104 protein-coding genes, 1 other RNA gene and 2 pseudogenes (1 of these 107 only partly in view) are annotated in these 111601 nt (G+C 72.0%); 49 read left to right on the top strand and 58 right to left on the bottom strand.

Translation table 11 applies throughout. From position 1 onward, the window contains the following. From AB0J02_RS01015 to AB0J02_RS00990, 6 genes are all read left to right on the top strand, one after another. Positions 1-628: the 3' portion of an aldehyde dehydrogenase gene (locus tag AB0J02_RS01015; protein WP_363191381.1), read on the top strand. Its footprint begins 845 nt before the window's first position; the window shows 628 of its 1473 coding nt (coding positions 846-1473); its start codon lies beyond the left edge, outside the window; the stop codon is at positions 626-628. Between the two features lie 2 nt (positions 629-630). Further along, positions 631-864: a ferredoxin gene (locus AB0J02_RS01010; RefSeq protein WP_363191380.1), complete on the top strand. Its 234-nt coding sequence runs from the start codon at positions 631-633 to the stop codon at positions 862-864. Positions 865-1011: 147 nt separating this feature from the next. Beyond that, entirely contained in the window at positions 1012-3663 is a 2652-nt protein-coding gene (gene lanKC, locus AB0J02_RS01005; protein ID WP_363191749.1) for a class III lanthionine synthetase LanKC, read from the top strand. An 89-nt stretch (positions 3664-3752) separates the two neighbouring features. Beyond that, positions 3753-3881 (top strand): SapB/AmfS family lanthipeptide, encoded by a 129-nt coding sequence (locus tag AB0J02_RS01000; RefSeq protein WP_363191379.1) that lies wholly within the window; start codon positions 3753-3755, stop codon positions 3879-3881. A 129-nt stretch (positions 3882-4010) separates the two neighbouring features. After that, positions 4011-5783: an ABC transporter ATP-binding protein gene (locus tag AB0J02_RS00995; protein WP_363191378.1), complete on the top strand. Its 1773-nt coding sequence runs from the start codon at positions 4011-4013 to the stop codon at positions 5781-5783. Between the two features lie 74 nt (positions 5784-5857). Next, positions 5858-7681, top strand: a complete 1824-nt coding sequence (locus AB0J02_RS00990; RefSeq protein ID WP_363191748.1) for an ABC transporter ATP-binding protein — start codon at positions 5858-5860, stop codon at positions 7679-7681. Here AB0J02_RS00990 and AB0J02_RS00985 read toward each other — a convergent pair. Beyond that, positions 7607-8071 (bottom strand): annotated as a pseudogene (locus AB0J02_RS00985) (response regulator transcription factor); the annotation flags it as partial. The gene AB0J02_RS00990 and the pseudogene AB0J02_RS00985 sit on opposite strands and share 75 nt — an antisense overlap. A 146-nt stretch (positions 8072-8217) precedes the next feature. After that, positions 8218-8838, bottom strand: a complete 621-nt coding sequence (locus tag AB0J02_RS00980) for a TetR family transcriptional regulator (RefSeq protein ID WP_363191377.1) — start codon at positions 8836-8838, stop codon at positions 8218-8220. A 184-nt stretch (positions 8839-9022) separates the two neighbouring features. Between AB0J02_RS00980 and AB0J02_RS00975 the strand changes: the two genes are divergently transcribed. From AB0J02_RS00975 to AB0J02_RS00965, 3 genes are read left to right on the top strand one after another with little or no spacing between them, the layout of a single operon-like run. Continuing rightward, the gene (locus AB0J02_RS00975; protein WP_363191376.1) at positions 9023-10348 is read left to right on the top strand and encodes a glycosyltransferase family 4 protein; all 1326 of its coding nucleotides are present in this window, start codon (positions 9023-9025) and stop codon (positions 10346-10348) included. After that, positions 10342-11082 carry a class I SAM-dependent methyltransferase gene (locus AB0J02_RS00970; RefSeq protein WP_363191375.1) on the top strand — a complete coding sequence of 247 codons (741 nt, stop codon included), beginning with the start codon at positions 10342-10344 and terminating at the stop codon, positions 11080-11082. Before AB0J02_RS00975 ends, AB0J02_RS00970 begins: the two co-directional genes overlap by 7 nt. Further along, the gene (locus tag AB0J02_RS00965; RefSeq protein WP_363191374.1) at positions 11079-12152 is read left to right on the top strand and encodes a prenyltransferase; all 1074 of its coding nucleotides are present in this window, start codon (positions 11079-11081) and stop codon (positions 12150-12152) included. Before AB0J02_RS00970 ends, AB0J02_RS00965 begins: the two co-directional genes overlap by 4 nt. A gap of 15 nt (positions 12153-12167) precedes the next feature. Here the strand turns inward: AB0J02_RS00965 and AB0J02_RS00960 are convergent, their stop codons facing one another. Next, positions 12168-12464, bottom strand: a complete 297-nt coding sequence (locus tag AB0J02_RS00960; RefSeq protein ID WP_363191373.1) for a hypothetical protein — start codon at positions 12462-12464, stop codon at positions 12168-12170. A gap of 176 nt (positions 12465-12640) precedes the next feature. Between AB0J02_RS00960 and AB0J02_RS00955 the strand changes: the two genes are divergently transcribed. Beyond that, positions 12641-13147: a hypothetical protein gene (locus tag AB0J02_RS00955; protein WP_363191747.1), complete on the top strand. Its 507-nt coding sequence runs from the start codon at positions 12641-12643 to the stop codon at positions 13145-13147. Here the strand turns inward: AB0J02_RS00955 and AB0J02_RS00950 are convergent. The 7 genes from AB0J02_RS00950 to AB0J02_RS00920 form a co-directional block, all read right to left on the bottom strand. Beyond that, a complete protein-coding gene (locus tag AB0J02_RS00950; protein ID WP_363191372.1) occupies positions 13142-14152 on the bottom strand; it encodes an LLM class F420-dependent oxidoreductase in 1011 nt (336 codons plus the stop codon). The genes AB0J02_RS00955 and AB0J02_RS00950 overlap by 6 nt on opposite strands. Positions 14153-14277: 125 nt before the next feature. Beyond that, positions 14278-15159, bottom strand: coding sequence for a hypothetical protein (locus tag AB0J02_RS00945; protein ID WP_363191371.1), 882 nt, complete (start codon positions 15157-15159; stop codon positions 14278-14280). Between the two features lie 129 nt (positions 15160-15288). Then, a complete protein-coding gene (locus AB0J02_RS00940; protein WP_363191746.1) occupies positions 15289-16215 on the bottom strand; it encodes an N-acetylmuramoyl-L-alanine amidase in 927 nt (308 codons plus the stop codon). Between the two features lie 121 nt (positions 16216-16336). Further along, entirely contained in the window at positions 16337-17005 is a 669-nt protein-coding gene (locus AB0J02_RS00935; protein ID WP_363191370.1) for a class I SAM-dependent methyltransferase, read from the bottom strand. 68 nt (positions 17006-17073) lie between these two features. Continuing rightward, a complete protein-coding gene (locus AB0J02_RS00930) occupies positions 17074-18384 on the bottom strand; it encodes a M20/M25/M40 family metallo-hydrolase (protein ID WP_363191369.1) in 1311 nt (436 codons plus the stop codon). Then, positions 18381-19748 carry a cytosine permease gene (locus AB0J02_RS00925; protein WP_363191368.1) on the bottom strand — a complete coding sequence of 456 codons (1368 nt, stop codon included), beginning with the start codon at positions 19746-19748 and terminating at the stop codon, positions 18381-18383. The genes AB0J02_RS00930 and AB0J02_RS00925 overlap by 4 nt, the downstream gene beginning before the upstream one ends. 5 nt (positions 19749-19753) lie before the next feature. Then, entirely contained in the window at positions 19754-20707 is a 954-nt protein-coding gene (locus AB0J02_RS00920) for a DUF1177 domain-containing protein (protein ID WP_363191367.1), read from the bottom strand. 158 nt (positions 20708-20865) lie between these two features. Between AB0J02_RS00920 and AB0J02_RS00915 the strand changes: the two genes are divergently transcribed. Continuing rightward, on the top strand, positions 20866-21687 hold the full coding sequence (locus AB0J02_RS00915) for an IclR family transcriptional regulator (protein ID WP_363191366.1): 822 nt from the start codon (positions 20866-20868) through the stop codon (positions 21685-21687). A gap of 38 nt (positions 21688-21725) precedes the next feature. Beyond that, on the top strand, positions 21726-22445 hold the full coding sequence (gene pepE, locus AB0J02_RS00910) for a dipeptidase PepE (protein ID WP_363191365.1): 720 nt from the start codon (positions 21726-21728) through the stop codon (positions 22443-22445). Positions 22446-22452: 7 nt separating this feature from the next. On the opposite strand, the gene AB0J02_RS00905 is transcribed toward pepE, so the two are convergent. The 4 genes from AB0J02_RS00905 to AB0J02_RS00890 all read right to left on the bottom strand — a co-directional run bounded on the left by AB0J02_RS00905 (position 22453) and on the right by AB0J02_RS00890 (position 28891). After that, positions 22453-24144 (bottom strand): methyltransferase, encoded by a 1692-nt coding sequence (locus AB0J02_RS00905; RefSeq protein WP_363191364.1) that lies wholly within the window; start codon positions 24142-24144, stop codon positions 22453-22455. Between the two features lie 127 nt (positions 24145-24271). Further along, positions 24272-25438 (bottom strand): 4-hydroxybenzoate 3-monooxygenase, encoded by a 1167-nt coding sequence (locus AB0J02_RS00900; protein WP_363191745.1) that lies wholly within the window; start codon positions 25436-25438, stop codon positions 24272-24274. 197 nt (positions 25439-25635) lie between these two features. Continuing rightward, positions 25636-26907: an MFS transporter gene (locus tag AB0J02_RS00895; protein ID WP_363191363.1), complete on the bottom strand. Its 1272-nt coding sequence runs from the start codon at positions 26905-26907 to the stop codon at positions 25636-25638. Positions 26908-27151: 244 nt separating this feature from the next. Then, on the bottom strand, positions 27152-28891 hold the full coding sequence (locus AB0J02_RS00890; RefSeq protein ID WP_363191362.1) for an MFS transporter: 1740 nt from the start codon (positions 28889-28891) through the stop codon (positions 27152-27154). 285 nt (positions 28892-29176) lie between these two features. On the opposite strand from AB0J02_RS00890, the gene AB0J02_RS00885 reads away from it, so the two are divergent. Continuing rightward, complete coding sequence (locus AB0J02_RS00885; protein WP_363191361.1) at positions 29177-31393, top strand: acyl-CoA dehydrogenase family protein; 2217 nt, start codon at positions 29177-29179, stop codon at positions 31391-31393. Positions 31394-31450: 57 nt separating this feature from the next. On the opposite strand, the gene AB0J02_RS00880 is transcribed toward AB0J02_RS00885, so the two are convergent. After that, positions 31451-31966, bottom strand: coding sequence for a hypothetical protein (locus tag AB0J02_RS00880; protein WP_363191360.1), 516 nt, complete (start codon positions 31964-31966; stop codon positions 31451-31453). A 71-nt stretch (positions 31967-32037) separates the two neighbouring features. Here AB0J02_RS00880 and AB0J02_RS00875 point away from each other — a divergent pair, with 71 nt between their 5' ends. The 4 genes from AB0J02_RS00875 to AB0J02_RS00860 all read left to right on the top strand — a co-directional run bounded on the left by AB0J02_RS00875 (position 32038) and on the right by AB0J02_RS00860 (position 36862). After that, positions 32038-32952: a LysR substrate-binding domain-containing protein gene (locus AB0J02_RS00875; protein ID WP_363191359.1), complete on the top strand. Its 915-nt coding sequence runs from the start codon at positions 32038-32040 to the stop codon at positions 32950-32952. Between the two features lie 228 nt (positions 32953-33180). Next, the gene (locus tag AB0J02_RS00870) at positions 33181-34407 is read left to right on the top strand and encodes a CoA transferase (RefSeq protein WP_363191358.1); all 1227 of its coding nucleotides are present in this window, start codon (positions 33181-33183) and stop codon (positions 34405-34407) included. A 6-nt stretch (positions 34408-34413) separates the two neighbouring features. After that, entirely contained in the window at positions 34414-35595 is a 1182-nt protein-coding gene (locus AB0J02_RS00865; protein ID WP_363191357.1) for an acyl-CoA dehydrogenase family protein, read from the top strand. 76 nt (positions 35596-35671) lie between these two features. Further along, entirely contained in the window at positions 35672-36862 is a 1191-nt protein-coding gene (locus tag AB0J02_RS00860; RefSeq protein ID WP_363191356.1) for a lipid-transfer protein, read from the top strand. On the opposite strand, the gene AB0J02_RS00855 is transcribed toward AB0J02_RS00860, so the two are convergent. After that, the gene (locus tag AB0J02_RS00855) at positions 36840-37430 is read right to left on the bottom strand and encodes a GNAT family protein (RefSeq protein WP_363191355.1); all 591 of its coding nucleotides are present in this window, start codon (positions 37428-37430) and stop codon (positions 36840-36842) included. The two genes, AB0J02_RS00860 and AB0J02_RS00855, sit on opposite strands and share 23 nt — an antisense overlap. 148 nt (positions 37431-37578) lie before the next feature. On the opposite strand from AB0J02_RS00855, the gene AB0J02_RS00850 reads away from it, so the two are divergent. After that, positions 37579-39087, top strand: a complete 1509-nt coding sequence (locus AB0J02_RS00850) for an MFS transporter (RefSeq protein ID WP_363191354.1) — start codon at positions 37579-37581, stop codon at positions 39085-39087. A 4-nt stretch (positions 39088-39091) separates the two neighbouring features. Here the strand turns inward: AB0J02_RS00850 and AB0J02_RS00845 are convergent, their stop codons facing one another. From AB0J02_RS00845 to AB0J02_RS00830, 4 genes are read right to left on the bottom strand one after another with little or no spacing between them, the layout of a single operon-like run. Beyond that, on the bottom strand, positions 39092-39724 hold the full coding sequence (locus AB0J02_RS00845) for a response regulator transcription factor (protein ID WP_363191744.1): 633 nt from the start codon (positions 39722-39724) through the stop codon (positions 39092-39094). A 46-nt stretch (positions 39725-39770) separates the two neighbouring features. Next, complete coding sequence (locus AB0J02_RS00840) at positions 39771-41030, bottom strand: sensor histidine kinase (RefSeq protein ID WP_363191743.1); 1260 nt, start codon at positions 41028-41030, stop codon at positions 39771-39773. A gap of 58 nt (positions 41031-41088) precedes the next feature. Continuing rightward, on the bottom strand, positions 41089-41805 hold the full coding sequence (locus tag AB0J02_RS00835; RefSeq protein ID WP_363191353.1) for an ABC transporter permease: 717 nt from the start codon (positions 41803-41805) through the stop codon (positions 41089-41091). Beyond that, on the bottom strand, positions 41805-42692 hold the full coding sequence (locus AB0J02_RS00830; protein WP_363191742.1) for an ABC transporter ATP-binding protein: 888 nt from the start codon (positions 42690-42692) through the stop codon (positions 41805-41807). Before AB0J02_RS00830 ends, AB0J02_RS00835 begins: the two co-directional genes overlap by 1 nt. A gap of 228 nt (positions 42693-42920) precedes the next feature. Here AB0J02_RS00830 and AB0J02_RS00825 point away from each other — a divergent pair, with 228 nt between their 5' ends. From AB0J02_RS00825 to AB0J02_RS00810, 4 genes are all read left to right on the top strand, one after another. Further along, positions 42921-43049: a hypothetical protein gene (locus AB0J02_RS00825; protein ID WP_363191352.1), complete on the top strand. Its 129-nt coding sequence runs from the start codon at positions 42921-42923 to the stop codon at positions 43047-43049. 13 nt (positions 43050-43062) lie between these two features. After that, a complete protein-coding gene (locus tag AB0J02_RS00820) occupies positions 43063-43917 on the top strand; it encodes a MaoC/PaaZ C-terminal domain-containing protein (RefSeq protein WP_363191351.1) in 855 nt (284 codons plus the stop codon). Between the two features lie 40 nt (positions 43918-43957). Next, positions 43958-45034 carry a Zn-dependent alcohol dehydrogenase gene (locus AB0J02_RS00815; RefSeq protein ID WP_363191350.1) on the top strand — a complete coding sequence of 359 codons (1077 nt, stop codon included), beginning with the start codon at positions 43958-43960 and terminating at the stop codon, positions 45032-45034. Positions 45035-45106: 72 nt separating this feature from the next. Then, entirely contained in the window at positions 45107-46045 is a 939-nt protein-coding gene (locus tag AB0J02_RS00810) for a 3-oxoacyl-ACP reductase (RefSeq protein WP_363191349.1), read from the top strand. A 308-nt stretch (positions 46046-46353) separates the two neighbouring features. Here the strand turns inward: AB0J02_RS00810 and AB0J02_RS00805 are convergent, their stop codons facing one another. Then, positions 46354-47556: a hypothetical protein gene (locus AB0J02_RS00805; protein WP_363191348.1), complete on the bottom strand. Its 1203-nt coding sequence runs from the start codon at positions 47554-47556 to the stop codon at positions 46354-46356. A gap of 268 nt (positions 47557-47824) precedes the next feature. On the opposite strand from AB0J02_RS00805, the gene AB0J02_RS00800 reads away from it, so the two are divergent. The 4 genes and pseudogenes from AB0J02_RS00800 to AB0J02_RS00785 all read left to right on the top strand — a co-directional run. After that, the gene (locus tag AB0J02_RS00800) at positions 47825-48877 is read left to right on the top strand and encodes an iron-siderophore ABC transporter substrate-binding protein (protein WP_363191741.1); all 1053 of its coding nucleotides are present in this window, start codon (positions 47825-47827) and stop codon (positions 48875-48877) included. A gap of 43 nt (positions 48878-48920) precedes the next feature. Then, positions 48921-49790, top strand: a complete 870-nt coding sequence (locus tag AB0J02_RS00795) for a Nif3-like dinuclear metal center hexameric protein (RefSeq protein WP_363191347.1) — start codon at positions 48921-48923, stop codon at positions 49788-49790. Next, a complete protein-coding gene (locus AB0J02_RS00790) occupies positions 49787-50530 on the top strand; it encodes a C4-type zinc ribbon domain-containing protein (RefSeq protein WP_363191740.1) in 744 nt (247 codons plus the stop codon). The genes AB0J02_RS00795 and AB0J02_RS00790 overlap by 4 nt, the downstream gene beginning before the upstream one ends. A gap of 31 nt (positions 50531-50561) precedes the next feature. Next, a pseudogene (locus AB0J02_RS00785) lies at positions 50562-51203 on the top strand (histidine phosphatase family protein); the annotation flags it as partial. A gap of 3 nt (positions 51204-51206) precedes the next feature. Here the strand turns inward: AB0J02_RS00785 and eda are convergent. Beyond that, the gene (gene eda / locus AB0J02_RS00780; RefSeq protein ID WP_363191346.1) at positions 51207-51839 is read right to left on the bottom strand and encodes a bifunctional 4-hydroxy-2-oxoglutarate aldolase/2-dehydro-3-deoxy-phosphogluconate aldolase; all 633 of its coding nucleotides are present in this window, start codon (positions 51837-51839) and stop codon (positions 51207-51209) included. A 74-nt stretch (positions 51840-51913) separates the two neighbouring features. Continuing rightward, positions 51914-52696: a peroxide stress protein YaaA gene (gene yaaA / locus AB0J02_RS00775; protein WP_363191345.1), complete on the bottom strand. Its 783-nt coding sequence runs from the start codon at positions 52694-52696 to the stop codon at positions 51914-51916. Between the two features lie 116 nt (positions 52697-52812). Here yaaA and AB0J02_RS00770 point away from each other — a divergent pair, with 116 nt between their 5' ends. Further along, complete coding sequence (locus tag AB0J02_RS00770; RefSeq protein ID WP_363191344.1) at positions 52813-54258, top strand: RNB domain-containing ribonuclease; 1446 nt, start codon at positions 52813-52815, stop codon at positions 54256-54258. On the opposite strand, the gene AB0J02_RS00765 is transcribed toward AB0J02_RS00770, so the two are convergent. Together AB0J02_RS00765 and AB0J02_RS00760 are read right to left on the bottom strand one after the other, a co-directional pair. Next, positions 54209-55018 carry a hypothetical protein gene (locus AB0J02_RS00765; RefSeq protein WP_363191343.1) on the bottom strand — a complete coding sequence of 270 codons (810 nt, stop codon included), beginning with the start codon at positions 55016-55018 and terminating at the stop codon, positions 54209-54211. The two genes, AB0J02_RS00770 and AB0J02_RS00765, sit on opposite strands and share 50 nt — an antisense overlap. Then, the gene (locus AB0J02_RS00760) at positions 55015-55776 is read right to left on the bottom strand and encodes a MerR family transcriptional regulator (protein WP_363191342.1); all 762 of its coding nucleotides are present in this window, start codon (positions 55774-55776) and stop codon (positions 55015-55017) included. Before AB0J02_RS00760 ends, AB0J02_RS00765 begins: the two co-directional genes overlap by 4 nt. Positions 55777-55882: 106 nt before the next feature. On the opposite strand from AB0J02_RS00760, the gene rnpB reads away from it, so the two are divergent. Next, positions 55883-56282, top strand: an RNA gene (gene rnpB / locus AB0J02_RS00755) — RNase P RNA component class A. Positions 56283-56519: 237 nt separating this feature from the next. On the opposite strand, the gene AB0J02_RS00750 is transcribed toward rnpB, so the two are convergent. The 4 genes from AB0J02_RS00750 to AB0J02_RS00735 all read right to left on the bottom strand — a co-directional run bounded on the left by AB0J02_RS00750 (position 56520) and on the right by AB0J02_RS00735 (position 59921). Then, positions 56520-56828: a Txe/YoeB family addiction module toxin gene (locus AB0J02_RS00750; RefSeq protein ID WP_363191341.1), complete on the bottom strand. Its 309-nt coding sequence runs from the start codon at positions 56826-56828 to the stop codon at positions 56520-56522. A gap of 135 nt (positions 56829-56963) precedes the next feature. After that, positions 56964-57797, bottom strand: a complete 834-nt coding sequence (locus AB0J02_RS00745; RefSeq protein WP_363191340.1) for a heme ABC transporter ATP-binding protein — start codon at positions 57795-57797, stop codon at positions 56964-56966. Further along, the gene (locus AB0J02_RS00740) at positions 57794-58879 is read right to left on the bottom strand and encodes an iron ABC transporter permease (RefSeq protein WP_363191339.1); all 1086 of its coding nucleotides are present in this window, start codon (positions 58877-58879) and stop codon (positions 57794-57796) included. Before AB0J02_RS00740 ends, AB0J02_RS00745 begins: the two co-directional genes overlap by 4 nt. 1 nt (position 58880) lies before the next feature. Continuing rightward, a complete protein-coding gene (locus AB0J02_RS00735; protein WP_363191338.1) occupies positions 58881-59921 on the bottom strand; it encodes an ABC transporter substrate-binding protein in 1041 nt (346 codons plus the stop codon). A gap of 110 nt (positions 59922-60031) precedes the next feature. Between AB0J02_RS00735 and AB0J02_RS00730 the strand changes: the two genes are divergently transcribed. Beyond that, a complete protein-coding gene (locus AB0J02_RS00730; RefSeq protein WP_363191337.1) occupies positions 60032-61447 on the top strand; it encodes an HtaA domain-containing protein in 1416 nt (471 codons plus the stop codon). A 110-nt stretch (positions 61448-61557) separates the two neighbouring features. After that, complete coding sequence (locus AB0J02_RS00725; RefSeq protein WP_363191336.1) at positions 61558-63066, top strand: HtaA domain-containing protein; 1509 nt, start codon at positions 61558-61560, stop codon at positions 63064-63066. A gap of 22 nt (positions 63067-63088) precedes the next feature. Here AB0J02_RS00725 and AB0J02_RS00720 read toward each other — a convergent pair whose 3' ends face one another. The 5 genes from AB0J02_RS00720 to AB0J02_RS00700 form a co-directional block, all read right to left on the bottom strand. After that, complete coding sequence (locus tag AB0J02_RS00720) at positions 63089-63994, bottom strand: glycosyltransferase (RefSeq protein WP_363191335.1); 906 nt, start codon at positions 63992-63994, stop codon at positions 63089-63091. 68 nt (positions 63995-64062) lie between these two features. Then, entirely contained in the window at positions 64063-64650 is a 588-nt protein-coding gene (locus AB0J02_RS00715) for a GrpB family protein (RefSeq protein ID WP_363191334.1), read from the bottom strand. Next, entirely contained in the window at positions 64650-64811 is a 162-nt protein-coding gene (locus tag AB0J02_RS00710; protein WP_363191773.1) for a hypothetical protein, read from the bottom strand. Before AB0J02_RS00710 ends, AB0J02_RS00715 begins: the two co-directional genes overlap by 1 nt. A gap of 88 nt (positions 64812-64899) precedes the next feature. Further along, a complete protein-coding gene (locus tag AB0J02_RS00705) occupies positions 64900-65226 on the bottom strand; it encodes a MazG-like family protein (RefSeq protein ID WP_363191333.1) in 327 nt (108 codons plus the stop codon). Positions 65227-65259: 33 nt separating this feature from the next. Next, positions 65260-65814 (bottom strand): DoxX family protein, encoded by a 555-nt coding sequence (locus AB0J02_RS00700; RefSeq protein WP_363191332.1) that lies wholly within the window; start codon positions 65812-65814, stop codon positions 65260-65262. Positions 65815-65904: 90 nt separating this feature from the next. Between AB0J02_RS00700 and AB0J02_RS00695 the strand changes: the two genes are divergently transcribed. Continuing rightward, on the top strand, positions 65905-66228 hold the full coding sequence (locus AB0J02_RS00695; protein WP_363191331.1) for a nuclear transport factor 2 family protein: 324 nt from the start codon (positions 65905-65907) through the stop codon (positions 66226-66228). Positions 66229-66289: 61 nt separating this feature from the next. Next, a complete protein-coding gene (locus AB0J02_RS00690; protein ID WP_363191330.1) occupies positions 66290-67282 on the top strand; it encodes an aldo/keto reductase in 993 nt (330 codons plus the stop codon). Positions 67283-67309: 27 nt separating this feature from the next. On the opposite strand, the gene AB0J02_RS00685 is transcribed toward AB0J02_RS00690, so the two are convergent. The 3 genes from AB0J02_RS00685 to AB0J02_RS00675 form a co-directional block, all read right to left on the bottom strand. Continuing rightward, positions 67310-68173: a PhzF family phenazine biosynthesis isomerase gene (locus tag AB0J02_RS00685; RefSeq protein WP_363191329.1), complete on the bottom strand. Its 864-nt coding sequence runs from the start codon at positions 68171-68173 to the stop codon at positions 67310-67312. 171 nt (positions 68174-68344) lie between these two features. Then, positions 68345-68809, bottom strand: a complete 465-nt coding sequence (locus AB0J02_RS00680) for a lamin tail domain-containing protein (protein WP_363191328.1) — start codon at positions 68807-68809, stop codon at positions 68345-68347. Between the two features lie 162 nt (positions 68810-68971). Beyond that, positions 68972-69763 carry an SDR family oxidoreductase gene (locus AB0J02_RS00675; RefSeq protein WP_363191327.1) on the bottom strand — a complete coding sequence of 264 codons (792 nt, stop codon included), beginning with the start codon at positions 69761-69763 and terminating at the stop codon, positions 68972-68974. Positions 69764-69907: 144 nt separating this feature from the next. Here AB0J02_RS00675 and AB0J02_RS00670 point away from each other — a divergent pair, with 144 nt between their 5' ends. Then, positions 69908-71539, top strand: coding sequence for an alkaline phosphatase D family protein (locus AB0J02_RS00670; protein WP_363191326.1), 1632 nt, complete (start codon positions 69908-69910; stop codon positions 71537-71539). Between the two features lie 84 nt (positions 71540-71623). Here the strand turns inward: AB0J02_RS00670 and AB0J02_RS00665 are convergent, their stop codons facing one another. Further along, positions 71624-72622 (bottom strand): Gfo/Idh/MocA family oxidoreductase, encoded by a 999-nt coding sequence (locus AB0J02_RS00665; RefSeq protein WP_363191325.1) that lies wholly within the window; start codon positions 72620-72622, stop codon positions 71624-71626. Between the two features lie 102 nt (positions 72623-72724). On the opposite strand from AB0J02_RS00665, the gene AB0J02_RS00660 reads away from it, so the two are divergent. The 3 genes from AB0J02_RS00660 to AB0J02_RS00650 are packed head-to-tail and all read left to right on the top strand — an operon-like array spanning position 72725 to position 76244. Then, positions 72725-74053 (top strand): multidrug effflux MFS transporter, encoded by a 1329-nt coding sequence (locus AB0J02_RS00660; protein WP_363191324.1) that lies wholly within the window; start codon positions 72725-72727, stop codon positions 74051-74053. Beyond that, the gene (locus tag AB0J02_RS00655) at positions 73999-75189 is read left to right on the top strand and encodes a serine hydrolase domain-containing protein (RefSeq protein ID WP_363191323.1); all 1191 of its coding nucleotides are present in this window, start codon (positions 73999-74001) and stop codon (positions 75187-75189) included. Before AB0J02_RS00660 ends, AB0J02_RS00655 begins: the two co-directional genes overlap by 55 nt. A 35-nt stretch (positions 75190-75224) precedes the next feature. Next, complete coding sequence (locus AB0J02_RS00650) at positions 75225-76244, top strand: small ribosomal subunit Rsm22 family protein (protein WP_363191322.1); 1020 nt, start codon at positions 75225-75227, stop codon at positions 76242-76244. 358 nt (positions 76245-76602) lie between these two features. On the opposite strand, the gene ddaH is transcribed toward AB0J02_RS00650, so the two are convergent. Further along, a complete protein-coding gene (gene ddaH, locus AB0J02_RS00645) occupies positions 76603-77382 on the bottom strand; it encodes a dimethylargininase (protein WP_363191738.1) in 780 nt (259 codons plus the stop codon). 160 nt (positions 77383-77542) lie between these two features. Next, positions 77543-77728: a DUF6243 family protein gene (locus AB0J02_RS00640; protein WP_363191321.1), complete on the bottom strand. Its 186-nt coding sequence runs from the start codon at positions 77726-77728 to the stop codon at positions 77543-77545. A 153-nt stretch (positions 77729-77881) separates the two neighbouring features. Between AB0J02_RS00640 and AB0J02_RS00635 the strand changes: the two genes are divergently transcribed. Further along, complete coding sequence (locus AB0J02_RS00635; protein WP_363191320.1) at positions 77882-78553, top strand: TetR/AcrR family transcriptional regulator; 672 nt, start codon at positions 77882-77884, stop codon at positions 78551-78553. Here AB0J02_RS00635 and AB0J02_RS00630 read toward each other — a convergent pair. After that, on the bottom strand, positions 78525-79385 hold the full coding sequence (locus AB0J02_RS00630) for a glycerophosphodiester phosphodiesterase (RefSeq protein WP_363191319.1): 861 nt from the start codon (positions 79383-79385) through the stop codon (positions 78525-78527). The genes AB0J02_RS00635 and AB0J02_RS00630 overlap by 29 nt on opposite strands. Positions 79386-79516: 131 nt before the next feature. Here AB0J02_RS00630 and AB0J02_RS00625 point away from each other — a divergent pair, with 131 nt between their 5' ends. Further along, the gene (locus tag AB0J02_RS00625; protein WP_363191318.1) at positions 79517-80236 is read left to right on the top strand and encodes a bifunctional DNA primase/polymerase; all 720 of its coding nucleotides are present in this window, start codon (positions 79517-79519) and stop codon (positions 80234-80236) included. A 92-nt stretch (positions 80237-80328) separates the two neighbouring features. Here AB0J02_RS00625 and AB0J02_RS00620 read toward each other — a convergent pair whose 3' ends face one another. The 4 genes from AB0J02_RS00620 to efeO are packed head-to-tail and all read right to left on the bottom strand — an operon-like array spanning position 80329 to position 84656. Then, positions 80329-81312, bottom strand: coding sequence for a hypothetical protein (locus AB0J02_RS00620; RefSeq protein WP_363191317.1), 984 nt, complete (start codon positions 81310-81312; stop codon positions 80329-80331). A gap of 37 nt (positions 81313-81349) precedes the next feature. Beyond that, the gene (gene efeU / locus AB0J02_RS00615) at positions 81350-82195 is read right to left on the bottom strand and encodes an iron uptake transporter permease EfeU (RefSeq protein WP_363191316.1); all 846 of its coding nucleotides are present in this window, start codon (positions 82193-82195) and stop codon (positions 81350-81352) included. A gap of 3 nt (positions 82196-82198) precedes the next feature. Further along, positions 82199-83467: an iron uptake transporter deferrochelatase/peroxidase subunit gene (gene efeB, locus AB0J02_RS00610; protein ID WP_363191737.1), complete on the bottom strand. Its 1269-nt coding sequence runs from the start codon at positions 83465-83467 to the stop codon at positions 82199-82201. A gap of 37 nt (positions 83468-83504) precedes the next feature. Further along, positions 83505-84656: an iron uptake system protein EfeO gene (gene efeO / locus AB0J02_RS00605; protein WP_363191315.1), complete on the bottom strand. Its 1152-nt coding sequence runs from the start codon at positions 84654-84656 to the stop codon at positions 83505-83507. 214 nt (positions 84657-84870) lie between these two features. Here efeO and AB0J02_RS00600 point away from each other — a divergent pair, with 214 nt between their 5' ends. Continuing rightward, positions 84871-85530, top strand: coding sequence for a PhzF family phenazine biosynthesis protein (locus AB0J02_RS00600; protein WP_363191736.1), 660 nt, complete (start codon positions 84871-84873; stop codon positions 85528-85530). A 69-nt stretch (positions 85531-85599) separates the two neighbouring features. Here the strand turns inward: AB0J02_RS00600 and AB0J02_RS00595 are convergent, their stop codons facing one another. Further along, positions 85600-86250: a biliverdin-producing heme oxygenase gene (locus AB0J02_RS00595; protein ID WP_363191314.1), complete on the bottom strand. Its 651-nt coding sequence runs from the start codon at positions 86248-86250 to the stop codon at positions 85600-85602. A 189-nt stretch (positions 86251-86439) separates the two neighbouring features. Further along, on the bottom strand, positions 86440-87324 hold the full coding sequence (gene map, locus AB0J02_RS00590; protein ID WP_363191313.1) for a type I methionyl aminopeptidase: 885 nt from the start codon (positions 87322-87324) through the stop codon (positions 86440-86442). Between the two features lie 57 nt (positions 87325-87381). Between map and AB0J02_RS00585 the strand changes: the two genes are divergently transcribed. Beyond that, the gene (locus AB0J02_RS00585) at positions 87382-87615 is read left to right on the top strand and encodes a hypothetical protein (protein ID WP_363191735.1); all 234 of its coding nucleotides are present in this window, start codon (positions 87382-87384) and stop codon (positions 87613-87615) included. A 20-nt stretch (positions 87616-87635) separates the two neighbouring features. Here AB0J02_RS00585 and AB0J02_RS00580 read toward each other — a convergent pair whose 3' ends face one another. Beyond that, positions 87636-88247 (bottom strand): hypothetical protein, encoded by a 612-nt coding sequence (locus tag AB0J02_RS00580; RefSeq protein WP_363191312.1) that lies wholly within the window; start codon positions 88245-88247, stop codon positions 87636-87638. 109 nt (positions 88248-88356) lie between these two features. On the opposite strand from AB0J02_RS00580, the gene AB0J02_RS00575 reads away from it, so the two are divergent. The 3 genes from AB0J02_RS00575 (at position 88357) to AB0J02_RS00565 (ending at position 90538) form a co-directional block, all read left to right on the top strand. Beyond that, positions 88357-89490: a sialidase family protein gene (locus AB0J02_RS00575; protein ID WP_363191311.1), complete on the top strand. Its 1134-nt coding sequence runs from the start codon at positions 88357-88359 to the stop codon at positions 89488-89490. Between the two features lie 13 nt (positions 89491-89503). Continuing rightward, on the top strand, positions 89504-90226 hold the full coding sequence (gene npdG, locus AB0J02_RS00570) for an NADPH-dependent F420 reductase (RefSeq protein WP_363191310.1): 723 nt from the start codon (positions 89504-89506) through the stop codon (positions 90224-90226). 108 nt (positions 90227-90334) lie between these two features. Further along, positions 90335-90538 (top strand): hypothetical protein, encoded by a 204-nt coding sequence (locus tag AB0J02_RS00565; protein ID WP_363191309.1) that lies wholly within the window; start codon positions 90335-90337, stop codon positions 90536-90538. Here AB0J02_RS00565 and AB0J02_RS00560 read toward each other — a convergent pair. Beyond that, positions 90525-91328 carry a site-2 protease family protein gene (locus AB0J02_RS00560; protein WP_363191308.1) on the bottom strand — a complete coding sequence of 268 codons (804 nt, stop codon included), beginning with the start codon at positions 91326-91328 and terminating at the stop codon, positions 90525-90527. The two genes, AB0J02_RS00565 and AB0J02_RS00560, sit on opposite strands and share 14 nt — an antisense overlap. 166 nt (positions 91329-91494) lie before the next feature. Here AB0J02_RS00560 and AB0J02_RS00555 point away from each other — a divergent pair, with 166 nt between their 5' ends. Next, positions 91495-94776, top strand: a complete 3282-nt coding sequence (locus AB0J02_RS00555) for a BTAD domain-containing putative transcriptional regulator (protein ID WP_363191307.1) — start codon at positions 91495-91497, stop codon at positions 94774-94776. Between the two features lie 30 nt (positions 94777-94806). Here AB0J02_RS00555 and AB0J02_RS00550 read toward each other — a convergent pair whose 3' ends face one another. The 3 genes from AB0J02_RS00550 to panB all read right to left on the bottom strand — a co-directional run bounded on the left by AB0J02_RS00550 (position 94807) and on the right by panB (position 97758). Continuing rightward, the gene (locus AB0J02_RS00550; RefSeq protein WP_363191306.1) at positions 94807-95643 is read right to left on the bottom strand and encodes an ABC transporter permease; all 837 of its coding nucleotides are present in this window, start codon (positions 95641-95643) and stop codon (positions 94807-94809) included. Continuing rightward, positions 95640-96671 carry an ATP-binding cassette domain-containing protein gene (locus tag AB0J02_RS00545; protein ID WP_363191305.1) on the bottom strand — a complete coding sequence of 344 codons (1032 nt, stop codon included), beginning with the start codon at positions 96669-96671 and terminating at the stop codon, positions 95640-95642. Before AB0J02_RS00545 ends, AB0J02_RS00550 begins: the two co-directional genes overlap by 4 nt. A gap of 217 nt (positions 96672-96888) precedes the next feature. Beyond that, positions 96889-97758, bottom strand: a complete 870-nt coding sequence (gene panB / locus AB0J02_RS00540) for a 3-methyl-2-oxobutanoate hydroxymethyltransferase (protein WP_363191304.1) — start codon at positions 97756-97758, stop codon at positions 96889-96891. A gap of 192 nt (positions 97759-97950) precedes the next feature. Between panB and AB0J02_RS00535 the strand changes: the two genes are divergently transcribed. From AB0J02_RS00535 to AB0J02_RS00520, 4 genes are all read left to right on the top strand, one after another. Beyond that, complete coding sequence (locus AB0J02_RS00535; RefSeq protein ID WP_363191303.1) at positions 97951-99555, top strand: MFS transporter; 1605 nt, start codon at positions 97951-97953, stop codon at positions 99553-99555. A 100-nt stretch (positions 99556-99655) separates the two neighbouring features. Then, positions 99656-100324, top strand: a complete 669-nt coding sequence (locus AB0J02_RS00530; protein WP_363191302.1) for a TetR/AcrR family transcriptional regulator — start codon at positions 99656-99658, stop codon at positions 100322-100324. A 194-nt stretch (positions 100325-100518) separates the two neighbouring features. After that, complete coding sequence (locus AB0J02_RS00525; protein ID WP_363191301.1) at positions 100519-101538, top strand: endonuclease/exonuclease/phosphatase family protein; 1020 nt, start codon at positions 100519-100521, stop codon at positions 101536-101538. A gap of 169 nt (positions 101539-101707) precedes the next feature. Beyond that, positions 101708-102928, top strand: coding sequence for an MFS transporter (locus AB0J02_RS00520; RefSeq protein ID WP_363191300.1), 1221 nt, complete (start codon positions 101708-101710; stop codon positions 102926-102928). 50 nt (positions 102929-102978) lie between these two features. On the opposite strand, the gene AB0J02_RS00515 is transcribed toward AB0J02_RS00520, so the two are convergent. The 6 genes from AB0J02_RS00515 to AB0J02_RS00490 form a co-directional block, all read right to left on the bottom strand. Next, positions 102979-104685: a multicopper oxidase family protein gene (locus AB0J02_RS00515; protein ID WP_363191299.1), complete on the bottom strand. Its 1707-nt coding sequence runs from the start codon at positions 104683-104685 to the stop codon at positions 102979-102981. Between the two features lie 152 nt (positions 104686-104837). Next, a complete protein-coding gene (locus AB0J02_RS00510) occupies positions 104838-105236 on the bottom strand; it encodes a DUF6153 family protein (RefSeq protein WP_363191298.1) in 399 nt (132 codons plus the stop codon). 31 nt (positions 105237-105267) lie between these two features. After that, positions 105268-106314, bottom strand: a complete 1047-nt coding sequence (locus AB0J02_RS00505) for a LacI family DNA-binding transcriptional regulator (RefSeq protein WP_363191297.1) — start codon at positions 106312-106314, stop codon at positions 105268-105270. An 85-nt stretch (positions 106315-106399) separates the two neighbouring features. Next, entirely contained in the window at positions 106400-108046 is a 1647-nt protein-coding gene (locus AB0J02_RS00500; protein WP_363191296.1) for an extracellular solute-binding protein, read from the bottom strand. Between the two features lie 57 nt (positions 108047-108103). After that, positions 108104-108967 (bottom strand): carbohydrate ABC transporter permease, encoded by an 864-nt coding sequence (locus AB0J02_RS00495; RefSeq protein ID WP_363191734.1) that lies wholly within the window; start codon positions 108965-108967, stop codon positions 108104-108106. 35 nt (positions 108968-109002) lie between these two features. Then, positions 109003-109857 carry an ABC transporter permease subunit gene (locus tag AB0J02_RS00490; protein WP_363191295.1) on the bottom strand — a complete coding sequence of 285 codons (855 nt, stop codon included), beginning with the start codon at positions 109855-109857 and terminating at the stop codon, positions 109003-109005. Positions 109858-110240: 383 nt separating this feature from the next. On the opposite strand from AB0J02_RS00490, the gene AB0J02_RS00485 reads away from it, so the two are divergent. Continuing rightward, positions 110241-111212: a hydroxyacid dehydrogenase gene (locus AB0J02_RS00485; RefSeq protein ID WP_363191733.1), complete on the top strand. Its 972-nt coding sequence runs from the start codon at positions 110241-110243 to the stop codon at positions 111210-111212. Positions 111213-111601 lie beyond the last annotated feature (389 nt).

Below are 111601 nucleotides of genomic sequence, written 5' to 3'. Positions count from 1 at the left end.
CAACGGGCAGGCCTGCGTCGCCCAGACCCGCATCCTGCTGCCCCGCTCCCGCTACGACGAGTTCGCCGAGGCGTTCACCGCGGCCGCCGCCGCGCTCGTCGTCGGTGACCCGCTCGACCCGGCCACCCAGGTCGGTCCGCTCGTCGCGCGGCGCCAGCAGCGGCGCAACCTCGACTACATCCGCATCGGCCAGGAGGAGGGCGCCAAGATCCTCACCGGCGGCGGCGCACCCACCACGGCCGGCCTGGAGCACGGCTGGTACGTCGAACCGACCCTCCTCGGCGACGTCCACAACGGCATGCGCGTCGCCCGCGAGGAGATATTCGGACCCGTCATCTGCCTCCTCCCGTACGGCGACGAGGACGAGGCCGTGAAGATCGCCAACGACTCCGACTACGGGCTCAGCGGCAGCGTCTGGACGGCCGACGTCGCGCACGGCGTCGACATCGCGCGCCGGGTGCGTACCGGCACGTACAACGTGAACACCTTCAGCCTCGACATGCTCGGCCCCTTCGGCGGCTACAAGAACAGCGGTGTGGGACGGGAGTTCGGGCCCGAGGGGTACAGCGCGTACCTGGAGCACAAGATGATCCACCTGCCCGCCGGATACGAACACGAGGAGGGCTGAGCATGGGCGACCGGTGGCATGTGGAGGTCGACCGGGGCGTGTGCATCGGCTCGGGCATGTGCCTGCACCACGCGCCCGCCGCGTTCCGACTCGACACGGCGCGGCAGTCCCACCCGGAGGAACCCGAGACGGACGCGAACGAGAAGGTGCTGGCGGCGGCCGAGGGCTGCCCCGTCGAGGCGATCGTGATCACGCTCACCGACGGCGGCGAACCGGTGTTCCCGCCCGAGGAGTGACACCTCGAATTCGAACAGGGTGAACGGTACTTTCCTTGTGCGTTTCGCACTGTTTTCTCATGACAGTTGTGACTGTCCGCCTTCCTCGGCCGCATGCGAATCTCGTTGCCGGCCGTCAACGAGATGCCGAGGAGGGCGACCGACGCCATGGACAAGCGGTACGAGGTCTACGCCCTTGCCGATCCGTATTTCTACGAGACGCCCGAACGGCTCTCCGCCGACGGTAAAGCACGGCCCCTGCCCGAGTTCGAGACGGCCCGCAGGGCGGTCCCGGAAGGATGGCGCTCCGACAGCAACGGGGAATGGCTGAATCTCACCCCGCTGGAGCGGGACGGCACGCCCCGTCAGGGGCCGGGGCAGGGCTGGAAGATCCACGCCTCCGCCACCCGCGCCGACGCCGAGAAGATCGCCTCGGCCGTCTGGGACTACTGCGTACCGCGCGGAATTCCCTTCAAATTCGTTCCGGGTCCGCATCTTCTTCACTTACGGAACGCGAAATACGCGGGCCGCGACACCAGCGGAAAGTTCGTCACCATCTATCCGGCGGACGAGGAGAGATGCCACCGGATATTGGAGGAGCTGGGGGAACTGCTGCGCGGCCTCGAAGGGCCGTACATTCTCACTGATCTCCGCTGGGGCGACGGGCCGCTCTATGTGCGCTACGGCGCCTTTTCCCGCCGGCTGGTCGCCAATGAACGCGGCGCGCTCGTCACCGCCATCGAGGACGGCGAGGGCCGCCTCGTGCCCGACAACAGGGACCCCGCCTTCCAGGTCCCCGAATGGGTGCCGCTGCCCGGCTTCCTGAAACCCCACTTCGACGCCCGCAACGCCACGACCGTCACCGACCTCCCGTACCGCTTCGAGAAGGCCCTGCACTTCTCCAACGGAGGTGGCGTCTACCGGGGAGCCGACACCCGCGACGGCCGCACGGTCGTCCTCAAGGAGGGCCGCCCGCACGCGGGCCTCGCCGCCGACGGGGCCGACGCCATCGCCCGCCTGGAGCGCGAGAAGGCCGCACTGGAACGACTGTCGGGGCTCGGTGTGGCGCCCGAGGTGCGTGACTGGTTCCTCATCGGCGACCACCGCTTCCTCGTCATGGACCATGTGCCGGGCCGCCCCCTCAACGCGTTCTTCGCCGAACGCCACCCGCTGCTCGCACCCGACCCGGACCCAGTGGCCGTCGCCGACTACGTGGCCTGGGTGCTGCGGATCGACGCCGCCGTCGAGAAGGCCGTGGCCGCCGTCCACGAGCGCGGCATCGTCTTCAACGACCTGCACCTCTTCAACATCATGGTCGGCCCCGAGGACACCGATGAAGGGGCCGAAGGGCACGAGGAGACGGTCACTCTCATCGACTTCGAGGCCGCCACCCGCGCCGAGGAGAACGACAGCCAGCTCCTCGCCCACCCTGGTTTCTGGGCGCCGCGGGACCGCACCGGCACCGACATCGACCGCTACGCCCTCGCGTGCCTGCGGATCGCCATGTTCCTGCCCGTGACGACCCTGTTCGTCGTGGACCGCGGCAAGGCCGCCCACCTGGCCGAGGTGATCGCCGCCGAATTCCCCACCGTGCCGAGGGAGTTCCTGGACGAGGCGGTCGCCGAGATCACCCGGGGGGCGAGCGACGCACCGGCCGCGACGAGGGGAGCGACCGGCGCCACCCCTCGGATCGGACCCGGCGACTGGCCGCGCAGCCGCGACTCCATGGTCAAGGGCATCCTGGCCTCGGCCACCCCGGAGCGCGACGACCGCCTCTTCCCCGGCGACGTCGCCCAGTTCGCCATCGGCGGCGGCCTCGGTCTCGCCCACGGCGCGGCCGGTGTCCTGTACGCCCTCGCCGAGACCGGTGCCGCCCGCTACGAGCAGGGCGAGCTCTGGCTCCTCGACCACACCGACCCGGTGCCGCCCGGCACCGCGCTCGGCCTCTACGACGGCATCGCCGGCATCGCGTACGTCCTGGACCGGCTCGGGCACCGGCAGCGCTCCCTCGACCTGGTCGACCGCCTGCTGAGCGAGAAGTGGCAGCGGCTCACCGGGGATCTGAACAGCGGACTCTCCGGTGTGGGCCTGGTCCTCGACCATCTCGCCCGCACCACCGGCGAGAGCGACCTGGCCGACCTGGCCCTGGAGGCGGCCGGTCTCGTCGCCGACCGCATCGTCCACGTACGCGACACGGACCGGGCGCCCACCTCGAAGCGGCGGGCCGGACTGATGCGCGGCCTCACCGGGCCCGCCCTGTTCCTGCTGCGCCTGTACGAGCGTACGGGCAGCGCGCAATACCTCGAACTCGCCGGTACAGCACTGGAGTTGGACCTGGACCGGTGCCGGACGGCGTCCGACGGCGGGCTGCACGTCGACGAGGGCTGGCGCACCATGCCCTATCTCGGTGACGGCAGCGCCGGGATCGGCATGGTCCTCGACGAGTACCTGCGGCTCGCCCCTGGCGCGGACCTCGGCGGCCGGGACGCCGAGCAGCTCCGGCAGGGCGTGCTCACCGCCGCGACCTCCCGCTTCTATGTCCAGCCCGGCCTGTTCGAGGGCCGCGCCGGCATGATCCTGCACCTCGCCCGCACCACGACACCGGGTGCCACAGGCGCGCGGCTCGCCGCCCAGATCGACGCCCTGGGCTGGCTGTCGATGCGCTACGAGGGCCAACTCGCCTTCCCCGGGCACCAGATGATGCGCCTGTCCATGGACCTCGGCACCGGCACGGCCGGGTGCCTGCTCGCGCTCGGCGCGGCCCTGGACGAGGAACGCGGCGCCCAGCTGCCCTTCATGCCACCCCCGCGGCGGCCCTGAAGCCGGCTCCGCCTCGGCGCGGAGTCGTGACACAACCGCACAGCACCACCCCGTCCCCACAGAGATGTACATCGACGAAAGGGAAAACCATGGCGCTTCTCGACCTGCAGAGCATGGAAGCCGACGAGACCACCGGCGGAGGCGGCGGCGAAGGCAGCAACGTCAGCCTGCTGCTCTGCGACAAGCACAGCTCCAACAGCACGATCCTGTGTCTGTGACGGTCTGTCCGCCCCGGTGACGTTCTTTCTGTACCGGTGACGGCGGGGCCGCCCCTCGTGGGCGGCCCCGTCCTCGTTTCTCGTTCCCAAGGATGCGACGCACGGATGCGATTACGGATGCGACTACGGATGCGAGGCCAGGTGAAGACGTCCGGCGACGCGCTCCTGCGCACAGCGACCCGGTACAGCGCCGGCCGGTGCGTGGCCCTGTGCCTGCTCACCGTCGCGTCCGCGGGCGTGGGGCTGCTCCTCCCGTACGTCATCGGCCGCACCGTGGACGCCCTGTTCGCCGCGCATTCCGCCGGTGCCGTCGACTCGGTGAGCGGCGACGTCGGGCACTGGCTGCTGACCGCCGCCGCGCTGCTCGGCGGCCTCCTGCTCCTCGACTGCTGCGAGGGCGTCCTGACCGGCACCACCAACGCCCGCACCACGGCCTGGCTGCGCGGCCGCCTCGTCCGCCATGTGCTCGCCACCGGGCCCCGGGCCACCGCGCGGTTCCCCGCGGGCGACCTCGTCGCGCGGCTCGTCGGCAGCACCGCGCAGGCCGGCCCCGCCCCCGCGACCGTGGCCGCCCTCGCCGCCACCCTCGTCCTGCCCGTCGGCGCGATCGTCGCCCTGGGCCTCACCGACCTCTGGCTCGTCGCCGCGTTCCTCGTCGGCGCGCCCGCCCTGGCCCTGCTGCTGCGCACCTTCGCGCGGGCCTCGTCCGACTGCGTCGCCGCCTATCTGCGCGCACAGGGCGACATCGCGACCCGGCTCACCGAGGCGATCGGCGGGGCCCGCACCATCGCCGCCGCGCACACCGCGGACCGGGAGACCACCCGCGTCCTGGAACCGCTGCCCCGGCTCGTGCACCAGGGCCTGCGGTTGTGGCGGGTGCAGGGCCGCGCGAGCGCGGGAGCGGTGGCCCTCGCGCCCCTGCTGCAGATCGCGGTGATCGCCACGGCCGGCCTGCTCCTGCTGCGCCACCGGCTGTCCGTGGGGGAACTGCTCGCCGCGTCCCGCTACGCCGCGCTCGCCACGGGGGTCGGCATGCTCGTCGGCGACATCGCGGCACTCGTCCGCACCCGGGCCGCGGGACAACGTCTCGGCGACGTCCTGGACGAACCCGCGCCACGGCACGGCGAGGCCCGACCCGGGGACGGGGGAGGCCGGCTGGAGCTGCGCGGTGTCACCGTCCACCGCGACGGGCGCACCGTGCTCGACCGCGTGGACCTGACCGTCCCCGCCGGCGAGACCCTCGCCGTGGTCGGCGTGTCCGGCGCGGGCAAGTCGCTGCTCGCCGCCCTCGCGGGCCGTCTCGCCGACCCGGACGACGGGACCGTCCTCCTCGACGGCACCCCGCTGCCCGAGCTGAGCCGCGCCGAGCTCCGCGCCGCGATCGGCTACGCCTTCGAGCGGCCCACCCTGCTGGGCGACACCCTCGCCGACACGATCGCCCTCGGCCCCGACCCCCGTACGACGCACCGGGACCGGATCGTCCGCGCCGCCGAGGCCGCCCACGCCGACGGCTTCGTACGCCGCCTCCCCGACGGGTACGCCACCGCCTGCGCGGACGCCCCGCTGTCCGGCGGTGAGGCCCAACGCCTGGGCCTGGCAAGGGCGTTCGCGCACGGCGGGCGGCTGCTCGTGCTGGACGACGCCCTGTCCAGCCTCGACATGATCACCGAGCGGGAGATCGCCGCCGCCCTGCTGCGGCACGCCCCCGGCACCACCCGCCTCGTCGTCGCCCACCGCGCCACGACCGCCGCCCGCGCCTCCACCGTGGCCTGGCTCGACGCCGGCTCCATCCGCGCGCTCGGCCCGCACGAACGGCTGTGGCGCGACCCCGCCTACCGGGCGGTGTTCGCCGGAGACGGCGACAGCGGCGGGGCAGTGGCCGGGGCCGGTGGGGCGGCGTGACAACGACCCCCTCCGCGACAACGACGCCCTCCGCGACAGCGGCCCCCGCGCGCCCGGGAACGTACCGCCGAGGCCTGCGCTTCCTGCTGCGCCGCCGCGCCACGGTCGCCCGGCTCGCCGCCTGGTCGGTCCTGGAGACGGGGCAGACGTTCCTGCTCGGCTGGGCCCTCGCCCGCGCGCTGGACGACGGGTTCCTCGCCGGGCGCCAGGACATCGGCCTGCTCTGGCTCGGCGTGGCCGTGCTCGGCGTCGCCGCGGGCGCCCTCGGCACGGCCCGCGTCTACGGGGCCGTGGCCGGGCTCGTGGAGCCGCTGCGGGACCTCCTCGTGCGCCGGGTCGTCGAGCGCGGGGTGCGCGGCGGCGACGGGGGAGCGGTGTCGCGCCTCACCCAGCAGGTGGAGATCGCCCGCGACACCTTCGCCGGTCTGATCATGGTGTCCCGGTCCTTCGTGTTCACCGCGACCGGCGCACTGATCGGCTTGTTTTCGCTGGCGCCGGTGCTCCTGCTGGTGGTCGCGCCGCCGCTGGTGGCCGGAGTGGCCCTCTTTCTCGGCACGCTGCGGCCGCTCTCCCGCGGGCAGGAGGCGTTCCTGATCGCCGACGAGAACGTCTCGGCCCGGCTCGCCCTCGTGTGCGCGGGGCTCAGGGACGTCACGGCGGCCGGCGCCGAGGAACCGACGGCCCGGGACGCGGCCACGCTGATCGACCGCGAGTACCGGGCGGCACGCACGCTGGCGTGGTGGGCGGTGCCCCGGGTGCTCGCGCTCGGCATCGGCGGACAACTGCCGCTTCTGCTCCTCCTGGCGACGGCGCCGTGGACGCTCGACCGCGGGGTGAGCCCGGGCGCCCTGGTCGGCGCCCTCGCCTACGTCAGCCAGTCCCTGCTGCCCGCCCTGCAGAACCTGGTCCACGGTCTGGGCACGGGTGGTTCACGGCTGGCGGTCGTGCTGCGCAGACTGACGCACGAGACCGGCCAACAGGCCCAGCCTGCGCAGGAGTTGGCGGACACACGACCCGATGCGGCCGCACCCGCTCTGGAGGCGTCGTCGCTGACCTTCGCGTACGGGCCCGGTGCGGAACCGGTCCTCGACGGCCTCGACCTGACCGTCCCCCGGGGCGGCCACCTGGCGATCGTGGGCCCCAGCGGCACCGGCAAGTCCACCCTGGCCGGGCTCGCCGCGGGGCTGCTCGTCCCCGGGGCGGGGGAGATCCGGGTGCGCGGGCTGCCCGCGCGCTCCCCGCGGGCGGCGGCGGAACGCGTGCTGATCCCGCAGGAGGCGTACGTCTTCAGCGGCACCCTGCGCGCCAACCTCACCTATCTGCGCCCGGACCCGGTGCCCGACGATGAACTCGTCGGCGCCGCGGCCGCGATCGGGCTCGCCGCGTTGCTCGGGCGCCTCGGCGGGCTCGACGCCCCGCTCGACCCGACGGCCCTGTCGGCAGGGGAGCGGCAGCTGATCGCGCTGACCCGCGCCTATCTCTCGTCCGCGCCCCTGGCCGTGCTCGACGAGGCCACCTGCCATCTCGACCCGGCGGCGGAGCGGCGCGCGGAGAGGGCGTTCGCCACCCGGCCCGGGGGCACCCTGGTGGTCGTCGCCCATCGGATCAGCTCCGCCCACCGGGCCGACCGGATCCTCGTCATGGACGGCCCGCGTACCGTCTGCGGCCGTCACGAGGAGTTGCTCGGGTGTTCGCCGCTCTACCGCGAGCTGGCCGGGGCGTGGGGTCTGCCGGCGACGTCACAGCCAGCCCTCGCCCTGGGAGATGCGGATCGCGTCGATCCTGTTGCGGGCGCCGACCTTGCGGGTGATGGCGGCCATGTAGTTGCGCACCGTGCCGTTGGACAGATGGAGCTTGCGCGCGATCTCGGAGACCGAGGCGCCCTCGGCGGCGAGTGACAAGACCCCTAACTCTCTTCTCGTCAAAGGGGTCTGAGAGGCCTTCAGGAACCCGAATCCGAGGGAGTCGTCGACGAAGCGCTGCCCCCGGGCCACCTGTCTGATGCCGGTGAGGAGCCGTTCCACGGGGCCGTCCTTGTCCACGTAACCGAGAGCCTGCGCCTCCACGGCCCGGCGCAGCGGCCCGGGCCTGCTGGCGGTGGCGAGCACGACCAGTGCGCACCTCAGCTCCGCCAACGGCGGTATGCCGTAGGGCGATTCGCAGTCCAGGTCGGCTACGCAGATCTGCGGCCTGAGCGTGCGCGCCCTCCCCGGCGCGCTGCGCCAGGATGTGTGGTGCACCTCCAGGTCCGGTTCCTTCGCCAGCTGTTCGGCGAGCGCCGAACGCATCAGACAGGAGTCGTGCACAAGAAGTACCCGAGTCACGTCCGCCCCCTCAAAGCCGTCTGCTCCGGTTGCCTCTTCCAGCGCATGAGCAATTCAACCTTCGGGTGCCCCGAAGCGGATGGACAGAACTGGCCAACGGCGGCAGGGGCTCAGCCGTGGCTGGGATCAGTCAGGTCGATGAGCTTGCAGACCGTCTCGATGTCGATCTTGACCTGGGCGATCGAGGCCCGGCCCGACAGCCACGTGATGAGCGCCGAGTGCCAGGTGTGCTCGATGACCCGGACCGCCGAGAGCTGCGCGGGGGTCGGGTCGTCGAGTTCCATCGCGTCCAGGATGATCGCCGTCGTCTGCCGGGACACCTGGTCGACCTCGGGGCTCACACTGCGGTCCGCGAACGTCAGGGCGCGGACCATCGCGTCGGCCAGATGCGGCTCGCGCTGCAGCGCCCGGAAAGCGCGCATCAGGGTCTCCGCGACCCGCTCGGAGGGCGAGTCCGAGGACGGCGGACGCTTGCGGACCGTGGTGTGCATGTGCTGCAGCTGGTCCTGCATGGTGGCGACCAGCAGATGGACCTTGCTCGGGAAGTAGCGGTACAAGGTGCCGAGGGCGACCTGCGAGGACTCGGCGACCTCGCGCATCTGCACCGCGTCGAAGCCGCCGCGCGACGCCAGCTGGGCGCTCGCGTGCAGGATGCGGCGGCGCCGCGCCTCCTGCCGCTCGGTGAGAGCGGGGGCACCTTGCGCAGAGCTTCTGCCGTCCGGAGCTGTCATCAGTTCGCTTCCGTGTCCCGTGGTCCAGGCCGTGGCGTGAATCACCCGATCCACCGTTCGCAGCCTCGCTACCTGCCGGTAGATTCGGTGCTCATTGAACGATCAAGTCTGAAACTTGTTCTAGATTAGCGTCCCCACGTACTGTCCAGTGTCCACGGGCAAGCAGGAAGAAGGGTGGCCTGGAGTGACCGCGGAGTCGTTGCGCATCGCTCTCCTCACGTACAAGGGCAACCCGTTCTGCGGGGGCCAGGGTGTGTACGTGCGGCACCTCTCCCGCGAGCTGGCCCGTCTGGGGCACCGCGTCGAGGTCATCGGTGCCCAGCCCTACCCCGTCCTCGACGAGGGCGAGGAACTGGCCGGGCTCACGCTCACCGAGCTGCCCAGCCTCGACCTCTACCGCAGCCCCGACCCGTTCCGTACCCCGAAGCGCGACGAGTACCGCGACTGGGTCGACGCCGTCGAGGTCGGCACCATGTGGACCGGCGGCTTCCCCGAACCGCTGACGTTCTCGCTGCGCGCCGGGCGCCATCTGCGCGCCAGACGCGGCGAGTTCGACGTCGTGCACGACAACCAGACCCTCGGATACGGACTCCTCGGTGGCCCCGCCTCGCTCGGCGCCCCGCTGGTCACCACCATCCACCACCCCATCACCGTCGACCGGCAACTGGAGCTGGACGCCGCCGCGAACTGGCGGCGGCGGATGTCGGTGCGCCGCTGGTACGCGTTCACGCGCATGCAGAAGCGCGTCGCGCGCCGCCTGCCGTCCGTGCTCACCGTCTCCGGCACCTCCCGCGACGAGATCGTCCAGCACCTCGGGGTGCGCGAGAGCCGGATCAGCGTCGTCCACATCGGCGCCGACACCGACCTCTTCTCGCCGAATCCCGCGGTGCCCGAGGTACCCGGCCGGATCGTCACGACGTCCAGCGCCGACGTACCGCTCAAGGGGCTCGTGTTCCTCGTCGAGGCGCTCGCCAAGGTGCGGGCCGAGCAGCCCGACGCGCATCTCGTCGTCGTCGGCAAGCGCGCCGAGGACGGCCCCGTCGCCCAGGCCATCGAGCGGTACGGGCTCGAGGGCGCCGTCCAGTTCGTCAAGGGCATCAGCGACCAGGAACTCGTCGACCTCGTGCGCTCCGCGCAGGTCGCGTGCGTGCCCTCGCTCTACGAAGGGTTCTCGCTGCCTGCCGCCGAGGCCATGGCCACCGGCACTCCGCTCGTCGCCACCACCGGCGGCGCGATCCCCGAGGTCGCGGGCCCCGACGGCGAGACCTGCCTCGCGGTGCCCACCGGCGACCCGGACGCCCTCGCCGCCGCCCTCATCCGGATGCTCGGCGACCCGGCCCTGCGCGCCCGCCTCGGCGCCGCGGGACGCGCCCGCGTCCTGGCCCGGTTCACCTGGGCGCGGGCCGCGCAGGGCACCGCAGAGCTGTACCGCGCGGCCATCGACAAGGCTCCCGCCGCGCCCGTACGACCCCACCAGGAAACCTCTCAGGAAAGCAGGGCCACGTGCTGACCGTCGACTTCACCCGCTTCCCCCTCGCCGCGGGTGATCGCGTCCTCGACCTCGGGTGCGGAGCCGGCCGGCACGCCTTCGAGTGCTACCGGCGCGGGGCGCAGGTCGTCGCGCTCGACCAGAACGCGGAGGAGATCGCCGAGGTCGCCAAGTGGTTCGCCGCCATGAAGGAGGCCGGCGAGGCCCCGGCGGGCGCCACGGCCACCGCGATGGAGGGCGACGCGCTCCACCTGCCGTTCCCCGACGAGTCGTTCGACGTCGTCATCATCAGCGAGGTGATGGAGCACATCCCCGACGACAAGGGTGTGCTCGCCGAGATGGTGCGCGTGCTCAAGCCCGGCGGCCGCATCGCCGTCACCGTGCCGCGCTACGGCCCGGAGAAGGTGTGCTGGGCGCTCTCCGACGAGTACCACGAGGTCGAGGGCGGCCACATCCGCATCTACAAGGCCGACGAACTGCTCGGCCGGATGCGCGAAGCGGGCCTGAAGCCGTACGGCACGCACCACGCGCACGCCCTGCACGCCCCGTACTGGTGGCTCAAGTGCGCGTTCGGCGTCGACAACGACAAGGCGCTGCCGGTGAAGGCGTACCACAAGCTCCTCGTCTGGGACATCATGAAGAAGCCCGCCCTCACCCGGGTCGCCGAGCAGCTCCTGAACCCCGTCGTCGGCAAGAGCTTCGTCGCCTACGCCACCAAGCCGCACCTGCCGAAGGCCAGCGGGGCCGCTGCGTGAGCAGCCCCGAGCGGACCGAACTCCTCGTACTCGACGGTGTTCTGACAGCCGATCAGGCCGCGCACACGGTGCGCGGCCTGCTGGCCGTGCAGCGCCCGGACGGCGCCATCCCGTGGTTCCGCCGCCACCACCTCGACCCGTGGGACCACACCGAGACAGCCATGGCGCTCGACGTGGCCGGCGAGCACGAGGCCGCGGCACGCGCCTACGAATGGCTCGCCCGGCACCAGAACGAGGACGGTTCCTGGTACGCCGCCTACCAGGACGGCGACCCGGACGACGTCACCGACCGCGGCCGCGAGACCAACTTCGTCGCGTACGTGGCCGTCGGCGTCTGGCACCACTACCTCTCCACCGGCGACGACGCGTTCCTGGACCGCATGTGGCCCGTGGTGTGCGCGGCGGTCGAGTTCGTGCTGCGGCTCCAGCAGCCCGGCGGCCAGATCGGCTGGAAGCGCGACGCCGACGGGAGCGACGTCAACGACGCGCTCCTGACCGGCAGTTCGTCGATCCACCACGCCCTGAGGTGCGCGCTCGCGATCGCCGATGAACGCGAAGAGCCGCAACCCGACTGGGAGTTGGCCGTCGGCGCGCTGCGCCACGCGATCCGGCGCCACCCCGAGCGGTTCCTCGACAAGGACCGCTACTCCATGGACTGGTACTACCCGGTGCTCGGCGGCGCGCTGCGCGGGGCCGAGGCGGAGGCGCGTATCGAAGGCGACTGGGAGCGGTTCGTGGTGCCGGGGCTCGGCGTGCGCTGCGTCGTGCCGAACCCCTGGGTGACGGGCGGCGAGAGCGCCGAACTCGCCCTGGCCCTCTGGGCGATGGGCGAGTCCGACCGCGCGCTGACGATCCTCCAGGACATCCAGCACCTGCGGGACCCGCGGTCCGGGCTCTACTGGACCGGCTACGTCTTCGAGGACCGGGCCGTGTGGCCCGAGGAACTCACGACGTGGACCGCGGGCTCCGTGCTGCTCGCCGTGGCGGCGCTCGGCGGGGACGAGGCGACCTGCCAGGTGTTCGGCGGCGACCTGCTCCCCTCCGGCGTCGAACCGGAGTGCTGCGGCTGAGGGGTGCGCGGGGCCTCAGTGCCGGCGGAGCCGGTTCGCGACCGCGTGGCCGACGAACAGGTAGACGACCGCCGCGAGGCCGTAGCCCGCGACGACGCGCGCCCATGCCTCGTCGAAGGTGAACAGGTCATGCGACCAGCCGGCCAGCCAGCCCGCCGCGTCATGGACGAACTGCACCAGGTCGTTGCCCCGGTTCGCGTCCAACAGATACATCAGGATCCAGAGGCCGAGGATGAAGGCCAGGATGTCTGCAATGATCATGACAACACGGCCGGCTTCGCTGGTGCCTCGGTAGTGCCGATTGGGAGACATGAACTTCTGATGTCCCCGATTCCGGCCAGGAAACACGGCGGAAAACACGGACGGGCCCGCCCGGGATGCAGGGCCGCGGGGGCCGGGTGAGGCTGCCAGGAGTACAGCCCCCACTGGAGGTACCCGCCGTGCTCAGCACCCCCCTTCCCGTACGACGTCTCGTCGTGTCCGTGCTCATGTGCGGCACGCTGCTGGCCGGAACCACGGCGTGCGGCGGCGACGACTCGAACGCGACGTCCCAGCCCAGCGCCACCGGCACGGTCGAGAAGCAGAAACTCGCCAAGACCCGGTTCGTGGCCAACGCGGGCATCGCGGCCGGCGCCACCTACCAGTGGATCGTGAAGCCGTGGAAGGCCGGCAAGTTCAAGAGTGGCGCGGACGGACGCAAGTTCGCGCTCGTCAAAGCGGGCCTCGCGGGCGCGCTCACCTACAACCGGCTGCAGGCCGCGGTGAAGAACGCCAAGGGCGATCCCACGCTCTCCAAGGCGGTCGCCCCGCTCACCTCGGGCATCGACGCCCTCAAGGACCTGCCGAGCAAACTGCGCAAGGGTGACGGCGCCGACTCGGTGTCCTCCTCCTTCGACGACATCATCAACAAGGTCAAGGACGCGGGAAAGAGCGCGGGCGCCGACGTCAAGGACAAGGTGCCGTCGGCGTCCGAACTGCGCAACGCGGGCTCATGAGTTGAGCTCCGCGAGGACGCGCAGGGTGACCGGGTCCGGCGACAGGACGAGCAGGTCCGTCACCGGGCCCTCGCGCCACGCCTCCAGCCGCTCGGCGATGCGCGCACGCGGGCCGACGAGCGAGATCTCGTCGGCGAACGCGTCCGGCACCGCGAGCACCGCCTCCTCGCGCCGTCCCTCGGCGAACAGTTCCTGGATGCGGCGGGCCTCGGCCTCGTACCCCATGCGCGCCATGAGATCGGCGTGGAAGTTACGGGTGCTGTGCCCCATGCCGCCGATGTAGAACCCGAGCATGGCCTTGACGGGCAGCAGCCCCTCGGCGACGTCGTCGCAGACCTGCGCCCGGGCCATCGGCGCGATCATGAAGTCCCCGGGCAGCTCGGTGAGCGCGGCCTCGTACACATCGGTCCTGGCCGGCGACCAGTACAGCGGCAGCCAGCCGTCCGCGATCCGCGTCGTCTGCGCGATGTTCTTCGGCCCCTCGGCGCCGAGCAGGACCGGCAGACCGGCGCGGAGGGGATGGGTGATGGGCTTGAGCGGCTTGCCGAGCCCGGTCCCGTCCTCGCCCCGGTACGGGAGCGCGTGAAAGCGGCCGTCGACCTCCACGGGCCCCTCGCGCCGCAGCACCTGGCGCACGACGTCGACGTACTCGCGGGTCGCCGTCAGGGGGGAGCGGGGGAACGGCCGCCCGTACCAGCCCTCGACCACCTGCGGCCCGGACAGACCGAGGCCCAGCATCATCCGGCCGCCGGAGAGATGGTCCAGGGTGAGGGCGTGCATCGCGGTCGTGGTGGGCGAGCGGGCCGCCATCTGCGCGATGGCGGTACCGAGCCGGATGCGGCTCGTGTGCGCGGCGAACCAGGTCAGCGGAGTGAAGGCGTCACTGCCCCAGGACTCCGCGGTCCACACCGAGTCGTACCCCAGCTCCTCCGCTTCCCGTACGAGGGCGAGGTGGCCGGGGTCCGGCCCGCGCCCCCAGTAGCCGAGTGCGAGTCCGAGCCGCATGCGCGCCCCCTCCGGCGACGGTGACAGGTATCTGACGACCAGTCAGTTCTGGGTTCGGGGGGCGACTGTACGCGAAAGGCCCCTCGCCCGGAAGGTGGGCGAGGGGCCTCGGGAGGCGCGAAGGATCAGCCGCGCTGAATCCCCGTGGTGTCCTGCAGCACGCCGCGACGGCCGTCCTGCGTCTGGGCGACGAGGCCCGGTCCGCGCTGCTCGACGGCCAGGTACCACGTACCCGGCGCCAGTTCGGCGATCGGCGTCGGCGAGCCGTCCTCCGCGTACAGCGGACGCGGCACCGGCACGGCGAACCAGAACGGCGAGAAGTCCCCGGCGGGCTGCCCGCCCTGCGGAGCACCCTGCGCCGGAGCGGCGGCCTGCTGCGGCTGCCCACCGAACGGCTGGCCACCGCCGGGCTGACCGGGACCGGGATGCCCCGGCTGCGCACCGTACGGCTGACCCGGACCGGGCTGACCCGGCTGCTGCTGGGCGCCCGGGTACCCGTAGGCACCCTGCGGCTGACCACCGTAGGGCTGCGGCTGCTGCGGGCGCGGGGCACCGACGAGGGCGGCCTTGAGGGCCGGGACCAGGGGGGTGGCGATCGCGGCGGCGGCCATGACCAGGGTGGCGATCAGAGCGAGGATGGCGCCGATGCCCGCGTCGGCACTGTCCGATCCGTTGCCGATGTTGTTCGCGCCGCCCGACGGGTCGAAGATGTTGCCGAGGGCGGCCCATGCGGCGAGCACGGTGCACGCGACACCGAACTGGCCCAGATCCAGCCCGGCCACCTTGCGAGGCTGCGGCAGCCCCCGCGAGACGACGATGAGAACCGCGCCGATGACGCCCGCAAGGACCACGCTCATCAGCAGCGGGCCGCTGCTCCAGGAGTTCGGAAGATCGACGCCGTCGGGCGCACCGTCGAACGAGTAGATGTCGAGGAACGAGGCGATCAACAGCAACACCGCTGCTCCGATCACCACGCCGTCGCCTCGAGTGAGGGAGCGGATATTCACTTCAGGGTCCTTCGTCAGTCGTCTCGTCGTCGGAGGAGGCGGCGCCTAGCGCGGGGGTGGCCCCTCATCGTACGAGGGACACTATCGTCCGGGTCCTGTGGGTGTCTGCCGAGATCCACAGGGTGACAGCTACCCGCGCAGGAAACTCACGATTCCCTCAGAGAGACCCTGGGCCGCCTTCTGCCGCCACGCGCCGGAGGTCAGCCGGCCCGCGTCCTGGGCGTCCCTCATGTTGCCGCATTCGATGAAGACCTTGGGCACCCGCGACAGATTGAGTCCGCCCAGGTCACTGCGGGTGTCCAGGCCCGTGCCGCCGCCGATGTAGTTCGACGGGGGCTGGCCTGTGACCTGGATGAACTTGCCCGCGATGCGCTCGCCGAGGTCGCGCGAGGAGGCGACGATCGGGCGGGTGTCCGCGGTGCCCGCGTGCACGGATGCGGGAAGGATCACATGGAAGCCGCGGTTGCCGACGGCGGAGCCGTCCGCGTGGACGGAGATCGCGGCGTCGGCCTTCGCCGTGTTGCCGATGCGGGCGCGCTCGTCGACGCAGGGACCCCAGGCCCGGTCGCCGTTCTGCGTCAACCGCACGGTGGCGCCCTGCTGTTGGAGGATCGTGCGCAGGCGGCGCGAGACGTCCAGCGTGAACTGGGCTTCCGTGTAACCGGCGTTGGTGGACGTGCCGGTGGTGTCGCACTCTTTGCTGGCATTGCCGACGTTCACGGTGCGATTGATATCGGCCGTGTGCTGAAAGTTACCCGGATTGTGACCCGGGTCGATGACGACGACCTTGCCCGCGAGCGGTCCCGTGCCGCCGCCCGCCGCTTTCGAGGGTGCCTTCGGCGTCGGCTTCTCGGAGGGGGACGCGGAGGATTTCGACGGGGAGGCGCTCGGCGGCTTCGCGTCCGAGTCCGAGGGGGTCCCGGCCGCGGAGGCCGACGACTGGCTCGGCGCCGGGAGTGTCTTCGGCGGCTCGCTCTCGCCCGGGCTGTTCACGACCGACCACAGCAGCCATGCCGCGAGCGCGGTCGGCACGAGCGCGGCGAAGGTGACCAGCACGGGCCGGCCGCGGAACCGACGCCCGCCGGGCCCCCGCCGCGGGTCGTCGTCACGGTAGAAGTCATCAAAGTCGTCCGGTTCCGGACCTACGTACGACACGTTCCCGACCTTAACCGCGCGCTCAGATCCCCGCTCCTGTTCGTCGCAGGACTCGTAGCGAGTCGTGCTCCGAGATCTCGGTGAACGCGCCGGACGCGAGCGCCCGCTGATACACGCGGTACGGCGCCTGACCCGTCCACTCGTCGTGCTTGACGGGGAAGACGTCGTGGATGGCGAGCAGACCGCCGTCGGCGACGTGCGGGGCCCAGCCCTCGTAGTCGGCGGTGGCGTGCTCGTCGGTGTGGCCGCCGTCGATGAAGACGAGGCCGAGCCTGCCGCCCCAGGCCCTGGCCACCTGCGGGGAGCGGCCGACCAGCGCGATCACGTGTTCCTCCAGGCCCGCCGCGTGCAGCGTGCGGCGGAAGGTGGGGAGCGTGTCCATCAGTCCGACCACCGGATCGACCGTCTCCGGGTCGTGGAAGTCCCACCCGGGCTGCTGCTCCTCGCTGCCCCGGTGGTGGTCGACCGTGAGCGCGGGGACGCCGGCCGCGCGGGCGGCGTCGGCGAGCAGGATCGTGGAGCGGCCGCAGTACGTGCCGACCTCCAGGAGCGGCAGCCCGAGCGCCGCCGCCTCGGCCGCGGCGGCGTACAGCGCGAGGCCCTCGCCGAGCGGCATGAAGCCCTTGGCCTTCTCGAAGGCGGCGAGGACGTCCGGGGCCGGGGTGCTCCCTGAAGTGGTCATGCCGCCCATGCTGCCGTACTCCGTCGGATGCCTGCTCAGCAGCCCTGCCCCAAGGCTGAGCCGTTCTGCTGAAGGGCTCAGCAGCCCTGCCACAGGCGGGTCATGACGCGGACGCCGAACCGCAGGCCGTCCAGCGGGACGCGCTCGTCGACGCCGTGGAACAGCCGCCCGTAGTCCAGGTCGGCCGGCAGCTTCAGGCCCTTGAAGCCGAAGCAGCGGATGCCGAGGTGGGTGAAGGCCTTGGCGTCGGTGCCGCCCGGGTTGCAGTAGGGGACCGGATGGCCGTCGGGGTCCTCGGCGCGTACCGCGTCGCACATGGCGTCGACGAGCGGGCCGTCGAACGTCGTCTCCATGGCGATGTCGTGGTTGACCCACTCGCGGGAGACGGAGGGCAGGAGCAACGCGTCGATGGCGTCGACGAGTTCCTGCTCGTGGCCGGGGAGGAAGCGGCCGTCGACGCGGGCCGTGGCCTTCCCGGGGATGACGTTGGTCTGGTACCCGGCGGTGAACATGGTGGGGTTCGCGGAGTTGCGGAGCACCACCTGCATGAAGTCGGCGACCGGGCCCAGCTGGGCGAGCTCGGTGTCCAGGTCCTCGGCCTCGAAGTCGATCCGCACGCCCTTGAGGTCGGCGGCCTCGGCCAGCAGTGCCCGTACCGGCTCGATCAGGCGGATGGGGAAGGTGTGGCGGCCGATGCGGGTGAGGGACTCGGCGAGGTCCGTCACGGCGTTCTCGTCGTTGGGGGAGGAGCCGTGCCCGGCGCGGCCGGTCGCGGTCAGCTCCATCCAGGCCATGCCGCGCTGGGCGTTCTCGATCGGGTAGAGGCGCCGGGTGTCGTCGAGCGCGTAGGAGAAGCCGCCGCCCTCGCCGATCGCCTCGGTGACGCCCGCGAACAGGTCGGGCCGGTGCTCGACGAGCCAGTGCGCGCCGAACCTGCCGCCCGCCTCCTCGTCGGCGAGGAACGCGAGCACGAGGTCGCGGGACGGCTTGATGCCCGTACGGGCGAAGTGGCGGGCGGTGGCCAGCATGACGGCCACCGTGTCCTTCATGTCGATGGCGCCGCGGCCCCACAGATAGCCGTCGCGGATCTCGCCGGAGAACGGCGGGACCTGCCACTCGGCGGCATCGGCGGGGACGACGTCGAGGTGGCCGTGGACCAGCAGGGCGCCCCGGTCGCGGTCGGTCCCCTCGATCCGGGCGATGACGCTGGCGCGGCCGGGCGCGCTCTCCACCAGTTCGGAGTCGATGCCGGCCTCGGCGAGGCGGGCCACGACCCAGTCGGCGCAGGCCCGCTCGGAGCTGGTCGGATTGGAGGTGTCGAAGCGGATCAGCTCGGCGCAGAGTTCGACGACTTCGCGCTGCGCTTCTTCTGAGGCCAAGGTGGTCATGCCGCTCCTACGGGGGCTTGCTCGGCGGCGGTCCCGGATGCCGGGGCGTCGTCGGTGTCGTTCAGGGTGGTGGTGCCGTACGTCCTGATCCAGCCCAGCAGTCCGAGCACGGTGTAGAGGACGAACGCGGTGGCCAGGGAGTTCAGGGCCGGGATGCCGCCGTCGTAGAACTTGCCGACGCAGAACGCGGCGGCCCAGATGACCAGCGACATCGGCACCCAGGTCGGCGAGGTCGTGGGCAGGGTGCCCGCCCCGCGGGTCTCGTCGAGCGGCCTGCGCATCCGGCGGACCACCCAGTACTCGGCGACGACGATGCCGCCGATGGGCGGGATGGCCACGCCGAGGACCGTCAGGAAGTCGGTGAAGTGGGTCATGATGCCGACCGCCGAGAGGGCGGTGCCCGCGATGCCGAGGCCGATGGTGACCGCGCCGCGGTGCAGGCGCTTCTTGAAGACGACCTGGAAGAAGTTGACGACGCCGAGCGAGGAGCCGTACAGGTTCCAGTCGTTGATCTTCGCGGTCGACATCAGGACGACGAGGACGCCGAAGACGCCGGACGTGGAGAGGACGATCTGCGAGACCTCGTTGCTCTTGACCATGTGGCCGAGGAGCACGCCGGTCAGGCCGACGATGTACTCGGAGAGGATCATCGAGGACGCCGACTGCAGGAAGACGTGCGCGCCCTTCTTGTTGTAGCGGGTCATCTCCGGGGAGACGATCGCGCCGGTCATGTAGCCGCCCGCGATGGCGGTCGCGGCCACCGACAGCGGGATCGTCTGGCCCGGCGGCGGGGAGCTGATCAGATCGCCGATCGAGTGCTCGCTGAGCGCGTCGATCACGGACCAGGCCACCATCGCGAAGAAGAGCGGGGTCACGATCTTCGCCATGACCGCCATGTAGCGGAAGCCGAAGATGACGAGGACCGTGATGGCGAGTCCGGCCACGATGCACCACAGCCACGACGGGCCGCCGACCAGCGCCGAGACGCTGTTGCCGAAGATCGTGTTCTGCACGCCGAACCAGCCGACGAGGCTGACCGCGATCACGAAGCTGACCAGCGCCGAACCGTTGCGCCCGAAGCCGACCCAGCGGGTCAGCAGCGGTGTCGAGAGGCCTTCGCGCATGCCCGCGTAGCCGATCAGGAAGATGACGACTTCGAGGATGACGGCGCCGAGGGTGAACGCGAGGAACGCGTCGCCGAAGGTCATGCCGACGCCGATGGTGGCGCCCAGCGTGAACTGCGAGATGGACCCGGACTGGGCGAGCCACTGCAGCAGCATCGTCCAGAAGCCGAGGCGCTGGTCGCGGGGGACCCGGGACAGCGCGTAGTCGTCACTGCCCACGTTCTTCTTGGTGGTGGCCATGACGTTCACGACTCCCTGGAAGCGCGGCCGAGGGTCTGCAGGTGGGCCAGCGAGCCGTAGCGGCCGACGAGGCCGTCGAACTCCACCGCGTCGTGGAAGTCGAGCCGGCCGCCGCCGAAGGCCTTCGCGGTCTCGACGGCGAACCGGGCCGCGGCCGCGATGTCCGTCTCGTGGCTCGCGCCCGTCTGGCAGCCGGGGACCGCGGCGGCCGAGGTGACCGCGAGGCCGACGACCGGTGCGGCGGTCGCCGTGGCCGGCTGCAGGATCGAATTGATGTGATGTACACCGTTACCGTACGGCGTGATGTCCTGTGTGGTCACGGGGTACGTGACCAACGGCTCACCGGTGACGACGGCCAGCAGTTCGCCGAGCTGCTCGCTCACCCGCAGCACCCACCCCTCCTTGACCGTGGGGGACAGGGCGAGACCCTTGTGGTTGATGATCCGGTTGCCCTTGGTGGTGTCGATGGAGAGCACGGCCTCCATGTCCTCGGTCACCTCGTGCCGGTTCATCGTCGCGATGTCGACCGGCGAGTCCATGAACGGGACCGGGTCGTGCGGCGCGGTCGGCGCGTCCGGGCAGATGTGGGTGGCGACGACGACGTCCCCTTCGAGCACGTCGCCGCGGCGGCGCATGTCGAGGAGCTTGGCGGCCGTCGCGAGCGCGGCGATCGCGCCGTCCGCGTCGGAGACCAGGCCGGTCATCTCCGGTCGGGCGCCCACGCCGCCGAGCCGCCCGACGACACCGAGCGTGCGGGCGCTGCCGCCGCTGCTCCTGCCCTTGCTGCCCGGGATGCGGACGAGCACGAAGTCGGTCGAGCCGCGCTCGCCGTCGACCGTGGTCACCTCGGCGCCCGAGCCCTCCAGGCCCGCGAGCGAGTCGAGGTGGGCGACGGCGCGCTTGCCGTCGGCGTGGGGGTCGTCCAGCAGATCGACGACATCCAGGACGTACTTCAGCATGTGGGTCCTCTCCCTGCCTCGCGGCGCTCCCATGGCGCTCACGCAGCGGTCATACGGCGCTCATGAAGCGCTGGTGCTGACAGCAGACTCCGGATCGGATAGCGTTCTCGGCAACTCTTTCCCGTTATTTGCAATTAAGGTCTGGATGGTGAGATGGCGTGGCGGACATCCCGCTCGACGACCGGAAGACCCCGGCCGGCGCGCTGCAGACCGTCGACCGCGCCCTGCTGGTGCTGCTCGCCTTCGAGCGGACCCGGCCCGACTGGGGCGTGACCGAGGTCGCCGCCGAGTTCGGCTGGGACACCTCGGTCGCCCAGCGGCTCCTGTCGACGCTGGCCGGGCGCGGCTTCCTGGTCTCGGACCCGGTGACGCGGCGCTACCGGATCGGCCCCGCCGTGCTGCGGCTCGGCCGCCTCTGGGAGCGCTCGGGCTCGCTGGAGCTGCTGGCCGGGCCGGTCCTGGAGGAGCTGCGCGCCGCGACCGGCGACACGGTCCTGTTCTGCCTGCCCGACAGCTTCCACATGCGGTGCGTCGCCGCCGTCGAGGGCGAGGAGGGGCCGCTGCGCTACTACCCGCTGGTCGGCGAGCTGTACCCGGCGCACGCCGGAGCCACCAGCAAGTCGTACTACGCGTATCTGCCGGACGAGCAGCGCCACCGGCTCTTCCGGGGCCGCCCCATGGCCCGCTTCACCGAGCGCACGGTCACCGACCCGGACGAGCTGGAGCGGGAGTTCCTCACGGTCCGCGCCCAGGGGTACGCCTGGACGGTCGGCGAGTACGACGCCGGGATCGGCACCGTCGCCGTACCGGTGTTCCTCGGACGCGAGCCGTACGGGAGCCTCAGCCTCGGCGCCGCCAAGGAGCGCTTCCCGGACGGGCCCGGCGACCGCCTCGACGTGCTGCGCAGGGCGGCCGGCCTGCTGGAGAAGCGGCTCACCCACCCGCCGCAGCGCCGCCGCCGGTCCGCTCCCGCCAACTGACCTCCCTCGCAAGCCCGCTGATAGGAACCACCCTTCTCATGAACCTGCTGCTTCTCTCCAACTCCACCCAGCACGGCCGCGGTTACCTCGAACACGCCCTGGACACCGTCACCGGCTTCCTGCCCGCGAAGGCCCGCCTCGCCTTCGTGCCGTACGCGCTCGCCGACCATGACGCGTATACGGCGAAGGTGCGCGGCGCGCTGGAGGGAGCCGGGATCGACGTGCGCGGCGTCCACGAGGACGGCGGCCCGCTGGCCCAACTGGCTGCTGCCGACGCGGTGTTCGTCGGCGGCGGCAACTCCTTCCGGCTGCTGAGCGCGCTGTACCGGACGGGGCTGCGGGAAGCCGTGACGAAGGCCGTCCGCGCGGGCCTGCCGTACATGGGCGCCAGCGCCGGGACCAACATGGCCGCGCCCACCCTCCGTACGACCAACGACATGCCGATCGTGCAGCCCCCGTCCTTCGAGACGCTGGGCCTGGTCCCCTTCCAGATCAACCCGCACTACCTCGACCCGGACCCGGCCTCCACGCACAAGGGCGAGACCCGCGAGGAGCGGCTCACCGAGTTCCTGGAGGAGAACGACGTGCCGGTGCTCGGGCTCCGCGAGGGCTCGTGGCTGCGGGTGTCGGGGGAGCGCGCCACGGTGGAGGGCGGGCGTGATGCCCGGATCTTCCGCCGAGGGGCCACTCCGCGAGAGGTGGCGCCCGGCTCCGACGTCTCCGAACTCCTCGGCTGCGAACCGCGGTTCGACGCCTGACGAAAAGTCAGCGGCCCGTAGGCGGATCGGTTCTGCGGGCGTGCAGTACGTGGCCGTCCAGGGGCAGGGGCGTGTGGCCGACGAGGGTGAGACCGGCCTCGTCGAGGAGTCGCGCGTAGTGGTGGGCGGTGCGTTCGCGTCCGCCGACGTTGCACCGCATGTGCAGGTCCCAGGCGGTCGCCAGGGACGGGGAGTTGTCGGCGGGCAGCAGGCGTTCCACGATCAGGAGGCCGGCGTCGGCGGGCATGGCGCGGGCGCAGTGCCGCAGGATCTCCAGGCACCGCTCGTCGTCCCAGTCGTGCAGGACGCGGGAGAGGAGATAGACGTCCGCGCCGGGCGGGACGTCCGCGAAGTCACCGGCCACGCAGGTGCACCGGGCGGCGTCGAGGCGGAGCCGGGCGGCCTCGACGACGTGCGGGCGTTCGAGCAGGACGGCGTTCAGGCGCGGATGGGCGGCGAGGATGCGGCCGAGCAGTTCGCCGGTGCCGCCGGCGATGTCGACCACCGTGGCCCCGCGCGGATCGCGGGCCGCCGCGGCGAGAACGGGGTGGGCGGGGAGCGGCTCGAACATGCCCCGGCTCGCGGCCATGGACTGGTCGAAGAGCTCGGCGAGGTGCGGGTCGCGGGCGAAGTGGTCGAAGTGGTTGTCCCCGAAGAGGTGCTCGAAGGCGGCCTGCCCGGTACGCACGGTGTGCGCGAGGGCGCCGAAGGACCGGTAGAACGGGCCGCCGTACATCAGGGCCAGCGCCCGCATCGAGTCCGGGTCGTCCGCGCGCAGCAGAGCGCCGACGCCGGTGAGCCGGAAGCGGCCGGGGGCCTCTTCGACGACCACGCCGAGCATGGCCAGGTAGCGCAGCAGAACCGCCAGGCTGTCCGGGTCGGCACCCACCGCGCGCGCCACCGCGCCGGCCTCCAGGGCGCGGCCGGTGTGCAGGGCGTCGGCCACCCGCAACTGAGCGAACGCGGTCAGTGCCTGCGTCGTCCACGCCCCGGTCAGCAGGCGCAGCATCGTCTCGGCCGGCTGCCGGCCGCGGGACTCGTCCAGGTGGGCGGCAAGCTGATCCCGGTGGTCGCCCGGGGCGTACAGCTCGATGCGCCGATAGGCGGACTTCGCCGTGTGGGACGTGGCGAAGTAGAACACCGTGCCGTTCTCGTGCGGGTTGTACCCGCCGCCGTCGGGGACCGCCCCGCACCCGGCGAACACCGAGCACAGGCCGCGCAGCACCAGCGGGTCCGGGGCCGGCACCTCGAACGCGACGTGCGCCTCGTGGTGTTCGGCGCGCTCCAGGGCGGCGATCCCCTCCAGGTCCGAGCCCGGGGGCACGGGCAGCGTGAAGATCTCGACCATGCGGCGCTCGCCGTCCCGGCCTGTCACCGCGGGGCGCAGGATGCCGACGTCGAGGTCGTCCGGGGCGCGATGGTGGCGCAGCGCCAGGCGTTCGCGTACCACCACGCTCGGCTGCGGCGGCCGGTCGACGGCCAGGCCGCACGCGGCCAGCGTGGCGTCCAGCTCCGCCGGGTCACCGGGGAAGACGAGCAGCGCGGCGTGGGCGAACCGGCAGCGCTCCACCAGCGAGCGCAGTTCCGGGCCGTCAAGGCCGGGCAGCAGGAGCGGCAGCAACGTTTCGCTGTCCTGCCGGGTGACGAAGTCGACCGCCGCGCGCAGGCGCGACGTGTCGTCCGACAACGCGGTGATCATGAAAGAGGACCCCTCGTTCAGGTGTCAGGTGTCAGGTGCCGTGTGTGGCGGGAGTGAAAAGTTCGGTGAGTTCGGTGAGTGCGGAAGGCGGCGGAGCTCGTACGCCGGGTGTGTACGCCGGGGGAGTTCACACGCCGACGTAGCGCTCCGCGAACCAGTCCTGCTGGCTGCGCGAGGTGCGCAGTGCGGTCATCCGGGAACGCTGCAGGCCGTTGAGGTACGGCACGTCGTCGTCCGGGCCGGGCGAGCCGTGCAGCAGGCCGATCATCCAGTGCGAGAACTCCTGCGCCCGCCAGATGCGGGGGAGGCAGCGCGCCGAGTAGCCGTCGAGCCCGGTGGGATCACCGTGGACGAGGTCGTCGGTCAGGGCCTGGGCGAGCAGTTCGGCCTCCAGGACCGCGAGGTTCGCCCCCTTGGCGGCGGACGGGCTGATGAGGCTCGCGGCGTCACCGGCCAGGAAGAGCGCGCCGTGACGCAGCGGTTCGAGCACGTCCGACTCCAGGTCGACGATGCCGCGCTGCACGATGCGGCCCCGGCGCAGCGGCCCGTACTCCTTGGCGCGCATCCGCAAGTCCAGCTCGTCCCAGATCCGCGCCTCGGACCACGAGTCGGCCGGGGTGCCGCGCTCGCACTGCAGGTAGTAGCGCGTGACCTCGGCGGTGCGCGCCATGTGCCCGGCGAACCCCCGCTCGTGCACGGCGTAGCCCACGGCGTCGAGGCTCGGCGGCGCCTCGGCGAGCAGGCCCAGCCAGGTCACCCGGTGGTCGCGGTGGTAGCGGCGGACCGCTGTGTCCGGCAGTGAACGCCGTGCGGCACCGTGCCGGCCGTCGCATCCGGCGACGTAGCGTGCCCGCCACCGGCCGGGCCGTCCGTCGGCTGTCCGTACGCTCACCGACGGCCCGTCGCCGTCCGCGTCCAGGATGGCCACCGCCTCGGTCTCGAACCGGATCCGCCCACCGGCGGCCAGAAAGTGCGTCAACAGATCGGTGACCAGGTCTTGTTGGGGATACACGGTGTGCTGCTCCCCGTCGCCGAGCCCGCTGTAGTCGAGGCGGAACCGGCCGTCGTCGGTTCGGAACTCGCAGGTGTGGTGCGTGTGACCGCGCCGGCGCAGCCCGTCGGACAGTCCGTGCCGGTCCAGGATCCGCACCGTGTTGGCGGCCAGGAACCCCGCCCGGGCCCGGGTCTGGACGTGGTGGCGGTCCGCCCGTTCCAGTACGACGCAGTCGATGCCGCGGGTGTGGAGCAGGTTGGCGAGCACCAGGCCGGCCGGTCCGGCGCCGAGAATGACCACGTCAGCCGCGTGATCGGCGGCTGCTGCGAGTTGACTTTCTGTCACGGAACGGAGTTTAGGCATGGAAATCACTGCCTCTCGTCATAAGTCACCTGAATGCCAGCATGGCCTCAAGTGGTGTGAATGAGCGCTGTGTTGACCTGTGCCGATCGGTGTAGGGCTCACGGATGCGGGTGCTGTGCCGCCGGGCCCTTGTGTCACAGGCGGGGCCGGGTGCTCCGCGTGGGGCGCGGTGGCAGTGTCCGGCCCAGCCGGGCCAGTGGGGACAGGGCCATCAGGAGCGGCGACAGCAGCATGCCCGACGCCGACACGGCCAGGGCCGTGCGCAGCCCCCAGGCTCCCGCGAGCGCGCCCCCGAGCAGGGAGCCCAGTGGGGTCACGCCCATCCCCGCGAAGGTGATCGTCGCGGCCGCGCGGGCCTGCAGCCCGCTCGGGGTGAGGGACTGGCGGACGGCCATCACCGTGACGTTCACCAGCTGCCCGCCCGCGCCGAAGACGAACTGGACCGCGATCAGCGCGGGGAGCGTCGCCGACGGCGGGCCGTGCAGGGCCGGTACGCACAGCAGGATGCCGTCGCCGAGCGCCGCCGCTGAGACCAGTACCGGGCCGTACCCGAGGCGGCCCGGGAGGCGCGCCGCCAGCAGGGCGCCGAGAACCGCGCCCGGCCCCGACGCGGCGAGCGCGAGACCCACGGCGGCGCCGGAGAGGTGCAACTCCCTCGGCAGGAAGAGGAGTTGTACCGTCATCGTCGCCGCGAACGAGAACTGGAAAGCCGCGGAGGCCGACGCCACCGACCGCAGGGCCGGCTCCCGGGCGACGAATCGCAGGCCCTCGTGGATCTGCCGCGGCACCGGCCGGCGTACGGGGTGCGGGGGGACCGTCTCCGTACGGCGGATGCGGCGGACCGAGGCCGACGACAGGGCGAAGAACAGCGCGCAGACCGCGGTGGCGGCCGGCGTCGGCACCAGCGACACCAGCGCGCCGCCGAGCGCGGGCCCGCCGGTCTGCGCGGCGGACCGGCTCCCCTCCAACGCGCTGTTCCCGCGCGTCAGTTGGTCATGCGGCACGAGGCGTACGAGCGACGCCTGATACGCCACGTCGAAGAGGACGGACAGCGCCCCGACGGCGAAGGCGGCGACGTACAGGCCCGGCAGACCGAGCCCGCCCAGCGCGCCCGCCACGGACGCCGCGCAGAGGACGAGCGCGCGCGCCAGGTCGGAGCGGACCAGCACGGGCAGCGAGCGGCGCCGGTCCAGCCACGCGCCGGCGAGGAGCGGGAGGAGGAAGAGCGGCACCTGGCCCGCCGCGCGCAGCGCGCCGACGGCGTCGGCATCGGCGCCGAGGGAGAGGACGGCGGTCAGCGGGAGGACCACCAGGGCGGTGTGCTCACCGAGTTGGGAGAGGGTCTGGCCGCACCAGAGGCGGCGGAAGTCGCGGTCGTGCCACAGCACAGGAACCCCTTGGGGCATGGGTGTCGAGCGGGAGAGAGCTCGCTGTGCCGTGCGAGGCGCGAGGGCGGCACGCGATGACGGGGTACGGGAACGTCAGCGCGTGCGCGGGAGACCGGGCATGGTCCGCACGGTAGGTGTCCTGAGCCGAGCGGCGCCAGCCGATAAACGGGCGGCCGCACACAGGAAGACGCGCCGCGCAAGAGCGCGACGCGTCTTCAACAGGGCTGCCCGCGGCCCCCGTTACCGCTGATACCTGCTTCTGTCAGACCTGCTCGGCGACCGCCGCCAGGGCCAGGTCTACCTGGACCGGGCGGTCCTCGCCGTGGTGCGTCGCGGCCGAGGCGTGCGGGGCGTGGCCCGGCGCCGTGGCCGCGAGGACGTAGGAGCCGCCGGACGGCACCGTGAGCGCGTAACGGCCCTCGGCGTCGGTCAGAGCCGCGCCGGCCTGCCGGCCGCGCCGGTCGATCAGCGTCACCTTGGCGTGGGCGACGGGCAGGCCCGCCGGGTCGAGGACCTGGCCGCGGAAGTCCGCGAGGGGTTCGGCGGCGTGTGCCAGGTTGGCGTCCTCCTCGCTGCTGGCCCGCAGCTGGACGTGCTGGCGCACGGTGGCCGCGCGGCGTCCCGGCAGGAACAGGGCGAGCAGGACGCCGATGACGACCGCGCCCGTGGCGATGAGGAAGGAGATGCGGAAGCCGTGCATCGTCGGGACCGCGGCGCCGCCCACGTGGTGCGCCGTGTTGGCCAGGACCATGCCGATGACCGCCGACGACACCGACGTGCCGATGGAGCGCATCAGGGTGTTGAGGCCGTTGGCGGCGCCCGTCTCGGAGGCGTCGACCGCGCCGATGATCAGCGCGGGCAGCGAGGAGTAGGCGAGGCCGATGCCCGCGCCGACGACCACCGAGATCACGATGGTCTGCCAGGCGGCGCTCATCAGGCCGAGCCCGGCGCCGTAGCCGATCGCGATGATCGTCATGCCGGCGATCAGCGTGACCTTCGGGCCGAACCGCGCGGAGAGGCGGGCGTAGACGGGCGCGGTGAACATCATCGTCAGGCCGAGCGGCGCCACGCACAGACCGGCGACGACCATCGACTGGCCGAGGCCGTAGCCGGTGGCGGACGGCAGCTGGAGCAGCTGCGGCAGCACCAGGGAGATCGCGTAGAACGCGACACCGACCATGATCGAGGCGAGGTTGGTGAGGAGCACCTCGCGCCGTGCGGTGGTGCGCAGGTCGACCAGCGGGGCCTTCAGGCGCAGCTCCATCAGGCCCCAGGCGAGGAGCACGACGAGCGCGGCGGCGAACAGGCCGAGCGTCATGCCGCTGCTCCAGCCCCAGTCGCTGCCCTTGGTGATCGGCAGCAGGAACAGGACCAGACCGAGCGAGAGGCCGAGGGCGCCCGCCACGTCGAAGGTGCCCTGGGCGCGCAGCGGGCTCTCCGGGACGAAGACGAGCGTGAGGACGATCGATACGACACCGAGGCCCGCGGCGCCGAAGAACAGCGCGTGCCAGTCGGCGTGCTGCGCGACGAGCGCGGCCAGCGGCAGGGCGAGGCCGCCGCCGACGCCGATGGAGGACGACATCAGGGCCATGGCCGAGCCGAGCTTCTCGGGCGGCAGCATGTCGCGCATCAGGCCGATGCCGAGCGGAATGGCGCCCATGGCGAAGCCCTGGAGGGCGCGGCCCGCGATCATCACGACCAGCTGGTCGGTGAAGCCGCAGACCAGCGACCCCACCACCATGATCGCGAGGCTCGTGAGGAGCATCCTGCGCTTGCCCGCGAGGTCGCCGAGGCGGCCCATGATCGGGGTGGACACGGCGCCGGCGAGCAGGGTCGCGGTCATGACCCAGGTGGCGTTGGAGGGAGCGGTGCTCAGCAGCTCGGGCAGGTCCTTGATCACCGGCACGAGCAGGGTCTGCATGACCGCGACGACGATGCCGGCGAAGGCGAGGACGGGGACGACACCGGCTGTTCGGCGCGTGGTGGTCGTCGGCTGGGACATTACGGAGGGCCTCCGGAAGGCGGTCTCGGGAACGGCGAAGGTGCGCGTACAGCGGTGGGCGCGCGTACGTCGGCGTGCGGGCGGGGTGTGTGGCGCATGCGGACCGAGTGTGACGCGGGCAGCTTGCGTGTAACTCGAACCTGTTTCCCGAGGCGACTATTCCGACGATCGTCGTACGAATCCGATCCTTGACCTTTTGTTTACGTGGATGCCCCCGCTGTTAATTCTGACCAGCCGTCAGATTCGGTCTTCCGCTCTACTGGAACGTGTTCTACCGTGCGCCGCATGGGCATCGCCATCACGCAGGAACAGCGGGAACTCGCGGACGCGGTGCGCGGCTGGATCGCGCGCGCCGTGCCGCCCGACGAGGTACGCAAACTGCTCGACGCCCCGGGCGCGCCCGGCCGCCGCCCGCCCTTCTGGGAGGGGCTCGCCGGGCAGGGCCTGCTCGGCGTGCACCTGCCGGAGTCCTGTGGCGGCGGGGGCGGGACCCTGCTCGATCTCGCGGTCGTCGTCGAGGAGGCGGGCCGGGCGGCGCTGCCCGGCCCGTACCTCGGGAGCGCGCTGGCCGCCGAGGTGCTGCGCCGGGCGGAGCCGCGGGAACTCGCCGCGGCGCTGGCCGGCGGCGAGCGGATCGGCGCCGTCGCCTTCGGTCCCGGTGGCCTCAGCGCTGTCGCCGGGCCCGACGGGCTCGTCCTCGACGGGGCCGCACCGCCCGTGCTCACCGGCGCCGACGCCGATCTGCTCGTCCTCGCGGCCGAGAGTGCCGACGGTGTCGTATGGCTGGCCGTCGACGCCGACACCCCGGGGCTCGCCGTACGGCTCCACGAGAGCGCCGACCCGACCCGGCCCACCGCCGAGGTCACCGCGGCGGGCGCCCTCGTCCCGGCCGGCCGGGTCCTCGCCGTGGACGGCACCCTCGTCCGCGACCTCGCGGCGGTCCTGCTCGCCGCCGACGCGTGCGGCACCGCCGCCTGGGCCCTGCACACCGCCGCCGAGCACGCCAAAGTACGCGAGCAGTTCGGGCGGCCCATCGGACAGTTCCAGGGCGTCAAGCACCTCTGCGCCGACATGCTCGTCCGGGTCGAGCAGGCGTGCGCCCTGGTGTGGGACGCGGCGCGGGCACTCAATGACAGGGATGCCGGGGACGCCGGGGACGCCGGGGACGCCGGGGGCGCCGAGGGCGACGTGCGCGGCCTGGTCGCCGCGCTCGCCGCCGGGTCCGCACTCGACGCGGCGTACGGCTGCGCCAAGGACTGCGTCCAGATCCTCGGCGGCACCGGCTTCACCTGGGAGCACGACGCCCACCTGTATCTGCGCCGGGCCGTCGTCGCCCGGCAGCTGCTCGGCGCCGGGGACACCCACCGGATGCGGGCCGTGCGGCTCGCCGAGTCGGGTGTCCGCCGCGAGCTGCGGTTCGCGCTGCCCGCCGAGGCGGACCCCCACCGGGAGCGGTCGCGGGCGGTGATCGAGGGGGTGCGCGGCCTCGACCCGGCCGCCGCCCGCCGCGCCCTCGCGCCGACCGGATACGCGGCGCCGCATCTCCCGGCGCCGTACGGACTCGGTGCCGGACCGGTCCAACAACTCGCTGTACAGGAGGAGGTGAGCGCCGCCGGGGTGAAGATCTCCGACCTCGGCATCGCCACCTGGGTCGTCCCCTCCCTTCTCACCCACGGCACCGCCGCGCAGCGCGACCGCTACCTCCCGCCGACACTGCGCGGCGACCTCCTGTGGTGCCAGCTGTTCTCCGAGCCGGGCGCGGGCTCGGACCTGGCGTCGCTGCGCACCCGCGCAGAACGGACCGAGGACGGGCGCTGGCGGATCAACGGGCAGAAGGTGTGGACGAGCGCCGCCCAGTGGGCCGACCACGGCATCCTGCTGGCCCGCACCGACCCCGCGGCCCCCAAGCACAAGGGACTCACCTACTTCCTCGTCGACATGAAGAACACGGACGGCATCGACATCCGCCCGCTGCGCGAGATCACCGGTGACTCCCTCTTCAACGAGGTCTACTTCGACGACGTCCTGCTGCCCGCGGACGCGGTGGTCGGCGAGGTCGACGACGGCTGGCGGGTCGCCCGGCACACGCTCGGCAACGAACGGGTCCACATGGCCGACCAGTTGACGTTCGACACGGGACTGGAGGCGCTCCTCGCCCGGGCCGCCGACCTCGACGGCGCGTACCGGGCGCGGATCGGGGCCCTCGCGGCGGAGGCGCACGCGCTGGGCTGCATCGGTCTGCGGACGACGATGCGGCAGGTCGCGGGGGAGGAGCCCGGGGCCGGGGCGTCGGTGCGCAAACTGGTCCAGACCCCGCACCAGCAGAAGATCGCCGAACTGGCCCTCGAACTCCTCGGCCCCGCGGGAGCGCTCCGCGAGGGCGCGGGCGAGCGCGCCCTGCACGGATTCCTGCTGTCGCGGTGCCTGACGATCGCGGGCGGCACGACGCAGGTGCAGCTCAACGTCGTGGCCGAGCGGATCCTGGGGCTGCCGCGCGACTGAGCCCGTCGACGGGCTCAGTGCCCGCCTGAGGGTATGTCGCAGCCCGACTGGTCGGGGTTACCCGCCGAACGCGTGCGCCTGGACCGAGACCCGGCTCAGCGTGCCCTCCACACACACCGGGGAGTCGTCGACGGTGACGAGGAACCCGACCCCGCCGCCGTCCTCGTACGACTCCACGGACCTGTCGGGAAAGTCCGGGCGGGCCGGCGCGTCGTGGGTGCTCCGCTCCTCGAAGTCCCCGCGCTCGCGCAGCGGTTCGAGCGCGTGCTGGACGCGCCCCACGGCGGTGAGCCCTTCACAGCGCTGCTCGCCGTGCAGCTCGAACGGCACCCGGAACCCATGGTTCTCGGCGTAGTGGTCGCCCGGCGCGGACGGCGGCGGCGAGGGGCTCTCGCCGGGGCAGTGGTGGTCCTCGGGCGTGGGCGGTGACGAGACCGCCGTCGGCGTCGGGTGCGTCCGCCGGTACTCGTCGGCGGCGCTGCTCCGGCCCTGCTCCCCGCACCCCGCCGCCAGGACGGCCAGCAGGACGACAGACAGCGCCACCCCGGCTCCGGACACCTTGATCCCGGCCACGATGCCCCCCGTTCCCCGTCGCGGGCCGACAGGCAGCGTGATCCTGACGGCTGGTGCGTAGGGTCGGACCCGTGGAGCTGAGACACCTCACCGGATTCGTGGCCGTCGCCGAGGAACTGCACTTCGGGCGGGCCGCCGAGCGGCTGCACATCGCCCAGTCCCCGCTCAGTCAGCAGATCAGGCTCCTCGAACGCGACCTCGGGGTGAAGCTCTTCGACCGCACGACACGCACCGTCCGGCTCACCCCGGCGGGACAGTCCCTCGTGGAGCCGGCCAGGCGTCTGCTCGCCGACGCCTCCGCAGTGCGCCGCACCGTACGCGCCGCCCACCTCGGCGAGGTCGGCCGCGTCACCGTCGGCTTCGCCGGGGCCAGCAGCTACTCCGCGCTGCCTCTGCTCACCCGCGCCGTCACCTCTCGACTGCCGGGCATCGAGCTGGTGTTGGAGGGGCAGACCTACACGGGCGAGGGGCTGCGCCGGGTCACCGACGGCACCCTCGACGTCGGCTTCGTCGCGCTGCCGGTGCGGCGCGGCATCACCGCCCGCGTCGTGCGCAGGGAACGCCTCGTGCTCGCCCTGCCCGACAGCCATCCGCTCGCCGCCCGGCCCGAGGTACAGGTCGGCGAACTCGCGGGCGAGCCCATCGTGACCTTCCCGCTCTCCCGCGAGTCGGCGGTGCGCGAGGCGATGGTGCAGGCCTGCCACGACGCCGGGTTCGCGCCGCGGATCGCGCAGGAGGCCCCGGACTCGTACACCATGCTCGCCCTGGTCGGCGCGGGCGTCGGGGTCGCCGTCGTCGTCGAGTCCGCCCGCAACATCCACCTGGAACACGTCGTCTTCCGGCCGCTCGCCGGGGACGACGTGCCGGTCCTGCCGATCGCCCTCGGCTGGCGCACCGGCAACAGGTCGGCGGCGCTGCACGCCGTGCTGCGGGTGGCCGAGGAGGTGCTCCCGACCCCGCCGGACGCGCCGGATCATGACGGATGACGTCTCAATCAGGGCCGTCATCGGTCTTGGACAGCACCTAATGGGGCGGGGCAGAGTGATCCACACGGAGACCGCACCCGGCCGCGGGTCCTGACGTGGCCGCCCGCGCGTCCCCGCGCACCGGGAGACCGCGGCGCCGTCGGACCGGTGCCCGCCCCACCCTGGACCACGTCGCCGAACCGGCGGATGGTGGACGGGTCCCGCCCGCCGACCCGCAGGAGAACGACCGTGCCCGAGCCCGAGACCGCACCGGCCCCCCTCGCGGGCATGAAGGTCGTCGACCTCTCCAAGATCCTCGCCGGGCCCTACGCCACCATGTCCCTCGCCGACCTCGGCGCCGACGTCATCAAGGTCGAGCACCCCGACGGCGGCGACCCCACCCGCGCCTGGGGCCCGCCCTTCAACGGCCCCGACGCCACGTACTACCTGGCGGCCAACCGCAGCAAGCGCTCCGTGACCCTCGACCTCACATCGGCGGGCGGCCAGGAGGCCGTGCACCGGATGCTCGCCGACGCGGACGTACTGGTCGAGAACTTCCGCCCGGGCTCCTCCCTCGCCCGCCTCTTCGACTACCGGGAGCTGAGCGCGCGCTACCCGCGCCTGGTCATCCTGCACATCTCGGCGTTCGGCGACACCGGCCCGCTGCGCGACGAACCCGGCTACGACATGGTGGCGCAGGCGAGCGCCGGGCTGATGTCCCTCACGGGCGAGCCGGACGGACCGCCCGTGAAGGCCGGTTACGCGATGGGCGACCTCGGCGCCGCCCTCTTCGGCCTGATCGGCGTCACCTCGGCGCTCGTCGAGCGCGCGCGCACCGGCCTAGGCCAGTACGTCACCACGTCCCTCTACGAGTCCCAGCTCGCCCTGCACATCAACTGGGCCACCGGCTACTTCGCCACCGGCGAGCGCCCCACCCGCCTCGGCTCGGGCCACCCCAGCCTCGTCCCGTACCAGGCGTACCCGGCCGCCGACGGCCACTTCGTGATCGCGGTCGGCAACGACGCCCTCTTCCGCCGCCTGGCCGACGCCCTCGGCCACCCGGAGTGGGCGGACGACCCGCGCTTCGCGGCCAACCGCGACCGCGTGACGAACCGCGGCCCCCTCAACGCCAAACTGCAGGCGGTCCTCGTCGACCAGCCGGCCGCGCACTGGATCGGCCTGCTGAAGCCGCTCGGCGTCCCGGTCGCCGCCATCCGCACCCTCGACGAGGTCTACGACTGCCCGCAGACCGCCGCGCTCGACATGGTGCGGAAGGTCGACCACCCGGACGTGGGCCCGCTCCGGCAGGTCGCGTTCCCCGTCTCCTTCCGCGGCGAGCGGCCGCCCGTGCGCAGCGCACCGCCCACCCTCGGCGGGCAGAGCCGCGACATCCTCGCCGAAATCGGGTACGGGGAGGCGGAGATCGACCGCCTTCTCGACGTGCCCGGCGACCACCCCCACCCGCAAGGAGCCTGAGACACCATGCCGTTCCCCGCCCTCGACCCCGTCGACCCGCTGAACCTCGAAGCCCTCCTCACCGACGAGGAGCGGGCCGTGCGCGACACGGTCCGCCAGTACCTCGACGACAAGGTCGAGCCGCACATCGCCGACTGGTTCGAGAGCGGCGAACTGCCCGCCCTGCCCGAACTCGCCCGCGACTTCGGCAAGATGGGCCTGCTCGGCATGCACCTGGAGGGGTACGGCTGTGCCGGCATGTCGGCCCGCGCGTACGGCATCGCCTGCCGCGAACTGGAGGCCACCGACTCGGGCCTGCGCTCCTTCGTCTCCGTGCAGGGCTCCCTCGCCATGTTCGCGATCCACCGGTTCGGTTCCGAGGAGCAGAAGCAGGAGTGGCTGCCGAGGATGGCCGCGGGCGAGGCCATCGGCTGCTTCGGCCTGACCGAGCCCGACCACGGTTCCGACCCGGCGTCCATGACGACCCGGGCCCGCCGCGACGGCGACGACTGGGTGCTCGACGGCCGCAAGATGTGGATCACGAACGGCTCGGTGGCGGCCGTCGCCGTGGTCTGGGCGCAGACCGAGGACGGTGTACGCGGATTCGTCGTCCCCACCGACACCCCCGGCTTCTCGGCACCTCTCATCAAGCACAAGATGTCGCTGCGCGCGTCCGTGACGAGTGAGCTGGTCCTGGACGGCGTACGCCTGCCCGCCTCCGCGCAGCTGCCCGAGGCGCGCGGTGTCGGAGCGCCGCTCACCTGCCTGAACGAGGCCCGTTACGGCATCGTCTGGGGTGTCACGGGCGCGGCCCGCTCGGCGTGGCAGTCGGCGCGCGACTACGCCGTGCAGCGCGAGCAGTTCGGCAAGCCGATCGCCGCGTTCCAGCTCACCCAGCAGAAGCTCGTCGACATGGCGCTCGAACTCCACAAGGCCACGCTGACCGCGCTCCAGCTGTCCGCGCTGAAGGACTCGCCGGCCGGCGTCCACCCGGCCCAGATCAGCTTCGGCAAGCTGAACAACGTCCGCGAGGCCATCGAGATCTGCCGCACCGCCCGCACGATCCTCGGCGCGAACGGCATCTCGCTGGAGTACCCGGTGATCCGGCACGCCAACAACCTGGAGTCCGTGCTGACGTACGAAGGCACGACGGAGATGCACACGCTCTCGCTCGGCCAGGCGCTGACGGGCCACGCGGCCTTCCGTTAGCAGCCTCCTCCTGCCAGTATCTCCGACACATCTGACACACCGTCAGGAAGTCGGGTACTGGCAGGAGGCCGGAGGCATGAAGTCCTACATCGTCGGCGTCGGCATGACCAAGTTCGAGAAGCCCGAGAGCCGGGACTGGCAGTACTGGGACATGGCGAAGGAGGCGGGGACGGCCGCGCTCGCCGACGCCGGCGTCTCCTACGAGGACGTGCAGCAGGCCCCCGTCGGCTACTGCTTCCAGGTCTCCACCGCAGGCCAACGGGCGGTGTACGAACTGGGGTTGACGGGCGTGCCCGTCTACAACGTCAACAACAACTGCGCGACGGGCTCGACCGCGCTCATGATGGCGCGGCAGTTCGTCGAGGGCGGCGTGAGCGACTGCGTGCTCGCGCTCGGCTTCGAGAAGATGCGGCGCGGCGCGCTCGGTGGCGGAGCCGACGGCGGCGACTTCGCCACCTCGCCCGTCGCCCGGCACTACGGGATCATGGCCGCCCGGCACGGCTTCGAGATGAGCCCGCCCACCGCCCAGATCTTCGGCGACGCGGCGCGCGAACACATGGAGAAGTACGGCACCACCGAGGCGCAGCTCGCCGCGGTCGGCGCCAAGAACCACCGGCACTCGGTGAACAACCCGTACGCCCAGTTCCAGGACGCGTACACCGTCGAGGAGATCCTCGCCGCGAAGACCATCCACCAGCCGCTCACCAAACTCCAGTGCTCGCCCACGTCGGACGGCGCGGCCGCGGCCGTCGTCGTATCCGAACGCTTCGTGGAGGAGAGGGACCTGGGTGACCGGGCGGTCGAGATCGTCGCCCAGTCGATGACGACGGACACCGAGGAGTCCTTCGCGTCGGGGGCGTGCGTCGACGTGGTCGGACAGCCGATGTCGCGGGAGGCGGCGCGGCAGGTGTACGAACAGTCCGGGCTCGGCATCGACGACGTCGACGTCATCGAGCTGCACGACTGCTTCTCGATCAACGAGCTGCTCACGTACGAGGCGCTCGGCATGTGCGAGGCGGGGGAGTCCGGTGACCTCGTCGAGTCGGGCGCGACCACGTACGGCGGCCGCTGGGTCGTCAACCCCTCGGGCGGGCTCATCTCCAAAGGGCACCCGCTGGGCGCCACCGGCATCGCCCAACTCGCCGAACTCACCTGGCAGTTGCGGGGAGAGTCGGACGGCCGTCAGGTGCCCGGGGCCCGCGTCGGGCTCGCGCACAACATCGGGCTCGGCGGCGCGGCGGTCGTCACGCTGGTGCGCCGCCCCTGACCGCGTCCGCCCGGCCGGCCCGCCACTCGTCGGCGAGGACCGCCATCAGCACCTCGTCGCGCCAGACCCCGTCGCGCAGTTCGACGTGCCGGCGCACGCCCTCGACGACGAAGCCCGCCTTCTCGTACACGTGCCGGGCCCGCTCGTTGTCCGCGTACGCCTCCAGCTGGATGCGGTGCATGCCGAGCACCTCGAAGCCGTGTCCGACGATGAGCCGGACCGCCTCCGTCCCCAGGCCCCGGCCGCGCCCGCGCGGGCCGATCAGCGTCCGGAACGTGCAGCGGCGGTGCCGCGGCTCCCAGTCGTTGAGCACGACCTCCCCGACCAGCTCGCCGGTGGCGCGGTCGGTCACGGCCAGGTCGAGCCGGTCCGGCTGCGCGGCCCGGGAGCCGTACCAGGAACGCAGGTGCTCATCGCTGAACGGGGCCGGGTCACCGCCGGTGAAGTACAGCAGCTCGGGGTCGACGAGGATCCCGGCCATGACGGCCGCGTCGTCCGTGGTGAAGGGCCGCAGGACGGTCCTGTCGCCGGTCAGGACGGGCTTGTGGGAGAAGGGCGTCGTGGTCATCCGGGGAGTCTGCGCGACAGGTGATCACCGGACAAGGGGGTTTCGCGGGGCCGGGACCGGCCGGGACCTACGTCCCGGGGCGTATGACCTCGGGCCCGGGTCCGGTGCGCCGAAATCCTGATGTACGGGGTCCCTCGGGGCTGCGACCATGACACCTATGCCGCAGACCCCTCCCGAAACCGAAGCCGACACCGAAGCCGACACCGATTCCGGCGCTGCCTCCGGCGCCGCTCCCGGCACCGGTGTCCGCGCCCGCACGGCCCCGCCCGCCTGGCTGGTGGTGGCCGTCGCGTGTGCCGGCCAGTTCCTCGTCGTCCTCGACGTGTCCGTCGTGAACGTCGCGCTGCCGTCCATGCGCACCGACCTCGGGCTCAGCGCGAGCGGCCTGCAATGGGTGGTGAACGCGTACTCGATCGCGTTCGCCGGATTCATGCTGCTCGGCGGCCGGGCGGGAGACCTCTTCGGGCGCAAGCGGATGTTCCTGGTCGGCCTCGGCCTGTTCACTCTCGCCTCGCTGGTGGGCGGCCTCGCCCAGGACGACTGGCAGCTCCTCGCGGCGCGCGCCGTGCAGGGGCTCGGCGCCGCGGTGCTCGCCCCCTCCACCCTCACGATCCTCACCTCGGCCGTCCCGGAGGGGGCGGCGCGGGCCCGGGCCATCGCGACCTGGACCGCCGTCGGCGCGGGCGGCGGCGCGGCCGGCGGACTGGTCGGCGGCATCCTCACCGAAGGCCTGAACTGGCGCTGGGTGCTCCTCATCAACGTGCCCCTCGGCGCCGTCGTCCTCGCGGCCGCCGCCCGCTGGATCCGCGAGTCCACATCCGGCGGCGAGCGGCGCCTCGACCTGCCGGGCGCCCTCCTCGTCACGGCGGGCACGGCCACCCTCGCGTACGCCATCGTGCAGACCGAGGCGGAGGGCTGGGGCGCCGCCTCGACCCTGGTCCCGCTGGGCGTCGCGCTCGCGCTGATCGCCGGGTTCCTCGTCGTCGAGGCCCGTACGCGGCTGCCGCTGATGCCGCTCGGCCTGTTCAAGGTGCGATCGGTGGCCGCCGCCAACGCGGCGATGTTCGTCTGCGGCATGGGCAGTTTCGCCATGTGGTTCTTCATGACGCTGTACGCGCAGAACGTGCTCGGCTACACCCCCATCGAAGCGGGCCTGGCCCTCGTGCCCAGCTCGCTCGCGGTCGTCGCCGGCTCGAAGATCGCTCCGCGTCCGATGCGGACGTTCGGGGCGCGGAACGTGGCGGTGACCGGCGTCCTCGTCACCGCCGCCGGGTTCGGCTGGCAGTCGACGATGAGCGCGGACGGCTCCTACGTCATGACGATCATGCTGCCCGGGATCGTGATGATGGCCGGGGCCGGTTTCGCGATGACACCGCTCGCCTCCCTGGCCACGTCAGGGGCGGCGCCGGGCGACGCGGGTCTCGTCTCCGGGCTCGTCAACACGAGCCGCACGCTGGGCGGTTCGCTGGGGCTCGCGATCCTGTCGACGGTCGCGGCGAGTCGCTCCGCGGGTTCGGCGGACCCTTCCGCGCTGACCCGCGGGTACGCGGCGGCGTTCCTCTGCGGGGCGGGGATACTGGCGCTGGCGGTGGTGGTGCTGCGGGTCTGGATGCCGAGGGCATCCAGACCCGCCATCTCCAGCCCCTCCGGCGATTGAGGGCCTACAACCAGCCCTGCTGGCGGGCCTCCCGCAACGCCTCCATGCGATTGCGGGTGCTCGTCTTGCCGATCGCCGACGAGAGATAATTCCGCACGGTCGACTCGGAGAGGTGAAGTTTCCCGGCCACGTCGGAGACGGTCGCCCCGTCCGCGGAGGCCCGCAGGACATCCGCCTCACGGGACGTCAACGGGTTCGGGCCCGCGCTCAGCGCCGCCGCCGCGAGCGCCGGGTCGATGACCGTCTCGCCGCGCAGCACCTTGCGGATCGACTCGGCCAGGTCCTCGACGGGGCCGTCCTTGACGAGGAAACCGGCGGCGCCCGCCTCCATCGCCCGGCGCAGATACCCGGGCCGCCCGAACGTCGTCAGGATCAGCACCCGGCAGTCCGGCACCTGGTCGCGCAGCTCGGCGGCGGCGTCCAGGCCGCTGCGGCCGGGCAGCTCGATGTCCAGGAGGGCGATGTCGGGGCGGCATTCGAGGGCCTTGTCGACGATGACGTCGCCGGCCGCGACCTGCGCGACGACCTCCAGGTCCTCCTCCAGGCCGAGCAGCAGCGCGAGCGCGCCCCGCATCATTCCCTGGTCCTCGGCGAGCAGGACTCTCACAGACTTGGCCGGGCGGTGGTCCTGCGGCATCTCTGTCACAGGGAGAGATTACGTGCCCGGACCCCGCCCGGCCTCCTCAGACGCTCTCGGCCAGCGCCGCGTCCGGCGCGGACTCCCGCTCCCCGACCGGCAGTTCGGCCCGTACCGCGAATCCGCCGCGCGGGCCGGGGCCCGCCTCCAGGGAGCCGCCCGCCGTGGCGAGCCGCTCGGCGAGACCCTTGAGGCCGGTGCCGCCGATTCCGGGATCGACGACCGCGGCCGCGCCCGCCCCGTCGTCCGAGACCCGCAGCCGCACCCGCTCCGCCGCGCCCTCGACGGAGATCGTGCACGTGGTGGCCGCGCTGTAGCGCACCGCGTTCGTCACCGCCTCCCGCACCACCCAGCCCAGCAGCGCCTCCGTCTGCGCGGACAGCGGCGGCCCCGACTGGCGTACGACCGGCTCGATACCGGCGGCGGTGAGCGCGGAGCGCGCCCGGTCCAGCTCCGTGGCGAGGCTGCCCTCCCGGTACCCGGTGACGGCCTCGCGGATCTCGGTGAGCGCCTGGCGCCCCACCGCCTCGATGTCGGAGACCTGCTCCAGGGCCGCGTCCATGCTGCGCGGCGCGAGCCGCCGGGCCGCCTCCGACTTCACCACGATCACCGACAGGGTGTGGCCGAGCAGATCGTGCAGGTCGCGGGAGAAGCGCAGCCGCTCCTTCTCCACGGCCTGGCGCGCCAACTCCTCGCGGGCCGCCCGCAGTTCACGTACCGCCTCGGACAGCGAAAGGATCGCCGCGGTCACCATCATCGACAGGAACGTGCCGTACACGACCCCGATCGCGTCCCAGCCGTCCTTCAGTCCGGCGACGACCCCCGCCAGCGCGCTCAGGCCAAGGCCGGCCTTGCCGAGGTGCGGGCCGCGCACGATCGCGCCGGCCGCGAGCCCCAGCAGCGGGAAGAACGCCCCCCAGCTGCCGCCGAAGCCGCCGACCAGCGCGCAGGTCAGCAGCGTCATCAAGGCCAGCGCGACCCGTGTCGAGGTGGCGTTCCGGGTTTTTCTGTGGAACGCCCTGAACACCACATAAATGTAGAGGGAGTTGAAGGTGAGCAGCCCCAGGCCGCCGAGCCACGGGTTGCCGGACTTGCCCTGGATGACGTTCGAGAAGGCGCCCATGCCCATCAGCAGCCACGGCAGCAGCGCGAAGCCGGTCGGCGGCGGGCCCAGCTCCTCGGGCGGCCGGCCGTGCTCGCCGCGCGCCCGGCGCTCCGCCTTCACGCGCTCGTTCTCGGCCTTCCACTCGGCCTGCGTCGTGCGCAGTTCTTGGAACTGCCCGTTGACCTTGCTCCACCAGGACATGTCCGTCATTCTCCGATTCCCCGTCGTGCCGTGCGACCGTGCCGTCCGGTCGTGCCGCTCAGATGGTGCGCGCGGACCTGCGGTACGAGACCACAGCGTACGAACCGAAGGCCAGCAGCCAGCAGAGAAGAATGCCGAGCGCCGCGAACGAGGGCGCGTTCCCGTCGGCGACCGCCCTGCCGAGCTGCGCGAAGCGGTTCGTCGGGGTGAAGGACGAGACGTGCCGCAGCCAGCCGGGGAACAGCTCCACCGGGAACCACAGGCCGCCGAGCACCGCGAGCCCCAGGTAGCAGAGCATGTTGATGCCGCCCATGGCCTGTGAGGTGAGCCGGTAGCCGTTGCCGAGGCCGAGCAGGGTGAAGGGCAGCGAGCCCGCCCACAGCAGCAGTGCGATGACCGGCCACTTCCAGGCGTCCATCCGTACGCCGTTGACGAGAGCGCCCGCGAGCAGCACCGCCGTGATCGCGGGCAGCACGGTCACCGCCCCGGTCAGGGCCCGTCCCGCGACGCCCTGGCGCGGGGTCATCGGGGTGATCCGCAGCTGCCGCAGCCAGCCGATCGCCTTGTCCTCGGCGACCCCGGCGCCCGTGTTGAGGGCCGCGCCGAGTGCTCCGTACGCCGCCATGCCGACCATCGACGCCGTCTTCCAACTACCGGCGTCGTCACCGAGGTTGGTGAACAGGAGGTACATCATCACGGGCATCGCGACCGTACCGACCACGAACTTCCCGTCGCGCAGCGTGCGCCGTACTTCGAGCCGCAGGTAGTCCCACATCACACACGCTCCAGGTCGCGGGGGTCCGCGGTCAGCGCCATGAAGGCGTCGTCGAGGGAGGCCGGGGCGACCTCCAGGTTCCGTACGGCCTCCATGGCGGCCAGCGCCAGCACCGTCGCGTCCGAGTCCTCGGTGCGCAGCCGTGCCCGGTCGCCGCGGATCTCCACGGAGAGCACGCCCGGCAGCAGCGCGAGCCCCTCCGAGCCGCGGCCGTCGAGGTCGAAGCAGACCAGGCTGCCGCCGCCCGCCCGGCGCAGCTCCTCGCCGCTGCCGTCGGCGACGACCCGGCCGCGGTCGATGACGACGATCCGGTCCGCGTTGGCGTCGGCCTCCTCCAGGTAGTGCGTGGAGAACAGGACCGTGTGGCCGCGCCGCGTGAAGGCCCGCATCGACGCCCAGAAGGCGTGCCGTGCCTCGACGTCGAGCGCGGCGGTCGGCTCGTCGAGCACGATCAGCGCCGGGTTCCCGGCCAGCGCCACGGCGAACCGGACCCGCTGCGTCTGGCCGCCCGACAGCTTGTCGACCCGCCGCCCGGCCAGCTCCTCGATCCCGGCGAGCCGCAGCGCCTCCGCCACGGCCATCGGCGCCGGATAGCGCCCGGCCACGAACCCCACCAGTTCGGCGACGGTGACCCGGGGCACGGCCCGCCCCTCCTGGAGCATGGCGCCGACCAGCCCGGCCCGTACGGAGTCCCGCGGCGCGGCGCCGAACAGTTCCACGCGCCCCTCGTCCGGGTCGTCCAGGCCGAGCAGCAGCGCGATGGTGGTGGACTTGCCCGCGCCGTTGCGGCCGAGCAGCGCCACCGTCTCGCCGGCCGCGATCTCCAGGTCGAGCCCGTCCACCGCGCGCACGTCCCCGAACGTCTTGACGGCCCCCGTGAAGGACAAGGCCGGTGCGGTGCCGGCGGCGGTGCCCGCTGTCTTCGTCGTCCCTGTCGCCCTCGTCGTCATGGCCACGACGCTACGGACCGGGGCCCGGGGAGCGGCAGATGCGGACTGTCCTCGCCTCGCCAGTACAAATGTCATGCCCGGTCATCTGACGTGACGTCAGAAAAGCCCGGCCCGGCCCTTCCCAACCCATCCGCTCTTGGCTATACATGAGGATCGCCGGGCAGAATGAAACAGGTTCTAGAACCGGCCCGCGACGACCTCGGTGCGACCGACGGTGCGGACGGCCGCACCGAGGTCTTGACCGGCCCGACCCGCTCGATCCGCAAGCCCGATCCGCCCCGCTCGACCGTCTGAGGAGCGCCTGCCCATGCCCATCGACGCCGCGAAGGCCGTAGCCGCCGGCCCCCGGACCGCCGACATCACCTGGGACCACAAGGACATCCAGCTCTACCACCTCGGGCTCGGCGCGGGCACCCCCGCCACCGACCCCGGCGAACTGCGCTACACCCTCGAATCGAAGCTGCACGTCCTCCCGAGCTTCGCGACGGTCGCGGGCGCCGGCATGGCGATGATGGGCGGCCTCGCCGCGCCCGGCATCGACGTGAACCTCGCGCACGTCCTGCACGGCGGTCAGACCATCGAGCTGCACCGCCCGATCCCCGTCAAGGGTGCGGCGCACACGACGGCCAGGGTGGCGGCGGTCTACGACAAGACCAAGGCCGCCGTCGTCGTCCTGCGTACCGAAGTGGCCGACGCCGACGGCCCGTTGTGGACCAGCGACGCGCAGATCTTCATCCGCGGCGAGGGCGGGTTCGGCGGTGAACGCGGGCCCTCCGACCGCCCGGAGGTCCCCGCCCGCGAGCCCGACCGCACCGTCGACCGCCCCATCCGCGAGGACCAGGCCCTCCTCTACCGTCTCTCCGGCGACTGGAACCCGCTCCACGCGGACCCGGAGTTCGCCAAGCTCGGCGGCTTCGACAGGCCGATCCTGCACGGCCTGTGCTCGTACGGCATGACGCTCAAGGCCGTCGTCGACACGGCCCTGGACGGCGACGTCTCCCGCGTCACCCGCTACGCCACCCGGTTCGCGGGCGTCGTGTTCCCCGGCGAGACGTTGCGCATCCGGATGTGGCAGGAGCCGAACCGGGTGCAGGTGACGGTGGCGGCCGTGGAGCGCGACGAGGCCCCGGTCCTGGCCGACACCGTCATCGAGCACAGCTGACAGCACCCACCGCACGCCCTACGCGAAGGAGCCGCACGCCATGCGAGCAGCCGTACTGCACGAGACAGGCCAGGACAAACTAGAAGTACTGGACGACGTCGAGGCGGTCGGCTTCGGCCCGGGCCGGGTGCGGATCCGGGTACGGGCGACCGGCCTGTGCCACTCCGACGTCTCCGCCATGAACGGCGTACTGCCGCAGCCCGCCCCGTTCGTCCCGGGCCACGAGGGCGCGGGCGAGATCATCGAAGTGGGCGACGGTGTCACGCATCTGACGGCTGGTCAGCGGGTGCTCGTCTGCTGGCTCCCCGCCTGCGGCGCCTGTCCCGCCTGCAAGCGCGGCCAGACCGAGCTCTGCCTCGCCGGGTTCATGAACGCGGGCACCCCGAACTTCAAGCGGCCCGGCGGCGACGTGTTCGGCTTCGCCGGCACCGGTACGTTCGCCGAGGAGGTCGTGGTCGACGCGGGGTGCGCCGTCCCGATCCCCGACGACGTCCCCTTCGACATCGCCGCCCTCATCGGCTGCGGCGTCACCACCGGGCTCGGCGCGGCCATCAACACGGCCGACGTGAAAGCGGGTTCTTCGGTCGCGGTCATCGGCTGCGGCGGCGTCGGCATCTCGGCGATCCAGGGCGCCCGGCTCAAGGGCGCGGCGCAGATCGTTGCCGTGGACCCGGTGGAGTCGCGGCGCGAGGCGGCCCTGAAGTTCGGCGCGACGGAAGCGGTCGGACCCGACGGACTGGCCGACGCCAAGCAGCGCGTCACGGCGGGCGAGGGCTTCGACTACGTCTTCGAGGTCGTCGGCAGGTCGGCCACGGCCCGCACCGCGTACGAGACCACCCGGCGCGGCGGCACGCTCGTCGTCGTCGGCGCGGGCGCGATGGACGACTTCCTCCAGCTCAACATGTTCGAGCTGTTCTTCGACGAGAAGCGGATCCTGCCGTCGATGTACGGCGGCGGCGACGTCCTCCAGTCCTACGAGCGGGCCATCGCCCTGTGGCGGGCGGGCCGCATCGACCTGGAGTCCCTCATCACGCACCGGGTGCCGCTGGCGGGGATCAACGAGGCCCTCGACCAGATGCGCACGGGCGCCGCCCTGAGAACCTGCATCGAGATCTAGCCGGGCCCCGGGGAACCGCGCGACAGCCACGACGAAAGCCGCACTCGTCACCAGTGAGAGGAACCCCGCACCATGTCAACGCCGCTCAAGGGCCGCACGGCAATCGTGACCGGAGCCGGTCGAGGGCTCGGCCGGGCCGAGGCGCTCGAACTGGCCCGCCTCGGCGCGAACGTCGTCGTCAATGACTTCGGCCAGGCAGGCCGGGACGGCAGCGGCGGGGCCGATGGCACCCCCGCCGAGCAGGTCGCCGAAGAGATCCGGGCCCGGGGCGGCGCCGCCGTCGCGCACACCGGTGATGTGGCCGACCACCAACAGGCCGCGGAACTCGTCCAGTTGGCCGTGGACACGTACGGCGCGCTGGACATTCTCGTCAACAACGCCGGCATCCTCCGCGACCGCATGATCTTCTCGATGACCGAGGACGAGTGGGACTCGGTCATCCACGTCCACCTCAAGGGCCACTACAACACCACCCACTTCGCGTCCCGCCACTGGCGGGAGCGCTCCAAGGCGGCCGGCGCCCCGGTCCACGGCCGCATCGTGAACACGTCCTCCGAGGCGTTCCTCGCGGGCTCGGCGGGCCAGCCCAACTACGCGGCGGCGAAAGGCGGGATCGTCGGACTGACCACGTCCACGGCGCTCGCCCTCGCCAAGTACGGCGTCACCGCCAACGTCATCTGCCCCCGGGCCCGCACCCGGATGACCGAGGACGTCTTCGCCGGGTTCGCCGAGCCCGACGAGGGCCTCGACCCGCTGGCCCCCGAACACGTCGCCCCGCTCGTCGGCTACCTCGCCTCACCCGCCGCCGCGAACGTCAACGGCCAGCTCCTCGTCGTGCACGGCGGCATGGTCGCGGTCGTCGAACGCCCGCGTGTGCAGGCGAAGTTCGACACCGCCAAGGAAGTGTTCACGTACGACGAACTCGATGCCCTGCTCACCCCGCACTACAAGGACCGCCCGCCGGACGAGACGTTCGCGGCGGCGGAGGTGCTCGGCCTCAAGCACGGCTGAGCCCGGACATGGCGAAGGGCCCGGCGAATGAACCGGGCCCTTCGCCACGCGCTATGAAAGGCGCTCCGAACGGAACCTAGACCTCATCGGCGTGAGGCCCACGGTGCCGCCCGCGCGGCTCGGGCTGGTCGCCCTGCCCCGAAGAGCCGGCGACCGCACCGCGGTGCCGCCCGGGACCCTCGTCCGCGGACTCGATGTGCTCCGCGGCGTTCGTCCCTGCGTTCCTGCTGTTGCTTCCCGTCATCGGAAAACTCACCCCGTAAACCCGTACATGGTCCTTCTCTTACAGCACTTTCGGCCGGACGAGTCTAACCACCCGCCCCACGCCCCCCGAGAGGCGCCTGCGCCAACGGCACCGGACGCGGTGCGGCGGGCGCCGGCGCGGCGGCAGGCGAGGCCGCCGGAACCGCCTCCGCCTCCGGTTCCGCGTCCGGCGCGGCGACCCGGGCCAGTCCGCACGGCACGTCCTGGGTGACGTACGGGAGAGCCAGCACGCCCTCCCGCGACCAGAAGCCGCACCCCGCCAACCACCCTTGTGGAGCGTGGAGCTGACGCACTTTGCCCTCGCTGGGACGCCACACGCCGAGCCACGGCACACCCCCCGCGGCACCCGCACCCCCCGCGGCACCCGCACCCCCCGCGGCGCCCGCAGCGCCCGCAGTGCCCTCGATGCGTAGCGCCACCGCGCAGTTCTCCGGCATGAGCGTCTGCCCGGGCTGCACGGCGAACGGCGTCACCGCGCAGTCCGCGAGCCGCAGCGCCCGCGGAAAGCGGATCGGCAGCGTGCTGCCCAGCACACCCCAGCCGAGCCGCGGCCGGCCCGGCTCCGCGGCGTCCGAGCGGACCAGGATCAGACCGCTGTCCACGTCGGCGAGGAGCAGCCGGTCCTCGCTGTCCTCGGTGATCTGCAGCAGCGGGGAGATCTCCCCGCCCCGGTCCAGGTCCACCGCCACCGTCTTCACGGGCCCGCCCCCCGGCGGCTCCCGGTCGAGCGCGAGCAGCCGCCCCGCGGGGTCCAGCCACACCCCGCCCGAGCAGCGCCCCTTCACCTCGGCCACGTGCTCGGGCCCGAACGCCCCGCCCACCACCAGCCACACGTCCGTCGTCTCCTCGCGCACGGCCAGCGCGTACGCGCGCCGCCCGTCCGGAGCGGGCGGCAACAGCGTCAGCTCCCCGCACTCCACCGCCCCCAGCAGCACCTCGCCGGTGCCGGGCCCGGTCGGATAGAGCAGGGAGAACAGGTGGCGGCCGTCGGCCTCGCGCCGGATGAGGACCCGGCCGTCGGCGAGCGGCAGCACCGCGGTGCCCGGCTCCTCCGGCTGCTGGGCGGGGAGCGGCACCGCGTAGGGCTCGGGGCCGTCGAGGGTCCAGCGCTCGGGGAACCACGATCCGGGGCTCGCCCCGTCGTGCGCTAGCCGGGCCGCGTACGTCGCGTCCGCAGTGATCACGCATCCGGGCCGCTGCGGCTCCGGTCGCGTCTCTGTCGCGGGCTCGATGGCCAAGGCCGTCATGAGGATCCGTCGCCTCCGCTTGTCCTGTCTTCCTGGTGTTCCGTCCCGTTCGTCTTCGCAGCCGAAGCTAGTTTTCGTACGTACCTCCGTGGCGCCGCGGGCACGCCTCTTCACACCAACGGGTGGCCATGTCGCCAATGGGCTGTGGGGGAAGTGCTTGGTGTGCTCACCGACCGGCGGAGGGGCCCGGAACGGCTGGTGTTAGGTTGCCCTAACCAAACCTTTGAGCTTTCTGTGCACCCAGAGCTGGAGCAGGCCGATGCCCCCGATGCCCCCGCGTCGCCGTACCCGGATCGCGGCCGCCGCCGTCACGACGGCCGCGGCCCTCGCCCTCACCGCCTGCGGTTCCGGTGGCAGCGACGACGGAGCGGCCAAGAGCGACAACGGCGCCGGCTCCAAGGCCGTGGCGCAGGGCGGCGACGACTTCTCGAAGGCGGCCGAGCAGACGGCGAAGATGGGCACGACGGCCGAGCCCGGCGAGTTCCCGCGCACCGTCACGCACGCCATGGGCAGGACGGAGCTGCCGAAGAAGCCGCAGCGCGTCGTCGTCCTCGACGTCGGCGAGCTCGACAACGTCGCCTCGCTCGGCGTCGAGCCCGTCGGCTACGCGCCCACCGAGGGCGACGAGGGCATCCCGTCCTACCTGAAGAAGAAGGCGGGCGACCCGAAGAACGTCGGCACGATCAACTCCCTCAACCTGGAAGCGATCGCGAACCTCAAGCCCGACCTGATCCTCGGCAGCGAGCTGCGCGCCGCCAAGCTCTACCCGCAGCTCTCCAAGATCGCCCCCACCGTCTTCTCCATCCGCCCCGGTTTCACGTGGAAGGAGAACTACCTCCTCAACGCGTCCGCCCTCGACAGGACCGCGGCCGCCAAGGCGAACCTCGCGGTGTACGACAAGAACGTCGAGAAGCTCGGCGCCGACGTGAAGAAGGCGGGCGGCGGCAAGGCCCCGACCGTGACGATGCTGCGTTACATGCCGGACCGCATCCGGCTCTACGCCAAGGCCTCCTTCATCGGCACGATCCTCGACGACGCCGGTATCCCGCGCCCGAAGAACCAGCAGGTCGACGACTTGGCGACCGAGATCAGCCCGGAGAAGATCGACTCCGCGGACGCCGACTGGATCTTCACCGGCGTCTACGGCGACGCGAAGAAGACGCAGCGCGCGAGCGCCGAGGACAACCCGCTCTGGAAGAAGCTGAAGGCCGTCGAGGACGGGCAGGCGAAGAACGTTCCGGACGAGACCTGGTACCTGGGTCTCGGCGTCACGGCCGCCGACGAGGTCCTCAAGGACCTCCGCGCGAACCTGGTGAGGTAACCGGGCTTGGGGAAGGGGTACGCAGCGCAGGTAACCTGTGTGCGTGCCCCGTCTGTCTGAAGTAACCGCCGCGCTCGACGCCCTCTGGCCCCCGGCCCTCGCCGAGGGATGGGACGCGGTCGGTACCGTCGCCGGCGACCCGGACGCCGAGGTCGGCCGGGTCCTGTTCGCGGTCGACCCCGTTCAGGAGATCGTCGACGAGGCCGTGAAGCTCGGCGCGGACCTCCTGGTCACGCACCACCCGCTCTATCTGCGCGGTACGACGACGGTCGCGGCCACCCACTTCAAGGGCCGGGCCGTGCACACCCTCATCAAGAACGACATCGCGCTGCACGTCGCGCACACGAACGCCGACAAGGCCGACCCCGGCGTCAGCGACGCCCTCGCCGGCGCCCTGGACGTCCGGGTCGTCCGCCCCCTGGTCCCGGACCCCACCGATCCGTCCGGCCGCCGCGGCCTCGGCCGCGTCTGCGAACTGGACCACCCCCTCACCCTGAGCGAGCTCGCGGCCCGCGCCGCCGAGCGGCTCCCCGCCACCGCGCAGGGCATCCGCGTCGCGGGCGACCCGGACCGGGCGATCCGTACGCTCGCGGTCTCCGGCGGCAGCGGCGACAGCCTCTTCGACGACGTGCGCGCCGCGGGCGTCGACGCCTTCCTCACCGCGGACCTGCGGCACCATCCGGCGAGCGAGGCCCGCGAGATGTCGTCCGCACAGCCTCTCGCGTTGCTCGACGCCGCGCACTGGGCCACCGAGTGGCCCTGGTGCGAGCTGGCCGCCGCCCAGCTCGACGAGATCTCCGACCGCGAGGGATGGGGCCTGCGCGTCCACGTCTCGCGCACGGTCACCGACCCCTGGACCGCCCACGCGGCGTCCCACCACGAACCCCTCTCTACTTTTGGAGCCCCCAACTGAACGCCGCGCCCGCCGACCAGATCCGCCTTCTCGACGTCCAGGATCTGGATGTACGCCTCCAGCAGCTCCGGCACAAGAAGAAGTCGCTGCCCGAGCACGCCGAGATCGAGTCGCTCAACAAGGACCTCGCGCAACTGCGTGACCTGCACGTCGCCTCGACGACGGAGGAGAGCGACTGCGCCCGCGAGCAGACCAAGGCCGAGCAGGACGTCGACCAGGTCCGCAAGCGCGCCACCCGCGACCAGCAGCGCCTGGACTCCGGCGCGGTCACGTCCCCGAAGGACCTGGAGAACCTGCAGCGGGAGATCGCCTCGCTGGCCAAGCGCCAGGGTGACCTGGAGGACGTCGTCCTGGAGGTCATGGAGCGTCGCGAGGCGGCGCAGGAGCGCGTCGGCGAGCTCTCCGAGCGGCTCGCCTCCGTCCAGGCCAAGGCCGACGACGCGACGGCCCGGCGTGACGCGGCGGCCGCCCAGCTGGACACCGAGGCGGCGACGGTGACGAAGGAGCGCGAGGTCGTCGCGGGCTCCATCCCCGCCGACCTGCTGAAGCTCTACGACAAGCTCCGCGAGAAGGAGGGCGGCGTCGGTGCGGCCAAGCTGTTCCAGCGCCGCTGCGAGGGCTGCCGCCTGGAGCTCAACATCACGGAGCTGAACGACGTCCGCGCCGCCGCCCCCGACACGGTGGTCCGCTGCGAGAACTGCCACCGCATCCTGGTCCGCACCTCGGAGTCGGGTCTCTGAGCGGCAACGGATGAGCGGCAAGGAAGCACCGGCCGCGGAGCCCGACCTGGGCCCCCCGGCCACCTTCGTCCTGCTCCGCCACGGCGAAACCGCCCTCACCCCCGAGAAGCGGTTCTCCGGAAGCGGAGGCAGCGACCCGCGGCTGTCCGCGACGGGCCGCCGCCAGGCGGACGACGTGGCGGCCGCCCTCGCGGCGCGCGGCACGGTCGAGGCGATCGTCTCCTCGCCCCTGAAGCGCTGCCGGGAGACCGCCGAGGCCGTCGCCGACCGGCTCGGCCTCGCCGTCACGGTCGACGACGGCCTGCGCGAGACCGACTTCGGGGCCTGGGAAGGGCTCACGTTCAAGGAGGTCCGGGAGCGTTTCCCGGACGACATGAACACCTGGCTCGCCTCGCCCGAGGCCGCTCCCAGCGGCGGGGGCGAGAGTTTCGCGGCGGTCGCGGAGCGCGTCGCCGCGGCCCGCGACCGGCTGACCGCCGCCCACCGGGGCCGCACCGTCCTCCTGGTCAGCCACGTCACGCCCGTCAAGACGCTCGTCCGGCTCGCGCTGGGCGCCCCGTCCGAGGCCCTGTTCCGCATGGAGCTGTCGGCGGCGTCCCTGACGACGATCGCGTACTACGCCGACGGCAACGCCAGCGTGCGCTGCCTCAACGAGACCGCGCACCTGCGCTAGCGGCTAGCGGCGCAGTGCCGCGGCCTCGCGGGCCAGGGTCTCCACGCGCGCCCAGTCCTTCGCCGCGACGGCGTCGCCCGGAAGCATCCAACTGCCGCCCACGCAGCCGACGTTCTTCAGCGCCAGGTAGGCGGGGGCGTTCGCGGGCGAGACCCCGCCGGTCGGGCAGAAGCGGGCCTGCGGCAGCGGTCCCGCGAGGGACTTGAGGTAGGCCGTGCCGCCGGCGGCCTCCGCGGGGAAGAACTTCATCTCGCTCACCCCGCGCTCCAGCAACGCCACGACCTCGGACGTCGTGGAGACGCCCGGCAGGAAGGGCACCCCGGACCCCTTCATCGCGTCGAGCAGCGTGTCCGTCCAGCCGGGGCTGACCAGGAACCGCGCCCCCGCGGCCACCGAGTCGGCGACGTTCGCGGGGGATATCACGGTGCCCGCGCCGACGACCGCGTCCGGCACCTCGGCCGCGATCGCCCGGATCGCGTCGAGGGCCACGGGCGTGCGCAGGGTCACCTCGATCGCGGGCAGCCCGCCCGCGACCAGCGCCCGCGCGAGCGGCACCGCGTCGGCGACGTCCTCCACGACGACGACGGGAACGACGGGGGCGAGATCGAGCACGGAGGAGGTCTCAGAGGAGGTCATGGGCACATCCTGCCCCGCGGCGCGCAGCATGCGCAAAGCCCGTTGCGCATGCTGCAACAGATGCCTGTCGTTGGTCAGTGAACCTCGTCCACCAGGACGTCCAGGCTCCACGCCTGCCCGCCCTTGGAGGGCTCCTCGACCTCCACCGCGTACTTGAGGTCCCGCAGCGCGTCGACCAGCTCCGCCGGGCAGCCGGGCGCGGCCTTCGAGGTCAGCAGCGAGCGCACGATGCGGCCCTTGGTCGCCTTGTTGAAATGGCTGACGACCTTACGGGTCGGCGCGTGCAGCACCCGCACCGTCGCCGTCCGCCCCGCGACCTCGCCCTTCGGCTTCCACGCCGTCGCGTACGCCGCCGAACGCAGGTCCAGCACCAGACCGTCCCCGGCCGCCTCCGGCAGCACCTCGGCCATCGGCGCCCGCCAGTACGCGCCGAGCGCCCCGAGCCCCGGCAGCTTCACGCCCATCGAGCAGCGGTAGGACGGAATCCGGTCGCTCACCCGCACCGCGCCCCACAGCCCGGAGAAGACCAGCAGCGCCCGCGCCGCCCGCTTCTTCGCCGCCGCGTCCAGCGAGGCCAGATCCAGGGCGTCGTAGAGAACGCCCGTGTAGATCTCACCGGCCGGACGCGCGCCCGCCGTGCGCAGCTCCGTGTTCTTGGCGACCTCGCCGCGCAGCCCCTCGCTCAGCCCGAGCACCCCGCGCGCCTTCTCCTCATCGGCGGCGCACAGTTCGACCAACTCGTCCAGGACCGCGGCCCGCGCCCCGGCCAGCCCCGGCAACGAGAGCGACTCGGGCTTCAACGGGGCACCTCGCCCGGAGGCGGCCTTCCCCTCGGACGGTGGCAGCAAGACGAGCACGTGCTTCTCCTTCTGGTCCTTCTGGGCGGCGGGAGGGTGCGGCCCCGCGCCAGGGTAGTCGGCGGCGGGACCAGCGCCGCCGTGCCACCTCGCCCGGTCCGCCCTACGCTCGGTGCATGCCCCGCCGCCACCTCCGTGTGACCGGCGCAGCGCAGGCGCCGCTCGGTGCCGTGCTGCGCGACCTGCGTACGACACTGGACGTGCCCGAGGAGTTCCCCGCCGAGGTGCTGGCCGAGGCGGAGCGGGTCGCGGCGGCGCCGCCCCGGCTGCCGGAGCGCGACGAGACGGCGATCCCGTTCTTCACCGTCGACCCGCCCACGTCCACCGACCTCGACCAGGCCATGCACCTGTCCCGGCGCCCCGGCGGCGGCTACCGCGTGCGGTACGCGATCGCCGACGTCGCCGCGTTCGTCACGCCCGGCGGCCCGCTCGACGCGGAGGCCCACCGCCGCGTCACCACCCTCTACTTCCCGGACGAGAAGGTCCCGCTGCACCCGACCGTGCTCAGCGAGGGCGCGGCGAGCCTGCTGCCCGGCCAGACCTGCCCGGCCGTCCTGTGGACGATCGACCTGGACGCGGACGGGCGCGCGGAGAGCACCGAGGTCGTACGCGCCCTCGTGCGCAGCCGCTCCAAACTCGACTACGCGGGTGTGCAGCAGGCCATCGACGACAAAAGCGCGGAGGAGACGGTCGCGCTGCTGGCGGACATCGGACGGCTGCGCGAACAGCTGGAGGCCGAGCGCGGCGGCATCTCCCTCGACGTCCCCGAGCAGGAGATCGTCGCCACCGACAGCGTCTACGAACTCGCGTACCGCGCCCCGCTGCCCGCCGACTCCTGGAACGCGCAGATCTCGCTCCTCGCCGGCATGGCCGCCGCCGGACTGATGCTCGCCTCCGGCACCGGCATCCTGCGCACCCTGCCCCTCGCCCCCGACGGCGCGGTCGGCCGGCTGCGCCGCACCGCGAAGGCGCTGCGCATCGACTGGCCGCACCACGTCCCCTACTCCGACCTGATCCGCTCCCTGGACCCACGCATCCCGCACCACGCGGCGTTCCTCCAGGAATGCACGACCCTGCTGCGCGGCGCCGGGTACACCGCGTTCACCGGCGGCGAGAAGCCGCCCCTCACCACGCACGCCGCCGTCGCCGCGCCCTACGCCCACTGCACCGCCCCGCTGCGCCGCCTCGTCGACCGGTACGCGTCCGAGCTGTGCCTGGCCGCGTGCGCCGGACAGGAGCCGCCGCAGTGGGTGGTCGAGGCGCTGGCCGCGCTCCCCAAGGAGATGGCGGACGGCACCCGTCGGGCCAACACCGTGGAGCGCGAGTGCGTGGACATCGTCGAGGCGGCGCTGCTGCAGCACCGGGTCGGCGAGCTGTTCGACGCCTACGTGGTGGACGTGAAGGAGAAGGAACAGGCCGTCGGCACCGTGCAGTTGCCCGAACCGGCCGTCGTCGCCCGCATCGAGGGCGGCACCGCCGCGCTGCCCCTGGGGGAGCGGCTGCGCGTACGCCTCACGCAAGCGGATCCAGGACAGGCGAAGGTCCAGTTCGCCCCTGCCTGAGCCGAACTTCCAGAGCCCGCGCCAACTGCTCGGGCTCCTCGGCGTGCAGCCGCACCAGATGTACGTCCTTGGGGCGCCCCAGGAACGTGAAGTGCCGTACCGGCGCGTTGAGTTCAAGAGTGACGCTGGTCTGTGCGGCGACGTCGAGATTCAGCTCGCCCTCGCTCGCGGTGTGCGTGAACCGGTTCTCCCTGCGCACCGTCGCGATCCGGTCCAGCGGTATCCACAGATCCACGTGGGCGCCCCGGCGCACCCGCAGCGCGTCGGCGGTGACGACGTGCGGCCGGGTCACGGACGCCGCGTGCAGCCCGAGCACCATCAGCACGGTGTAGACGTCGAGGACCAGCACGACGCGGTGCAGCGCCGGCCAGTCCCGCAGCAGCGCCCACATCCCGAAGGTCTCGACGACGCAGACGAACGCGAAGGCGTACATCATCGTGGCCTGACCGCGAGCGTACGAGAAGGAGTCGGCCCCGGCGGGAACACCGTGCCGCCGCCGCGCCACCCACAGCCCGAAGCTCCCGAACACCCGCAACTCGTGCGCGACGAGCCGCCGCGCGGTCGGCGGCAGGACGTCCGTGAGGGCGTCCCGTCCTCCGCGCCGGTACATCGCGACGAGCAGTGCGGCCTCGACGGCGACCACGAGCAGCACCACGGCCTCGGCGAACCACGGCGGCCGGACCCCTGCCAACAGGCAGGCCGCCAGGCCGAGTTCGGCGGCCACGACCGCACAGGCCAGCGCCCGCGCCGGCCGCTTCACCGCGCACCGCCCTCGGCGACCATGCGCAGTGCGAGCCTGAGAGCTTCGGCCTGCGCGGGGGAGAAGTCGGCGAGGAGCGCGTCGAGGAAGCCGCGCTGCTCCGGCGCCCCGGCGGTGGGCAGGTCCGGCGGCAGGCAGGCGACCAGTGCCCGCGCCGCCTCGGCCACCCGCGGGTCGTCCGGCGCGGCGTCGGCCAGGGCGTCGAGCCGCGCGTACACCTCGCGGGCCGCGTCCAGCGCGCCCGGCTCCGTGAGGGTGGGCAGCAGCGCCGCCATCAGCTGCCCGCGGAACTCGGGCGGCGCGGTCGTGTCGATCAGGGTGAGCATCTCGCGGTCCTTCGCGGCCATCGGCGACTCGGCGTCCAGATCACCCAACTCGGCCAGGAACGAACTGAGTTCGGGAGAGACGGGGCCGTTCGCGGGCAGCCGCCCCCGCTCGGCCTCCGCCAGCAGTTCCCGGAGCCTGGCCCGCCGGTCGTGGATCGCGGCCTCCTGCCGCGCCAGGTCGGCGTCCAGCTCGGCAAGCACCTCGACGAGTTCCCGCCCGGCGTCGTCGGCCAGCACGTCCCGCACCTCGACGAGCCCGACACCCAGCTCGGTCAGCCGCCGGATCCGGGCCAGCTCGACGGCGTGCCGCAGCCCGTACTCGCGGTACCCGTTGCCCAGCCGTTCGGGCTCCGGGAGCAGTCCGAGGTGGTGGTAGTGCCTGATGGCGCGCGTGGTGACGCCGACCATCCCGGCCAGCTCTCCGATCCTCATGACCTCAGTAGAAACGTTGACGCTACGGAAGGGTCAAGGCGGCGCTCCACGGTCCACGGCGGAGAGGGAGCGGGCCGGGGCCGGGTATCATGGTCGGCACGGCAGACGAGCCGGGCGGACGGCCGCGTGGGGTTCTTCGGAACCTCCCGAGGAACGTCCGGGCTCCACAGGGCAAGGTGGTGGCTAACGGCCACCCGGGGTGACCCGCGGGACAGTGCCACAGAAAACAGACCGCCCGGTGCTTCGGCGCCGGGTAAGGGTGAAACGGTGGTGTAAGAGACCACCAGCGCCTGAGGTGACTCAGGCGGCTCGGTAAACCCCACCTGGAGCAAGGTCAAGAGGAGCCACCTAGGTGGCTCTGCGCGGACGTTCGAGGGCTGCCCGCCCGAGTCCGCGGGTAGACCGCACGAGGCCGGCGGCAACGCCGGTCCTAGATGGATGGCCGTCTCCCCGGCCACCGCGAGGTGACCGGGCGACAGAACCCGGCGTACAGCCCGACTCGTCTGCCGCCATCCGCGGCGTGCCCTGAAAAGGGTTTCGCGTCGTGGAAAAAGTCGCAGGCCAAGGCCGGCAGCGAGATCCGGCTGGTCGCCGAAGCCCATGTGCGGCGCTTCGGACCGGAGTATCCGATGGTGCTCGCGGCCCGGTAACTGTTCTCTCGGGTCCCGGCCGCGCTCGGCCAGGTGGACGAGGCGATCGAGCCGATGACGTGACGGCGGGTGCCGGAACGGGGAGCGGTGGCCTCAGCAGTGGTAGCGGGCCTTGAGGATCTTGACCTCCTTCTCGTCCACCCGGTGGACGAGCCGGTGCTCGTCGCTGATCAGGCGTGACCAGTAGCCGGGCAGGTCACCCTTCAGGGACTCCGGCTTGCCGATGTTGGTGAAGGGGGTGCGCTGGATCTCCGCGATCAGCCGTGCGATCCGGCGGGCCACCTCGGCGGACATCACGACCGCGTCGCCGTTCGTGGAGCTGATGCGCACCGGGGTGTGGTCGTTGACGCGCTTGACCAGCGGGAAGAAGTCCTTGCGGGCCTCGCTGGCGCTTATCGCCATCTGCTGCACCTCTTTCCTAGTGGTACGGAAGAACGGTTCCACACTGGTACTTGATTCTGGTACGAGAATGGACAGGGCCGTCTCCGGTGCGGGCCGAGCCCTCTGGGACCCGAGGCCCGGGGCGGTCCTCGGTCGTCAGCGGATCGGGATCACCAGCGGCGCCCCCGAACCCGGATGCGGCAGCACCTCGACCGGGTGCTGGTAGACCTCGCTGAGCAGCGCGGCCTCGAAGACCTCGGACGGGGGGCCGTCCGCTGTGACGCGGCCGTCGTGGAGGATCGCCGTGCGGTCCGCGTGGGCCGCGGCCAGGCCCAGGTCGTGCAGGACGACGACGACCGCGTCGCCGGCCGCGGCCCGTTCCCGGCAGACGCGCAGGACCAGTTCCTGGTGGCGCAGGTCCAGGGCCGCCGTCGGTTCGTCGAGCAGCAGGAGCTGGGTCGTCTGGGCCAGGACGCGGGCCAGCGCGACCCGGGCACGTTCGCCGCCGGAGAGTGCCGAGAAGGGGCGGCCCGCGAAGCGTTCCGTCTCCGTCGCGCGGAGTGCCGCCGTGATCGCCGCGTCGTCCTGCTCCTCGTACGGTGTGCCCGTCCAGGGGGCCCGGCCCATGCGGACCACGTCTTCCACCGTGAAGGGGAAGGACAGCGCCGCCGACTGGGGCAACAGGGCTCGGCGCAGGGCGAGTTCGGGTGCCTTCCAGGATGTGGTCGGGCGGCCGTCGATGCGCACTTCACCCGCTGCCGGTGGCATGTCCGCCGCGAGCGCCGCCAACAGGGTGGATTTTCCAGCGCCGTTGGGGCCGACCAGCGCCAGGACCTCGCCCGCGCGGACCGTCAGGTCGACGCCGGACAGGACCTCGCGGGAGCCCAGGGACAGGTGCAGGGCGCGGGCTTCGGCGACCGTTTCGGCGGGGGTGTGACGTGCGGGCAGGGTCCGGGGCCGTCGTAGCCGTGTCGTCCAGGTCGTCGTCATGCCCAGCCTCCTTGCTTGCGGCGGGTGCGGCGCAGCAGCCAGAAGAAGAACGGGCTGCCGGTCAGGGCGGTCAGGACGCCGATGGGGAGTTCGGCGGGGGCGGCCACCGTGCGGGCCGCGAGGTCCGCCGCGACCAGGACGACCGCGCCGCCGAGCGCGCTGCCGGGGACGAGGAAGCGGTGGCCGGGGCCCGCGAGCATCCGCAGCAGGTGCGGGATCACCAGGCCGACGAAGCCGATCACTCCGGAGACCGCGACCGCCGCCGCCGTGAGGAGGGCGATGACGAGGATGAGGGTGACGCGGAGCCGCTCGACGTCCACCCCGAGGTGCCGGGCCGGGCGTTCGCCCAGGGAGAGGAGGTCCAGCTTGCGGGAGTGGAAGGGGGCGGCCAGGAGGCCGATCGCCGCGCAGGGCAGGACCGCCAGCACCTTCGGCCAGGTCGCCTGCGCCAGCGAGCCGAGCTGCCAGAACGTGATCTGGTTGACCGCGGCCGTGTCGGCGTAGGAGAGGAACAGGCCGATCAGGGCGCCCGCGAAGGCGTTCACGGCGATGCCCGTGAGGATCAGGGTGACGACCTCCGTACGGCCGCCCGAGCGGGACATGGCGTACACGATCAGCACCGTGGCGAGGCCGGAGACGAACGCGCAGACCGTGATCGTCCACGTACCGAAGAAGTTGAGGCCGAGCGCGATGCAGGCCACCGCGCCGACCGCGGCGCCCGACGAGATGCCGATGACGCCCGGCTCGGCGAGGGGGTTGCCGAAGACGCCCTGCATCAGCGCGCCCGCGCAGCCCAGTGAGGCGCCGACGAGGAGGGCGAGGACGATGCGGGGCAGGCGCACGTTCCACAGGACCGATTCGCCGACCCGGTCGAGTGCCGAGCCGCCGAGGCCGATGCGGTGCTGGACCGAGGAGAGTACGTCGCCCGGCGGGATGTCGTACGCGCCGATGCCTGCCGAGAGCAGGGCGAGCAGGACGAGTGCGGCGGCGAGCAGCACCGTCAACAGCCAGGCCCTGCCCCGGGGTTGACGTGCCGGGGTCTGGTGCGGAGAGGTCGTGGGCGGGGTCGCGGTCGCTGTCATGTCACGCACTGCCCTTGCCGTAGAGCTGGTCCACGATCGACCGCAGCACCTGGTCGGTGCGCGGCCCGTAGTTGAGCAGGACGCCGTCCTCGACGGAGACGACCCGGCGGTCGACGCCCGCCGGTGTCTCGGCGACGCCCGGGATCTTCACCAGGCCGTCGATGCCGCCGACGGAGTCGAGGCCCTTGGTCATGACGAGGATCGCGTCGGGCGCGGCCTTGGCGAGGGCCTCGCTGGTGATGGCCCGGAAGTCGGTCTTCAGGCCGGACGCGGCGCCCGCGTCGACCGCCCCCGCGGCTTCGAGCAGCGAGGTGGCGCCGGACTTCGCGCCGCCGATGAGATAGACGGAGGCCGAGCCGCGCACGTAGAGGAAGGCGACGCGCGGCTTCTCCTTCTTCGCCGCGTCGGGGATCTTCTTCTGTACGGCGGTGATCCGCTGCTCGCTGCGCTTCGTCAACTCCCGCCCCGCGGACGGGACTCCGAGCGTGTCCGCGACCGCCTGGATGCGGGTGCCGACGTCGTCGAGGCCCTGGGCCGGGTCCATGACGACGACGGGGATGCCCGCGTCGCGTATCTGCTGCATCGCCTCGTCGGGGCCGGTCGTCTTCTCGGCGAGCACCAGGTCCGGCTTGAGCGAGAGCACGCTCTCCGCGGACACGTCGTGGTTGCGGGTGACGACCGGCAGCTTCTTCGCCTGGTCGAACGTGGCCGTGATGTCGCGGGCGACCACCTGCTCGCCGAGCCCGAGCGTGAACACGATCTCGCTGAGGCTCCCGGAGAGCGGCACGATCCGGTCGGCCTTCTTCACCGTCACCTTGTGGCCGTCCGCCGAGGTGACCGTGGCGGGCAGCTTCGGGTGGGGAGCAGCGGTGAGCGGTTCGAGGCGGTTCGCCGTCGTGGCCGCCTTCGCCCCGGCCTTCGTGGTGGCCGTGGTGCCGCCGCCTCCGCAGGCGGTGGCGACCAGCGCGAGGGCCAGTGCGAGTACGGAGATCAGCGCGCCCGTCCGTCGGGGGGTGCGTGAGGGGGCGGCTGGCGTCGGCACGCGGACACCGTCCTGTCGTGGTGGGAGGGCTGTTGACAAAGGCGATCATAGTTTAGGTTAGCCTTACCTAAGTCGCCAGGGTCTGGTGACGCACACCCGGAGGAACCGCCATGCCCCGACGCGCCCGGATACGTGTCCTCGCCGTCGCCCTGTTCACCGCGCTGCTCGGAGCGCTGCTCCCGGTCACCGGCGCGCACGCCGCGGCCCGCACCGTGCAGGGCGGCCGACTGGACTGGGGCGTGAAATCGTCGTTCCAGAGCTACATCACCGGGCCCATCGCCAAGGGGAGTTACTCCCTGACGGGTGGCGCGGCGACGGTGGGCGCGAGCCAGTTCCGCTTCCACTCGGCGACCGGCACGTACGACGGCTCGACCGGGGCCTTCACCTCCTCGTTCTCCGGCGGTGTGCACTTCGTCGGGCACAAGAAGAGCGACGGCACGAACGAACTCGACATGACCCTCAGCCGCCCGACCGTCCGCATCGCGGGCGGGAGCGGGACGTTGTACGTCGATGTCGTGAGCAAGGCGAAGGGCACCGGGGCGGTCACGTCGTCCCGCCAGGTGCCCTTCGCCACGCTCTCCCTCGGCGGGATCGACATGAAGGGCGACGGGAACGCCGTGACCCTCAACAACCTTCCCGCCACGCTCACTTCGCAGGGCGCCACCTCCTTCGCCGGGTACTACACGGCCGGGACCGCGCTCGACCCGGTGAGCCTGTCCGCGGACGTCGCGCCGAAGCAGCCGAAGGAGTCGAAGGAGTCGAAGGAGGCCGCCGCGAAGCCCTCGGCCTCCGCTTCGGAAAAGGCCCCGGAGAAGGAGTCCGGGAAGCTTCAGGACGGCGCCGTCGACTGGGGCGTGCGCCGCACCTTCCGCGAGTACGTCACCGGGGACATCGCCCAGGGCGAGTGGAAACTCGGCGACGGGGCGCAGGACGGCGGCGCGCTGTTCCGCTTCCCGAAGGGCGAAGGCTCGTACGACAAGAAGAAGCAGACCCTGGACGGTGCGTTCACCGGGTCCGTGCGGTTCACCGGCGAGCACGGGCTCGACCTGACGCTCGCGCGTCCGACCGTCACCGTCGCCGAGGGCAAGGGCACGCTGCGCGCCGACGTGACCAGCGGCAAGAAGACCACCAAGGACACGGCGCTCGTCACCTTCACCGTGAAATCCCTCGCCGCGAAGGACGGACTCGTGCGGGTCGAGGAGGCCCCGGCCGTGCTGACCGCCGCCGGGGCCGCCGCGTTCGGCGGCATGTACCAGAAGGGGGCCGCGATGGATCCGGTCTCCCTGGCGGTCGCGCTCGACGCGGATGTGGCGCTGCCCGCTCTGCCCGATCTCGGCAGCTCGGGGTCCGATCAGTCGGCCGGCCCGAGCCCCAGTGCTGTCGCCGGCAAGTCCGTTGCTCAGAGCGGTGGTTCGGGGCCGGGCGGAGGTGCGGTCGCCGGGATCGCCGGTGCGGCATCGCTGCTGGTCGCCGGTGCGGTGGTTGTCGTTGTTCGGATGCGTAAGCGGGGCCCGGCGGGCGGCTAGGCCTCTGCCATCGCAGCTTCGCTGCCGACCGGCCGTTTCGTCGTGGCTGGTCGCGCAGTTCCCCGCGCCCCTGTCGGGGCGCCCTCCCCAATTCATCAGTAGGAGAAGCCATGTCCCTCGTCAGACACCCCATAGCACTCGCCGCCGCCACCGCCGTCGCGCTCGGCGCGGGAGCCCTCGCGCTGCCCGCGGTCGCCGCCGAGAAGGCTCCCGCCATCGCGCTGAAGGACGGCACGCTCGACTGGGGCGTGAAGGAGTCGTTCCGCAAGTACGTCACCGGCGCGGCCGCCGGGAAGATCGAGGCGGCCGACGGGGCGACGCAGGCCGCCGACAACGGCGTGTTCACCTTCTCCGACGGCACGGGCACGTACGACACCACGACCCACGGCACCGACACCGCCTTCAAGGGTGCCGTCCAATTCACCTCCACGGCCCACCGGTTCGACATCGAGATCAGCGATGTCAAGGTCGTCACCTCGGGCACGACCGGGCACATCGACGCGGACGTCTCCCTCAACGGCACCGCGCAGAACGACATCGAGTTCGCCACGCTCGACCTGTCCGCCGTGAAGCCGGGCCAGGGCGCGGGCGGCGCGATGACCTTCAAGGACATCCCGGCGACGCTCACCGCCGACGGCGCCAAGGCGTTCAACGGCATGTACGAGGCGGGCACCGCCCTCGACCCGGCGACGCTGACGGTGACCGCCGCCGCCTCGTCGCCCGACCCGGACCCGTCCACCACCCCGCCCACCACCCCGCCCGCCACGCCGAAGCCGACCGCGACCCCCACCGCCAAGCCGACCGCCACCGCGACGACGACGCCGAAGCCCGCAGCCTCCGCGTCCGAGGACGCCGCCTCCGGCGAGGTCGCCGACGGCAACCTGGACTGGGGCGTCAAGGAGTCCTTCCGTACGTACATCACGGGGCCCATCGCGAAGGGCAAGGTCGAGCTGACCGGCGGCGCCGCGAAGAACGGCTCCGTGTACCGCTTCGGCGACGCGAGCGGCAGCTACGACGCCGACGCCAAGTCCCTCGACGCGAAGTTCGCCGGCAAGGTCCGCTTCCTCGGCCACGAGGAGGGCGGGACGTACGCCCTCGACCTGCAGTTCAGCGATCTGCACGTGACGGCGAAGGGCGGCAGCGGCAAGCTCGTCGCCGACGTGTCCAGCAAGGACCAGGAGAGCGGCAAGGTCACGACGTACGCCGACCTGACCGTGGCCACCTTCAAGATCGGCTCCGGTGACCTGACCGCGAAGAACGACGTCGTCGGGCTCGACGGCGCCGCGGCCACCCTCACCGCCGACGGCGCCAAGGCCTTCGGCGGCTTCTACCAGGCCGGTGCCGCCCTCGACCCCCTCGACGTGGCCGTCTCCCTCGACGAGAGCGCCACGCTCCCCACGGGCAGCGGCTCCGACGGCGGTACGTCCGGCGGCACCGCGGGCGGCGCGGGCACCACGGGCTCCACCGGAACCGGATCGACCACCGGCGGCACCGCATCCCTCGCCTCGACCGGCGCCGACGTCCCGGCGGGCCCGCTCGCCGCGGCCGCCGCGCTGGTCGTCGTCGCGGGCGCGGGCACGGTGTTCGCCGCGCGCAAGCGGCGCTCGCAGGAGGGCTGAGCCCTGCGGTTTCGGCCGTCCGTCAGATCAGTGGCGGGCGGCCGAGCCGCGTCATGCGCCACACGGTGCGCCAGCGCATCGGGCGCCGTTCGCCGGCCGGGGCGCGCAGGCCCTCCACGAAGCCGCCCGCCCAGGCGCGCAGGCCGCCGTAGGACCGGGTGCGCAGCAGGGTCAGCAGCGTCCAGGTCCCGAGATAGAGCGGGATCAGCGGGACCGGGAGGCGGCGGCGGGCCAGCCAGACGCGGTTGCGGGCGGTCATCCGGTAGTAGACGGCGTGCCGTGCCGGGGACGTCTTCGGGTGCTGGAGCAGCAGCGACGGCTCGTAGAGGACCTTCCAGCCGGCGTCGAGCGCGCGCCAGGCGAGGTCCGTCTCCTCGTGCGTGAAGAAGAAGTCGGCCGGCCAGTCGCCGGTCTCGGCCAGCATGTCCATCGAGAAGGCGTGGCCGCCGCCGAGGAACGCGGTCACGAGGCCGCGCCGCATCGGGTCCTTCGCGCGCAGCCGCGGCACGTGGCGGCGCTGCGTCTCGCCGAGTTCGTCGGCGATGCGGAAACCGACGATGCCCAGGCCGGGATCGGCCGCGTACAGGTTCTGGATCGTGGAGAAGACGTCGGCGTCGACGAGGAGTCCGTCGTCGTCGAGTTCGACCGCCACGTCCACGTCACCGAACTCGCGCAGCCGGGCCAGCGCCACGTTCCGCCCGCCGGGGCAGCCGAGGTTGTCGTCGAGTTCGACGTTGGTGACCTCGAAGGGGAGACCGGTGAACTCGGGCAGCGGCGTGCCATTGCCGATCATGACGACGCGGGCCGGCGGCGCGTCCTGCTTGGCCACCGACTCCAGCAGCGCGTCCACGTCGTCGGGGCGGTTGCCCATGGTGACGATGGCCACGCCCAAGCGGGGGGGTTCGGTGGTTCGGCGCCTGTCTGTCATGGCGGCGATGGTAGTCGTTCACCTGTACGGCGCCCGCAAGGGCACCGGCGATGGCGCTCGCGACGGCGTCACGCGTGCGGGCGCCAGCCGGTCTCCGCGGCCCACCGCTCGGCGACGACACCGATGAGGTCGACGACGGGATCCTTCACATCGGCGTACGTGCCGGTGTCGGGGACGGCCTGGGCGAGTACGTACTTGAAGCGGGCGTACGCCGGGACCGCGTCCGGCGTGGCGCGCAGCCAGTCGCGGAACAGCAGCGCGAGCCGCTCGTTCGGTGAACCGGTCCTGCGCACATGGAGGTTGACCGGCGCGGCGTCCGTGGTCCGCCGCGACCAGTACCGCTTGGCCCAGTCGGCGGGATCCTCGGCGTCCTCGCGTCCGGCGGGGACGTGGTCGCGCAGGTAGGGGGCCCGGACGAATCCGAGCGTGGCCAGCGGCGCCTCGAACGCGGCCGCGGCGGCGTCCAGTTCGGCGACGCCCACCTGCACGTCATAGATGGCCTTGGCGGCCATGCCCGGCACGGACGTCGACCCGATGTGCTCGACTCGCAGCACCAACGGGCCCAATACCGAACGCAGTTGAGCGCAGAGCGCGGCGCCATGAGTGGCCCACGCCGGGTCGTACGGCACGACGACGGGCTTCTCGTGCGGGGGCATCAGACCTTCTCCAGCGGCCGGTACGGCTCGGTGGGCAGGCGTACGTCCCCCTCGACGCCGAGCCCCGTGAGCAGCGTGATGCTGTCCCGGTTCGGCTCGGTGAAGGAGCAGGTGCCGTTGCCGCTGACCGATGTGACGGCACCGCCGTCGAACTCGCCCATCGTGGAACCCCCTGCACATGGTGACCGCTGGACGCTGGACGCTGGACGCTGTGAGCCTACCGGCGGGGGCCGGCTCGACGGGGCCCCTTCAGCTTCCGAGCGAGCGCTCCGCCACCTTCGCCACATGCGCGGACAGCGCCCCGCGGACGTCCGGTGTCAGCGTGCCGAGCGCGACGAGAGCGGTGACGACCACGTCGCACAGCTCCGACTCGACGTCCTGCCAGGTGTGGCTGAACCCCTTGCGGGGATTGTGGCCGACCGCGCCTATGACCGCCTGCGCCACCTCGCCCACCTCCTCCGACAGCTTCAACATCCGCAGCAGGAGGTCCTCTTGGGCCGAGCCCTTACTGTTTCCGTCCAGCCAGGCGCGCAGCCGGTCGATGGTCGTCCACAGCTCGTCGTCGTACGTAGTCACGGGAGACGAGCCTATGGCCCGGCCGCCGGGGGCCTACTCCCCGGTGTCCGCCTCCTGCACCCGCTTGGTGCGCGAGCCGACCACCGCCAGGGTCGCCGCCGCGGCCCCCACGAGCGCGGCCGGCACCATCCAGTGCCGGTCGAGGACGTGGCCGAGCGCGTGGTCGAGGGAGTAGCGGCCCGCGCCGGTCACGGCGAGCCCCGCCGCGACGAAGCCGAGGAAGGCCGGGTACTCGTAGCCGCCGTTCATCGCGAAGAACCCGTTCGGGGCGTGCACGGCCGCCGCGCCCGCCATGGTCCCGGCCGCGGCCGCGCCGCCCAGCGGAGTGGCGAGGCCGAGGGCGAGGAGCGCCCCGCCGCCCGCCTCGCCGAGCCCGGCCGCGAGGGCGCTCGCCTTCGCGGGGGAGTAGCCCATGGCGTCCATGGCGGCCGCCGTCCCGGACACGCCACCCCCGCCGAACCAGCCGAGCAGCTTCTGTGCGCCGTGGGCCGCGAGGACACCGCCGGTGCCCACGCGCAGCGCGAGAAGGCCCAGGTCGCGCCGGTGGAGGCAGGAGGTGCGGGAGGTACGCAAACGTGTGCAGGTCATGTCTCCACCGTCCGGCAGTCATGGCTCGCGCACCTCGCGCGCGGGCCCATTCGGGTGGCGGGCGCCCGGCCGCGGTGCAAGCCTGGGCCCATGCCCATCCAGACCGCAAAGCTCAGCGACCCGGCCGTCCGTGCCTTCGTCTCGGCGCTGAACGCCCACGACCAGGAAGCCTTCCGTGCCGTGCTCGCGCCCGGCGCGACCATGGCCGACGACGGGTCCGACCGGGACCTCGCCGACTGGACGGCCCGCGAGATCTTCGACTCGAACGGTCACATGGAGGTCGAGAAGGAGACCGCCGAGGGCCGCTCCCTCGTCGCCCGCTACCGCAACGACACCTGGGGCGAGATGCGCACCAAGTGGACGTTCGACGTGGCGGGCGGCAAGGTCACCCGGTTCGAGACGGGCCAGGCCTGAACAACCGTTTCCCGCACGGGCGTTGACCTCGTGTGCGCTTCAACTCCTAGTGTCCGCGGACATGGACATCACTACGCGGAACCTGGGTGACGGCGGTATCGAGGTCAGCGCGCTCGGCTTCGGATGCTGGGCGATCGGCGGGGAGTGGCAGGACCTGGCCGGGCAGCCGCTCGGCTGGGGGGCGGTCGACGACGAAGAATCGGTGCGGGCCGTACGGCGCGCGCTCGACCTCGGCGTCACCTTCTTCGACACCGCCGACGCCTACGGGACCGGGCACAGCGAACGCGTCCTCGGCCGCGCCCTCGGCAAGCGCCGGGACGACGTCGTCATCGCCACCAAATGGGGCAACGTCTTCGACGAACGGACCCGGACCAGCACCGGCAGCGACGACTCCCCGGAACACGCCCGCCGCGCCCTGACGGCGTCGCTGGCCCGCCTCGGCACCGACCACGTCGACCTCTACCAACTGCACATCTCCGACGCCGACCCGGAACGCGCCGCCCGGCTCCGCGACACCTGCGAGGAGTTCGTCCGCGAAGGGCTCGTCCGCGCCTACGCCTGGAGCACCGACGATCCCGAACGGGCCCGCGTCTTCGCCGAGGGCCCGCACTGCGCGGCGGTGCAGCACCGCTGCAACGTCCTGCAGGACGCGCCGGAAATGCTGGCCCTGTGCGAGGAGCTGGGCCTCGCCAGCATCAACCGCAGCCCCCTCGCCATGGGTCTGCTCGGCGGCGGCCACGGCGCGGGACAGCGTCTCTCCGCCGGCGACATCCGCAGCGCCCCGCCCGCCTGGCTGCCCGGCTTCGGCGCGGGCGGCGGCGCCGACCCGGACTGGCTGGCCCGCGTCGACGCGCTGCGCTCCGTGCTCACCAGCGGCGGCCGTACCCCGGCGCAGGGCGCACTCGCCTGGCTCTGGGCCCGCAGCCCGCACACCGTGCCGATCCCCGGTTTCCGCACGGTGGCGCAGGCCGAGGAGAACGCGGGCGCACTGGCCCACGGGCCGCTTGCGCAGGCCGAGTTGGCGCAGGTCGAGCAGATCCTGCGACGAGCGTAGGGGCGTAGGGGGCGTTGCGGGTCCCGGCTAAGGAATCGGTACGGCCGTCCCGCTCACCCGCACCCGCGGGTCGCCCTCCCGCAGCGTCACCGTCAGTTCGCCGGGGCGGCCCATGTCGGCGCCCTGGTACAGGGTGAGTTCGGACGTCCGCGGGACCAGGTCGAGCTCGCGCAGGTACGCCCCGAACGCCGCGGCCGCCGCGCCGGTGGCGGCGTCCTCGACGACGCCGCCGACGGGGAACGGGTCACGTACGTGGAACGTGAAGTCACTCTCCCGCCACACCAGTTGGACCGTCGTCAGGTCCAGCCGGTGCATCAGCGCGGCGAGCCGGTCGAAGTCGTACGCGAGGTCGGCGAGGCGCTGCCGGGTGGCCGCGGCCAGGACGAGATGGCGGGCGCCCGCGTAGGCGATACGGGGCGGCAGCGCGGGGTCCAGGTCGGCGGCCGGCCAGTCGAGCGCGGCCAGCGCCTCGGCGAGGTCGTCGCCGGTGACGTCCGTCAGGTGCGGCGCGACGCTCGTGAGGGTCGCGCGCAGCACGTCCCCGGCCCCTTCGACGCTGACCGGAACTTCGCCGGCGGGGGTGTGGAACAGGTAGTCGCCGGTGCCGTGGCGCTCCGCGAGGGCGACGGCGGTGGCCACGGTGGCGTGGCCGCAGAACGGGACCTCGGCCTTGGGGCTGAAGTAGCGCACGGTGTACGCCCGTTCGCCGCTCCCGGCCGGGCCCGGGGTGACGAACGCGGACTCGCTGTAGCCCAGGTCTGCGGCGATCTTGAGCATCTCGCCGTCGCCGAGAGCGGAGGCGTCGAGCACGATCCCGGCGGGGTTGCCGCCGGCGGGGTGGGTGGCGAAGGCGGTGTAGCGCAGCACGTCATCGGTCATGTCGTCGGTCATGGGGACATCAAACCAAGGCCGCCGCGCCGAACGAGGGGAATTTCCGCGCCCGAGGAGCCCCGGAAGCAAGGAGCCCCGGAAGTGAAGTGGCCCCGGAAGTGAAGTGCCCCAGGAGGGGGTGCCCCTGCCTCCTGCGGCACGGGCGCCCCCTCCATCCCCCCTTGCGGTGGCTCAGTGGCAGCTGATCCCGCCCGAGCCGACACGGCTCCAGGAGCAGGAGTCGAGCTGTGTGCCGCTCGGCTTGATCAGGCGGGCCTTGTCGCCCGTGTTGTTCCAGACGTACTGGCCACGGCCCCAGTACCGGACGCCGGCGGCGTTCGTGCCCTTGCCGGTGCGGACCTTGACCGTCTTGCCCGCGCCGATCTTGTAGCTGCCGAAGGTGTACGTGTAGCCGGTGTTGTCCTTCAGCTTGTAGCCCTTGAGCTGGATCGCGGAGCGGCTGTTGTTGTGGATGTTCACCCACTCCGCGTTCAGCGAGCTGTTGCTGCGGCGGTCCGCGCCGGGGCTGTCGTACTGGATGTAGCCGAGGTGCAGCCCGCCCTGGTGCGTGGCGGCGGAGGCCGGGGACGCGGCGAGCAGCGAGCCGGCGAGGGCGACCGCGGCGAGTGCGGCGGGAGCCGCGGAACGTATGCGCAAGATGTGCTCCAAGTGTGAAGTTCTCGTGGAGGTGGGCCTGAGCATACGGGTTTCACTGTCCAGCAATGAGGCAGTTGAGCCGGCAGGCGCTATTCCGATTGTGGAGATTTACATCTCAAGCAAACGGGCCCCGCGGACCCGACGGCAGCCCCGAGGGCGGACTCAACCCCGCCCGATGTAGGGCATGTTGGTGGCCAGGACCGTAGCGAACTGCACGTTGGCCTCCAGCGGCAGCTCGGCCATGTGCCGCACCGTGCGCGCCACGTCCGCCACGTCCATCACCGGCTCCGGCGCCAGCTCCCCGTTGGCCTGCAAAATGCCGGCCTGCATCCGCTCGGTCATATCGGTCGCCGCGTTGCCGATGTCGATCTGCCCGCAGGCGATCCGGTACGGGCGGCCCTCCAGGGACAGCGACTTGGTCAGCCCCGTCAGCGCGTGCTTCGTCGCCGTGTACGCGATCGAGCGGGGGCGCGGCGTGTGCGCGGAGATGGAGCCGTTGTTGATGATCCGGCCGCCCCGCGGGTCCTGCTCCTTCATCTGCCGGAACGCCGCCTGCGCGCAGAGGAACGCCCCGTTGAGGTTGGTGTCGACGACGTGCCGCCACGCGTCGTACGCCAGCTCCTCCACCGGTACGCCGGCGGGCCCGAACGTCCCCGCGTTGTTGAAGAGCAGATCCAGCCGGCCGAACCGCTCGCGCACCGCGGCGAAGAGGGCCGCCACGTCGTCCGGGCGCGACACGTCCGTGCGGACGACGTACGAGTCCGCGCCGGGGGCGAGTCCCGCCGTCTCCTCCAGGGGCTCGGTGCGGCGGCCCGCGAGGGCCACCCGCCAGCCGGTGCGCAGCAGTTCCACGGCGACGGCCCGGCCGATGCCGGAGCCGGCGCCGGTCACCACGGCGCTTCGTGTCTCTTCGGCCCGCTGGGGGTCGCGCTGTTCGTCTCGCTGTTCGCTCATGACGCGGCAGCGTACGGGCGCCGCGGTCACGTGGAGATCACCGATCCGCCATGTGGCTGTTGTGTACGCGACAGTCGTGCGTCGTCCCGGACCACTGAACTTCCCATGGCAGCAGATGACACCAGCCGTCAGGGGAGGGGCTCCATGTCACACGTATCGCAGCACACGCCCGAACTGCGCGCAGCCGCGCAGTACTTGGGCCGCCGTCGCTTCCTCACTGTCGCGGGCGCCGCCACGGCGCTAGCCTTCAGTGTGAACCTGCCCACTGCCGGTACCGCGGCCGCCGCGGAGCTGGACGCCCGCAAGATCACCGCCGATCCGTTCACCCTCGGCGTCGCCTCCGGCGACCCGTTGCCCGAGTCCGTGCTGCTGTGGACACGGCTCGCCCCGAAACCGTACGAGACCGGCGGCGGGCTGCCCGCCCAGCGCGTCGACGTGCGCTGGGAGATCGCCCACGACGAGAGCTTCCGGCGGATCGCCAGACGCGGCACCGCCACCGCCCACCCCGAGTTCAACCACTCGGTGCACGTCGAGGTCGAGCACCTCGCGCCGGGCCGCGTCTACTACTACCGCTTCCGCGTGGGCGGCTGGATCAGCGAGACCGGCCGGACCCGCACCGCGCCCGCCGCATCCCGCCACGTCTCGGAGCTGACGCTCGCCGCCGTCTCCTGCCAGGCGTACCACGACGGCTACTTCACCGCGTACAAGCACCTCGCCGAGGACGACGTCGACGTCGTCTTCCACCTCGGCGACTACCTCTACGAGTACGCGGTCAACTCCGTCGGCGGCGCCCGCAAGTACACCGACCGCGTGCTGCCCGACGTCTTCAACCGCGAGACCGTGACCCTGGAGGACTACCGGCTGCGCTACGCGCTCTACAAGTCCGACCCCGACCTGCGGGCCGCGCACGCCGCACACCCCTTCGTCGTCACCTGGGACGACCACGAGACCGAGAACAACTACGCCGACGACATATCCGAGAACGACGACCCGCCGGCCGAGTTCCTGCTGCGCCGCGCCTCCGCGTACCGCGCGTACTGGGAGAACCAGCCGCTGCGCCGCCCCCAGCTGCCGACCGGCCCCGACGCCCGGCTCTACCGTCGTCTGGTCTGGGGCCGGCTCGCCCAGTTCGACATCCTCGACACCCGCCAGTACCGCTCCAACCAGGCCTACGGCGACGGCTCCCACGTGCCGGGCCCCGAGTCCGACGACCCGGCGCGCACCATCACCGGCGCCACGCAGGAGCGCTGGCTCATCGACGGCTGGCGCCGCTCGCGCGCCCTGTGGAACGTCGTGCCCCAGCAGGTCACCTTCTCCGAGCGCAGGCTCGACCTGAACGCCGAGGCGAAGCTGTCCATGGACGCGTGGGACGGCTACCGGGCCTCGCGCGAGCGGGTGCTCGCCGGGGTCAAGGCGGCCCGCGTCGAGAACCTCATGGTCCTCACCGGTGACGTCCACGTCGGGTACGCCTTCGACATCAAGGACGACTTCGCCGACCCGGCGTCGCGCACGCTCGGCACCGAGATCGTCGCCACGTCCATCACCTCCGGCAAGGACGGGGCGGAGCGGCCCGCCAACTGGGACACGTACACCCGGGCCAATCCGCACCTGAGGTTCTACAACGGGCGGCGCGGTTACGTGACCGTGGGTCTCGGGGAGTCGGAGGCGCGGGCCGACTTCAAGACGGTCCCGGCGGTCACCGTCCCGGGGGCGCCCATCACGACGGCGGCGTCGTTCGTCACGCAGGTGGGGGACCAGGGTCTTCGTCCTGCCTGAGCAGGTACGACCCCGGCTGCGGGCCGGTGGGGGCGCGACCAGCCCCCACCGGGCGGCACCCGGCGACGCGACCTGGCAGACGAGTCACCGCTCCCCGGGATACCGGACCCCCACAGCCGCCCGCACCGAATCCAGCGTCCGCATCACTCCGAGCGAGGAATCCAACGGCACAAGCGGAGACTCCGTGTCGCCGGCCCGCAGCCGGCCCATGACCTCCAGCGCCTCGTGACGGAGCGAGTCACGGGGGCCGTCGGCCGGATCCGCCACGAACTCCTCCGGGTCGCGCCCGTCCCGGTGGAGCACGAACCGCTCGGGGTGGAAGAACCCGGACGGCACATCGATGCGGCCCGTCGACCCGCTGATGGAGGCGGTCCCGCCCGTACCGGAGTTGATCGCGCAGTGCAGCAGCGCCTGCGCACCGCTGTCCCAGGACAGCAGCATCGCGGTCTGCAGGTCCACGCCCTCCTCGGAGAGCATCGCCCGAGCCGTCACCTCCGCCGGCTCACCGAGCAGCAGCTGCGCGAACGACACGGGATACACCCCGAGGTCCAGGGTCGCACCGCCCCCCTGGGCAGGGTCCCGCAGCCGGTGCGCGGGCGGGAACGGGCCGGCGAGGCCGAAATCGGCCTGCACGGTGCGGACTTCGCCGATCGCCCCGTCGTCGACCAGCGCCTTCAGGCGCCGGATCAGCGGGTTGCAGTACATCCACATGGCCTCCATCAGGAACAGGCCACGCGAACGCGCGAGCGTCACCAGCTCCTCGGCCTCGCGCGAGTTCAGCGTGAACGCCTTCTCGCACAGCACCGCACGCCCCGCCTCCAGGCAGAGCCCGGCCGCCTCCCGGTGCGCCGAGTGCGGCGTGGCCACGTACACCACGTCGATGTCCTCGTCCGCCGCCAGAGAGGCCCAGTCGCCGTACGCCCGCTCGATCCCGAACCTCTCCGCGAAAGCCTTCGCCGACGCATCGGTCCGTGAGGCCACCGCCACCACCTCCGCGTCGGGGAGGTCCAGCAGATCCGCCGTGAACGACGCGGCGATCCCACCCGTCGCGAGAATGCCCCACCGCACGCGTTCCGCTGCCATCCGTGCCACCTCAGTTGTTGGTCTCGGCCACTCCACCGAGCTGAGAGCATAGGTAATCGCACGTACGGCCGGGAGAGGCGAAAGGGAACGAGGGGCATCGGGATGGCGGAGAGCGGAAGTACCGGGAGTGCCGGCGGCGTGGCGGAGACCGCGCAGGTCACCCGGGTCGGCGGTCCAACTCCTGTACCCAGGGCGGCTGTTCGCACCGGTGCCCTCGTCACCCTGGTGCTCGGCGGGCTGACCGCGGTGCCACCGCTGTCCATGGACATGTACCTCCCGGCGCTGCCCGAGGTCACCGGCGCGCTGCACACCTCCGCCGCCACCGCCCAGCTCACCCTCACCGCGTGCCTGACCGGCATGGCGCTCGGCCAGCTCGTGGTCGGCCCGATGAGCGACAAGTGGGGCCGCCGCAGGCCGCTCATGATCGGCCTGTTCGTGTACGTCGTCGCCACCGCGATCTGCGCCTTCGCGCCGAGCGCCGCGCTGCTCGTCGCCTTCCGCCTGCTCCAGGGCCTGGCGGGCGCCGCCGGCATCGTGATCGCCCGGGCCGTCGTGCGCGACCTCTACGACGGCGTCGCGATGGCCCGCTTCTTCTCCACCCTGATGCTGATATCCGGGGTCGCCCCGGTCGTCGCGCCCCTCATCGGCGGGCAGATCCTGCGCGTCACGGACTGGCGCGGCGTCTTCGTCGTGCTCACCTTCATCGGCATCGCGCTCACCGCGATCGTGGGGAAGTTCCTCCCCGAGACGCTCCCGCCCGAGCGGCGGCACTCCGGCGGCACCGTCGAGGCACTGCGCACCATGAGGTCCCTGCTCGCGGACCGCGTGTTCACCGGGTACATGATCGCGGGCGGCTTCGCGTTCGCCGCGCTGTTCGCGTACATCAGCGCCTCCCCGTTCGTCATCCAGGAGATCTACGGGGCCTCGCCCCAGACGTTCAGCCTGCTCTTCGGAATCAACTCGATCGGGCTGATCGCCGTCGGCCAGCTCAACGGCAAGGTCCTCGTCGGCCGCGTCAGCCTGGACAAGGTCCTCGCGGTCGGCCTGACCTTGATCGTCGTGTCCGCCGCCTTCCTCCTCCTCGTCGCCACGGGCGTGTTCGGCGACCCGGAGGAGCTCGGCATCGTGCCCGTCGCCGCGGGGCTCTTCGTGCTCATGGCGTCGATGGGCCTGGCGACCCCCAACACCAACGCCCTCGCGCTGCTGCGCACCCCGCACGCCGCCGGCTCCGCGTCCGCGCTGCTCGGCACCTCGTCGTTCCTGATCGGCGCGGTCGCCTCGCCGCTCGTCGGCATCGCGGGCGAGCACACGGCCGTGCCGATGGCCCTGACGCAACTCGTCTGCGGCCTGGCGGCGGCCGTCGCCTTCATGGCACTGTGCCGCCCCTGGCAGCTCGCGGCCAAGGCGGCCAAGGAGGTGACGGAGCCCTGAGCTACCCACGACTGCGGCACGGCACCCCCGAGCGGGCCGGCCTGGACGCAGGCCAGATCGCGCGGCTCGTCGCCGACGTGCGCGCGCTCGCGGACGGTCCGCGCCCCTGGTGCGCGGGCGCCGTGCTGATCGCCGGGCGCGGCCCGGTGATCGCCGCCGAGACCGCCTGCGGCTGGGCGGTGCGCTACGCGGCGTACGACGAGGCGACCGACCGGGGCGTCGAGCTGCCCTCCGCCGCCCGCGTCCCCATGAGCGTCGACACGCCCTTCGACCTGGCCTCGGTGACCAAGCTCTTCACCTCGATCGCCACGGTGCAGCAGATCGAGCGTGGCACGCTCGGCATCGACGCGCGGATCGGCGCGTACCTCCCCGAGTTCACCGGAGCGGCCCGGTGCGGCGTCACGGTCCGCCAGCTCCTCACCCACACCTCGGGCCTGCGCCCCGAACTCCCGCTGTACGACGCCCGGGACGCACCCGCCCGGCTGGCGCTGCTGCGCGCCGAGGCCCCGTCGTCGAAGCCGGGGGAGTACCGCTACTCCGACCTGAACATGCTGCTGCTCCAGCACCTCCTGCAGCGCCTCACCGGCCGGGCGCTCGACGTACTCGTCCGCGAGGGCATCACCCGCCCCCTCGGCATGAGCGCCACGTCGTACGGGCCGCGGCCCGGCGCCGCCGCCACCGAGGACCAGCGCCACTCCTGGGCCAAGGCCGACCGCGGGATGCTGCGCGGCGAGGTGCACGACGAGAACGCCTGGGCGCTCGGCGGCGTCGCGGGCCACGCGGGCCTCTTCTCGACGGCGTACGACCTGGCGGTGCTCTGCCGGGCCCTCCTCAACGGCGGGTCGTACGGCACCGCCCGCATCCTCGGCCCCGACTTCGTCGATCTGATGCTGGCGGCGCCCGGCCTCGGGTTCCGGGTCGACCAGCCGTATTTCATGGGCGAGTCGGCCGGGCACGGCGCCGCGGGGCACACCGGTTTCACGGGGACGTCCCTGGTCCTCGACCCGGTGACGGACACGTTCCTGGTGCTGCTCGCCAACACGGTCCACCCGCGCCGCCGTCCCGCCGACAGCGGTCCCCGGGCGGCCGCGGCGACCCGGCTGGCCCGCGCGGTCACGGGCCCGCCGGGCTCGTAGGCGTCCGGGGGCCCCGGCCCTCTAACATCGTCCGGGTGAACGCCCCGATCGACCCCTCTTCGCCCGCCGCCGCTTCCACCGAGCCCGCGGACACCCTGCGCTCGGCCCTCGCCGCTCTCCTCGACGGCCTCCCGCCCACGCAGGCGGCCCGGGCCGTGGAGCGGCTCATCGCGAACTACCGGGGCACCACCCCGACCGACGCGCCGATCCTGCGCGACCGGGCGGACGTCGCGGCGTACGCGGCGTACCGGATGCCGGCCACGTTCGAGGCGGTCGCCTCCTCCCTCGACGCGCTCGCCGCCGCGGCGCCGGCCGACTGGACGCCGGCCGGCCACCTCGACATCGGCGGCGGCACCGGCGCGGCGGTCTGGGCGGCCCGCGCGGTGTGGCCCGCGCCGCGCCCGACGACGGTCCTCGACTGGTCGGAGGCGGCGCTGGCACTCGGCCGCGAACTGGCCGCGGCGGACGGCCAGTTGAAGGAGTCGGTCAGCTGGGAACGCGCGCGCATCGGCTCCCACCGGCCCTTCGACGCCGTCGGCCTGGTGACGATCTCGTACGTCCTGAAGGAACTGACGGACGCCGACCGGGCCGCGGTGGTCGACGCCGCGGCCGAGGCCGCCACGGATGCCGTCGTCGTCATCGAACCCGGCACCCCCGACGGCTACGCCCGGATCATCGGGGCCCGCGACCGGCTGATCGCCGCGGGCTTCCACGTCGCGGCGCCCTGCCCGCACAGCGCCCCCTGCCCGATCACCCCGGGCGAGGACTGGTGCCACTTCTCGGCCCGGGTCAGCCGCTCGTCCCTGCACCGCCAGGTCAAGGGCGGCTCACTGGCGTACGAGGACGAGAAGTTCTCCTACGTGGCCGCGACCCGCTTCCCCCCGGCCCCGGTCCCGGCCCGGGTGGTCAGGCGCCCCCAGATCCGCAAGGGCCAGGTGCTCCTGGACCTCTGCGTACCGCAGGGCGCCCTGACCCGGACGACGGTGACGAAGAAGCACGGGGACGCCTACAAGGCGGCCCGCGACGCGGACTGGGGAGACGGCTGGACTCCTTAGGGCCTGTCGCCAAATTCCCCTCTGCCCGGCGCCGCCCGGCACGCACTCTCGCCGCGCCGGGCGCAAAGCCGAGTACGCCCCGAACGAGGCCCTGCACCCGGCCCGCCGAGAGCACGCACCGAACGCCGCCGGGCCGCCCTCCGGGCGACGAGGGGAGTGTGAAGACAGGCCTTAGGGCCAATGCCGTTGCCTTAGCCGCGATCTTGGTGCGTGCACCCCCGAGCGAAGGCGCGGCGCGCATCCTGGTGTCATTCTCAAGAACCGCAGGAGTCCACCGTGCCACGGCGGTTCATGAGCCTGGGGCGACGAAGGGCAAGATCGCCCGTAACGCAACGGCATTGGCCTTAGGGCAACCGGCTCAGCGGAGTTCGAGCGTGCAGCACTTCACGCTCCCGCCCCCCTTCAGCAGCTCCGACAGGTCCATGGAGACCGGCACGAACCCCCGTTCCCTGAGCGGCCCGAAGAGTCCGACCGCGCCCTGCGGCACCAGCACGTTCCGCCCGTCGGAGACCGAGTTCAGGCCGAAGGCGACCGCGTCGGGCTCCTCGGCGATCAGCGCGTCGGGGAACAGCCGCCGCAGCACCTCCCGGCTCCCCGCCGAGAACGCCGCCGGGTAGTACATGACCTCGTCCGCCGCGTCGTCCAGGACGGCCAGCGCCGTGTCCAGGTGGTAGAAGCGCGGGTTCACCAGATCGAGCCCGATGACCGGCCGCGCGAAGAACTCCTGCGCCTCCCCGTGCGACAGCGGCGAGGCCCGGAACCCGCGCCCCGCGAGCAGGTACGACGCGGTGACGGCGAAGTCGCCCTCGCCCTCGTTGACGTGCGCGGGTTCGTGCACGTCGGCGTACCCGTGCGCACGGAACCAGTCCAGGTGGGCGGCGGCCTCCGGCTCCCGCTCCGGGTACGCGAACCGCGCCCCGAGCACCCGCCCGTCCACCACGGTCGCCCCGTTCGCGGCGAAGACCATGTCGGGCAGCGCGGGCCGCGGGTCGAGCACCTCCACGGTGTGGCCGAGCGCGCGGTACCGGTCGCGCAGGTCCTCCCACTGCGCCACGGCGAGCGGGACGTCGACGGGTTTCGCCGGGTCCATCCACGGGTTGATCGAGTAGGTGACTTTGAAGTGTGCCGGTGGGCACATCAGATAGCGCCGGGGTGTGGCGTGCCGTTCGACGGAACACCCGGAGTACGAGATACGCAATGAGGGCTCCTCACGACCGCAGGGTCTGTTGCGCCCATGGTGCGGTCGGAGGAGCCCTCGGGGCTGTGCACCGAACGGGTGGTTCCCGTCGGGTACCGGGTCACGAGACGTCGTCGGTGCCGCGCCTCTCCTGCAACTTCCGCAACAGCTCCCGCTTCTGTGCCACGGGATCGGTGCCACCGCCGCCCACTTGGCCGCTCCGGCCGCCGCCGCGCAGCGCCTTGCGGGAGAGCGTGCGACGGGTACCGCCGACGCCCAGCATGCCGCCTGCTCCACCTCGGGTCATGACGTACTCCTCTGCCGTTCTCCGCCGCTCCTGAGGCTTGACGATACGTATCGTCTCGCCAAGTTGACGCTCCCCACTTTGAACGAGACGTACCGTCTTGTCAAGATGTATCGAGACGGGACGTCTCGCCTCGCGCGCTGCTACATTCGAACCATGTCAGCCACGACCAGCCGGACCCCGAAGAAGACGGCCCCCGACTCCACCCGCCGCAGCGAGCGTTCGCGCCGCGCGATCTACGACGCCGCCCTCGCCCTGGTCGGCGAGATCGGCTACCCCCGCACGACCATCGAGGGCATCGCCGCCCGCGCCGGCGTCGGCAAGCAGACGATCTACCGCTGGTGGGGCTCGAAGGCCGAGGTCCTCATGGAGGCCTTCGTCGACCTCAACGAGCAGAACGCGCGGACCGCCGCCGAGAACCACCCCGACGCCCCCATCGACGCGGCCGGCCTCCCCGACACCGGCGACCTGGAGGCCGACCTCAAGCTGGTGCTGCGCGCCACCATCGACGAGCTCCAGGACCCCCGCTTCGACGCTCCGGCCCGCGCGCTCGCCGCCGAGGGGGTCGCCAACTCCGAGTTCGCCGAGGAGTTCATCGCCAGGCTCCTCATGCCCGGGCTCGACCTGTACGTCGCCCGGCTGCGCGCCGCCCAGGACGCGGGCGACATCCGCGCGGACGTGGACCCCGGGATCGCCCGCGACCTCTTCGTCTCGCCGCTCGCCCAGCGCTGGCTGCAGCTCACGGGCCCGCTCGACCACGCGTACGCCGACAAGCTCGTCGAGTACGCCCTCTACGGGATCAGCGCCCGCCCGAGGCCCGGGGCGTAGCCGCGAGCAGGCCCGGCGCGTCCGTGATGACCCCGTTGCAGCCCAGGCGCAGCACCCGGTCCCGCTCGCCCGGCGTGTTCACGGTGTGCGCCCACACGCGCGGCACCCCGGACCTGACGGCCCGTACGAGATCCACGTCACGCGCCTTGTAGTCCATGTCCAGGACATCGACGTAGCGGGCCCAGTCCTCGGGCCGGTCGAACCTCATCTGCTGGGCGGAGCGCCACAGTTGGGAGATCAGGCCGAGCCGGTGCGCGCGCTCGGCGACGGCCGGGAGGTTGGAGTTGACCAGCACCGAGCGGGTCAGGCCGCGGGCGCGGATCAGCCGGGCGAGCCCGACGAGGCTCCGGGGGTCCTTGGCCTCCAGCATCAGTACGCTCCGGCCGCCGAACCGGTCGAGCACCTCCGCGACCGTCGGCACCTGCTCCGGGAGCCAGATGCCCGGCAGTGACGTCTTCGGCCGCACCAGTACGCCCTCCCATCGCGCCCGGTCCAGTGCGCCCACCGGGCCCCGCGAGTAGGTCGTCCGGTCCAGGGTCGGGTCGTGCATGACGACGAGGGTGCCGTCGCGCAGCATCCTCGTATCGAAGTCGAGGACCTGGGCGGTGCCCCGTCGGAGCGCCGCCGCCAGCCCCGACGTGCTGTTCTCCGGCACCTCCAGGGCGCCGCCCCGGTGTGCCGTGTACGTGACGCGGGGCAGGGCGTCCGCTGTCGGCGTCCTCTCGCTGCCGGAGTCCAGCGGGAACGCGAAGGCCAGAACGGCCAGGGAGAGGGCGCCGGAGGCGGCGACGACCGGCACGGTCCTGCTGGCGAGGGTGACCATGGCGAACAAGGTAGGCAGACAAATGCGCGCAAATCTGGCAATGACACCCTGTGGCCTCCCGGGAAGCAGGATGGTGCGACCATGGGGGCCCGGGGTTCACCCGGGCCCGGCACGACGGCGATGGTGTGGTGAGGGGATAGATGGGCGCGGAGCACGGTGACGGCGCACGTACGGGGCTTGGCAGGTTCGCCCAGTGGCTGAAGTCGGGCAGGGGCCCGAAGGAGTCCACGGCCGACGTCGACCGGGAGTCCCTGTTGCTCGCCGCTGCCGCCGCCGGACTGCCGCTGGCACCGGCCGCCTACCCCTCCGACTACCGATGTTCCTGCAACCGCATCGGCTGTCCGACGCCCGGCCGGCACCCCGTCTCCTTCGCCTGGCAGACCCAGTCCACGACGGACCGCGCGCAGATCGAGCGCTGGGCCAGGCATCAGCCGCAGGCCAACTTCATCACCGCGACCGGCATGGTCCACGACGTCCTGGACGTACCGCTGGAAGCCGGCCGCGAGGCGCTGGAGCGCCTGCTGTCGCAGGGCATCGACGTCGGCCCCGTGGCCGAGTCCGGCGGCGACCGCATGCTCTTCTTCACGGCGACGCGCGGTACGCCCGAGGATGAGGACGAGTGGTGGCCCTGCGAGCTGGACTGCCACCCCGAGACCATGGACGAGCACCCCGGCCTGCGCTGGCACTGCCGCGGCTCGTACGTCCTGGTCCCCCCGGCCCGGCTCCCCGCCGACCGCTCGGTGGACTGGCTGCGCGGACCTGAGCACCCCCTGCCGGACCCGCTGACCCTGCTGGAAACACTCACCGACGCCTGCGCCCGCCACGCGGGAGCGGAACCGGACTACACGTCGGCCTGGTAGCAATCGAGCCCCGCCGGATCAAGCCCCTCCGGAGCTTGAGGAGCGGGGTCCGGGGCAGAGCCCCGTGACGCCCACGTCAACGCCGCAAGAGGTCAGGACCCCTCAGCAGTAGTAATCCCCTCGACCCGGTTCAACACCCGCACCCCACCCCCCGCGGAACCGGCCGCCGGAACAATCGCAGCCTGGTTCGACACGTACCCGTACGTCGCGGACTGCTTCGCGTCGCCGGACATCAGCGCCTTCACGCTCGGGCTGATCGTGGGCAGATCACTGCCCGGCGACGCGGTCTGCTTCTCGTAGCGCCGCGTCGTGAAGAAGGCGAGCGCCCCGCCGTCCTCGGTGCGCAGCGCGACCGGCGCGTAGTCACCGGACGTGAGCGGTTCGTCGATGAACTGCGTGGCGAGGCCGGGCCGGGTGCTCTTCTGCCGGGACGCGCGCCATTCGGAGGTGTTCGCCCCGTCCGCGAATCCGTCGCCACCGTCCTTGAGATACCCGGTGTACTTCTCGCTCAGGTCGGCGGGGCGCATCGCGAGCCCCTTGGCGTCGGGGGAGACGGCCTCGCCCCAGCCGTCCGCGTCCTTCTTGAACTCGGGGACGGTGTCGCCCCTGAACAGCGTCAGATACGAGACCGCCCACGGCTCGTCGACGGCGTTGCGGGTGAAGACCATGACCCAGCGGGAGTCGGGGACCCGGCTGTTGTCGCTGTCGACGACGAACCAGCGCGGCCAGCCGGCCTTCTTCGGGATCGTGAAGTGGGCATCGGTGAGCTTCAGCTGCGCGTACTTCGGGTTGCCCTTGGGGCTCACCACGTGGCCCGCCTTCAGCTTGGCCGCGTCGATCGCGCCGAGCGCCCCGGTGACGTACTTCGCGTCGGCGTCCCGGTCGTTCGTTCTGTCCGCCTTGTTGTACGCGGCGACGAAGGTGTCCAGGGCGCGTGCGGCCTGCGCCTTCGTGGTCGTGGGGACGACCTCGAGCTCTCCGTGCACGGTCACGCAGCCGCTCGCCGTGAGGGACAGCACGACCGCCGCTGCCGCCGCCGCGACGGGTCTGCCGAGCCCGATCCTGACCTCGCTCATGACGTTGCTCTCACCTTCCCCTTCCCGGGGCCGAACCCTACCGGGAAGAAGAAGCGCGCAGTGCCTCGCCCCTGCGGGACAGCAGTCCGGGCGGCGCGAAGAACAGCGCCAGTGTCGGCACCAAGTACACGAGCCAGACGACGACTTGGAGGACCGTCGGGTCGGGCTGGAAGTTGAGGACGCCCTTCAGGAGCGTGCCCAGCCAGCCGTCGGGGGCGATCGTGCCGCTGATGTCGAACGCCAGGTTGTTCAGGCCGCCGATGAAGTCGGCCTCCTGAAGGTCGTGGAAGCCGTACGCGAGGACGCCCGCGGCCACGACGACCAGCATGGCGCCGGTCCACGTGAAGAACTTCGCCAGGTTGATCCTGAGCGCGCCCCGGTAGAACAGCCAGCCGAGCAGCACCGCCGTGGCCAGGCCGAGCAGCGCGCCGGCCACCGGCTCCATCGTGCCGTTGCTGGTGGCGTGCACCGCCGTCCATACGAACAGCGACGTCTCCAGGCCCTCCCGGCCGACGGCGAGGAACGCCGTGACGACCAGCGCGGCCGTGCCCGTGCGCAGCGCCGTCTCCAGTCTGTCGCCCAGCTCGGTCTTCAGGTGCCGGGCGGTGCGCCGCATCCAGAACACCATCCACGTCACCAGGCCGACGGCGACGATCGACAGCGAACCGCCGAGCGCCTCCTGCGCCTTGAACGTCATCTCCTGCGAGCCGAACTCCAGACCCGCGCCGAACGCCAGCGCCACGAACACGGCGGCACCGACCCCCAGCCACACCGGCTTCAGGGCGTCTCTGCGGTCCGTCTTCACCAGGTACGCGACGAGGATGCAGACGATGAGGCTCGCTTCGAGCCCCTCGCGCAGACCGATCAGATAGTTCGCGAACATCCCTCAGGCCCCGTTCTCTGCGTGCTCTGTGTTCTCGAAGAGGCCGCGGCCCCACCACTCCTTGCCGTCCCGCACCCCCGGCGGGACCGCGAACACCGCCGAACCCACGTGCTGGATGTACTCGTTGAGCGCGTCGCCCGACGACAGGCTCCGCTGCACCGGGATGAACCCCTCGCGCACGTCCTTCTGGTACGCGAGGAAGAACAGCCCGGCGTCCAGGCGGCCCAGGCCGTCCGTGCCGTCGGTGAACGAGTAGCCGCGGCGCAGGATCGTCGCGCCGTGGTTGGTGTCGGGGTGCGCGAGCCGCACATGAGCGTCCGGTTTCATCGCCTTGAGGAACGGCTCGTCGCGCTCGTGGGCCTTGCCGACCGGTGCGCCCTTGCCCTTGTCGCGGCCGAACACGTCCTCCTGCTCCTGCAGCGACGTACGGTCCCAGGTCTCGATGTTCATCCGGATGCGCCGGGCGACCAGGTACGAACCGCCGCGCATCCACCCGGCGTCGGTCACCCACACGTGCTCGTCGAGCCGCTTCGTCTCGGTGCCCGCGATGTTGCGGGTGCCGTCCTTGAAGCCCATCAGGTTACGAGGGGTCTGCGCGTCCGGGGTCGTCGACGACGTCTTGCCGAAGCCGAGCTGCGACCAGCGGATGGCGACCTTGCCGAAGCCGATCCGGGCCAGATTGCGGATGGCGTGCACGGCGACCTGCGGATCGTCGGCGCAGGCCTGCACGCACAGGTCGCCGCCGCTGCGGGCCCTGTCGAGGTTGTCGCCGGGGAACTTCGGCAGCTCCACCAGCGCCTCGGGCCGCCGCCCGGCTATCCCGAACGTCGTCCCGTACGACTCGAAGAGCGAGGGCCCGAAGCCGATCGTCAGCGTGAGCCGGGAGGGCTTGAGGCCGAGCGCCTCGCCGGTGTCGTCCGGCGGCGCCTCGGCGAGTCCGCCGTACGCGCCGTCGCCGACCGCGCGCCCCTCGGTCATCAGCGCGGCGGCCTTCGTCCAGTCCTTCAGGAGCTGTACGAACTCCTCGCGGTCGTCCGTCTTCACGTCGAACGCCGCGAAGTGCAGCCGGTCCTGCACGGCGGTGGCGATGCCGGCCTGGTGCGCGCCGTGGAACGGCACCGCGCCGCCCGACTCGGCGGCGGGCCGCATGTCGTCGCCGTCCGAACGGGTCAGTGCGACGGCGCCACCCGTGGCCGCGGCGCCGAGCGCGAGCCCGGCGCCGCCGACAGCGAGCAGTGAACGCCTGGACGGGGCAGGGGAGTTGTCCGTCATGGCGGGGCCCTCTGTGTTCTCTTCGCTCACGTGGTGGCTACTTGACGACGGCGGCGGCCAGCTTCGACAGCGGCTCCGCGAGAGCGTTGACGGCGTCGGACAGCTCCTTCTGGTCCGCCTTGCCGACCTTGTCGTAGGAGATGAAGACGTACGAGTCCGCGTCCTCGTGCTTGTCCTGGCGGTAGGTGTCGAGGAGCTTGTCGAGCGCGGCGAACTGCTTGTCGAGCTCCTTGGCCAGCGCCGGGTCGTTCTTCGAGGCGACCGGCTTGAGCAGGTCGTACGCCTTCTCGGCGCCCTCGACGTTGGCCTTGAAGTCGACGAGGTCGGTGTGCGAGTAGCGCTCCTCCTCGCCGGTGACCTTGCCGGTGGCGACCTCGTCGAGGAGCTCCTTGGCGCCGTTGGCCATCGAGGTCGGGGTGATCTCGGCCTTGCCGACGCGCTGCTGCCAGCTGGTGAGGTCCTTGTCGAGCTGCGTGGCGAGGGACTTCTCGGCCCCGCCGATCTTCTTGTCCTGCCACAGCGCCTTCTCCAGGCGGTGCCAGCCGGTCCACTTCTGACCCTCTTCGAGGCCGTCGGCGCGGGCGTCGGTCTTCGGGTCGATGTTGCCGAACGACTCGGCGACCGGCTCGGTGCGCTCCCAGCCGATGCGCGAGGGCGCGTACGCCTTCTTGGCGGCGGCCAGATCGCCCTTGCGGACCGCGTCCGTGAAGGTCTTCACCCGGGGCAGCGTCTCGTCGGCCTGCGTCTGGGCGTAGGCGCGGTAGTCGGCGACCGCCTTGTCCAGCTTCGGGTCGCGCTGGGCGACCTTGCCGCCGGTGACCTTGACGTCCTGGCGGTGGCCCGTGCCCTTCATGCCGGGGATGCAGGCGATCCGGTAGTCGCCGCTCTTCACCTCGGCGGTCAGGGTGTGCTTGGTGCCGGGGCCGATGTTCTCGCGCTCGGAGACGATGCGGTCGTCGGGGAAGAGGATCTCGACCTCGGTGACGCGCGAGCCCTTGTTCTCGACGGCCAACTCGACGTGTCCGGCGGGGAACCGGGTCTTCGAGACCTCGCAGCTGTCGTCGGTGGCGGTCACCTTGATGGCGCCGGAGCCACCCTTGGCGTCGCTCTTCTCGGTGCAACCCGTGACAGCGGTCAGGGCCGCCACCGCGGCGACGGCGGTGGCGACAGAGAGGCGAACGGCTCGCATGGGGGCTCCAAAGGAAGTGCACAGCTTCTGCTAAGGCGGCCCTAACTTATATGAGGCTTGCCTAAGTACTACCCGCCGGCACCGTGATTCACCTCTCATGAAAACCGCCTGGTCGCGCCACGGATACAAGCGACCCTCGGGCGACCCAGAGGACGGTCAAGGGGCAGTCAAGCGGCGGTCGGTGCGTGCGTGGTTCACTTTTCCGGTGCGCTACTTGGACTACTCGGACTACGACGTACTGAACGTGTTCTGCGGGCCCGACGGCCGCCACGGCAACGGGCTCGGAGTCGTGCGTGAGGGAGCCGACGTGCCCGGCAGGGCGCAACGGCAGGCCTTCGCGGGCAAGTTGGGCTTCAGCGAGACGGTGTTCGTCGACGACCCCGAGCGCGGCGTCATCGACATCTACACGCCGACCCTGCGCCTCCCCTTCGCCGGGCACCCCTGCGTCGGCACCGCCTGGCTGCTCGACGTCCCCGAACTGGTCGTCCCCGCCGGCGTCGTCGGGGCCCGCCTCGACGGCGAGTTCAGCTGGATCGAGGCCCGCCCCGAATGGGCCCCGCCGCGCACGCTGCGGCAGTTCGGCTCGGCTGCGGAGGTGGACGCGCTGCCGGTGCCGCCGTCGGGGGAGTGGATCTACGCCTGGGCCTGGGAGGACGAGGCCGCGGGCCGGATCAGGGCCCGCGGGTTCCCGGGCCGCGACGACGGCATCACGGAGGACGAGGCGACGGGCGCGGCCGCACTCCTGCTGACCGCCCACCTGGACCGGGCCCTCAACATCCACCAGGGCCGGGGCTCACAGATCCTGACGGCCCCGCAGCCGGAGGGCTTGATCGAGGTGGGCGGCCGGGTACGCCTTTCAGGCCCCGCCGACTGAGCCCCTCCGACTGAGCCCCTCCGGCGATTGAGGAGCGGGGTCCGGGGCGGAGCCCCGTAACGGTGCGCCTTACGCGGCCGCGGAAAACTCCTCACCGAGCGCCCGGAACACGGCCGTGTTCAAAGCGAAAGCAGCCTTGCACTCAGCAACAACCCGCTGCTGCTCCAACTCGTCGACGCCGATCCCGTCGAGCAGCTCGCGATACGCCCGCTTGAACGCGGCGGGGTTCCCGACCCCCTCGAACACGTAGAACCGGACGCCGTCCCCCTTGCGCGCGAACCCCCACGTGCGCTCCGCCTTGTCGCGGATGATCTGGCCGCCCGACAGATCGCCCAGGTAGCGCGTGTAGTGGTGCGCCACATACCCGGCGGGCCAGGACGCCGCGCACTCCTCGACCCGCGCCGCGTACGCCACCGTGGCCGGCAGCGCGGAGACCTTCTCGCGCCAGCCGGCGCCCCGCAGATGCGCGAGGTCACGCTCCAGCTCGGGCAGGCGCAGCAGTTCCGGCTGGATGAACGGACCCGCGACCGGGTCGTCCGCCAGCCGCTCCATGCCGCCCTCAAGTGCGCGGTAGACGAACCACAGTTGCTCCGTGTACCGCGCGTAGGCGTCCACGCCGAGGCTGCCGCCGAGCAGGTCGCTCATGAACGTGGACGTCTCCGCCTCCGTGTGCTGCTCGTGCGAGGCGGTGCGGATGAGAGTGGAGAACGGGGTGTCCATGAGGCCTCCGCCAACGGGGTCTAGGTAGGTTAGCCTTACCTAAGATATCAGGCTTCCCGACATCCTGTCGGTAAAAACGTACCCCGCTTTTCCGATCAAGGGAACGTAGGACGGCGCACGCGAAGAGCCCGCCCCGGAAAGGGACGGGCTCATGCGACAGGGGAGGCGCCGGAGGACGGACGCGACCGGCTACGGCAGCGTCAGGATCTCCGTACCCGTCTCCGTGACCACCAGCGTGTGCTCGAACTGAGCCGTCCGCTTACGGTCCTTGGTGACGACGGTCCAGCCGTCGGCCCACATGTCGTACTCGTACGTGCCGAGCGTCAGCATCGGCTCGATCGTGAACGTCATGCCGGGCTGGATCACCGTCGTCGCGTGCGGGCTGTCGTAGTGCGGGACGATCAGACCCGAGTGGAACGACGAGTTGATGCCGTGCCCGGTGAAGTCGCGCACGACGCCGTAGCCGAAGCGCTTGGCGTACGACTCGATGACGCGGCCGATGATGTTGATCTGGCGGCCCGGCTTCACGGCCTTGATGGCCCGCTCCAGGGACTCGCGGGTGCGCTCGACGAGCAGCCGCGACTCCTCGTCGGTGTTTTCCGGGTCGCCCACCAGATACGTGGCGTTGTTGTCACCGTGCACGCCGCCGATGTACGCCGTCACGTCGAGGTTGATGATGTCGCCCTCGCGCAGCACCGTGGAGTCGGGGATGCCGTGGCAGATGACCTCGTTGACGCTTGTGCAGAGCGATTTGGGGAAACCGCGATATCCGAGCGTCGAGGGGTAGGCACCGTGGTCGCACATGTACTCGTGCGCGACGCGGTCCAGCTCGTCCGTGGTGACGCCCGGGGCGATCGCCTTCGCTGCCTCGGCCATGGCACGTGCGGCGATCCGGCCCGCGACGCGCATCGCCTCGACCGTCTCCGGGGTCTGGACCTCCGGGCCCTTGTACGGCGTCGGCGCGGGCTTGCCGACGTACTCGGGGCGCCGGATGTTTCCGGGCACGGAACGGATGGGGGACTGCTCCCCCGGTACGAGGACGGTGGGTGACGACTGCGTCGACTGGCCAGACATGCCAGCGAGTGTAACGAGGCGCCGTGGGGGACCATGGCCCTGACGAGAGGAGTCGATGTGGCCCTGTTCAAGAAGCGGACCGTCGGAAAGCCGGGCGAGTGGTACTACTGCCTGGAGCACCAGAAGGTCGAGGAGGGGCCCGAGTGCCCCGCCAAGGACCGGTTCGGGCCGTACGCGTCCCGCCAGGAGGCGGAGCACGCGATGGCCACCGCCCGGGAGAAGAACCTCCAGTGGGAGAACGATCCGCGGTGGCACGACGCGTCGGCGCGCGGCGAGGACGACCAGGGGTAGCGGCCGCTGCCGGCGCGCCGTCACCAGCGGGCGGGTGGCGGCGCCGTCAGGTGGTCCGCGAGGCGGGACAGGCGGTCGCGGAAGCCGCGGCGGCTGCGCGCGGCCGGCACCGCGTTCTCCCCGGCCGCCGCGCTGACCAGGTGCTGCACCGTGTCGAGGTCGAGGTCGGTGTCGCCGGGCACGGTCAGCCCGTCGTGCGCCATGGCGTGCAGATCGCCGTTGCCCGCGGGGCCGGCGTCGAGCGCGAGGACCGTCGCACCGGCCCGGCGGGCGTCGTGCACCCGCTCCAGGAGCGGCGCGCCCACCGTGTCCGGCGTCACCACGAGCAGCGTCTCGCCGCGCCGGGCCGCCGCGAGCCGGCCGAGCCCGACCGCCAGATGGGCCGGATCCTCGGGCCGCGCCGCGTGCCGCACCAGCGTCGGGGCCAGCTCGGGGGTGCCCGACCAGGCAGCCTCGTCCACCAGGTGCGCCGCGAGATGCCACGGCTCGTACGCGGCGGAGCCCACCAGCAGCAGCCCCCCGCCATGGGCCGCCACCGAGGAGCGCAGCGCCCCGGCGAAGCGACGGGTGGCGGCGGGCCACTCGGTCCCGGCGAGGACCTCGCGCAGCAGGGCTACTCGTACGGCGTCCATGGGGTGGCATGGTGCCTCAACCGTCGCCCGTGTTCGGCTCGTTCGCCGGAAGAACGCTCGTACGGCTGAAGTTCACCCGGAGTTATTTCCGGCGGGAAGCATGGCGGGCATGCCCGCCACAGGAGCGTTGCCCGAGCCGCCGGTGATCCCCGATACCTCCGTGCCGTTCCGCGCCGGACAGGACGGCTACGCCGGCTTCCGCATCCCGGCCGTCGTGTCCGCCGCCGACGGAACACTCCTCGCCTTCTGCGAGGCCCGGCGCGCCTCCAGCGCGGACAGCGGCGACATCGACCTGGTGCTGCGCCGCTCCACGGACGGCGGCCGCGGCTGGGGCCCGCTCCAGGTCGTCGCCTCCAACGGCCGTGATCTGGCGGGCAATCCGGCGCCCGTCGTCCTCGCCTCCGGACGCGTCCTGCTCGTCCACGTGCGCAACGCGGCCGCCGCCACCGAGGACGCCATCCGTCGCGGGCGGGTCACGGCCGCCGACGGACGGCGCGTCTGGGTCACGTACAGCGATGACACGGGGCTGACCTGGAAGCCCGCACGGGAGATCACCGCGCAGACCAAGAGGGCGAGCTGGCGCTGGTACGCCACCACGCCCGGCCACGCCGTGCTCACCCGCGAAGGCCGCGTCGTCGTCCCGGCCAACCACTCGCTGCCGCCGGCCGGCAGCGACACCGGGACCGAGGGAAAGTACAACGGCGGGCACTGCCTGCTCAGCGACGACGACGGCGCGACCTGGCGCATCGGATACGTCGACGACGGGGCGGCCGCCACCGACGGCCTGATGAACCCCAACGAGACGACCGCCGCCCAACTCCCCGACGGGCGGCTCTACTTCAACACCCGCAACGACTCACCGGCCCCCGGCACCCGCGCCGACGCCTGCTCCCTGGACGGCGGCGAACGGCTGGTCAAGCCCTTCCGGCCGCAGGCGGGCCTCGTCGGACCGGTCGTCGAGGGCAGCCTGCTGCACCTCGGCGACCCGGACGTGCTGCTCTTCGCGGGCCCCGCCGACCCGGACCTGCGCGCCCTGATGACCGTGCGCCGCAGCCTCGACGGCGGCGTCACCTGGAGCCCCGTCCACACCGTCGACGGGCTGCCCGCCGCCTACTCCGACCTCGTCCGCGCCGACGACGACACCGTCGGCCTGCTCTACGAGACCGGGGACTTCTCCGCGTACGAGACGATCACCTTCCGGCGGATCCCCGTGGCCGCTCTCACCGGGCCGAACCGCCGCTGAGTAAGGTCGCTCCATGACTTCCAGTGACAGTACCGACAGCGCACAGAACGCCCCGAAGGCCCCCGCCAAGGACCCCTGGGACCTGCCCGACGTGTCCGGGCTCGTCGTCGGCGTGCTCGGCGGCACCGGACCGCAGGGCAAGGGACTCGCCTACCGGTTCGCCCGCGCGGGCCAGAAGGTGATCATCGGCTCCCGCGCCGCCGACCGCGCGGCCGCCGCCGCCGACGAACTGGGCCAGGGCATCGAGGGCGCCGACAACGCCGAGTGCGCGCGGCGCAGCGACATCGTGATCGTCGCCGTGCCCTGGGACGGGCACGGCCCGACCCTGGAGGCGCTGCGCGAGGACCTCGCCGGCAAGCTCGTCGTCGACTGCGTCAACCCGCTCGGCTTCGACAAGAAGGGCGCGTACGCGCTCAAGCCCGAGGAGGGCAGCGCCGCCGAGCAGGCCGCCGCCCTGCTGCCCGACTCGCGCGTCACGGCCGCCTTCCACCATCTGTCGGCCGTGCTGCTCGCCGACCCGGCGGTCGAGGAGATCGACACGGACGTGATGGTCCTCGGTGAGGTCCGCGCCGACACCGACCTCGTCCAGGCGCTGGCCGGCCGCATCCCCGGCATGCGCGGCGTCTTCGCGGGCCGCCTGAGGAACGCCCACCAGGTCGAATCCCTGGTCGCGAACCTCATCTCCACCAACCGCCGGTACAAGGCGCACGCGGGCCTGCGCGTCACGGACGTATAACACCGAATCTTTATACTTTCCGTACGTTCAGGGCGCCTTCAGGCGTCGGCGGGGCATGGGGGACACTGGTCGGCGAAGACCGAGCCGTGCCGTATTGGAGCCGACCCCATGCCCCGCATCGCCCTTTTCGCCCTCGTCGTCTGCGTCCTCGCTGTCGCGGCGGCGGTGGTGTCCTTCGTAGAGGGCAGCTTCCTCGGGATCGTGTGGGTCCTCATCGCGGGCATCACGTCGAACATGACGTGGTTCTACGTGCGCAAGGCCAAGGCCGAGAAGGCGGAGCGGTCCGGGTCGTCGACGACTACTGCTGTGTGAAGGTCGGGATCTGCGGGGTGCCCTGCCAGAACTGGTAGAACTGGCGCCCCCAGTAGGTGTCCCACTCGGTCACGCCGAGCGAGCGCAGCACCGCGTTGATCGCGTCGAAGAAATACGCGTTGACCTCGGGGATCCACAGGATCGCGAAGACCGCGAGCAGCCCGAACGGTGCGAACGGCTCCACCTGCCGCTTGATGCCGTACGACAGCCAGGGCTCGATGACCCCGTACCCGTCGAGCCCCGGGATCGGCAGGAAGTTCAGGATCGCGGCCGTCACCTGCAGCAGCGCCAGGAATCCGAGCGCGTAGCGGAACGTGTCCGGTACCCCGTCCAGCGCGTGCAGCCAGAACGGTGCCGTGCAGACGATCGCGAACAGTACGTTCGTCAGCGGCCCCGCCGCCGAGATCAGGCTGTGCTTCCAGCGGCCCTGGATGCGGCCCCGTTCGATGAAGACCGCGCCGCCGGGCAGGCCGATCCCGCCCATGATCACGAAGAGGACCGGGAGCACGATGCTGAGCAGGGCATGGGTGTACTTCAGCGGGTTCAGGGTCAGATAGCCCTTCGCGCCGATCGAGATGTCGCCGCTGTGCAGCGCCGTGCGCGCGTGCGCGTACTCGTGCAGGCACAGGGAGACGATCCACGCCGCCGTCACGAAGAGGAACACGGCGAAGCCGGGCTGCGAGGCGTAGTCCGTCCACACCGCCCAGCCGGACACGGCCGCGACCGCGACGATGCCGAGGAAGACGGGACTGATCCTGCTGTCGCCGCGACGGGATGTGGCGGTGGTCATGGGGTGGAGCTCCCGGGGTCGCTGGTCTGGGGCGTCACTGAACGTACCCGCACTGCACGGGGAACGTGTCGGGATGTGGCGGGAGTTCCGGGCGCCGCCGGCCGCCGTTCCCGCGGCCGTGCCGTTCTTGGTGCCCCGCCCACGGGACAGCGGTGACAATAGGGCCGTGCGCTACCGCATCCTCGGCACCACTCAGGCACTCCGCGACGACGGCACGGCCGTCCCCGTCGGCGGGGCGCGGCTGCGCGCCCTGCTCACGGTGCTGGCCCTGCGGCCGGGCCGGGCCGTACCGGCGGGCGTGCTCGTCGACGAGGTGTGGGGCGCCGATCCGCCCGCCGACGCGCCCGGCGCGCTGCAGGCCCTCGTCGGGCGGCTGCGCCGGGTCCTGGGCCCCGGGGCGATCGCCTCCGCCGACGGCGGGTACCGGCTCGCCGCGTCGGCCGAGGAGATCGACCTGTTCCGTTTCGAGCGGCTCACCGCCGACGGCGCCCGCGCCTTCGCCGACGGCAACCCGGCCAAGGCCGCCGAGGTGCTGGACGAGGCGCTCGCCCTGTGGCGCGGGCCCGCCCTCGCCGACCTGCCCGACCGCGCCGCCGACGCCGCCCGCTGGGACACCCGCCACCTGGACGCGCGCCGCACCCGGCTCGCCGCCCGCCTCGCCCTGGGCCGGGCCGAGGAGACGCTGGCGGAGCTGACCGCCCTGTGCGACGCGCACCCGCTGGACGAGCCGCTCCAGGCGCTGCGGCTGCGGGCCCTGCGCGACACCGGCCGGGCCGCCCAGGCGCTCGCCGCCTACCAGGACATACGCGTCGCCCTCGCCGACCGGCTCGGTACCGACCCGGGGCCCGAACTCCGTGCCCTGTACGAGGATTTGCTGGATCCCGTCGCCCTCCCGGCGGACGACGCCCCCGGCCGGGCACGGCCCGCACCGCCGCCGGGCAACCTCCGCGCACGCCTCACCTCGTTCGTCGGCCGCGGCGGCGACATCGACGCCATCCGGGCCGACCTCGGCAGGGTCCGCCTGGTCACGCTGCTGGGCCCCGGCGGCGCCGGCAAGACCCGCCTCTCGCAAGAGGTGGCCGAGGGCCTGACCGACTCCGCGCCGGACGGCGTCTGGCTCGTCGGGCTCGCCCCCGTGAGCGACCCGGACGCCGTGCCGGAAGCCGTCGTCAGCGCGCTCGGTGCGCGCGAGACGGTACTGCGCGGCGCGGGCGCCGAGGAGCTGCGCGCCGCGAGCGAGCGGCACGGCGACGATCCGCTCGTCCGGCTCGCCGAGCACTGCGCGGACCGCCGCATGCTGGTCATCCTCGACAACTGCGAGCACGTCATCGGCGCCGCGGCCGCCCTCGCCGAGGACCTGCTGGCCCGCTGCCCCGGCGTCACCGTCCTCGCCACCAGCCGTGAACCCCTCGGCGTACCGGGGGAGTCGCTGTACCCGGTGGAGCCGCTGCCCGAGCCGTACGCGCTGCGGCTCTTCGGCGAGCGGGGCGCCGCCGTGCGGCCCGGTTTCACCGTCGAACAGTCCGCCGAGACCACGGAGGCCGTCGCCGAGATCTGCCGCCGCCTCGACGGGCTGCCGCTCGCCATCGAGCTGGCCGCCGCCCGGCTGCGGATGCTCACCCCGCGCCAGATCGCCGACCGGCTCGACGACCGGTTCCGGCTGCTCACCTCCGGCGCCCGCACCGCCCTGCCCCGCCAGCAGACGCTGCGCGCCGTCGTCGACTGGTCCTGGGACCTGCTCGACGCCCCCGAGCGCGCCGTCCTCGCCCATCTGTCCGTGTTCAGCGGCGGCTGCGACCTGGCCGCCGCCGAGGCCGTGTGCGGCCCCGACACCCTGGAAGCCCTCGCCTCGCTCGTCGACAAGTCGCTCGTCGTCGCCGCGCCCGACGGGGAGGACGGGGCGATGCGCTACCGGCTCCTGGAGACGGTCGGCGAGTACGCCGGCGAGCGCCTGGACGAGGCCGGGGACCGCGCGGACGCCGAACGCGCCCACCTCACGTACTTCCGTGAACTCGCCCGCACCACCGACCCGTTGCTGCGCGGTCACGGACAGCGCGCGGCCGTCGCCCGCCTGGAGGGCGACTACGAGAACCTGCGCTCCGCCCTGCGTCGCGCCGTCGCGCAGCGGGACGAGCAGGAGGCCATCAGCCTCGTGCTGTCCCTGGCCTGGTTCTGGCAGATGCGGGACCTGCGCACCGAGGCCCGCGCCTGGACGGGGGAGGTCGTCAAGCTGGGCCCCGACCCGTTCGACGGGCCGGTGCGCCCCGCGCCGCCGGTGTACGAGCGCTGCACCGACGTGCCGCCGCCGTTCACCGGCGAGCTGCTCGACGAGGCCCGCCGCCAGGTCCACATCGCCCGCCTCGGCTACATGGACATGGAGATGGACAAGTGGCAGTCGCCGGAGGGGCAGGCGAGGCTGCGCGTCATCCGCGAGACCTACCGCGCCGATCTGCCGCAGGCCTGCCGCCCCCCGGGCAACGTCTGGTACTTCGCGGTCCTGCTGACCGGCCAGATCGAGAAGTTGTACGGCCTCGCCGACGTGACCGTACGCGCCTGCCGCGCCCTCGGCTACGACTGGGAACTCGCGCTCGTTCTGCAACTGCGGGCCAACGTGCTGGCCAACAGCGCGGAGACGGCCGTCCGCGGACTCGTGGACGCCGACGAGTCGCTGGCCCTGTTCACCCGGCTCGGCGACGAGTGGGGCGTCGCCGAGGCGCTCTCCGCGCGCGGTGAGGCCCACGAGAAGCTCGGCCGGTACACCGAGTCCGCCGCCGACTACACCCGCGCCCGGTCCGTCGCCGAGAGCATGGGCGCCCACTCCCAGGCCGCGATCCTCCAGATCAGGCTCGGCCAGGTCTTCATCGAGCAGGGCGCTGGTGAGCGCGGTGAGCAGTTGCTGCGCGACGCCCTGGAGTCCGGCCGCCGGCACACGAACGAGGCCCGGCCCGCCGCCCGGATGTTCCTCGTCGGCCGGCTCGCGGGCACGGGCCGCACCGCCGAGGCGCGTGAGCAACTGGCCGCGCTGCGGGGCGAGTTCAAGGTCGCGGACATCGTCTTCTTCCAGGGCATGACCACCGGTATGGAAGCGATGCTCGACGCCCTCGAAGGACATGCCGAGGAGGCCATCGCAGCGGCGCTGCGGGCCCTGGAACTCGCGAGCGACCCGCTCTCCGGCGTGATCATGCCGAACCTGTCGGCGCTGCACCTGCTCACCGTGGCGCGCGGGCTCGCGCAGCGCGGCCGTCCCGGTGACGTGGAGCTCGCCGCCCGGCTGATCGGCGCGTCCGACGCCTCGCTGTCCTCCCTGTACCACCGGGCCGTGATGGAGCGCGAGTGGCGGACGGACACCGAGGCGGTGGTGCGGGCGCTGCTCGACGACGCGACCTACGAGCGGGCATACGCCGAGGGCGGCGGCCTCTCCGTGGAGGAGGCCACCGCCCTGCTGTGACGCGAACCGACCGGCTGTCCCGGCCCCGGCTCAGCTCTTCTTGGTGAACTTGCGGATCGCGACCGGCGCCATGACCAGCGTCAGGCCCGCCGTCCAGGCGAGCGTCACCCACAGGCCGTGGGCGACCGGGCCGCCGACCATCAGGCCACGGGCCGCGTCCGCGAGACCGGACATCGGGTTGTACTTCGTGAAGCCCTGGAGCCAGCCCGGCATCGACTGGGTCGGCGCGAAGATCGACGAGCCGAACTGCAGCGGCATCATCACCAGGAAGCCCATCGCCTGCACGGACTGGGCGTTCTTCATGGTCACACCGAGGACCAGGAAGATCCACATGATGCCCGAGCCGAAGAGGACGGTCAGACCGACAGCGGCGAACAGGCCGCCCCAGTTGGTGATGTCGAAGCCGACGAGGAGCGCGACGATCATGAGGACCGTCGTGGCGATCAGCAGGCGCAGCAGTTCCACCGAGATCTTGGCGATCAGGACCGAGGCCCGCCCGATGGGCAGGGACCGGAAGCGGTCCATGATGCCCTTGTTGAAGTCCTCGTTGAAGCCCGTGCCGACGCCCTGCGCGATGTTCATGCTCATCATCGCGACCATGCCGGGAATCACGTACTGCACGTACTGCTGCTGACCGCCGCCGAGCGACTGGCCGATCGAGCCGCCGAAGACGTACACGAACAGCAGCGTGAAGACGACCGGCATCAGCACGGCGTCGAACATCGACTCCGGGTCCTGCTTGATCCACAGCAGGTTGCGGCGGACGAGCGCGCCGGTGTGGCGCAGGTGGCCGCGGAGCCCGATCCGGGGGTCGGCGTCGACCTTGATGGTGGGGACGGTCGAGGGGGAGACGGTGGTGGCGCTCATACGGCGACCTCCTCGAGTTCGGGGCGGGCGTCCTGCGGTGCGGACGCCTTCTCGCCGGTGATGGAGAGGAACACCTCGTCCAGGCTGGGCAGTTCGGTGGCGATCGAGCCGATCGTGATGCCGCGCGCGGTGACCGCGCCGACCACGGCGGTGAGCTGCTCGTCGCTGAGGATCGGCACCAGCACGGTGCCGGACTCGGCGTCGACGGTGGCCGTGGCGAGGCCGGTCAGGCCCATGTCGTCGAGGGCGGCCGCGAGCGGGCGCAGCTCCAGCGGGTCGGCCGGGCGGATGCGCAGGGTGCGGCCGCCGACCTTGGCCTTCAGCTCCTCGATGCCGCCGCCCGCGATGACCTGGCCGCGGTCGATGACGGTGAGCTCGGAGGCCAGCCGCTCGGCCTCCTCCATGTACTGGGTGGTGAGCAGCACGGTCACGCCGTCCCGCACCATCCGCTGGACCTCGTCCCACACCTCGTTGCGGGTACGGGGGTCGAGGCCGGTCGTCGGCTCGTCCAGGTAGAGGACGTGCGGGCTGCCGATCATCGACGCCGCGAGGTCGAGACGGCGGCGCATGCCGCCGGAGTACGTCTTCGCGGGCCGGGTCGCGGCGTCGGTGAGCGAGAACCGCTCCAGGAGCGCGTCGGCGCGGGTGCGGGAGTCCTTCCTGGACAGGTCGAGCAGCCGCCCGATCATGTACAGGTTCTCGCGCCCGGAGAGTTTCTCGTCGACCGAGGCGTACTGGCCGGTGAGTCCTATCACGCGGCGCAGTTGGCGGGGCTGGCGCACGGCGTCGTAGCCGGCCACGACCGCGGTGCCGGAGTCGGGGACGATCAGGGTGGAGAGGCAGCGGACGAGGGTGGTCTTGCCGGCGCCGTTCGGGCCGAGTACACCCATCACGGTGCCCTCGTGCACGTCCAGGTCCACACCGTCCAGGGCCTTGGTCGCGCCGTAGTGCTTGACCAGCCCCCGCACGGACACGGCCACCGGACGGCCGCCCACGCTGTTGCCGGGGTTCTTGTCGATTCGCGTCATGCCCATCAAGATGCCAGCCGCCACCGACAAGTCACCGACAGACGACCGACAGGTTCGACCGTACGCCGATATATCGCCGACAGATTGGATCGGCACGGGTCGGCTCGTGCGGGAAAACGGCCGCGGCCCGTCGACGGGGGAAGATCGACGGGCCGCGTTGGTGCCGCGATGGCTCAGTGGAGATCGGTCGGGATCGGTCGAGATCGCCGACGGGGGCTCAGTGGACGGAGTGCTCCTCCAGAGGGAACGTTCCGCCGATCACGTCCTCCGCAAACGCCTTGGCCGCATCGGACATGACAGAGCGCAGATTCGCGTACTGCTTCACGAAGCGCGGCATCTTGCCTCCGGTCAGCCCGAGCGCGTCCGTCCAGACGAGGACCTGGGCGTCCGTCTCCGGGCCCGCGCCGATGCCGACCGTCGGGATGTGCAGGACGCGCGTGACCTCCGCGGCCAGCTCCGCCGGGACCAGTTCGAGGACCACCGCGAACGCGCCCGCGTCCTGCACCGCCTTCGCGTCGCGCAGCAGCTGCTGCGCCGCCTCCTCGCCGCGCCCCTGCACCCGGTAGCCCTGCGTGTTGACGGACTGCGGGGTCAGGCCGATGTGGGCCATGACCGGGATGCCGGCGTCGACCAGGAGCTTGATCTGCTCGTGGGAGCGCTCGCCGCCCTCCAGCTTGACGGCGCCGGCACCCGCCTCCTTCACCAGCCGCATCGCCGAGCGCAGCGCCTGCACCGGGCCCTCCTGGTAGGAGCCGAAGGGCAGGTCGCCGACGATCAGCGCGCGGCTGGTGCCACGGACGACCGCGGCCGAGAGCATGGTGAGCTGGTCCAGGGTGACCGGGACCGTGGTGTCGTACCCGAGGTGACAGTTGCCCGCCGAGTCGCCGACCAGCATCACGGGGATGCCGGCCTCGTCGAAGACCGATGCCGTCATCGCGTCGTACGCGGTCAGCATCGGCCACTTCTCGCCCCGCTCCTTGGCGAGGGAGATGTCCCGGACGGTGATGCGGCGGGTGCCCTTGCCCCCGTACAGCGCCTTGGGGTTGCTGCTGTCGGTGGTCTTCTGGGCAGCCTGAAGTTGCGTCATCGCAACGGCTCCTTCAATTCGTCTCGAGGCGCCCTGACGGCGTCCCCGGATCGTCTCCATGGTGGCACCGCGTGCCGCTTCCGCGCCAGAGCCCCGCCCGTGCAAAGCCTCCGTGTAAAGCCTCGGTAAGGCTTTGCCCTCAGGTTTCAATACGAGACGGTCCCGTATCGAAATGCGGCTAGGGTCGTCCGTATGACCACTCCTGCCGTCCCCGCGGCCCCCCGTATACCGGAGGCCGTGCACCGCCGTCGCTGGGCGATCCTCGGCGTGCTCATGCTGAGCCTGCTGATCGTCGTCCTCGACAACTCCATCCTGAACGTCGCGATCAAGACGATCTCGACGCCCGCACCCACCGGCCTCGGCGCCACCCAGAGCGAGCTGGAGTGGGCCATCAACGCCTACACGCTCGTCTTCGCGGGCCTGCTGTTCACCGCGGGCCTGCTCGGCGACCGCATCGGCCGCAAGAAGGTCCTCATCGGTGGTCTGGTGGTGTTCGGCATCGGCTCGGCGCTCGCCGCCGAATCCGGCACGCCCGTGCAGCTCATCGCGTTCCGCGCGGTGATGGGCCTCGGCGCCGCCTTCGTCATGCCGGCCACCCTCGCCGTGCTCATGAACGTCTTCGAGCGCGAGGAGCAGCCCAAGGCCATCGGCATCTGGGCCGGCGGCGTCGGCCTCGCCATCGCCATCGGCCCGATCACCGGCGGCCTGCTGCTCGACCACTTCTGGTGGGGCTCGGTGTTCCTCGTGAACGTGCCGATCGTGATCATCGCCGTCGTCCTGATGCTCGCGCTCGTGCCCGACTCGAAGGACCCGAAGCCGGGCCGGATCGACCTCGTCGGTGTCGTCCTGTCCGTCGTGGGCCTGGTCCTGCTCGTCTACGGGATCATCAAGGGCGGCGACGAGGGCGACTTCACCAGCCCCCAGGTCCTCGCCACCATCATCGCGGGACTCGTCGTCCTCGTCGGGTTCGTCGTCTACGAGAAGCGCAGCGACCACCCGTCGATCGACATCGACTACTTCAAGAACAAGGTGTTCTCGGCCGCGATCGCCGCCATCGCGCTGGTCTTCTTCGCGCTGATGGGCGTCACGTTCTTCTCGGTCTTCTACACCCAGAGCGTGCGCGGATACTCGCCGCTGCAGACCGGCGCCCTGATGCTGCCGCTCGCCGTGGCCCAGCTGATCTTCGCGCCGCGCGCCCGGATCGTCGTCGACAAGCTCGGCGTACGGGCCACCACCACCGGGGGACTCGTCCTGCTCGCGGGCATGCTCGCCGCCTTCACCGCGCTCGACGCGGACACCCCGATCTGGCTCCTGGAAGTCATCTTCTTCCTCATGGGCACGGGCATGGCGCACGTCATGACGCCGACCAGCGTCGTGATCATGCAGGCGCTGCCGCGTGAGAAGGCCGGTTCGGCGTCCGCGCTCAGCAACACCTTCCGCCAGGTCGGCGGCGCGCTCGGCATCGCCGTCCTCGGCTCCGTGCTCTCCACCGCGTACCGCAGCGGACTCGAAAGCCACACGGACAAGCTCGGGCTGCTCCCCGCCAACCTGCGGGACACCGCCGGCGCCTCGATCGAGGCCACGCTCGGCGTCGCCGAGAAGCTCGGGCCGCGCGCCCACGGCCTGGTCGACGCGGCCAACGGCGCGTTCCTGCACGCCATGCACGTCACCGCCCTGTGGGGCGCGGGCGTCGCGCTGGTCAGCGCCGTCGTCACGGCCCTGTTCCTGCCGGGCAAGGTGCCGGCCGCGCCCGCCGGACAGCCGGGCGAACCCGAGAAGGTCGGCGCGGACCACTGATCCGCGCACCGCACGGACGGGCGGCCGGGACGCGCTGAGAGAATCGCCCCGGGATCTGGCGGACGGCCGGATTCCGGGGCCGTGGCGGAAGGCGGAGGGTGTGGACACGGAACGGGCCGAGGGACAGGCGCGGCGGCAGAGGACCCCGGGCTCCCCGACGCCGCCACCCGCCTGCGAGGCCCCTGTCCGGGGCCGCCCCCGCAGCGAGGCCGTCGAGCAGGCCATCGTCGAGGGCGTCGTCGCCCTCCTCGAAGAGGGCATCCCGCTCGCCGAACTCTCCATCGAGCGGATCGCCCGCACCGCCGGCGTCGGCAAGGCCACCATCTACCGGCGCTGGAGCGGCAAGGAGGAACTGTTCGTCGACGTACTGCGCTCCATGGAGGCGCCCGACCCCGAACTGCCCGGCACCTCCATGCGCGACGACCTGGTCTGCCTCCTGGAGCATCTGCGCCGGCGCGGCCTGAGCATGCGCAGGTCGGTCCTCCTGCACAACGTCTTCGCACAGATGAAGACCCTGCCCAAGCTCTGGAACGCGTACCACGAGATCGTCATCGACCCGCGCCGGCGCGTCATGCACGACGTGCTGCGGCGCGGCGTCGCCGACGGGGAACTGCCGGCCGGCACCGACATCGAACTCGCCAACGACCTCGTGACCGGGCCCATGCTGCTGCGCAGCATCATGCGCAGCGACCTGCCCCTCACCGACGATCTGGCCGAGCGGATCGTCGATCTCGCGCTCGCCGGACTGCGGACCGGGAGCGACGGCTGATTGTGCGCGTTTCGTCACAGAAAGCCCATCAAAGCGCCTTGTTCGGAACTTCGGACGCCGCCTCGCACGTCCTCGTGACGGTACGGACGTCACAGACCCGCCCGGCCTGGGCGTGACGGGACAGAAAGCCGCCGAACATCCCCTAGGGTTTTCGGGCAGGGGGACGGCGGGCACGGCAGTGAGGCGACGACGGTATGGCGCAGGCGCACAGCACGGGAGACGGCGACGGATCCGGGCACACCGGACCGGGTGCCAGACTCCGACGCCTGGGGCGCAGGCTCCGCCAGGACCGCGGGCTGTGGCGCCGCGGCATCGTACTCGCGGTACTCGCGGTGCTGCTCGCACTCGTCATGCTGCTGCACGCACAGATTCCCAACACCATCGGCAACCTCGGCTCCCTGACCGAGACGTTCCTGCCGTGGCTCGGCCTGTTCATCCCGCTGCTGCTGATCCTGGCCTTCGTACGGAAGTCGGCGACGGCCCTGGTCGCGCTGCTGATCCCGACGATCGTCTGGTTCAGCGTCTTCGGCGGTCTGCTCACCGACAAGCAGGCCGGCGGCGGTGACCTCACCGTCGCCACCCACAACGTGAACGCCGACAACCCCGACCCGACCGAGACCGCGAAGGCCGTCGCCGCGTCCGGCGCGCAGGTCGTCGCCCTGGAGGAACTGACGCCCCAGGCACTGCCGACGTACGAGAAGGCGCTCGCGGCGAAGTACCCGCACCACTCGGTGCAGGGCACCGTCGGGCTGTGGAGCAAGTACCCGCTCTCGGCGACCCGGCCCGTCGACATCAAGCTGGGCTGGACCCGGGCGATGCGCGCCACCGTCGCGACGCCCGAGGGCAAGGTCGCCGTCTACGTGGCGCACATGCCGTCGGTGCGGGTGAAGCTCGACTCCGGGTTCACCGCCAGCCAGCGCGACAAGAGCGCGAACGCGCTGGGCGAGGCGATCTCCGACGAGACGCTCGGCAAAATCGTCCTGCTCGGTGACCTGAACGGCACGATGAACGACCGCGCCCTCACCGCCGTCACGTCCCAGCTGCGCTCCACCCAGGGCGCCGCGGGCAGCGGCTTCGGGTTCAGCTGGCCGGCCGCGTTCCCGATGGCCCGGATCGACCAGATCATGGTGAAGGGCGTGGAGCCGGTGTCGTCGTGGACGCTGCCCGAGACCGGCAGCGACCATCTGCCGATCGCGGCCCGCCTCGCCCTGTGACACCCGTCTCCGCCCGTCCCCTGAGCTTCATGGGGCTTTAACCTCACGGAATAGTTGGCGCGGGAGAGTTTGTTCCGTACGTAAACTTACGTGGCGCGACCTGCCCGGCTCGCGTGGCTTGCGTACGCGGCTCACCCTCCCTGCACCCACTTTCTTTGGACGATCCCTCATGCCCCTCGCCCTCCTCGCCCTCGCTGTGGGCGCCTTCGGCATCGGCACGACCGAGTTCGTGATGATGGGCCTGCTGCCCAACGTCGCCGACGACCTGCACATCTCGATCCCCGCCGCCGGACACCTCGTCTCCGCGTACGCGCTCGGCGTCGTCATCGGCGCCCCCGTACTCGCCGCGATCACCGCACGCATGCCGCGGCGCCGGGTCCTGATCGGCCTGATGGTGCTCTTCGTCGTCGGCAACGCGGTGTCGGCCGTGGCCCCCGACTACCACTCCCTGATGCTCGCCCGCTTCGTCAGCGGCCTGCCGCACGGCGCCTTCTTCGGCGTCGGCGCCGTCGTCGCCACCTCCCTGGTGGCACCCGAGCGCAAGGCCCGCTCCGTGTCGCTGATGTTCCTCGGCCTGACCGTCGCCAACATCGTCGGCGTCCCCGTCGCCACCGCCATGGGGCAGCAACTCGGCTGGCGCGCCACCTTCCTCGCGGTCAGCGCCATCGGCCTCGCGGCGATCGCCGCCCTCGCGGCGCTCGTCCCCGCCGACCACGGCCACGGTGCGACGGTGGGCGTCCGCAGCGAACTCCGGGCGCTCGGCTCGGTACCCGTATGGCTCGCGCTCGGCACGACCGTCGCCGGGTTCGGCGCCCTCTTCTCGGCCTACAGCTACATCACGCCGATGCTCACCGACGCCGCCGGATTCGCCGAGGGGAGCGTGACACTGCTGCTCGCCCTGTTCGGCGTCGGCGCCACCATCGGGAACCTGCTGGGCGGCCGCCTCGCCGACCACTCGCTGCGCGGCACCCTCTTCGGCGGCCTCACCTCCCTGGTCGCGGTCCTGGCCCTCTTCCCGCTGCTGATGCGCGCGGAGTGGAGCGCGGCCCTCGCCGTGCTGCTGCTCGGGATGGCCGCCTTCACGACCGGGTCGCCGCTGCAGCTGATGGTGATGGAGAAGGCGTCCGCCGCGCCGTCCCTCGCCTCGTCCGCGAACCAGGCCGCGTTCAACCTGGCCAACGCGGGCGGCGCCTGGATCGGCGGCCTCGCCCTCGCCGCGGGCCTGGGCGTCACGTCCCCGGCCCTGACCGGCGCGGTCCTGGCCGTCCTCGGCCTCGCCGTGGCCGCACTCGCGTACGCCGTGGACCGCCGCCGCGGCACGACCGGCTCCGCCCCGGGCCGCCTGGTCGCGGCGCACGTCCCGAGCGAGGCGGAGCCGGCCCGGCGGTGACGGCCCCGGGGCGGGTGGCCGGGCCGGGTGGCCGTGGCCCGGCCCTCGGGTCAGGCGCGGTAGCCGAGCACCGTCATCATCCCTGCCTCCGCGTGATAGACGTTGTGGCAGTGGATCATCCACAGGCCCGGGTTGTCCGCGTCGAAGTCCACCGTCAGCGTCCCGTTCGGCAGCACGATCGCCGTGTCCTTGCGGGGGCCGCCCGCCACGTTCGCCAGGGCGAACGTGTGGCCGTGCAGATGCACCGGGTGCCACATCGCGGTCGAGTTGGCGAAGACGAGCCGGACGCGCTCGCCCGCGCGGACCGGGTGGCGCCGGTCCGCTGAGTACGGCTTCTTGTCGAAGGCCCAGTCGTACGCGGCCATGGATCCCGTCAGTTGGAGCCTGATCGTGCGGTCCGGCTCGCGGGACGACAAAGCGACTGAGGCGTCCGCTCTGAGCCTGTCCGCCGTCAGCAGGCGGCCGTCCAGCTCCCTGGGGCGGGCCGTGGCGGCGGGTGCCGCCCCCGCGCCTGTGCGCAGCACCGCGAGCGCCGAGGCCTTCTTGCCCTCCGCGAGCGCCGTCAGTGGGAAGACGCCGTCGCCCGCCGTGACCAGCACGTCGTACCGCTCACCCATGCCGAGCAGCAGCGCGTCCGTCGTCGCGTGCCGCACCGGGGAGCCGTCCGTGTGCGTCACCGTCATCTCATGTCCGCCGAGCGCGACGCGGAAGGCGGTGTCCCCGCCCGCGTTGATGATCCGCAGGCGGATACGGTCACCCGGGCGGGCCCTGAAGGACGAAGGGGCCTGTGGCGTACGCCCGTTGACCACGTAGTGCGGGTACGCCACATCGCCCGCGTCGCCGCCGAGCAGCTCGCTCCGGGCGCCCATCATCATCCGGGACGGACCGGCGGCCGCCGAGGGCGCGGTGGTCTCCGTCATCGCCATGCCGCTCATCCCCGGCATGTCGTGGCCGGAGTGCCCCGAGCCGCCCGCGTCGCCGATGCCGCCGGTGTCGCCCATGGATCCCGGGCCGGCCGAGTGGTCCATGCCGGCACGCAGTTCGGCCAGGACCGCGTCCGGGGTCGAGCCCTCCACCCCGTCGAGCCAGTCGTCGAGGACGATCACCCACTCCTTGTCGTACGACAGCGGTTCCTTGGGGTCGTCCACGATCAGCGGTGCGTACAGGCCGCGGTCCTGCTGCGTGCCCGAGTGCGGATGGACCCAGTACGTGCCCGGGTGCGACACCGTGAAGCGGTAGGTGAAATCGGCGCCGGGAGCGATCGGCTTCTGGGTGAGGCCAGGGACGCCGTCCATGTCATTGCGCAGGGCGAGGCCGTGCCAGTGCAGGGACGTGGCCTGGGGGAGATGGTTGGCCAGGATCAGGGCGAGCGTGTCCCCTGCGGTCGCGCGGAGCTCCTTGCCGGGCAGATCGCCCCCGTACGACCAGGACCTGACGGTGCGGCCGCCCAGATCCAGCGGGGTCGCGGCGGCCGTCAGCCGCATCGCGCGGACCGGGCCAGAGCCGCGCTCGCGCTCGGCGGCGGCGACCTCCCTGCCCGCCGGGTCGACGAACCCCTCGGGCCCGCCGCCGCCCGCGCCGTGACCGCCGTGCCCGGAGCCGGAATCCGAACCCGCTCCCGAGCAGGCGGACAGAACTCCCGTGCCGGCAAAGGCGATCGACGCGCCGAGCAGGGTGCGCCGGGAAGGGGATGAGGCGGGCAGCCGACGTGGGCCGCGTGGGCGGCGTGGGTCGTGTGCGTCGTGTGTGTCGGGCATGACTGAGTGCACCTCTGTGTCGGTGTCGTGCTGTGTGCAGTGGGCGAACTCATCTGCTGCTTCTGATACACCGCTCGACCCGATCGGGTTCCCACCGGTCGGGTTCCCCGGTCGGATTCCGGGCAGCGCGAAGCAGCCGGTGAGGACAGGCCCTAGATGCGCAGCACCGACAGGCGGGACAGCAAGGTGCGTGGTGGGGGAGGGTTGGGGCGGTGCGCGTGCGTCAGGCCGCGCAGGGCCTGTGCGGACGGGCCGGTGATCAGGGGTCGCAGTACCGCCGCTGTAAGCAACAGCAGCGTGAACGAACCCAGCACGGCCAGGCACACGCTCAGCGGGTCCATGCCGCTGTCGCCGGGGGAGCGGTGCTCGGGTGCGCGCACCTGGACGCCGGTGTGTTCCGGCATCGGCGCCGCGTGGGACGCCATCGGCCTCATGTCCCCGGCCACGTGCCCCGTCGGATGCCCCAGCGTGTGCATCCCCACGATCCCGAAGAGCAGCGCCACGAACAGCAGCAGCTGTCCGCGGCCGGTGCGGCCCTTCGTCGTCGCCATGGACCGCACCCTACCCCCACCCGGTATACGGCTACGGCGTGAGGCGGCGCACGCTGTCGCGGATCACTATGTGCGTGCCGAGGAGCTGGCGCTGCTGCCCGCTCCGGCCCGTGCCGCCGAGGGCGAGCCGGACCGCCGTGCGCCCCAGTTCCTCGCCGGGGATGTGCACGGTGGTCAGGCCCGGCGTCATGTCGGTGGCCACCGGGTCGTCGTTGTAGCCGACCACCGAGATGTCCTCCGGGACGCGCAGCCCGTACTCCCCGAGCGCCTTCACCACGGCGGCGGCCACCCGGTCGTCGCCCGCGAACACCGCCGTGAAGTCCGGTCTGCCGTCGCACTTGTCGAGCAGGTCGCGGATCGCCTCGTCGCCGGCGATCTGGCCGAAGCCGATCCCGTGCAGCAGCGCGTCCGCCTTCGGGACGCCGTGGTTCTCCAGGGCCCGCAGATAGCCGCGCACCCGGTCCTCGCCCGTCGTGTTGCCCGGCTGGTAGCCGATCAGCGCGATCCTGCGGTGGCCCGCGCCCAGCAGATGGCTGGTGATCGCGTGGGCGCCCGCCTCGTTGTCGTACTCCACGACGACCGCGGGCACGTCGGGCGCGGGCGCGGGCCGGCCGCACAGCACCAGACGCGAACCGGCGGCCGCGAGGGACTGCGCGTACTGGGCCATCCGCTCCCGGTACGCGGCGTCCTCGACGACCCCGCCGACCAGGACGACCGCCTCCGCCGCCTGCTCGCGCATCATCTGCACCAGCGCCAGCTCCCGGGCCGGGTCCGCGCCGGTCGACGCGACCAGGGTGAGCCGGTCGTGCTGGGCGGCCTCCTTCTCGACGCCCTGCGCGATGGCCGCGTAGAACGAACTCACCACGTCGAGCATCAGCACGGCGATGGTCTTGCGGCCGGCGCCCGCCAACGCGCGCGCGTGCGCGTTGGCCACGTAGTCCAGGTCCTTGGCCGCGCGCAGCACCTTCGCGCGCGAGGCGGCCGACGTCGGGTAGTTGCCCGCCAGGACCCGTGACACGGTCGCCACCGAGACCCCCGCGCGCGCGGCCACGTCGCGGATCGTCGCCCGGTCGCCCACTCTGACTCCTTCAAAGTCCGATGGTGCGGAACCTCCTCGGGCCCCGCACCATCATCGCCTGCGCCGTCGCCCTCGGTCAGCCGGGTCAGTGGGCCGCCGCGTACTCCTCACCGAACTCGTCCAGGGCCTTCTTCCCGCCCTGGGCGAGCCACTTCTTGTAGATGCCGTCCCAGTCGGAGAGCTTCTTGCGGCCGGTCACCACCGCGGTCACGCCGTCGTTGATGATCTGGTCGAGCGTGGCGCCCTGCCGGTTGAACGTGTCGGACTGCAGGCCCCACCGGTCGTTGGGCACCATCATCGGGACGACCTTCTGCTGCCAGGCGTGCACTCGCTTGGTGAGATCCGCGTAGCCCGGGTAGTACAGCGGCTGCGGCGCGTCGGCGACCTTGACCAGCGGCAGGTTGTCCTTCGACTCGACGAGCCCCAGTTCGGTGGCGATCGGGTTGTTGTCCTTGTCGCGCTTGAAGTGCGTGCCCTCGATGCCGTAGTGCAGCAGCTCGTACTCCTGCGAGCCGAACGGCGAGGACAGCCAGTCCAGGACGCGCAGCAGCAGCTTGATGCGGTCCTTGGAGGCCTTTTTCAGCGCCGTGTAGCCGAACATGCCGCGGCTCTGCTGGTACTGCCGCGAGCCGCCGGTGGTGTAGGGCTGCGCGACGGCCAGGGTGTACGCGTCCTTGATGCCCTGCGCGTTGGAGATCGTCGCGCCGAAGCCGTCGGTCATCGACAGGGCCGTGCCGTTGTAGAACTGCGTCTTCAGGTCGACCTGGGAGACGGAGGTGGCCTCGGGGTAGTACGCGCCGGACGCGCGCAGCTTCGCCATGTACTCCAGGGACGCCCTGAACTCGTCCGTACCGGCGAAGTAGTCGGCCTTGCTGCCCTCGATCCGCCACTCGTTCGGGGCGCCGTGCCAGATGGCGTGCGTCTTGTAACCGAAGTAGCTGGTCGTGGAGGCGCCAAGGCCCCACTTGCGGTGGCCCGTCACGGACTTGGCGACCTTCGCGAAGTCCGCCGCCGACATGCCCTGCTCGAACCCGGCCTTCTTGAAGGCCTCCTGGTTGAGGAACAGGGTGTCCTGCGGCTTGGGCCGCTCCACCGGAACCCCGTAGATCCGGCCGGCGATCCGGCCCATCCCTTCCCAGGCGTACGTCGGGATGGCGGCGAGGTGCGGATAGTCCTTCGCGGCGTCGCCCGACAGGTACTCGGTCAGGTCGGCGCACCGCTCCTTCACGAACTGGGCCTCGCGCGGCAGGGTGTAGCCGCCGCCGATCGCGATGATGTCGGGCAGGTCGTCGCCGGCCATGAGCGTGGCCATCTTGGTGCGGAAGTCGGCGTCCGGCACCACCGTGAACTCGACCTCGACACCGAGCGCCTTGTTCAGGGCGGCCCAGTACTTGTTCTGCGAGGCGGGCTTGGGCGGTGTGCCGTACGTGATGGAGATGATCCGGATCTTCTCCTTGCCGGTGCCGGGCTTCTCGGCGACGGCCTCGACCAGCTTCTCCGGGTACGTGAGGAAGCCGGCCTGGACGCCGTCGGCGGTCGGCGCGAGGTCGGGCGCCGGGCCCAGCGCGGCGGCGTACGTCGGCCAGGGCGCCGCCTTCGTGCCCTTGTTGCCGACGGACCCGCCCCCGCCGCTCCCGGTCGAGCAGCCGGTGAGCAGGGACGGCACGGCGATCGCGGTGCCGCCGACGGCGATGGAGCGCAGCAGGGTGCGGCGCGACATGTTCGCGGACATGGTGAAGGACCCTTCATCTAAAGGAAGTTGAGGGCAAGCGAGGGGAGGGGCGGTGGCTCAGCTCTTGATGGCGCCGGTGAGCACGCCCTTGGTGAAGTACTTCTGGAGGAAGGGGTAGACCAGCAGGATCGGCACCACGGCGATCACCAGGACGGCCATCTGTGTCGTCTGCGGCGCCGAGACCATGCCGGCCTCGCTCAGCCCCGTGTCGGCGATCTGCGCGCCGCCGATGACGTACGTCCGCAGCACTTGCGACAGCGGCCAGTGGTCGGACTCCAGGTAGATGGAGGCGGTGAACCAGGAGTTCCAGTAGCTGACCGCGTAGAAGAGGCCGACCACGGCGAGCGCGGCCTTCGACAGGGGCAGCGCGATCCGCCAGAACGTCGCCCAGTCACCGGCGCCGTCGAGCCGCGCGGCCTCGTACAGCTCCTCGGGAATCCCCTGGAAGAAGCCGCGCAGCACCACCAGATTGAAGACGTTGATGAGGCACGGGGCGATGACCGCCGCGTACATGTTCTGCATCCCGAGCCCCTTGACCAGCAGGAACGCGGGGATCATGCCGGGCGGGAAGAGGAACGTGAACAGCACCAGCAGCAGCACCGGCTTGCCGCCGAAGACCCCGGGGCGGCTGAGCGCGTAGGCGAGGAACGAGGTGCAGGCCAGGGAGAGCAGCGTGCCGATGACGGTGATGCCGACGCTCACGCCGAGCGCCTTCGTGACGATGCCGCCGCTGAGGATGTTCTCGTACGCGCGCAGGCTCGGATCGGTCGGCCACAGCACCCAGCCGCCGTTGGCGACCACCTCCTTGTTGGAGGCGAGCGACGTGGAGATGATCACCAGGAACGGTACGAGGACCAGGCACAGCAGCACGATCACGGCCAGGCCCTTGGCGGCCTTGGTGGCGGGTTTCGGCTTCTCCATCCAGGCGGGACGGGCGGGGGCGGTGGACGTCCTGCTCACTTGTAGACCCCTTGTTCGCCGAGCTTGTGCGCGATGCGGTTGGCGACGAACACGAGGGCCGCGCCGATCAGGCCCTTGAAGAGCCCGGCAGCGGTGGCGTAGCCGATGTCGCCGCCGATGATGCCCTGCCAGAAGACGAAGGTGTCGAGGACCTCGCCGACCTCCGGGCCCACCGACTGCCGTTGCAGCAGCATCTGTTCGAAGCCGACGGAGAGGATGTCGCCGAGCCGCATGATCAACAGCAGCACGACGATCGGGCGGATCGAGGGCAGGGTGACGTGCCAGAAGCGGAGCCAGGGCCCGGCGCCGTCGATGGCGGCGGCCTCGTACTGCTGCTCGTCGACCTGCATCAGGGCGGCCAGGAAGATGATCGTGCCCCAGCCGGCGTCCTTCCAGATCACCTCGGCGACGACCAGCGGGCGGTAGGCGTCCGGGTTGCCGATGATGTCGACGGTGTGCAGGCCGGAGTCGCCGAGGAAGCTGTTCAACAGGCCCGTGTCGGACAGGACTTGCTGGAACAGGGCGACGACGATCACCCACGACAGGAAGTGCGGCAGGTAGACGACCGACTGCACGAAACGGCGCAGCAGGTCGGACGTCAGGCTGTGCAGGAGCAGCGCGATCGCCAGCGGCACCGGGAAGTAGAACACCAGCTGCAGTACGGCGATGTAGAGCGTGTTCCATGTCGCGTGCCAGAAGTCCGGGTCGCCGAACATCCGGCTGAAGTTGCCGAGGCCCAGCCAGGGGCTGCCCCACAGTCCGGCGAACGGGTCGTACTCCTTGAACGCCACGACGTTGCCGACGAAGGCCCCGTAGTGGAAGACCAGGAAGTAGGCGACGCCCGGAACCATGAGCAGCAGAAGAGTCCGGCTGCTCCGAAACCGTTTCCACTTCGTATCACGCTGAATTGTGGGGTCAGTTGACCCGTTTTGCGGCTCGTCTGGGGGCTCCACTGCCCCGGTATCGGGCCTTTCCTTCGCCACAGTGGGCACGGGAACCCCTCCGTCGTTGGAACAAGGTGAGCCGGAATCTAAAACGGTTACTACGAACGGTCAACCCCCTTGGCTCAGATCAGCCTTGACCCTGGGCACCTCAAGTGCCTAGCCTCCTGATGCACTTCAGTAACCGGTTACAGAGTTCAGCACAGGACTCCGGGCTTCGGACTTCGGCTCGGAGTCTCTGCAACGAGGGGTGGGACCGAGTGACGGCACACCGACCAACCGCGGCACTGGCCATGGGCGCCCAGGTGGTGGAGCGGGTCTTCCCGCCCGACCTGCGGGAACGGCTCGGCCGCAGCACCCGGTTGGCGGCGGCGCCGCTGACCGGCGCGCTCGATGGGCCGGACGCCGCGGAGGTGCTGGCCGCGACCGAGATCCTGGTCACCGGATGGGACTGCCCGCCGCTCACCGACCGCGTCCTCGCGGCCGCGCCCCGGCTGCGGGCCGTCATGCACGCCGCCGGATCGGTCCGCCCGATCGTCACCGACGCCGTGTGGGAACGCGGGTTGCTCGTCTCCTCCGCCGCCGACGCCAACGCGGGGCCCGTCGTCGCCTACACCCTCGCCGCGATCACCTTCGCGGCGAAGGGGGCGCTCTCCGCCGCCGCGGGGTACGCGTCGGCGTGGCCGGGGTTCACCGAACGGACCGGTGCGGACGCGCGCGTCGTCGGCATCATCGGGGCGTCCCGCATCGGACGCCGGGTGATCGAGGCGCTGCGGGCCGACTCCGCGGGGTACCGGGTGCTGTTGTGCGACCCGTACGTCGACGCGGCCGAGGCCGCGCGGCTCGGAGTGGAACAGGCCGGGCTCGCCGAGCTGTGCCGGCGCAGCGGCATCGTGAGCGTGCACGCGCCTCAACTCCCGGAAACACAAGGCATGTTGAGTACGGAAATGCTCGCACTGATCCCGGACGGCGGGGTCGTGATCAACACGGCGCGAGGCTCACTGCTCGACACGGAGGCGCTGGCCGCCGAATGCGGGGCCGGGCGGCTCTCGGCCTACCTGGACGTCACGCACCCGGAGCCGTTGCCCGCCGGGCATCCGTTGCTGACGCTGCCCAACGTTCTGGTGACGCCGCATATCGCCGGGGCGCAGGGGAGCGAGGTGCGGAGGTTGGGCGTGTACGCGGTGGAGGAGGTCGAACGGTTCGTGCGGGGGGTTGTCTTGCGGGGCGGGACGGGGCGCGGGGACATGGCGCGGGTGGCTTAGCCGGGGGCGCGTTTTCGTTTGCGGGGCGGCTGGCGCGGCGCGGCGGGGCGCGGTCTCGGGTGCCGGGTGGCTGGCGCGGCGGGGCCGCACACCCGTGTGCCGGGTTCATGTCTCGTCGGCGCCCGCGGGTGCGTCGTGGCTGGTCGCGCAGTTCCCCGCGCCCCTGAAGCATGCGGCTTCGCCGCAACTCCATGAGAGCTGAGATGGCGCACGAAGTGCGCATCTCGGGGGTGCGGGGAACTGCGCGAGAAGTCCCACGGGCCCGGGGCCGCGTACGAAGCTGTACGCGGCGGATGGGAGTGCCTTCCAGGGGGTGCGGGGGACTGCGCGACCGGTCCTTGGCCTGGGGTCGTGCGTGAAAGGGCGCTCGGCGGATGGGAGTGCCTTCC

It is taken from the genome of Streptomyces sp. NPDC050264 (assembly GCF_040655895.1).
Classification (GTDB): domain Bacteria; phylum Actinomycetota; class Actinomycetes; order Streptomycetales; family Streptomycetaceae; genus Streptomyces.
Note: the sequence above shows the minus strand (reverse complement) of the source record. Positions and strands in the feature narration are given on the sequence as shown.

What these genes read in the sequence shown, in the direction of transcription:
- AB0J02_RS01010 (WP_363191380.1), top strand. Translation starts at nt 631, where the DNA reads ATGGGCGACCGGTGGCATGTGGAGGTCGACCGGGGCGTGTGCATCGGC.
- lanKC (WP_363191749.1), top strand. Translation starts at nt 1,012, where the DNA reads ATGGACAAGCGGTACGAGGTCTACGCCCTTGCCGATCCGTATTTCTAC.
- AB0J02_RS01000 (WP_363191379.1), top strand. Translation starts at nt 3,753, where the DNA reads ATGGCGCTTCTCGACCTGCAGAGCATGGAAGCCGACGAGACCACCGGC.
- AB0J02_RS00995 (WP_363191378.1), top strand. Translation starts at nt 4,011, where the DNA reads ATGCGAGGCCAGGTGAAGACGTCCGGCGACGCGCTCCTGCGCACAGCG.
- AB0J02_RS00980 (WP_363191377.1), bottom strand. Translation starts at nt 8,838, where the DNA reads ATGACAGCTCCGGACGGCAGAAGCTCTGCGCAAGGTGCCCCCGCTCTC.
- AB0J02_RS00960 (WP_363191373.1), bottom strand. Translation starts at nt 12,464, where the DNA reads ATGTCTCCCAATCGGCACTACCGAGGCACCAGCGAAGCCGGCCGTGTT.
- AB0J02_RS00955 (WP_363191747.1), top strand. Translation starts at nt 12,641, where the DNA reads ATGTGCGGCACGCTGCTGGCCGGAACCACGGCGTGCGGCGGCGACGAC.
- AB0J02_RS00950 (WP_363191372.1), bottom strand. Translation starts at nt 14,152, where the DNA reads ATGCGGCTCGGACTCGCACTCGGCTACTGGGGGCGCGGGCCGGACCCC.
- AB0J02_RS00935 (WP_363191370.1), bottom strand. Translation starts at nt 17,005, where the DNA reads ATGGGCGGCATGACCACTTCAGGGAGCACCCCGGCCCCGGACGTCCTC.
- AB0J02_RS00930 (WP_363191369.1), bottom strand. Translation starts at nt 18,384, where the DNA reads ATGACCACCTTGGCCTCAGAAGAAGCGCAGCGCGAAGTCGTCGAACTC.
- AB0J02_RS00925 (WP_363191368.1), bottom strand. Translation starts at nt 19,748, where the DNA reads ATGGCCACCACCAAGAAGAACGTGGGCAGTGACGACTACGCGCTGTCC.
- AB0J02_RS00920 (WP_363191367.1), bottom strand. Translation starts at nt 20,707, where the DNA reads ATGCTGAAGTACGTCCTGGATGTCGTCGATCTGCTGGACGACCCCCAC.
- pepE (WP_363191365.1), top strand. Translation starts at nt 21,726, where the DNA reads ATGAACCTGCTGCTTCTCTCCAACTCCACCCAGCACGGCCGCGGTTAC.
- AB0J02_RS00905 (WP_363191364.1), bottom strand. Translation starts at nt 24,144, where the DNA reads ATGATCACCGCGTTGTCGGACGACACGTCGCGCCTGCGCGCGGCGGTC.
- AB0J02_RS00895 (WP_363191363.1), bottom strand. Translation starts at nt 26,907, where the DNA reads ATGCCCCAAGGGGTTCCTGTGCTGTGGCACGACCGCGACTTCCGCCGC.
- AB0J02_RS00890 (WP_363191362.1), bottom strand. Translation starts at nt 28,891, where the DNA reads ATGTCCCAGCCGACGACCACCACGCGCCGAACAGCCGGTGTCGTCCCC.
- AB0J02_RS00885 (WP_363191361.1), top strand. Translation starts at nt 29,177, where the DNA reads ATGGGCATCGCCATCACGCAGGAACAGCGGGAACTCGCGGACGCGGTG.
- AB0J02_RS00865 (WP_363191357.1), top strand. Translation starts at nt 34,414, where the DNA reads ATGCCGTTCCCCGCCCTCGACCCCGTCGACCCGCTGAACCTCGAAGCC.
- AB0J02_RS00860 (WP_363191356.1), top strand. Translation starts at nt 35,672, where the DNA reads ATGAAGTCCTACATCGTCGGCGTCGGCATGACCAAGTTCGAGAAGCCC.
- AB0J02_RS00855 (WP_363191355.1), bottom strand. Translation starts at nt 37,430, where the DNA reads ATGACCACGACGCCCTTCTCCCACAAGCCCGTCCTGACCGGCGACAGG.
- AB0J02_RS00850 (WP_363191354.1), top strand. Translation starts at nt 37,579, where the DNA reads ATGACACCTATGCCGCAGACCCCTCCCGAAACCGAAGCCGACACCGAA.
- AB0J02_RS00845 (WP_363191744.1), bottom strand. Translation starts at nt 39,724, where the DNA reads ATGCCGCAGGACCACCGCCCGGCCAAGTCTGTGAGAGTCCTGCTCGCC.
- AB0J02_RS00840 (WP_363191743.1), bottom strand. Translation starts at nt 41,030, where the DNA reads ATGTCCTGGTGGAGCAAGGTCAACGGGCAGTTCCAAGAACTGCGCACG.
- AB0J02_RS00835 (WP_363191353.1), bottom strand. Translation starts at nt 41,805, where the DNA reads ATGTGGGACTACCTGCGGCTCGAAGTACGGCGCACGCTGCGCGACGGG.
- AB0J02_RS00825 (WP_363191352.1), top strand. Translation starts at nt 42,921, where the DNA reads ATGAAACAGGTTCTAGAACCGGCCCGCGACGACCTCGGTGCGACCGAC.
- AB0J02_RS00820 (WP_363191351.1), top strand. Translation starts at nt 43,063, where the DNA reads ATGCCCATCGACGCCGCGAAGGCCGTAGCCGCCGGCCCCCGGACCGCC.
- AB0J02_RS00815 (WP_363191350.1), top strand. Translation starts at nt 43,958, where the DNA reads ATGCGAGCAGCCGTACTGCACGAGACAGGCCAGGACAAACTAGAAGTA.
- AB0J02_RS00810 (WP_363191349.1), top strand. Translation starts at nt 45,107, where the DNA reads ATGTCAACGCCGCTCAAGGGCCGCACGGCAATCGTGACCGGAGCCGGT.
- AB0J02_RS00805 (WP_363191348.1), bottom strand. Translation starts at nt 47,556, where the DNA reads ATGACGGCCTTGGCCATCGAGCCCGCGACAGAGACGCGACCGGAGCCG.
- AB0J02_RS00800 (WP_363191741.1), top strand. Translation starts at nt 47,825, where the DNA reads ATGCCCCCGCGTCGCCGTACCCGGATCGCGGCCGCCGCCGTCACGACG.
- eda (WP_363191346.1), bottom strand. Translation starts at nt 51,839, where the DNA reads ATGACCTCCTCTGAGACCTCCTCCGTGCTCGATCTCGCCCCCGTCGTT.
- AB0J02_RS00770 (WP_363191344.1), top strand. Translation starts at nt 52,813, where the DNA reads ATGCCCCGCCGCCACCTCCGTGTGACCGGCGCAGCGCAGGCGCCGCTC.
- AB0J02_RS00760 (WP_363191342.1), bottom strand. Translation starts at nt 55,776, where the DNA reads ATGAGGATCGGAGAGCTGGCCGGGATGGTCGGCGTCACCACGCGCGCC.
- AB0J02_RS00750 (WP_363191341.1), bottom strand. Translation starts at nt 56,828, where the DNA reads ATGGCGATAAGCGCCAGCGAGGCCCGCAAGGACTTCTTCCCGCTGGTC.
- AB0J02_RS00745 (WP_363191340.1), bottom strand. Translation starts at nt 57,797, where the DNA reads ATGACGACGACCTGGACGACACGGCTACGACGGCCCCGGACCCTGCCC.
- AB0J02_RS00740 (WP_363191339.1), bottom strand. Translation starts at nt 58,879, where the DNA reads ATGACAGCGACCGCGACCCCGCCCACGACCTCTCCGCACCAGACCCCG.
- AB0J02_RS00730 (WP_363191337.1), top strand. Translation starts at nt 60,032, where the DNA reads ATGCCCCGACGCGCCCGGATACGTGTCCTCGCCGTCGCCCTGTTCACC.
- AB0J02_RS00725 (WP_363191336.1), top strand. Translation starts at nt 61,558, where the DNA reads ATGTCCCTCGTCAGACACCCCATAGCACTCGCCGCCGCCACCGCCGTC.
- AB0J02_RS00720 (WP_363191335.1), bottom strand. Translation starts at nt 63,994, where the DNA reads ATGACAGACAGGCGCCGAACCACCGAACCCCCCCGCTTGGGCGTGGCC.
- AB0J02_RS00715 (WP_363191334.1), bottom strand. Translation starts at nt 64,650, where the DNA reads ATGCCCCCGCACGAGAAGCCCGTCGTCGTGCCGTACGACCCGGCGTGG.
- AB0J02_RS00710 (WP_363191773.1), bottom strand. Translation starts at nt 64,811, where the DNA reads ATGGGCGAGTTCGACGGCGGTGCCGTCACATCGGTCAGCGGCAACGGC.
- AB0J02_RS00700 (WP_363191332.1), bottom strand. Translation starts at nt 65,814, where the DNA reads ATGACCTGCACACGTTTGCGTACCTCCCGCACCTCCTGCCTCCACCGG.
- AB0J02_RS00695 (WP_363191331.1), top strand. Translation starts at nt 65,905, where the DNA reads ATGCCCATCCAGACCGCAAAGCTCAGCGACCCGGCCGTCCGTGCCTTC.
- AB0J02_RS00690 (WP_363191330.1), top strand. Translation starts at nt 66,290, where the DNA reads ATGGACATCACTACGCGGAACCTGGGTGACGGCGGTATCGAGGTCAGC.
- AB0J02_RS00685 (WP_363191329.1), bottom strand. Translation starts at nt 68,173, where the DNA reads ATGACCGACGACATGACCGATGACGTGCTGCGCTACACCGCCTTCGCC.
- AB0J02_RS00675 (WP_363191327.1), bottom strand. Translation starts at nt 69,763, where the DNA reads ATGAGCGAACAGCGAGACGAACAGCGCGACCCCCAGCGGGCCGAAGAG.
- AB0J02_RS00670 (WP_363191326.1), top strand. Translation starts at nt 69,908, where the DNA reads ATGTCACACGTATCGCAGCACACGCCCGAACTGCGCGCAGCCGCGCAG.
- AB0J02_RS00665 (WP_363191325.1), bottom strand. Translation starts at nt 72,622, where the DNA reads ATGGCAGCGGAACGCGTGCGGTGGGGCATTCTCGCGACGGGTGGGATC.
- AB0J02_RS00660 (WP_363191324.1), top strand. Translation starts at nt 72,725, where the DNA reads ATGGCGGAGAGCGGAAGTACCGGGAGTGCCGGCGGCGTGGCGGAGACC.
- ddaH (WP_363191738.1), bottom strand. Translation starts at nt 77,382, where the DNA reads ATGTGCCCACCGGCACACTTCAAAGTCACCTACTCGATCAACCCGTGG.
- AB0J02_RS00640 (WP_363191321.1), bottom strand. Translation starts at nt 77,728, where the DNA reads ATGACCCGAGGTGGAGCAGGCGGCATGCTGGGCGTCGGCGGTACCCGT.
- AB0J02_RS00635 (WP_363191320.1), top strand. Translation starts at nt 77,882, where the DNA reads ATGTCAGCCACGACCAGCCGGACCCCGAAGAAGACGGCCCCCGACTCC.
- AB0J02_RS00625 (WP_363191318.1), top strand. Translation starts at nt 79,517, where the DNA reads ATGGGCGCGGAGCACGGTGACGGCGCACGTACGGGGCTTGGCAGGTTC.
- AB0J02_RS00620 (WP_363191317.1), bottom strand. Translation starts at nt 81,312, where the DNA reads ATGAGCGAGGTCAGGATCGGGCTCGGCAGACCCGTCGCGGCGGCGGCA.
- efeU (WP_363191316.1), bottom strand. Translation starts at nt 82,195, where the DNA reads ATGTTCGCGAACTATCTGATCGGTCTGCGCGAGGGGCTCGAAGCGAGC.
- efeB (WP_363191737.1), bottom strand. Translation starts at nt 83,467, where the DNA reads ATGACGGACAACTCCCCTGCCCCGTCCAGGCGTTCACTGCTCGCTGTC.
- efeO (WP_363191315.1), bottom strand. Translation starts at nt 84,656, where the DNA reads ATGCGAGCCGTTCGCCTCTCTGTCGCCACCGCCGTCGCCGCGGTGGCG.
- AB0J02_RS00595 (WP_363191314.1), bottom strand. Translation starts at nt 86,250, where the DNA reads ATGGACACCCCGTTCTCCACTCTCATCCGCACCGCCTCGCACGAGCAG.
- map (WP_363191313.1), bottom strand. Translation starts at nt 87,324, where the DNA reads ATGTCTGGCCAGTCGACGCAGTCGTCACCCACCGTCCTCGTACCGGGG.
- AB0J02_RS00580 (WP_363191312.1), bottom strand. Translation starts at nt 88,247, where the DNA reads ATGGACGCCGTACGAGTAGCCCTGCTGCGCGAGGTCCTCGCCGGGACC.
- AB0J02_RS00575 (WP_363191311.1), top strand. Translation starts at nt 88,357, where the DNA reads ATGCCCGCCACAGGAGCGTTGCCCGAGCCGCCGGTGATCCCCGATACC.
- npdG (WP_363191310.1), top strand. Translation starts at nt 89,504, where the DNA reads ATGACTTCCAGTGACAGTACCGACAGCGCACAGAACGCCCCGAAGGCC.
- AB0J02_RS00565 (WP_363191309.1), top strand. Translation starts at nt 90,335, where the DNA reads ATGCCCCGCATCGCCCTTTTCGCCCTCGTCGTCTGCGTCCTCGCTGTC.
- AB0J02_RS00560 (WP_363191308.1), bottom strand. Translation starts at nt 91,328, where the DNA reads ATGACCACCGCCACATCCCGTCGCGGCGACAGCAGGATCAGTCCCGTC.
- AB0J02_RS00550 (WP_363191306.1), bottom strand. Translation starts at nt 95,643, where the DNA reads ATGAGCGCCACCACCGTCTCCCCCTCGACCGTCCCCACCATCAAGGTC.
- AB0J02_RS00545 (WP_363191305.1), bottom strand. Translation starts at nt 96,671, where the DNA reads ATGACGCGAATCGACAAGAACCCCGGCAACAGCGTGGGCGGCCGTCCG.
- panB (WP_363191304.1), bottom strand. Translation starts at nt 97,758, where the DNA reads ATGACGCAACTTCAGGCTGCCCAGAAGACCACCGACAGCAGCAACCCC.
- AB0J02_RS00535 (WP_363191303.1), top strand. Translation starts at nt 97,951, where the DNA reads ATGACCACTCCTGCCGTCCCCGCGGCCCCCCGTATACCGGAGGCCGTG.
- AB0J02_RS00525 (WP_363191301.1), top strand. Translation starts at nt 100,519, where the DNA reads ATGGCGCAGGCGCACAGCACGGGAGACGGCGACGGATCCGGGCACACC.
- AB0J02_RS00520 (WP_363191300.1), top strand. Translation starts at nt 101,708, where the DNA reads ATGCCCCTCGCCCTCCTCGCCCTCGCTGTGGGCGCCTTCGGCATCGGC.
- AB0J02_RS00515 (WP_363191299.1), bottom strand. Translation starts at nt 104,685, where the DNA reads ATGCCCGACACACACGACGCACACGACCCACGCCGCCCACGCGGCCCA.
- AB0J02_RS00510 (WP_363191298.1), bottom strand. Translation starts at nt 105,236, where the DNA reads ATGGCGACGACGAAGGGCCGCACCGGCCGCGGACAGCTGCTGCTGTTC.
- AB0J02_RS00500 (WP_363191296.1), bottom strand. Translation starts at nt 108,046, where the DNA reads ATGTCCGCGAACATGTCGCGCCGCACCCTGCTGCGCTCCATCGCCGTC.
- AB0J02_RS00495 (WP_363191734.1), bottom strand. Translation starts at nt 108,967, where the DNA reads ATGGAGAAGCCGAAACCCGCCACCAAGGCCGCCAAGGGCCTGGCCGTG.
- AB0J02_RS00490 (WP_363191295.1), bottom strand. Translation starts at nt 109,857, where the DNA reads ATGGTTCCGGGCGTCGCCTACTTCCTGGTCTTCCACTACGGGGCCTTC.
- AB0J02_RS00485 (WP_363191733.1), top strand. Translation starts at nt 110,241, where the DNA reads ATGGGCGCCCAGGTGGTGGAGCGGGTCTTCCCGCCCGACCTGCGGGAA.